108 protein-coding genes, 3 pseudogenes and 1 riboswitch (2 of these 112 cut by a window edge) are annotated in these 115,343 nt (G+C 35.2%); of the genes and pseudogenes, 26 read left to right on the forward strand and 85 right to left on the reverse strand.

The window, feature by feature from the left end; all coding sequences use genetic code 11:
* The 7 genes from KHA96_RS17955 to KHA96_RS17985 all read right to left on the reverse strand — a co-directional run.
* Positions 1 to 652, reverse strand: the 5' portion of a protein-coding gene (locus KHA96_RS17955) for a glycosyltransferase family 2 protein (RefSeq protein WP_213130717.1). 242 nt of this gene lie to the left of the window's left edge; only the first 652 of its 894 coding nucleotides appear in the window; its start codon is at positions 650 to 652; the stop codon falls past the left edge of the window.
* Positions 653 to 663: 11 nt separating this feature from the next.
* Positions 664 to 1,767 (reverse strand): glycosyltransferase family 1 protein, encoded by a 1,104-nt coding sequence (locus KHA96_RS17960; protein ID WP_213130718.1) that lies wholly within the window; start codon positions 1,765 to 1,767, stop codon positions 664 to 666.
* Entirely contained in the window at positions 1,752 to 2,900 is a 1,149-nt protein-coding gene (locus tag KHA96_RS17965; RefSeq protein WP_213130719.1) for a glycosyltransferase family 4 protein, read from the reverse strand. The genes KHA96_RS17960 and KHA96_RS17965 overlap by 16 nt, the downstream gene beginning before the upstream one ends.
* A 5-nt stretch (positions 2,901 to 2,905) precedes the next feature.
* The gene (galU, locus tag KHA96_RS17970) at positions 2,906 to 3,784 is read right to left on the reverse strand and encodes a UTP--glucose-1-phosphate uridylyltransferase GalU (protein ID WP_213130720.1); all 879 of its coding nucleotides are present in this window, start codon (positions 3,782 to 3,784) and stop codon (positions 2,906 to 2,908) included.
* Positions 3,785 to 3,799: 15 nt separating this feature from the next.
* Complete coding sequence (locus KHA96_RS17975) at positions 3,800 to 5,632, reverse strand: polysaccharide biosynthesis protein (RefSeq protein WP_213130721.1); 1,833 nt, start codon at positions 5,630 to 5,632, stop codon at positions 3,800 to 3,802.
* Between the two features lie 378 nt (positions 5,633 to 6,010).
* Positions 6,011 to 6,649 carry a CpsD/CapB family tyrosine-protein kinase gene (locus KHA96_RS17980; RefSeq protein ID WP_213130722.1) on the reverse strand — a complete coding sequence of 213 codons (639 nt, stop codon included), beginning with the start codon at positions 6,647 to 6,649 and terminating at the stop codon, positions 6,011 to 6,013.
* Between the two features lie 34 nt (positions 6,650 to 6,683).
* The gene (locus KHA96_RS17985; RefSeq protein WP_213130723.1) at positions 6,684 to 7,400 is read right to left on the reverse strand and encodes a YveK family protein; all 717 of its coding nucleotides are present in this window, start codon (positions 7,398 to 7,400) and stop codon (positions 6,684 to 6,686) included.
* A gap of 277 nt (positions 7,401 to 7,677) precedes the next feature.
* Between KHA96_RS17985 and KHA96_RS17990 the strand changes: the two genes are divergently transcribed.
* Together KHA96_RS17990 and KHA96_RS17995 are read left to right on the forward strand one after the other, a co-directional pair.
* Entirely contained in the window at positions 7,678 to 7,839 is a 162-nt protein-coding gene (locus tag KHA96_RS17990; RefSeq protein ID WP_213131132.1) for a hypothetical protein, read from the forward strand.
* 413 nt (positions 7,840 to 8,252) lie between these two features.
* Positions 8,253 to 11,300: an efflux RND transporter permease subunit gene (locus KHA96_RS17995; RefSeq protein ID WP_213130724.1), complete on the forward strand. Its 3,048-nt coding sequence runs from the start codon at positions 8,253 to 8,255 to the stop codon at positions 11,298 to 11,300.
* A 117-nt stretch (positions 11,301 to 11,417) separates the two neighbouring features.
* Here KHA96_RS17995 and cydC read toward each other — a convergent pair whose 3' ends face one another.
* The 9 genes from cydC to KHA96_RS18040 form a co-directional block, all read right to left on the reverse strand.
* Entirely contained in the window at positions 11,418 to 13,145 is a 1,728-nt protein-coding gene (gene cydC / locus KHA96_RS18000) for a thiol reductant ABC exporter subunit CydC (RefSeq protein ID WP_213130725.1), read from the reverse strand.
* Positions 13,142 to 14,869 (reverse strand): thiol reductant ABC exporter subunit CydD, encoded by a 1,728-nt coding sequence (gene cydD / locus KHA96_RS18005; RefSeq protein ID WP_213130726.1) that lies wholly within the window; start codon positions 14,867 to 14,869, stop codon positions 13,142 to 13,144. The genes cydC and cydD overlap by 4 nt, the downstream gene beginning before the upstream one ends.
* Positions 14,869 to 15,882: a cytochrome d ubiquinol oxidase subunit II gene (gene cydB, locus KHA96_RS18010; protein WP_213130727.1), complete on the reverse strand. Its 1,014-nt coding sequence runs from the start codon at positions 15,880 to 15,882 to the stop codon at positions 14,869 to 14,871. The genes cydD and cydB overlap by 1 nt, the downstream gene beginning before the upstream one ends.
* Entirely contained in the window at positions 15,869 to 17,272 is a 1,404-nt protein-coding gene (locus tag KHA96_RS18015) for a cytochrome ubiquinol oxidase subunit I (protein WP_213130728.1), read from the reverse strand. Before KHA96_RS18015 ends, cydB begins: the two co-directional genes overlap by 14 nt.
* Positions 17,273 to 17,580: 308 nt before the next feature.
* Positions 17,581 to 17,904: a nitrous oxide-stimulated promoter family protein gene (locus KHA96_RS18020; RefSeq protein WP_213130729.1), complete on the reverse strand. Its 324-nt coding sequence runs from the start codon at positions 17,902 to 17,904 to the stop codon at positions 17,581 to 17,583.
* Positions 17,905 to 18,135: 231 nt separating this feature from the next.
* Positions 18,136 to 18,282, reverse strand: coding sequence for a hypothetical protein (locus KHA96_RS23135; RefSeq protein WP_249315731.1), 147 nt, complete (start codon positions 18,280 to 18,282; stop codon positions 18,136 to 18,138).
* Between the two features lie 83 nt (positions 18,283 to 18,365).
* Positions 18,366 to 18,740, reverse strand: coding sequence for a DUF3147 family protein (locus KHA96_RS18030; RefSeq protein ID WP_213130730.1), 375 nt, complete (start codon positions 18,738 to 18,740; stop codon positions 18,366 to 18,368).
* A gap of 18 nt (positions 18,741 to 18,758) precedes the next feature.
* Positions 18,759 to 19,118 carry a DUF3147 family protein gene (locus KHA96_RS18035; protein WP_213130731.1) on the reverse strand — a complete coding sequence of 120 codons (360 nt, stop codon included), beginning with the start codon at positions 19,116 to 19,118 and terminating at the stop codon, positions 18,759 to 18,761.
* 602 nt (positions 19,119 to 19,720) lie between these two features.
* Complete coding sequence (locus KHA96_RS18040) at positions 19,721 to 20,779, reverse strand: VanW family protein (RefSeq protein ID WP_349305797.1); 1,059 nt, start codon at positions 20,777 to 20,779, stop codon at positions 19,721 to 19,723.
* Between the two features lie 529 nt (positions 20,780 to 21,308).
* On the opposite strand from KHA96_RS18040, the gene KHA96_RS18045 reads away from it, so the two are divergent.
* Entirely contained in the window at positions 21,309 to 22,589 is a 1,281-nt protein-coding gene (locus tag KHA96_RS18045; RefSeq protein ID WP_213130732.1) for a M20 family metallo-hydrolase, read from the forward strand.
* Positions 22,590 to 22,747: 158 nt separating this feature from the next.
* Positions 22,748 to 23,548 carry an aminoglycoside adenylyltransferase domain-containing protein gene (locus tag KHA96_RS18050; protein ID WP_213130733.1) on the forward strand — a complete coding sequence of 267 codons (801 nt, stop codon included), beginning with the start codon at positions 22,748 to 22,750 and terminating at the stop codon, positions 23,546 to 23,548.
* A 163-nt stretch (positions 23,549 to 23,711) separates the two neighbouring features.
* Here KHA96_RS18050 and KHA96_RS18055 read toward each other — a convergent pair whose 3' ends face one another.
* The 11 genes from KHA96_RS18055 to KHA96_RS18105 all read right to left on the reverse strand — a co-directional run bounded on the left by KHA96_RS18055 (position 23,712) and on the right by KHA96_RS18105 (position 38,796).
* Complete coding sequence (locus KHA96_RS18055) at positions 23,712 to 25,259, reverse strand: FAD-dependent oxidoreductase (RefSeq protein WP_213130734.1); 1,548 nt, start codon at positions 25,257 to 25,259, stop codon at positions 23,712 to 23,714.
* Positions 25,260 to 25,575: 316 nt separating this feature from the next.
* The gene (locus KHA96_RS18060) at positions 25,576 to 26,571 is read right to left on the reverse strand and encodes a zinc-dependent alcohol dehydrogenase (RefSeq protein ID WP_213130735.1); all 996 of its coding nucleotides are present in this window, start codon (positions 26,569 to 26,571) and stop codon (positions 25,576 to 25,578) included.
* A 23-nt stretch (positions 26,572 to 26,594) separates the two neighbouring features.
* Positions 26,595 to 27,647, reverse strand: coding sequence for a dihydrodipicolinate synthase family protein (locus tag KHA96_RS18065; protein ID WP_213130736.1), 1,053 nt, complete (start codon positions 27,645 to 27,647; stop codon positions 26,595 to 26,597).
* Complete coding sequence (locus KHA96_RS18070; protein WP_213130737.1) at positions 27,648 to 28,664, reverse strand: NAD-dependent epimerase/dehydratase family protein; 1,017 nt, start codon at positions 28,662 to 28,664, stop codon at positions 27,648 to 27,650.
* Between the two features lie 35 nt (positions 28,665 to 28,699).
* Positions 28,700 to 30,919, reverse strand: a complete 2,220-nt coding sequence (locus tag KHA96_RS18075) for a helix-turn-helix domain-containing protein (protein ID WP_213130738.1) — start codon at positions 30,917 to 30,919, stop codon at positions 28,700 to 28,702.
* 65 nt (positions 30,920 to 30,984) lie between these two features.
* A complete protein-coding gene (locus KHA96_RS18080; RefSeq protein WP_213130739.1) occupies positions 30,985 to 31,848 on the reverse strand; it encodes a carbohydrate ABC transporter permease in 864 nt (287 codons plus the stop codon).
* The gene (locus tag KHA96_RS18085; protein ID WP_481748254.1) at positions 31,842 to 32,807 is read right to left on the reverse strand and encodes an ABC transporter permease; all 966 of its coding nucleotides are present in this window, start codon (positions 32,805 to 32,807) and stop codon (positions 31,842 to 31,844) included. The genes KHA96_RS18080 and KHA96_RS18085 overlap by 7 nt, the downstream gene beginning before the upstream one ends.
* 210 nt (positions 32,808 to 33,017) lie before the next feature.
* Positions 33,018 to 34,637 carry an extracellular solute-binding protein gene (locus KHA96_RS18090; protein ID WP_213130741.1) on the reverse strand — a complete coding sequence of 540 codons (1,620 nt, stop codon included), beginning with the start codon at positions 34,635 to 34,637 and terminating at the stop codon, positions 33,018 to 33,020.
* Positions 34,638 to 34,984: 347 nt separating this feature from the next.
* Positions 34,985 to 35,638, reverse strand: coding sequence for a YesL family protein (locus KHA96_RS18095; RefSeq protein WP_213130742.1), 654 nt, complete (start codon positions 35,636 to 35,638; stop codon positions 34,985 to 34,987).
* 49 nt (positions 35,639 to 35,687) lie between these two features.
* Positions 35,688 to 37,298 (reverse strand): FAD-dependent oxidoreductase, encoded by a 1,611-nt coding sequence (locus KHA96_RS18100; RefSeq protein ID WP_213130743.1) that lies wholly within the window; start codon positions 37,296 to 37,298, stop codon positions 35,688 to 35,690.
* Positions 37,299 to 37,500: 202 nt separating this feature from the next.
* On the reverse strand, positions 37,501 to 38,796 hold the full coding sequence (locus tag KHA96_RS18105) for an NCS2 family permease (protein WP_213130744.1): 1,296 nt from the start codon (positions 38,794 to 38,796) through the stop codon (positions 37,501 to 37,503).
* 75 nt (positions 38,797 to 38,871) lie between these two features.
* Positions 38,872 to 38,973: riboswitch (purine riboswitch) on the reverse strand.
* A gap of 205 nt (positions 38,974 to 39,178) precedes the next feature.
* Between KHA96_RS18105 and KHA96_RS18110 the strand changes: the two genes are divergently transcribed.
* Positions 39,179 to 39,865 (forward strand): class I SAM-dependent methyltransferase, encoded by a 687-nt coding sequence (locus KHA96_RS18110; protein ID WP_249315732.1) that lies wholly within the window; start codon positions 39,179 to 39,181, stop codon positions 39,863 to 39,865.
* Between the two features lie 49 nt (positions 39,866 to 39,914).
* Here KHA96_RS18110 and KHA96_RS18115 read toward each other — a convergent pair whose 3' ends face one another.
* The 10 genes from KHA96_RS18115 to KHA96_RS18160 all read right to left on the reverse strand — a co-directional run bounded on the left by KHA96_RS18115 (position 39,915) and on the right by KHA96_RS18160 (position 52,821).
* Positions 39,915 to 40,202: a hypothetical protein gene (locus KHA96_RS18115; protein ID WP_213130745.1), complete on the reverse strand. Its 288-nt coding sequence runs from the start codon at positions 40,200 to 40,202 to the stop codon at positions 39,915 to 39,917.
* Between the two features lie 617 nt (positions 40,203 to 40,819).
* Positions 40,820 to 42,853, reverse strand: a complete 2,034-nt coding sequence (locus tag KHA96_RS18120; RefSeq protein ID WP_213130746.1) for a catalase — start codon at positions 42,851 to 42,853, stop codon at positions 40,820 to 40,822.
* 529 nt (positions 42,854 to 43,382) lie between these two features.
* The gene (locus tag KHA96_RS18125) at positions 43,383 to 43,928 is read right to left on the reverse strand and encodes a helicase (protein WP_213130747.1); all 546 of its coding nucleotides are present in this window, start codon (positions 43,926 to 43,928) and stop codon (positions 43,383 to 43,385) included.
* A 173-nt stretch (positions 43,929 to 44,101) separates the two neighbouring features.
* On the reverse strand, positions 44,102 to 44,725 hold the full coding sequence (locus KHA96_RS18130; RefSeq protein WP_213130748.1) for an ECF transporter S component: 624 nt from the start codon (positions 44,723 to 44,725) through the stop codon (positions 44,102 to 44,104).
* A gap of 218 nt (positions 44,726 to 44,943) precedes the next feature.
* Positions 44,944 to 45,120, reverse strand: coding sequence for a hypothetical protein (locus KHA96_RS18135; protein WP_213130749.1), 177 nt, complete (start codon positions 45,118 to 45,120; stop codon positions 44,944 to 44,946).
* Between the two features lie 435 nt (positions 45,121 to 45,555).
* Entirely contained in the window at positions 45,556 to 46,863 is a 1,308-nt protein-coding gene (gene ltrA / locus KHA96_RS18140; protein ID WP_213130750.1) for a group II intron reverse transcriptase/maturase, read from the reverse strand.
* Between the two features lie 720 nt (positions 46,864 to 47,583).
* On the reverse strand, positions 47,584 to 50,670 hold the full coding sequence (ileS, locus tag KHA96_RS18145) for an isoleucine--tRNA ligase (RefSeq protein ID WP_249315733.1): 3,087 nt from the start codon (positions 50,668 to 50,670) through the stop codon (positions 47,584 to 47,586).
* A gap of 508 nt (positions 50,671 to 51,178) precedes the next feature.
* Positions 51,179 to 51,676, reverse strand: coding sequence for a VanZ family protein (locus KHA96_RS18150; protein WP_213130752.1), 498 nt, complete (start codon positions 51,674 to 51,676; stop codon positions 51,179 to 51,181).
* A gap of 63 nt (positions 51,677 to 51,739) precedes the next feature.
* Entirely contained in the window at positions 51,740 to 52,498 is a 759-nt protein-coding gene (locus KHA96_RS18155) for a VanZ family protein (RefSeq protein ID WP_213130753.1), read from the reverse strand.
* Complete coding sequence (locus tag KHA96_RS18160; RefSeq protein WP_213130754.1) at positions 52,459 to 52,821, reverse strand: PadR family transcriptional regulator; 363 nt, start codon at positions 52,819 to 52,821, stop codon at positions 52,459 to 52,461. The genes KHA96_RS18155 and KHA96_RS18160 overlap by 40 nt, the downstream gene beginning before the upstream one ends.
* A gap of 289 nt (positions 52,822 to 53,110) precedes the next feature.
* Between KHA96_RS18160 and KHA96_RS23140 the strand changes: the two genes are divergently transcribed.
* Positions 53,111 to 53,290, forward strand: coding sequence for a recombinase zinc ribbon domain-containing protein (locus KHA96_RS23140; protein ID WP_349305812.1), 180 nt, complete (start codon positions 53,111 to 53,113; stop codon positions 53,288 to 53,290).
* 575 nt (positions 53,291 to 53,865) lie between these two features.
* Here the strand turns inward: KHA96_RS23140 and KHA96_RS18170 are convergent.
* The gene (locus KHA96_RS18170; RefSeq protein ID WP_197414482.1) at positions 53,866 to 54,309 is read right to left on the reverse strand and encodes a hypothetical protein; all 444 of its coding nucleotides are present in this window, start codon (positions 54,307 to 54,309) and stop codon (positions 53,866 to 53,868) included.
* Positions 54,310 to 54,832: 523 nt separating this feature from the next.
* On the opposite strand from KHA96_RS18170, the gene KHA96_RS23145 reads away from it, so the two are divergent.
* Positions 54,833 to 55,072, forward strand: coding sequence for a hypothetical protein (locus tag KHA96_RS23145; protein WP_249315734.1), 240 nt, complete (start codon positions 54,833 to 54,835; stop codon positions 55,070 to 55,072).
* 239 nt (positions 55,073 to 55,311) lie between these two features.
* Here the strand turns inward: KHA96_RS23145 and KHA96_RS18180 are convergent, their stop codons facing one another.
* The 10 genes from KHA96_RS18180 to KHA96_RS18225 form a co-directional block, all read right to left on the reverse strand.
* Positions 55,312 to 56,442: a Ger(x)C family spore germination protein gene (locus KHA96_RS18180; protein WP_213130755.1), complete on the reverse strand. Its 1,131-nt coding sequence runs from the start codon at positions 56,440 to 56,442 to the stop codon at positions 55,312 to 55,314.
* A gap of 4 nt (positions 56,443 to 56,446) precedes the next feature.
* On the reverse strand, positions 56,447 to 57,541 hold the full coding sequence (locus KHA96_RS18185; RefSeq protein WP_213130756.1) for a GerAB/ArcD/ProY family transporter: 1,095 nt from the start codon (positions 57,539 to 57,541) through the stop codon (positions 56,447 to 56,449).
* 8 nt (positions 57,542 to 57,549) lie between these two features.
* Positions 57,550 to 59,031, reverse strand: a complete 1,482-nt coding sequence (locus KHA96_RS18190) for a spore germination protein (protein ID WP_150930342.1) — start codon at positions 59,029 to 59,031, stop codon at positions 57,550 to 57,552.
* A 216-nt stretch (positions 59,032 to 59,247) separates the two neighbouring features.
* On the reverse strand, positions 59,248 to 60,507 hold the full coding sequence (locus tag KHA96_RS18195; protein WP_213130757.1) for a recombinase family protein: 1,260 nt from the start codon (positions 60,505 to 60,507) through the stop codon (positions 59,248 to 59,250).
* A gap of 452 nt (positions 60,508 to 60,959) precedes the next feature.
* Entirely contained in the window at positions 60,960 to 62,333 is a 1,374-nt protein-coding gene (rlmD, locus tag KHA96_RS18200) for a 23S rRNA (uracil(1939)-C(5))-methyltransferase RlmD (protein WP_213131086.1), read from the reverse strand.
* An 8-nt stretch (positions 62,334 to 62,341) separates the two neighbouring features.
* Positions 62,342 to 63,232, reverse strand: coding sequence for a DNA-3-methyladenine glycosylase family protein (locus KHA96_RS18205; protein ID WP_213130758.1), 891 nt, complete (start codon positions 63,230 to 63,232; stop codon positions 62,342 to 62,344).
* Between the two features lie 369 nt (positions 63,233 to 63,601).
* On the reverse strand, positions 63,602 to 64,366 hold the full coding sequence (gene pdaA / locus KHA96_RS18210; protein WP_481748255.1) for a delta-lactam-biosynthetic de-N-acetylase: 765 nt from the start codon (positions 64,364 to 64,366) through the stop codon (positions 63,602 to 63,604).
* 157 nt (positions 64,367 to 64,523) lie between these two features.
* Entirely contained in the window at positions 64,524 to 65,321 is a 798-nt protein-coding gene (locus KHA96_RS18215; RefSeq protein WP_213130760.1) for a YfkD famly protein, read from the reverse strand.
* 63 nt (positions 65,322 to 65,384) lie between these two features.
* Complete coding sequence (cax, locus tag KHA96_RS18220; protein ID WP_213130761.1) at positions 65,385 to 66,440, reverse strand: calcium/proton exchanger; 1,056 nt, start codon at positions 66,438 to 66,440, stop codon at positions 65,385 to 65,387.
* A gap of 216 nt (positions 66,441 to 66,656) precedes the next feature.
* Positions 66,657 to 67,508, reverse strand: coding sequence for a YihY/virulence factor BrkB family protein (locus KHA96_RS18225; protein ID WP_213130762.1), 852 nt, complete (start codon positions 67,506 to 67,508; stop codon positions 66,657 to 66,659).
* 307 nt (positions 67,509 to 67,815) lie between these two features.
* On the opposite strand from KHA96_RS18225, the gene KHA96_RS18230 reads away from it, so the two are divergent.
* Entirely contained in the window at positions 67,816 to 69,177 is a 1,362-nt protein-coding gene (locus tag KHA96_RS18230; RefSeq protein ID WP_213131087.1) for an alanine/glycine:cation symporter family protein, read from the forward strand.
* Between the two features lie 106 nt (positions 69,178 to 69,283).
* The gene (locus KHA96_RS18235) at positions 69,284 to 69,508 is read left to right on the forward strand and encodes a DUF1128 domain-containing protein (protein WP_213131088.1); all 225 of its coding nucleotides are present in this window, start codon (positions 69,284 to 69,286) and stop codon (positions 69,506 to 69,508) included.
* A 46-nt stretch (positions 69,509 to 69,554) separates the two neighbouring features.
* Here KHA96_RS18235 and KHA96_RS18240 read toward each other — a convergent pair whose 3' ends face one another.
* Together KHA96_RS18240 and KHA96_RS18245 are read right to left on the reverse strand one after the other, a co-directional pair.
* Positions 69,555 to 71,150: a GNAT family N-acetyltransferase gene (locus KHA96_RS18240; protein ID WP_213130763.1), complete on the reverse strand. Its 1,596-nt coding sequence runs from the start codon at positions 71,148 to 71,150 to the stop codon at positions 69,555 to 69,557.
* Positions 71,150 to 71,728 (reverse strand): glycerol-3-phosphate acyltransferase, encoded by a 579-nt coding sequence (locus tag KHA96_RS18245; RefSeq protein WP_213130764.1) that lies wholly within the window; start codon positions 71,726 to 71,728, stop codon positions 71,150 to 71,152. The genes KHA96_RS18240 and KHA96_RS18245 overlap by 1 nt, the downstream gene beginning before the upstream one ends.
* Before the next feature lie 173 nt (positions 71,729 to 71,901).
* Between KHA96_RS18245 and KHA96_RS18250 the strand changes: the two genes are divergently transcribed.
* Entirely contained in the window at positions 71,902 to 72,357 is a 456-nt protein-coding gene (locus KHA96_RS18250) for a flavodoxin (protein WP_213130765.1), read from the forward strand.
* 441 nt (positions 72,358 to 72,798) lie between these two features.
* On the opposite strand, the gene motB is transcribed toward KHA96_RS18250, so the two are convergent.
* The 9 genes and pseudogenes from motB to KHA96_RS18295 form a co-directional block, all read right to left on the reverse strand.
* A complete protein-coding gene (gene motB, locus KHA96_RS18255) occupies positions 72,799 to 73,605 on the reverse strand; it encodes a flagellar motor protein MotB (RefSeq protein ID WP_213130766.1) in 807 nt (268 codons plus the stop codon).
* Positions 73,592 to 74,392, reverse strand: coding sequence for a flagellar motor stator protein MotA (gene motA / locus KHA96_RS18260; protein WP_213130767.1), 801 nt, complete (start codon positions 74,390 to 74,392; stop codon positions 73,592 to 73,594). The genes motB and motA overlap by 14 nt, the downstream gene beginning before the upstream one ends.
* Before the next feature lie 73 nt (positions 74,393 to 74,465).
* Entirely contained in the window at positions 74,466 to 74,840 is a 375-nt protein-coding gene (locus KHA96_RS18265) for a DnaJ family domain-containing protein (RefSeq protein ID WP_213130768.1), read from the reverse strand.
* Between the two features lie 266 nt (positions 74,841 to 75,106).
* Positions 75,107 to 75,784, reverse strand: a complete 678-nt coding sequence (locus KHA96_RS18270) for an amino acid ABC transporter permease (RefSeq protein WP_213130769.1) — start codon at positions 75,782 to 75,784, stop codon at positions 75,107 to 75,109.
* A gap of 15 nt (positions 75,785 to 75,799) precedes the next feature.
* Positions 75,800 to 76,639 carry a transporter substrate-binding domain-containing protein gene (locus KHA96_RS18275; protein ID WP_213130770.1) on the reverse strand — a complete coding sequence of 280 codons (840 nt, stop codon included), beginning with the start codon at positions 76,637 to 76,639 and terminating at the stop codon, positions 75,800 to 75,802.
* A gap of 184 nt (positions 76,640 to 76,823) precedes the next feature.
* Positions 76,824 to 77,810: a TIGR03943 family putative permease subunit gene (locus tag KHA96_RS18280; protein ID WP_213130771.1), complete on the reverse strand. Its 987-nt coding sequence runs from the start codon at positions 77,808 to 77,810 to the stop codon at positions 76,824 to 76,826.
* Positions 77,811 to 77,819: 9 nt separating this feature from the next.
* Complete coding sequence (locus KHA96_RS18285; RefSeq protein ID WP_213130772.1) at positions 77,820 to 78,824, reverse strand: permease; 1,005 nt, start codon at positions 78,822 to 78,824, stop codon at positions 77,820 to 77,822.
* Between the two features lie 26 nt (positions 78,825 to 78,850).
* A complete protein-coding gene (locus tag KHA96_RS18290; protein ID WP_213130773.1) occupies positions 78,851 to 79,813 on the reverse strand; it encodes a CobW family GTP-binding protein in 963 nt (320 codons plus the stop codon).
* Positions 79,814 to 80,043: 230 nt separating this feature from the next.
* Positions 80,044 to 80,241, reverse strand: a pseudogene (locus KHA96_RS18295) (hypothetical protein); the annotation flags it as partial.
* Between the two features lie 254 nt (positions 80,242 to 80,495).
* Between KHA96_RS18295 and KHA96_RS18300 the strand changes: the two are divergent.
* The 3 genes from KHA96_RS18300 (at position 80,496) to KHA96_RS18310 (ending at position 84,132) form a co-directional block, all read left to right on the forward strand.
* Entirely contained in the window at positions 80,496 to 81,680 is a 1,185-nt protein-coding gene (locus tag KHA96_RS18300) for a GTP-binding protein (RefSeq protein WP_213130774.1), read from the forward strand.
* 110 nt (positions 81,681 to 81,790) lie between these two features.
* Positions 81,791 to 82,789 carry a metal ABC transporter solute-binding protein, Zn/Mn family gene (locus tag KHA96_RS18305; protein ID WP_213130775.1) on the forward strand — a complete coding sequence of 333 codons (999 nt, stop codon included), beginning with the start codon at positions 81,791 to 81,793 and terminating at the stop codon, positions 82,787 to 82,789.
* Positions 82,790 to 82,899: 110 nt separating this feature from the next.
* Entirely contained in the window at positions 82,900 to 84,132 is a 1,233-nt protein-coding gene (locus KHA96_RS18310; protein WP_213130776.1) for an aminopeptidase, read from the forward strand.
* A 74-nt stretch (positions 84,133 to 84,206) separates the two neighbouring features.
* Here KHA96_RS18310 and KHA96_RS18315 read toward each other — a convergent pair whose 3' ends face one another.
* Positions 84,207 to 84,482 carry a hypothetical protein gene (locus tag KHA96_RS18315; RefSeq protein ID WP_213130777.1) on the reverse strand — a complete coding sequence of 92 codons (276 nt, stop codon included), beginning with the start codon at positions 84,480 to 84,482 and terminating at the stop codon, positions 84,207 to 84,209.
* A 202-nt stretch (positions 84,483 to 84,684) separates the two neighbouring features.
* On the opposite strand from KHA96_RS18315, the gene KHA96_RS18320 reads away from it, so the two are divergent.
* Positions 84,685 to 85,206, forward strand: a complete 522-nt coding sequence (locus tag KHA96_RS18320; RefSeq protein ID WP_249315738.1) for an acyl-CoA thioesterase — start codon at positions 84,685 to 84,687, stop codon at positions 85,204 to 85,206.
* 250 nt (positions 85,207 to 85,456) lie between these two features.
* On the forward strand, positions 85,457 to 86,464 hold the full coding sequence (gene mreBH / locus KHA96_RS18325; RefSeq protein WP_213131091.1) for a rod-share determining protein MreBH: 1,008 nt from the start codon (positions 85,457 to 85,459) through the stop codon (positions 86,462 to 86,464).
* Between the two features lie 211 nt (positions 86,465 to 86,675).
* Here the strand turns inward: mreBH and KHA96_RS18330 are convergent, their stop codons facing one another.
* Together KHA96_RS18330 and KHA96_RS18335 are read right to left on the reverse strand one after the other, a co-directional pair.
* Complete coding sequence (locus KHA96_RS18330; protein WP_213130778.1) at positions 86,676 to 88,214, reverse strand: flotillin family protein; 1,539 nt, start codon at positions 88,212 to 88,214, stop codon at positions 86,676 to 86,678.
* A gap of 12 nt (positions 88,215 to 88,226) precedes the next feature.
* A complete protein-coding gene (locus KHA96_RS18335) occupies positions 88,227 to 88,757 on the reverse strand; it encodes an NfeD family protein (RefSeq protein ID WP_213130779.1) in 531 nt (176 codons plus the stop codon).
* A 181-nt stretch (positions 88,758 to 88,938) separates the two neighbouring features.
* Here KHA96_RS18335 and KHA96_RS18340 point away from each other — a divergent pair, with 181 nt between their 5' ends.
* Positions 88,939 to 89,502, forward strand: a complete 564-nt coding sequence (locus KHA96_RS18340) for a beta-class carbonic anhydrase (RefSeq protein ID WP_213130780.1) — start codon at positions 88,939 to 88,941, stop codon at positions 89,500 to 89,502.
* Positions 89,503 to 89,521: 19 nt separating this feature from the next.
* Here KHA96_RS18340 and KHA96_RS18345 read toward each other — a convergent pair whose 3' ends face one another.
* Both KHA96_RS18345 and KHA96_RS18350 read right to left on the reverse strand, forming a co-directional pair.
* Entirely contained in the window at positions 89,522 to 89,674 is a 153-nt protein-coding gene (locus KHA96_RS18345; RefSeq protein ID WP_213130781.1) for a hypothetical protein, read from the reverse strand.
* On the reverse strand, positions 89,667 to 89,834 hold the full coding sequence (locus tag KHA96_RS18350; RefSeq protein WP_213130782.1) for a hypothetical protein: 168 nt from the start codon (positions 89,832 to 89,834) through the stop codon (positions 89,667 to 89,669). Before KHA96_RS18350 ends, KHA96_RS18345 begins: the two co-directional genes overlap by 8 nt.
* A 154-nt stretch (positions 89,835 to 89,988) precedes the next feature.
* On the opposite strand from KHA96_RS18350, the pseudogene KHA96_RS18355 reads away from it, so the two are divergent.
* From KHA96_RS18355 to KHA96_RS18365, 3 genes and pseudogenes are all read left to right on the forward strand, one after another.
* Positions 89,989 to 90,828, forward strand: a pseudogene (locus tag KHA96_RS18355) (ComEC/Rec2 family competence protein); the annotation flags it as partial.
* A gap of 322 nt (positions 90,829 to 91,150) precedes the next feature.
* Positions 91,151 to 91,363, forward strand: coding sequence for a DUF3006 domain-containing protein (locus KHA96_RS18360; protein WP_213130783.1), 213 nt, complete (start codon positions 91,151 to 91,153; stop codon positions 91,361 to 91,363).
* A gap of 27 nt (positions 91,364 to 91,390) precedes the next feature.
* Complete coding sequence (locus KHA96_RS18365) at positions 91,391 to 92,215, forward strand: TrmH family RNA methyltransferase (protein WP_213130784.1); 825 nt, start codon at positions 91,391 to 91,393, stop codon at positions 92,213 to 92,215.
* A gap of 129 nt (positions 92,216 to 92,344) precedes the next feature.
* Here the strand turns inward: KHA96_RS18365 and KHA96_RS18370 are convergent, their stop codons facing one another.
* The 9 genes and pseudogenes from KHA96_RS18370 to KHA96_RS18405 form a co-directional block, all read right to left on the reverse strand.
* On the reverse strand, positions 92,345 to 92,575 hold the full coding sequence (locus tag KHA96_RS18370) for a hypothetical protein (RefSeq protein WP_213130785.1): 231 nt from the start codon (positions 92,573 to 92,575) through the stop codon (positions 92,345 to 92,347).
* 45 nt (positions 92,576 to 92,620) lie between these two features.
* The gene (locus tag KHA96_RS18375; RefSeq protein ID WP_213130786.1) at positions 92,621 to 92,935 is read right to left on the reverse strand and encodes a hypothetical protein; all 315 of its coding nucleotides are present in this window, start codon (positions 92,933 to 92,935) and stop codon (positions 92,621 to 92,623) included.
* 76 nt (positions 92,936 to 93,011) lie between these two features.
* Positions 93,012 to 93,635, reverse strand: coding sequence for a zinc dependent phospholipase C family protein (locus KHA96_RS18380; protein WP_213130787.1), 624 nt, complete (start codon positions 93,633 to 93,635; stop codon positions 93,012 to 93,014).
* Positions 93,636 to 93,964: 329 nt separating this feature from the next.
* Positions 93,965 to 94,405 (reverse strand): NUDIX hydrolase, encoded by a 441-nt coding sequence (locus tag KHA96_RS18385; protein WP_213130788.1) that lies wholly within the window; start codon positions 94,403 to 94,405, stop codon positions 93,965 to 93,967.
* A gap of 83 nt (positions 94,406 to 94,488) precedes the next feature.
* Positions 94,489 to 94,743 (reverse strand): hypothetical protein, encoded by a 255-nt coding sequence (locus KHA96_RS18390; protein WP_213130789.1) that lies wholly within the window; start codon positions 94,741 to 94,743, stop codon positions 94,489 to 94,491.
* 202 nt (positions 94,744 to 94,945) lie between these two features.
* Complete coding sequence (locus KHA96_RS18395; RefSeq protein WP_213130790.1) at positions 94,946 to 95,845, reverse strand: PhzF family phenazine biosynthesis isomerase; 900 nt, start codon at positions 95,843 to 95,845, stop codon at positions 94,946 to 94,948.
* A gap of 627 nt (positions 95,846 to 96,472) precedes the next feature.
* Complete coding sequence (locus KHA96_RS23150; RefSeq protein WP_283248478.1) at positions 96,473 to 97,045, reverse strand: nucleoside-triphosphatase; 573 nt, start codon at positions 97,043 to 97,045, stop codon at positions 96,473 to 96,475.
* Positions 97,031 to 97,492 (reverse strand): annotated as a pseudogene (locus KHA96_RS23155) (NUDIX hydrolase); the annotation flags it as partial. The pseudogene KHA96_RS23155 and the gene KHA96_RS23150, both read right to left, overlap by 15 nt.
* A gap of 573 nt (positions 97,493 to 98,065) precedes the next feature.
* Positions 98,066 to 98,881 (reverse strand): lipid II flippase Amj family protein, encoded by an 816-nt coding sequence (locus tag KHA96_RS18405; RefSeq protein ID WP_213130792.1) that lies wholly within the window; start codon positions 98,879 to 98,881, stop codon positions 98,066 to 98,068.
* A gap of 919 nt (positions 98,882 to 99,800) precedes the next feature.
* Here KHA96_RS18405 and KHA96_RS18410 point away from each other — a divergent pair.
* Complete coding sequence (locus tag KHA96_RS18410; RefSeq protein ID WP_249315739.1) at positions 99,801 to 100,181, forward strand: multidrug DMT transporter permease; 381 nt, start codon at positions 99,801 to 99,803, stop codon at positions 100,179 to 100,181.
* 273 nt (positions 100,182 to 100,454) lie between these two features.
* Here the strand turns inward: KHA96_RS18410 and KHA96_RS18415 are convergent, their stop codons facing one another.
* The 12 genes from KHA96_RS18415 to KHA96_RS18470 all read right to left on the reverse strand — a co-directional run bounded on the left by KHA96_RS18415 (position 100,455) and on the right by KHA96_RS18470 (position 109,253).
* Complete coding sequence (locus tag KHA96_RS18415) at positions 100,455 to 100,679, reverse strand: hypothetical protein (protein WP_213130793.1); 225 nt, start codon at positions 100,677 to 100,679, stop codon at positions 100,455 to 100,457.
* A gap of 214 nt (positions 100,680 to 100,893) precedes the next feature.
* Complete coding sequence (locus KHA96_RS18420) at positions 100,894 to 101,646, reverse strand: hypothetical protein (protein ID WP_213130794.1); 753 nt, start codon at positions 101,644 to 101,646, stop codon at positions 100,894 to 100,896.
* Positions 101,647 to 101,884: 238 nt separating this feature from the next.
* Positions 101,885 to 102,385 (reverse strand): hypothetical protein, encoded by a 501-nt coding sequence (locus tag KHA96_RS18425; RefSeq protein WP_213130795.1) that lies wholly within the window; start codon positions 102,383 to 102,385, stop codon positions 101,885 to 101,887.
* Between the two features lie 82 nt (positions 102,386 to 102,467).
* Positions 102,468 to 103,634: an IS200/IS605 family element RNA-guided endonuclease TnpB gene (gene tnpB, locus KHA96_RS18430; protein ID WP_213130796.1), complete on the reverse strand. Its 1,167-nt coding sequence runs from the start codon at positions 103,632 to 103,634 to the stop codon at positions 102,468 to 102,470.
* Positions 103,635 to 103,641: 7 nt separating this feature from the next.
* A complete protein-coding gene (gene tnpA, locus KHA96_RS18435) occupies positions 103,642 to 104,043 on the reverse strand; it encodes an IS200/IS605 family transposase (protein WP_213130797.1) in 402 nt (133 codons plus the stop codon).
* Between the two features lie 146 nt (positions 104,044 to 104,189).
* Positions 104,190 to 104,588 carry an HD domain-containing protein gene (locus KHA96_RS18440; RefSeq protein WP_249315740.1) on the reverse strand — a complete coding sequence of 133 codons (399 nt, stop codon included), beginning with the start codon at positions 104,586 to 104,588 and terminating at the stop codon, positions 104,190 to 104,192.
* A gap of 214 nt (positions 104,589 to 104,802) precedes the next feature.
* A complete protein-coding gene (locus KHA96_RS18445; RefSeq protein WP_213130798.1) occupies positions 104,803 to 105,387 on the reverse strand; it encodes a hypothetical protein in 585 nt (194 codons plus the stop codon).
* 165 nt (positions 105,388 to 105,552) lie between these two features.
* Positions 105,553 to 106,233 carry a phosphopantothenoylcysteine decarboxylase domain-containing protein gene (locus KHA96_RS18450; protein ID WP_213130799.1) on the reverse strand — a complete coding sequence of 227 codons (681 nt, stop codon included), beginning with the start codon at positions 106,231 to 106,233 and terminating at the stop codon, positions 105,553 to 105,555.
* 181 nt (positions 106,234 to 106,414) lie between these two features.
* Complete coding sequence (locus tag KHA96_RS18455) at positions 106,415 to 107,203, reverse strand: alpha/beta hydrolase family protein (protein WP_213130800.1); 789 nt, start codon at positions 107,201 to 107,203, stop codon at positions 106,415 to 106,417.
* A 180-nt stretch (positions 107,204 to 107,383) separates the two neighbouring features.
* Positions 107,384 to 107,722 (reverse strand): hypothetical protein, encoded by a 339-nt coding sequence (locus KHA96_RS18460; RefSeq protein WP_213130801.1) that lies wholly within the window; start codon positions 107,720 to 107,722, stop codon positions 107,384 to 107,386.
* A 157-nt stretch (positions 107,723 to 107,879) separates the two neighbouring features.
* Positions 107,880 to 108,071: a hypothetical protein gene (locus KHA96_RS18465; RefSeq protein WP_213130802.1), complete on the reverse strand. Its 192-nt coding sequence runs from the start codon at positions 108,069 to 108,071 to the stop codon at positions 107,880 to 107,882.
* A gap of 1,026 nt (positions 108,072 to 109,097) precedes the next feature.
* On the reverse strand, positions 109,098 to 109,253 hold the full coding sequence (locus tag KHA96_RS18470; protein WP_213130803.1) for a hypothetical protein: 156 nt from the start codon (positions 109,251 to 109,253) through the stop codon (positions 109,098 to 109,100).
* Positions 109,254 to 110,103: 850 nt separating this feature from the next.
* Here KHA96_RS18470 and KHA96_RS18475 point away from each other — a divergent pair.
* From KHA96_RS18475 to tnpC, 6 genes are all read left to right on the forward strand, one after another.
* Positions 110,104 to 110,667 carry an RNA polymerase sigma factor gene (locus KHA96_RS18475; protein WP_249315742.1) on the forward strand — a complete coding sequence of 188 codons (564 nt, stop codon included), beginning with the start codon at positions 110,104 to 110,106 and terminating at the stop codon, positions 110,665 to 110,667.
* A 103-nt stretch (positions 110,668 to 110,770) separates the two neighbouring features.
* A complete protein-coding gene (locus KHA96_RS18480; protein ID WP_213131094.1) occupies positions 110,771 to 112,204 on the forward strand; it encodes a DUF4367 domain-containing protein in 1,434 nt (477 codons plus the stop codon).
* Positions 112,205 to 113,781: 1,577 nt separating this feature from the next.
* Positions 113,782 to 114,486, forward strand: a complete 705-nt coding sequence (locus tag KHA96_RS18485; RefSeq protein ID WP_213130805.1) for a nucleotidyltransferase domain-containing protein — start codon at positions 113,782 to 113,784, stop codon at positions 114,484 to 114,486.
* Between the two features lie 141 nt (positions 114,487 to 114,627).
* Positions 114,628 to 114,822 (forward strand): hypothetical protein, encoded by a 195-nt coding sequence (locus KHA96_RS18490; protein WP_213128004.1) that lies wholly within the window; start codon positions 114,628 to 114,630, stop codon positions 114,820 to 114,822.
* On the forward strand, positions 114,819 to 115,172 hold the full coding sequence (gene tnpB, locus KHA96_RS18495; RefSeq protein ID WP_213128003.1) for an IS66 family insertion sequence element accessory protein TnpB: 354 nt from the start codon (positions 114,819 to 114,821) through the stop codon (positions 115,170 to 115,172). The genes KHA96_RS18490 and tnpB (KHA96_RS18495) overlap by 4 nt, the downstream gene beginning before the upstream one ends.
* A gap of 89 nt (positions 115,173 to 115,261) precedes the next feature.
* Positions 115,262 to 115,343: the 5' end (the start) of an IS66 family transposase gene (gene tnpC, locus KHA96_RS18500; protein WP_213128674.1), read on the forward strand. 1,490 nt of this gene lie beyond the right edge of the window; the window shows 82 of its 1,572 coding nt (coding positions 1-82); its start codon is at positions 115,262 to 115,264; the stop codon falls past the right edge of the window.

Raw genomic sequence — 115,343 nt, forward strand, 5'->3', positions numbered from 1 at the left:
GAAACATATTTAAGGACGAGCCATCCTGTAAATACTCGACGTTGCATAATACTTCATTCATAAGCAACATTTCATACTCTTGATCTAGCATAAAATACTTGTAGGCCAATCCTACATATTTCTCATTTTCAAAAAGAGGATATGGATATTGTTTTGTTAATTCTGTGCGATAAACAAGCTTCTTATCTCCTGTTACTCCGTGATGATTGTACAGATCGAATAGTGTTGAGGTTTTAACGGTTACAGGTAATGTTGTTCCGATTATTTCATTATCTGTATTTGCATCAAGCCCAATTATGCCACTGACATTGTCACTCCCGTATTTCTCCCAAAAATTTTTTGTTTTTTCAACTGCATCATCCGGCATATAATCATCAGAATCAATACATACGTTTAATTCAGTATCGATAAGTTCATAGGCTGTATTATGCGCTCCATGCATACCTTTATTTTCTTGCCAATGATAATGAATCTGAATTTTATTCTCTCTTATCCATCCTTCAACCAGCTCTTTTGTGTTGTCCGTTGACCCATCATCAATGATAAGCCAACAAAAATCGTTGCTTGTTTGCCGTAAAAGACTTACATAACAGTTCACTAAGCAAAAGGACCGATTATAGGTTGGAGTAAAAATGGTTAGTAATTTTTTCATTTATTTCATCCTCAGCAACTTAAATAAAAACTCTCCATCTTTTTTGCGGTATCACGTATATCATAGCCACTACTAATTAATGAATCATATTCTGGAATCCTCGGTGTTTTTTTGGATACTGCTTTTTGGATTTTTTTTATCCACATATCCATATCCTCGAGCGGAGCGTATTCTATTAAGTTCATTCCAAGATCTACTTCATTAGAAATCCGATCAGAAATTATACAAGGCAATCCGGCACCTTGCGCTTCAATCAAAGAAACAGGCAACCCTTCATGTAAGGATGGAAAGACAAATAAGTCCATCCCCTGAAGAATTATTTCTATGTCTTTACGGAGCCCTAAAAATCTCACATTTTTTTCTAAGTGCAGACTTCGAATCTTTTTTTCTATTGGGCCGCGTTCTTCCCCATCTCCTACTAATAATAAAACAGCATTTTTATTCAACTTAATGAATTCCGCAAATAGATCAATTAGAAATGGATGATTTTTTTGTTTGTTAAATCTTCCCACATGGCCAAGAACATAATCATTATCTTCTAGGTTCAATTCTAATCTTACTTGCTTTCGAATAGCCTCCGAATATATAAATTTGTCATATTCAATGCCATTTTTAAGAATCACCGTATTATTTGATTTCTTATTAAATAACCATTTTGCTGCATCATTGGAACAGGCGAAAAAAGTTGTAGCATTTGTCGAGATGAAATTTCCGACTAACCATTTATATGTCCTTGCTGCAGCTCCACCTTCACTTCTCGTGTTATGGCTGTGCGAAACCCGAACTGGGATACCTGCCTTTTTCGCTTCACGCAACACGATTCCACTCATCTTATCCAAGTGTGAATGGATGATTTTATAATGGGAATTATCAGTAAAAAACTGCCTTAATTCTTGTATATAATTAAAATGACCTACATCAGAAATGTAGGGAATTCGATGAATTTTCCCACCCAACTCCTTAATCTCATCATCAAAATCTCCCGGCTTACACGTTAAAAAATCAAATTGAATGTTTGACCGATTAATATTCCTGTATATATTCATAACTAGGGTTTCGGCTCCACCACGATTCATATTGACTGCAACATGCAACACCCTTAATGGACCGCCCACTGAACATCCTCCATCTCATCCATCACATTTTTATAAACAATCATTTTCTCTTCCAACACTTTATTCAAGCTATATTTTGCTAGGATGATTTTTCGACTTTGTGCTCCGTATTGCTTACACATCGATTTATTTAAAGCCAGTTGAACAATCCTATCAGCGACTTGTATTTTATCTTTTTCTACAAGCCATCCGTTCATATTGTGAGAGACAAGTTCTCGATGTCCACGATTATCAACCGCTACGATCGGCAAGCCACAAGCCATCGCTTCCATAACGTTGACTGGCAAGCCTTCTCTAATACTTGAAGCAACTGCAATATCACTCATTTTCAGCAATGAATCAATATCTTCACGTTGTCCTAGGAAGTCAACGAATTGTTCCACCTCTAACTTTTTTGAAAGTTGTTTACAATGCTCTATTAGCGGCCCATCGCCAGCAAAAACAAGTTTTATTTTCGGAACATGCTTCTTTATTAATGGTAATGATTCAATTAAAAGCTGTTGATTTTTATTTTTATTAAATTCAGCCGCGTAAAACATTAAAAAAGTATCATTTTCATAATGATACTCAGCTCTTAATACTAATTTATGAAATTCTAATATCGGTGCAAAGCGCTCTGTATCAACACCAACTCCGTGAACATGAACGATTTGTTTTGCTTTAAACTGATTTTTTGCAAGCGTAAAATCTTCTTCATTTATTGTTAGTAAGCAATCCGTTATATACGCAAGTGTTTTTTCAATCGGATAATAAATGAACCAATTTATGAAAGGTGCTCCTTTACAAAAATGAAATCCATGTGCGGTATAGACAACTTTTGTACCATTTTCCCTTGCCTTTTTAGCAGAAAGACGCGTCAAGACTCCACCCATTGGTGTATGACAATGGATAATATCATAATCATTTAGATTAATGATTTCTTTTAACTCTTTAAATGCTTTAATATTTTTTGTTTTGAAAGGTGATCGTTCAATCGGAATATGATATTTCTTATCTACATATGGTATTTCCAAATAACCTGCCGCGGCGACGTGAACTTCCCATCCTTGTTCCTTAAACCATTTTAAATAAGGAAGGTGAAAGGAAGTAAAATGTTCATCAATCGTAGCACAAAATAATATCCTTTTATTCATCCGTTTCACCTAATCAATTGTCGTTCGAGTATTGATGTTAGGTAATCAAGAAGATCTTTTCTTAAATCTTCCCTTTTTAGAGCAAACTCAATAGTTGTTTGAATGAATCCCATTTTTTCCCCAACATCATATCTAGTTCCTTGAAAATCATAAGCAAAAACAGCTTCATAATGATTCAATTCGGCAATGGCATCTGTCAACTGAATTTCTCCACCCGCTCCTGGTTTTTGATTAGATAATATATCAAAAATCCTTGGATTTAGGATGTATCTACCCATAATAGCAAGATTTGAAGTTGCCTCTTCCTCGGATGGTTTTTCTATTAAGCTATCGACACTGTAAAAACGGTCTCCTATCATATTCCCATCAACAATTCCATATCTTGAAACTTCGTTTTTCGGAACAGATTGAACCCCAAGGATCGAGGCGTTATATCTCTCATATTGTTCAATCATTTGTTTAAGACACGGTTTTTCGGCTTGCACGATATCATCGCCCAGTAATACGGCAAATGGTTCATTTCCGACAAATTTTCGTGCACACCATATAGCGTGACCTAATCCTTTTGGTTCCTTCTGGCGAATATAATGAATATCTACTAATTGGGAAGACTTTTGAACCTCGTTAAGAAGAGCAAATTTCCCTTTTTCAAATAAATTTTGTTCAAGTTCAAAGGAATGATCAAAATGATCTTCAATCGCCCTCTTTCCTTTTCCCGTTACAATCATAATATCTTCAATACCTGAGTCGATCGCTTCCTCAACAATATATTGAATCGTTGGTTTATCCACAATAGGCAGCATTTCTTTTGGCATCGCCTTCGTTGCAGGCAGAAATCGTGTGCCCAACCCTGCTGCAGGAATGATTGCTTTTCTTACTTTCATATACATATCCCCTCCTTAACCTGACACTTGCATCATTGGTTGCGGCAATAACCTGACTTTTCTATTCGCCAATCCTATAAGAGTTTTCCTTAACATTTCATTATCTAATGTAGAATAAGTATCAATAATTTCATCAATTTCTTCCAAATAAAGTTTTGCTGCTTTACCAATATAAATATTCGGATATACTTGTTTTTCAATTATTTCTTCATCTTTTAATAACTCTTCGTAAAGTTTTTCACCAGGTCTCATTCCTGTGAACTCGATTCCAATATCCTCAACAGAATGTCCTGATAGCTTAATTAAATTTGCAGCTAAGTCAATGATTTTTACGGGTTCTCCCATATCCAAAACAAAAATTTCCCCGCCTTTTGAAAGCGCACCTGCCTGAATGACCAGCCTTGAAGCCTCTGGAATAGTCATAAAATAGCGGACCATTTCCTGATGGGTTACTGTAACAGGTCCCCCTTTTTCTATTTGCTTTTTAAATAATGGAATAACACTCCCACGACTCCCCAGTACATTTCCAAACCGAACAGCTACAAATTTCGTTTTGCTTTTTCCATTCATATTTTGAATGATCATCTCCGCCAAGCGTTTTGTTGCTCCCATCACACTCGTAGGATTAACGGCTTTGTCGGAAGAAATCATGACAAACGTGTTTACTCCATGCCAACTAGCTGCTTCCGCGACATTTCTAGTGCCTATTATGTTATTTTTAACTGCCTCTTCAGGATTACGTTCCATTAAAGGCACATGTTTATGAGCTGCAGCATGATACACTACATCAGGCTTATGCTTACTCATAACTAACATCATTTTATTAGCATCCTGTAAATCAGCAATCTCTGTTATATATTCAATTGACAAATGGCCAAATTTCTCTTTTAAATCCATTTCAATTGAATAAATACTATTTTCCCCATGCCCTAATAACACTAATTTTTGTGGGTTAAACTTTGATATTTGTCGGCAAATTTCCGAACCGATTGATCCTCCTGCCCCTGTTACAAGAACTACCTTGTTTGTTACATACTCCGAAATACTTTCAATATCTAATTCTACTGGCTCTCTTCCTAACAGATCCTCGACTTGAACATCACGAAATTCGTTTACAGCTATTTTTCCTGTAACCAAGTCTTCCAACAGTGGAAGGATTTGAGTTTTAGCGTTCGTTTTTGCACATTCGGAAAATATGGTATTTAATTTTTTCTTGCATAAGGATGGAATAGCAATGATAATATGGTCTATATTCAAATTTTTAACAGCTTTTTCAATCTCGTTTATTCCGCCGAAAACAGGAACACCCAATATATCTAGATGATGTTTCTTATTATCATCATCGATAAAAGCAACAGGGAAAAGCTCAGTATCCCTACTTTTTAATAATTGTCTTGCCACCATTGTTCCAGCTGATCCCGCTCCGATAATTAATGTTCTTTTTCGATCATCCGTTTTATTTAAAAAGTAGTCACGGTATATTCTCCAACAAAACCTTGATCCTCCAATTAAAAGCATATGTAGAAGCCAAGTGACAACGAGTAATCTTAAATAAATTTCATTCATAATAACTTTCTGAGCAATTGCTGTAACGAAGATTGTTAAAGTGACAACCTTAAAAATGATGATTAATTCTCCAATACTCGCATATTCCCATGCTTTTTTATAAATTTTAAAATGAAATGAAAAAATATGATGACTTAAGATGATAGACAAACAAATAATAATAACGGGCAGTTGTATTACATGAAGACTTGCATTAACTAAAAAACGGCTGAAAAAGATAGCTGTTAGTACAATAAATGAATCAACAACAATGAATAAAGATAATCTTTGTCGATAAGTCAACAATATCCCCCCTAAATATAAAAGCAAAAGCTCCGTGCTTATCGACGTACAAACTTCGGTTGCCAATAACTGAGATAAAGAAAACTCTATGTTGACTTGCGAAAAAAAAGCAAGAAGGCAGCTAGCCGATAGGCGCTGGAACTAGAAAATGAAATTAAAGATGTTAATAATGGAGTCTTTTGAAGAAAACTTCATTATTAACATCTTTAATATATGGGGCATCTAACCCCTCCTCACACCACACTAACGACGACTCGCGTCTAAGGTCATGAACCCACAGCATGATCGAGTGCCTCCATTGATATTGGTTAGGAGGCATTACCAAAGAACAAATGGTTCTTAATAAAGAACATAAAAACAAAAAAATATAAACGTTACTTACTTTTTATTGTTTAGGATGACTCCGACTATTTGTGCTCTTGCATATTCCAATACTTTCTTCGTTTCAACTGCACTCTCAATATTTGTTTTATTTTGCTTTACTACTAGAACAACTCCATCACAAATATTTGCGATAATTTTTGTATCCGTTACCTCTAGAATCGATGTTGAATCAATAAGAATAATGTCGTATAACGATTTTACTTTTTGCAATAATTGTTGCATATTTTGAGAGGCTAATAGTTCAACAGGATTACTGGGTGTCTTACCACTTGTCAAAATATCTAATTTTTCAATAGAAGACGGGAAAACTGCTTCTTCGAAAGAGGTTGTTTCTGTCAGTACATCCGTTAAACCGAATGCATTAGATGCTTTGAATATGCTATGAATATTGGGATTTCTTAAATTCCCATCAATGAGCAATACTTTTTCCTGTTGCTGGGCCATTGATATCGCTAGATTAGCTGCAGTAGTCGATTTACCCTCAAGCTTTCCCGGAGAAGTAACAAGCAAAGTCTTGTTTTTTTTATCTCCATTAAGGAAATAAATATTAGTTCGAATCGTACGGTATTGTTCGGAAATAATAGAATCCGGATTTGCGAATGTTATTAAATTTCGTTTTTTACTGGCCATCATTCTTTTTTTCCTATTTAAAACCAATTGTCTCACCTCAGAAAACTGATTCGATTCTTTTATTTTTTCTTTTACTAATATTTCTTTTATTCATTGATGAAACACTGCCTAAAACTTGAATATCCAATAGCATTTCAATATCACTTTCGGATTTAATAGAATTATCAAGAGAATCAATTAAGAATAGTAATCCAATCCCTAAACCAATCCCAAATACAAAAGCCAAAAGAATGATTTTATTGGGACTACTTTCGTTAATAGGAAAAGGATTCTCCTTCGCTTCCGATAAAATACGAATATCTTTAAAATTTAAGATACTTGGAATTTTTTCAGAAAAAACTTTTGCCGTTGTATTCGCTATCTCAACCGCTCGCTTCGAATCCGTATCCGTTACACTGATTCTTACTACTTGTGAATCATCAATACTATACACATTGATTTGTCCAGCCAATGAGGATGGCGACTTTTCTAATCCAAGATCCGCGATGACTTTTTCTAAGACAATGGTGTCTTTTATAATAACTTGAAGAGTTTTCCTATATTCTGAATCCGCCTCGATAATGATATTAGTTGATGCTTCATATAATGGTTCTGCTTTATTGAGACTACTGTAATACCAACCCGCAATTGTCGTTAAAAAGGTTAACACTAATACAATCCATAATCTTTTTACGATAACTCTGTATAAATCCTTTAAATTAATGTCCTTTGCTATTCCTTTTCCTTCAATAAACGGTTGATTTAAGCGATTCATTTACCCACCTTATTGTTTTGACATTGTTATTCTTAATAAAGAACACATAGTGTAAAAATAAAACCAATATATTTTTATATTTGGTTTTGTAAAAAAATATTGCTTATTTGTATATATAATAGTTCTTTATAGAGAACAAGTCAATAACTTTTTTTATCTTTTGTGAATTCTTTAAAATTGATATGATAAACCGTTAAGTATAATAACTTTATTCTCGCAAAAACTATCCAAGAATCATATTATGCCCTTTCATTAATAAAAAGAACGGAGTTGTATAATGAAGAAGAAAAACCCCATCATCAACGAAGAACAAATCACCATCACATCAAACTTAAACAATCTCAAATCCGGCGACTCAGTCAATGAACACCGTATGATTGAAAGAGGAAACCTAATACAAGCAGAAGAGGAAATAAAGCAACAAAATAATAATTTATGAGTCAGAAATACGCAAGCACTTTTCTTTGCGAGGATCAATACTGGATTTTGCCACAATCCATTCTCCCATTTGAACTTTGCAAAACGAAAACTGGATTTTGTCATTTGAATTAATGTAATGAAACAGGATAAAGTCATAGATGGATACATTAGTAGTTGTCACTTCCCTTGTTTCGGTTGTCGACTAAATAATTTCACACAAAAGAGAATGTCCAGAAGTACTGATAGGAAAGCCCTCTTAGTGGGGCTTTTTCTTATTTCTCCGTCTCGAGGCTTAGTTAAAAATATGTCTCTAGCTGGTTATCCATATTCCGAAAGGCAATTATGATTGGAATTAATGTTTCAGTGGTTTTCCAACTTTGCCTAATTTTTCCTCAACATTGAAATATAAATAAATAAATAAGGAGTATGAAAATGAAATTAATTGAGTTTATTGTGAAACGAAAGATTTTAGTAGGATTAATGGCTTTATTGATTATTTTGCTGGGCTGCTATTCTATATCAAAGCTAGATAAGGAACTGCTCCCAAGCATAAAAATGGACGGAGCCTATGTGGAAATCAACGCTGGTGAAATGGCGGCTATTGAAGTAGAACGAACGATCACGACTCCACTTGAACAAAAACTTAAAGGTTTGAATGGAGTTGAAGAAATCCAGTCTACTTCATCCATTGGACGGAGCTCTCTTAATATCAGCTTTAAACGCGGTAAAGGGGATGAGCTGTTTAAGGAAGTTGAATCGATGGCGAATTCTTTAAAAGGATCCGTCACTGGTATTACCGAAGTTCAATCAGGACAATACGGAACTAGTCAGAACTATGAATTCTTTATGGATATTTCTAATGGAAATATGAAAGAAATGACTGATTTTGCAAAAAATGTTTTAACACCTAGGTTAGAAGATTTATCAGAAGTAAGAGATGTAGCTCTCGTAGGAACTGTAGAACATGAGGTTTCCATTGAATTAGATCGTGGAAAAATGGATAAACACCTTATTGATGCAAGCGAAGTCATTGGTGCAATTCAAAACATTAATAATGAGGCTACCTTAGGAGAAATAGACAGTGCATCCATTCGCTGGAATACTAAATTAGCGAATGAAAATGATGTGAAAAATATAAAGATTCCTACTACAAATGGCGACATTTTTCTAAAAGACATAGCAAAAGTATCTTTCCAACCTTTAGAAAATTCCTCTTATGTCTGGAAGAATGGATCGAAGGATTTTATCTTAATCCAAGTAGGCCGCACGTCTGAAGTTACCCAAATTGAAATGGCGGAAGCAGTAAGGGCGGAAGTTGAAAACATTCGCAAAGAAAATTTAATTAACGGCTTTCAATTAAATGAAATGGTTGCACAAGCGGATTATGTAAAAGAATCAATTGATGGGGTAACAGATAACATATTAATCGGAGGAATTATTGCCATTGCTGTTCTGCTAATATTCCTACGTAACTTAAGAGCGACCTTCATTATCGGTATATCGATTCCAACATCTATTTTACTTACTTTTTTGGCAATATGGTTATTGGACTATAGCTTTAATATTATTACGTTGATTGGTCTCGGTTTAGGAATTGGAATGATGGTTGACTCCTCTATAGTTATTCTCGAGTCTATTTATAAAAAAAGAGAACAAGCGTTAAGCAAATTTGATGCCGTCATAGAAGGAACGAAAGAAGTTTCATCTGCCGTTATTGCTTCGATGTTAACGACTATTGTTGTGTTTTTGCCGATTGGATTCATTCAAGGGGAAATGGCCCAATTTATGGTGATCCTTTCAACGGTCGTAGCGATTACTTTAATTAGTTCAGTTATCGTTGCTTTTACAATCATTCCAGCTCTTTCTGAGAAACTATTCAAAATGAGGCAGCCTAAGAAAAGAGTCAAAGAAGGATTTTTTCTACGCAGCTATAATGCAATCGTTGCCTGGACCATTAAGAAAAAACGCCGCAGCTTAGCCGTTATTACTACGTTTATTTTAATGTTTGTCGGATCTCTTTTCCTTGTGAACAAAATACCGATGACCATTATGCCTGATATGTATAACCGTTATAATGAGCTAATGATCGATTTGGAACCTGGACTTTCCAATCAAGAAAAAGAAGATGTTGTCCATAAAATAAATTCTAAACTTCAAGCGATTGAGGATGTAGAAAAGAGTTATGTCATGGATAATGGCGGAATGTTTTATGTCATTATCAATATGACTAAAGGGGATAAAATTGTTTTACCTCAAAAAGAAGTAAATGAACAAATCTTAAAATCTTTACGCGAACTACGTGAAACGACGCCGATTGAAAATGTTCAAAGTGCAATGGACGAAGGCGGTGGCGCACCAGTTCAAGTAAATATTAAAGGAGAAAATATAGAACAATTACAAAAGCTGTCAAATGATTTTATGAATGAACTTGGATCCATTGACGGTATTGTTGGTGCAACAAGTTCCATGAAGCGGACTTCACAAGAACAAGTAATCCAATTAAAGGAGAAAGAAATTGAAAAGGCTGGCCTTTCACCTGTTCAAATTAAACAATTCATTGAATTAGCATTTTTACAAATGCCCGTTGGTGAAATGAAGATAGATGAGGAAAACATTCCACTAAATATAAAGTGGGATGAAAAAACAAGCACGAAAAATGATCTTTTGGGCTTAAAAATACCGCTTCAAGATGGAGAAAAATCATTGTCTTCCTTTATAGAATTTAACAATGTAGAAACTCCTAATGAAATTAGCCATATAGACGGAGAGCGCTTCATGTCCATTACCGCCGATATTGAAGGGAAAGATTTGGGTTCAGTGAATCGGGATGTACAAAAGTTGATAAAAGACTTCGAAACACCAGATGGCTATAAAGTGACTGTTGCGGGGGATCTTGAAGAGCAGCAGGCATTAATGAAAGATATGCTTTTTGTTTTCGCTATTGCTTTATTCCTTGTGTATCTTGTTATGGCAGTCCAATTTAATCATTTAGGTCATCCACTTATCGTAATGTCAGTTATTCCTATGACAATCGTAGGCGTTATACTTGGATTATTTTTAACGCAAATGGAACTAAATTTAATGTCGGGTATTGGAATTGTCATGTTGATCGGAATTGTTTTAAACAATGCAATCCTTCTTATTGACAGAACGAATCAACTTCGTAAAGCTGGATTTTCAATTGAAGATGCACTCGTTACAGCGGGGAAAGATCGAATTAGACCAATATTTATGACAACCTTAACAACTGCTGGTGGAATGCTTCCATTAGCACTTGCATCTGGTACTTCAGGAAATTATCAAGCACCGATGGCTACTGCGATCATTTCTGGGTTAATGTTTGCAACCTTCATTACCTTATTGCTCGTACCAGCTACGTACCGATTATTTTCCTTCTCACGCTTAAATATGGGTAGGGTTAAAGCGAAGGAAAAAACGAAGAAACTTAGAGTATCAGTAACCCCTGATAATGTTGGTTAATGTAAATCGAAAAAAGATGGATTCACAATTTCTCTATTATGCTCATAGGAAATTGGGAAAATCAGTTAAGAATATTTTTAAACCTGGCTTGGAATTTTCCGAGCCAGGTTTTATAAATTAAAAACCCCTGTCTAATAAATACAATTGTCGATATCTTTCATTTGTTGCCATTAATTGTTCATGTGTTCCGCTCATGGCAATTTTTCCTTTATCTAAAAAAATGATTTGATCCATATGCTCCATTCCAATTAAATGATGAGTGATCATGATCATTGTTTTACCTTTTAGTCCCGTAAAAATGGTCTCGAGCAAATCAGCTTCTGTTATCGGATCTAGTCCTATTGTTGGTTCATCCAGAAGAACAATTGGAGAGTTTTTCAATAAAATCCGCGCTAACGCAATCCTTTGCCTTTCCCCACCGGAAAATCTTTGTCCAGTCTCTTCCATCTGTGTTTCAATTCCATTAGGAAGAGAGCGAATGTAATCCTCAAGCTTTACATCACGAATAACGTTCTCTATATCTTTTATTGTCGCTTGTTGGTTTCCTAAATGAATATTATTTTTTACCGACGTTGCGAATAAATAAGGCTTTTGATTAAGTACGCTCATGATGCTTGTTATATGTTCACCATACATGTCAGGTGCATTTCCACCAATTTGGATTTTTCCTGACTTTGGTTTCAACACCCCTAACATTAATTGCATTAATGTAGTTTTCCCTGCCCCACTTTTCCCTAGTATCGCTATTTTCTGACCATATGGAATGGAGAGTGAGATTTTTTCTAGTGCCGCATTCCTTTCAGCTTCATAACGATACGTAACATCTTTCAGCATAATATATGGCTCGCAAGTTTTGTTAAGTTGCACTTGCAGCCTCTCTTTTTTCGGAACATGTAATCGGATGTTTTCAATTCGCTGTAATGATTCTTGATAAGTTGGAATTCTTTCAATTGCTTGTGAAACTGGGATAAGCCCTTCTAAAATAGGCAGTGTCACTAATGTAAAGGCAGCGATATAAGTTGGAGCTATTTCACCATTCAGAGCCGCCTTGCCTGCCCACACCCCAACAAAAATGAGAATAACTCCGCTTAATAATTGCAGTTGGAACGTCCGTGATTGATTCCAGTTTTCAAGTTTTTTTTGAATCTCGTCGCTTTTCTTACTCTTCCTTGTAAACTCTTTAATAAACGTCTCTTTCCTTCCACTAATCATCCAATCTGTTAAACCGAATATAGCATCTGTAAATGACTGATAGAGCTGTGAGCGAATTCCTTTTAATTGCAGCTGGTGTTTTTTCAAAATATAAAGTGATATAAGTGGATAGACAAACACAATAATGCTTAAACAGAAAGAAATAAAAATAGCAAAGATCCAATCAAATAATGCTAAAACAACGACGGAATAAAAAAATAAAAATAAAGCTATAATGGTAGGGAAAATTGTCCGTATATAAGCGTCTTGCAAATGTTCAATATCATCTGCAAGTGTACCTAATAAATCTCCAGTCTTGAAACGTGAGCGGATAAATAAAGCTTGCGGCTCCAAAATAGAATAAAGCTTTACTCTCATATTTGATAAAATCTTCAATACGGTATTATGACCTGTCAATCGTTCTAAATAGCGAGTGACAGCTCTAGAAATCCCAAATGTTCGAACACCAACAATTGGAATATATAATAGAAGAATCGTAGCAGGCATTTCCGATGCTCTTGTGATTAAATAGCCAGAAGTAAAAGTAAGCATAGAGGCGGCAAGGACAGTTAAAATCCCTAAGAAAACCGTGACAATAATTGACCATTTAAACTGTATAAGATACGGTTTTATATACATGTGAAATAATTTCATTCGATGCCACCTCCAATGCGTGCATGGATAAGACGAGAATATGCCCCATTCTTTTGAATAAGTTCGCGATGTGACCCACTTTCGACTAGTTCGCCATTTTCCAAAACAAGAATGATATCCATGTTTTTCATCCAATGAAGACGATGGGTTGCAAAAAATACAAGTTTATTTTCAAACATTGGCAATATGATTTTCTTTAATTCATGTTCTGTTTCAATATCTAAGTGTGCTGTCGGCTCATCAAACAACATAATCGGTCTGTTTTCGAGTAATGCACGAGCCAACGCGACACGCTGATCTTCCCCACCGCTTAATGCACGTCCACCCTGTCCAATTTTCTCGTTTAATCCTTCCGGAAAGCTGTTCATCAGCTCACTTAATCCAGCCATATTTACTGCTTGTTCAATGTTGTCATTGGATGGATTTTTAGCATATAAGCTTATATTTTCAGCAAGCGTGCCTGAAAATATATATGGATGCTGAGGAATATACGTAACTTGTTGTTGCCATCCTGGAATCGTTAAGTGTGGCAAAACTGTACCGTTAACATAAATTTCCCCCGTAGAAATTTGTGTAAATCCTGATAAAATATCAATTAACGTAGATTTTCCTGCACCCGAAGCACCGACTATCCCTACCTTACTGAATCCACTTATCTCCGTATTTATATTATCTAGAATAAGTCGGTTTTCTTCCGTAGAAGACTTTGTCAAATTCTGAATGGACAATGTGCTTTTTTCATCCCATTCCTTTATCGACGCATATATTTTTTCTTCTGAAATTCCTTCATTTCTTAAAAAAGCATGAATCTTTTCTCCCGCTTCTTTCCCATCCATCGTTGCGTGATAATCATTTCCTAATTCACGTACAGGATGAAAAAATTCCGGAGCTAAAATAAGAATCGTTAAAGCAGGCTCCAAACCAATCCCACCATTAATAAGGCGCAGACCTAGTTCAACCGCTACGACCGCTATAGATAAACTAGAGAAAAAGTCTAAAGAAAATGTAGATAAAAAAGCGACCCGAAGCGTGCGATTAGTCGCAATTCTATATTTATTGCTCACTAACTTAATTGCTTCCCGATGGGTTTTACTTTTTCCTAAATACTTAAGTGTAACTAAGCCACGCAATGAATCGACAAAGTGACGGGATAGAAGCTGATACGTATCCCATTGCGCATCAATTTGTTTTTTTGCAGTAAAACCCAATAAGATTAGAAAAATAATCATTATTGGCATGACAATCGCTAAAATGATTCCTGATGCTGTATCCACTTTTAACACGTACATGAAAACGATTATAGGAATACAAATCATGGCAACAACACGTGGAATAAACAGTTTTAAATACGTCTTGAAATTCGGGATTCCTTCAAGGCATAGAGTAATCATATCCCCAGATCCTTTTTTTCCAATGATTCGAGGTCCAAGCACGAATAATTTTTCAACTAGCAATTGTTGAAAATGAAAAGAGGTATTATTAGCAAAGCGATACGCAAGTTTTTCCTTCATCCACTGTAGAAAGTGTCTAATAATATAACTTCCAATAAACGATGCAAACGAAGGAAGGACTGCATAAATGGCAGCCCCTTTATACATTTTTACAATTGCTTCCGATAAATACACTGCTTGAAAGATAACCGCAAGTGCTTGGGCAATCGTCAAGATGCCAACAATGAATAGTAGACTTTTACTTCCTCGATAATGTAGAAGATGTTTGTCCATCAGTATTCTAAATGCTCCTTACTTGTAACCCGTTTTCTGAAAATATAATAGCTCCAGATCGTGTAGCCAAGGACAATGGGTACCATAACAGCTGCAACAATCGTCATCAGTTTTAATGAATATTGACCAGAGGCAGCATTATAAACGGTTAAATTATTTAAGAAGCTTGTGGAGCTAATCATCACATTTGGAAACAATGCGATGAAAAACGAAGATGTAATGATCATTAAAACCAAACCGGTAACTGTAAAACTATATCCTTCTTTTTTATTTCGCAGCAGCGGAAGCAAAATAAGGTATAGAATGACAACGAGACCATAAAGCGGATAGAACAACATCCCTTTTTCAGAAAAAGCGTCAGTATTCATTCCTGTTAAAACTGTAAATAAGACAAGAACTCCCCCACATGTCAAATAAATTTTCTGAGCCATTTGACGTGCACGCTCCCGCAAAGAACCAGTCGTTTTCAATGAAATAAACATTAATCCATGTAAATAGGTTAGCAGTACAAAAGCTATACCACCTACGACAGTGTAAATATTTACAATATCCACGAAGCCTGCATGCATATTCATATGTTCATCTATTGGCAGCCCTTTTATTAAGCTGGAGAACAATATTCCCAATAAAAATGGAGGCAGCAAACTGCCTAGGAATATTGACCAATCCCATGTAAGAGTCCATCTTTTCGAGTTTACTTTTCCTCTAAATTCAAATGCAACTCCCCTTGCAATTAAAGCAAGTAAAAGAACAACAAATGGAAGATAATATCCGCTGAATAATGTTGCGTACCAATGCGGAAATGCAGCAAACATTGCTCCTCCAGCAGTAATAAGCCAAACTTCATTTGCATCCCAGAAAGGACCAATTGAATTAATCAGCATTCTTTTTTCTAATTCATTTTTTGCAAGGAATTTTGTACTCATCCCTACCCCGAAGTCGAAGCCTTCTAAGAATACAAAACCAACAAATAAAACGGCAATCAGTACAAACCACAACTCACTCAGCTGCATTTTTCAACCCTCCCATTTCAAATGGATCTGAAGCGGTAATATCTTCTTTTGTTTTTTCATGTGGACCTTGTTTTATTACCCTTATAAACAAATACACCATCGCAATCGCAAGTAAGGTATAAATAAGCGAGAAAGATATTAATGAAAATAATATTTGTCCGGCGGTTACATTAGGTGAAATCCCATCAGAGGTCAACATTAGTCCGTTGACTACCCAAGGCTGACGTCCAATTTCCGACATAATCCATCCAAAGGAATTTCCAATAAACGGGAAGAATATGGCAAGAACAAGCCATTTTAAATAACGTCGGCTTTCAACAATTTTTCCTCTCCACATTAAGAATAAGCCCATTCCACTTAATAAAATTAAAAGTCCCCCTGTACCAGCCATAATTCTAAAACTCCAAAAAGTTGTTTTTACAGGAGGTATGTAATCTCCCTCTCCGAACTTCTGTACAAACTGCTCTTGAAGAGTTTTCAGCCCTTCTACTTTTCCGGTAAATTCACTGAAAGCTAAATAACTTAATAAATATGGAATTTCAATTCTTGAAGTACTTTTTTTATTTTCCGTATCAATATTAGCGATGACCGTCCATGCTGCTGGATCACCACTATCATCCCAAAGAGCTTCCGCTGCCGCCATTTTCATTGGCTGAGCGGACATTAAATATGTCGCTTGTGAATGTCCAGAAAAAGCAATGCCTAATCCGGCTACGAGTCCAAGAATAAGAGAAATAACCATTGATCGTTTAAAAAATAGAAGATCTTTTTTCTTCAAAATATTCCATGCACTAACACCAATAACAAAGAAAGCAGCAGTAGCAAAGCTAGCAAATATCGTATGTGGAAAAGCTACCATTAGTTTTGGATTGGTCAAAACGGCTATTATGTCATTCATTTCAGCACGACCATTTTGAATCGTGAAACCAACTGGATTTTGCATAAAAGAGTTAGCAGCTAAAATCCAAAACGCGGATAAAATGGTTCCAATTGAAACAAGCCAAATACAAGCGAGATGAAGTTTTTTCGGGATTCGATCCCATCCAAAAATCCAAAGCCCAATAAATGTTGACTCCATAAAGAATGCAAGTAGCGCCTCAATTGCTAAAGGAGCACCAAATACATCGCCAACAAAACGAGAATACGATGACCAGTTCATACCAAATTGAAATTCTTGAATAATCCCAGTAACAACACCGACCGCAAAGTTGATAAGGAAAAATGTTCCCCAAAACTTGGTCATTTTTTTATACACTTCATCTTTCTTAACTAAATACATCGTTTGCATAATAGCAATGATAAAAGCCAATCCAATCGATAACGGAACGAAGATAAAATGAAACAAAGTAGTAGATGCAAACTGAATCCTTGCTAGGATAATTTCTTCCATTATTTGTTTCTCCTCCTAATTGAAAATATGAGTATAGTAGTTTAGATCATCTTGTGAATGTATGCACAAATGTGAATTTCATTAATCCATAGGTAATGAAAACAAGACACATATGGGCCTTCTAATACGTGATATTTTTCACAAATATACTGACTTTTGGATAAGGATATTTTTGAATTTAGAAGTAGCTTGTTGGTGAATTTGTGACAAGTTGAGCATACTCTTCCTTAAGAAGAGTAAATTTTATAACATTTCCAAGTCTGACTTTTTACAAAGATAGTAAAATAACATGGTTTTTCTTGAGCAAGTCATTTTTTCAATAAATGCTGAATGGAGTAAACTGGATGGTGTAATAGCATCCTTGGACCAGCAGTACGCATAACCTGCTTAATCTTTTCACGATAGACCGGTTTATAACAATGGATCTTGCAATTCGAACAAGCTGACTTTTCTTCACCAAATCTGCAAAGTGAAAGTCTTTTTAAGGCATATTCCTTTAGTTCGTGACATTCTTCACAAAGACCATTAAAATGATGCCTTTTTCGACAATACCATTCAATCATTTTCGTAATGATTTCCTTTTCCTTTTGAATGACAGGTCCGTTATTTAGTTCCCTTTTCGTTCGAGGCACTCGTATTCACCTTCTTTTAAAATTATGTAAGCATATCCTTAAGATACCATAATTCATAATTTTAGTGAAACATTCGAAACACTAGCACTTTCATTAAGTAATATAATTTTTCAAGAAAATGATTTCAGCACCGTATAGAATTTGCCCTACTCGTATCACGTTAGATTTCAGCTTATTCCAATCTTTCAATTGCGAAACGCTCACATGGTTAGCCGCTGATATTTTCCATAGCTAATCACCTTTTTTTACTTTATATTGCCTACTTGCTGCATCTACTGAAGCTGAAAAAGTAGATAATGCTAGAGTTGCCGCTAAGCAAAAGGATACTAGTTGTTTTTTCTTCATGATGTTTTCCCCTCTAATTGTAAATAGTAGCAATGACTTCATCTCCCCCAGAATATAACAATTTCGCAAGAGGATAAAAACTCCAATTTAGTAGTTTTATAGAAAAAAAAATAAGGTCAGCTTTTTTCTCTGATCCCTATCCCTTTCATACGTTCCTTTAAATTTGAAACTAATATAGAACTACCTAACCAGCAGAAAAGCCCTAACATAACACTAAATAACCAATTATTACTTATTATCAATCCAAGCCAAACAGTCGTAACACAAATAACTCCGCCTATCATTCCAAAAACTGATCCCTTAGCTATTTTAGCAGCGTTCATTGATCCAGAAGCAATTCCTACCATTAATATTGCGGTGATCATTACAGCTGGAAATGCGGCAAAAATTCCAGACAAGATCTTCCAAGGAGAAATGATAGTTACAATATAACTAAACATGACCGCCGTTCCACCTAATATAAAACGAATGAGCAAATCTTTTATTTTCATGGGAAACCCCTCTTTTTGTTATTTTGCAGAAAAAATAACAACGACCATTGATACTATAACCCAGTAGCCCATTGCATGAATAAGTCCAAGTTTCCATCCTTGTTTCTGCAATAAATACCCAGCAATTATAGCAATCAATATATTTATAGCCATTCCATAAATGGCTCCTTTAGATAATAGAATTGAATGGGAAATAAGTTCTTCTCCACTAAAATCTAAATGGATCGTTAGAAGCGCAGCTAAATAAACAGCTGGAAAGGCTGCAAAGATTCCTCCTGCTTTCTCTCCTAATTTATTAGCCACTAGTGAAGACCCCACAACTGCAAATCCGCCTAATAAAAATCGTATTAGTAATGCGAAAAAACTAATTTCGCCCATTTTATTCCACCTCGATTAAAAGCATATCCACATGGCCAAATAGATGTAATTAACTAACTCAATTGTGAAATTGTTCACATAAATAATTATACACGATAAGATACTAATCTTCTAGTCTATCCATTGCAATTTATTGTTAAGATTTATAAAACGATTACAATAAATACCAAAGGATAAATTGGGTTCATTTCATTAATGTCTCATTTACATTATTGACTAAAAAACCTCTTCCCACAGTGTATTTTTCTGGCATTTATTTCTCGAAGGTAAAGTTGTTCTATCATATATTGTTCGTAGCGTTTTTATTGTTTGTGATCCGTGTTCATTTAAAAAGTTTCTTCCTTCCACCATTGTTTTTTAGTTTTATAGTCAATGTCAGGTTAAAGGAAATTTATTATTAGTTAGTTGGATTCCTTTCCTGCTATTTGTTACTTCCATTTTCATGTGAAAGTCAACGTTTTCCGTCTATCGTGTGACATATTTTATAAATGAAAAGCGACCTTTTTGGTCGCGTTCCGATGGTTATTTGCCATAATTCATGTATAGTTTTTATTTATAAATGGAAATGTTACATTGCTTCATCAAGAGCAATAAAAAATCTCCTATGCACTTCTTTTTTTAACTAAGCTTGCGTTTTCCTTAGATGTCCTTAATTCAACGGTCAACGCTCCACCTTTTGCAGATGCTTTAATCAACAAAGGTGCTCCGGTTGTATTCTGGAACCTAAAATCCTTCCCACCATATGATACCGTTGCGTCCCGCCCTTTCGGTATGTACCCAACATTCACCGAATGATGATGCAATTCTACATACGAAACTGCTAGTTTATCAACTGAATTAAATAAAGTTGTGGACGTCTGGCAAATCCCGCCTCCTATTCCTTCCACGAGTTTACCATTTAAAGCCTCCATTGCTTTTTGATATCCATGTTCCGCATCGCTTGGCCCAACAGTTGTATTAAAAGAAAAATAATCATCTATTCCAACAATCACATTATTAATTGCATCTGTAGATAGTTCAATATTTTTATTCCGCCCATCAGGGCTTCCGCCAAAGTACGTCGTGAAGGTTGCGACCACCACTTCATCCAACTGAGAGGCCTCACCCTCTTTATAACCACTTTCTGTAGCATATAAAGGAAGTTCTACCGTTCCACCTTCTGCAAAAGCAGCTACCACTTTATCGAATAGCTCCGATTCTTCTAAAATGACTCTTGGATTTCCTTTAATAATTTTCCCATCTTTCCCCAATCGATCCGGTATCATTCTTTGATCGTAGCCTTCCGTAGTATCCGTTCCTCTAGCCATTTCTTTCACCCAACTTTGGATTTCTTGCTTATACGTTTCTTCATTTTCTTTCAGATCTTTACGTATGAAATTAAATGTTTTAATGACTTCCTTCGTATTTGGATCAACAACTTCAATATCGATTGGCTTTCGTTCTTCTGCTAGCCTTCTTTCTTCCTCTTTGCGTAGTTCCTCCTCTTTAAGCCTTTCCTCTTCCAACTTTTTCTGTTCTTTTTCATATAATTCTTTTTGCTTTTCTAATTCAGCAATTTTCTCATCCAGCTCTTTCTGTTTTGCTGCTTGAACGGAACATCCAGTCAAGCCTAATAAACTGCCCACCAAAATAACAGTAAGCAACCCTCTATACATCCCCATTTTTTTATCCCAACTTTTCTATATATTTTAATCTTTTGGCTCACATTCTCCACTCTATTCAAATAGGCATATCTATATTCCCTCGACTTTGAATTTGGGCTTTTTTCAATAATTTATTTTTCTTATGACTATGATTCGCTATATAAGCTGTTTATTCCTTGAATAATATATGCGAAAACCAAATAATTCGTTCGACGGTTTTTTTCGGCATTTTCCTGCTGAACATTCGCTAACAATTATGCATTTCTTACTTTTCCATTTTCCCCTATAACATAAGACGCAAAAAAAGAACTTTTGATTCAAATACTTTTGAATCTTAAACAAATTTTTCACACTGTGAAACATTTAATTGGTGCATATGATTCCTACAAAAAATGGACAAGATCTTGTTCAATTCTTTTTCATGATATGCTTGTTAACTTATCAATATAGTCTTTAGAAGGTGAATTTCTAGCAAAATGGCTTTTTACTAGCAAAAATTAATATAAAATAAGAATAAACACAATAGTGAAATGAGGATGAAACACAGATGGACTACCTACATGAAAAACTAATCGCAGATTATGATAAGAGCTTAGATTATAAAGGGGTCAGAGGAAGTCGTTTAGCATCGCGACTTTTCGCATTATCTCAAATTGGTCCTACTGAAAAGGGTGGATCTAATCGAATTGGCTTTTCCGAAGAAGAAAAGGAAGCTAAAAATATGATAATAAAATGGATGGAGGAAGCAGGATTGATCGTCTCTCTTGATGGTGCTGGTAATGTAATCGGAAGGCTAACAGGAAAAAATCCTAACCAGCCTGCCATCGTTTCCGGTTCTCATGTTGACAGCGTTCCAAACGGAGGTCATTTTGATGGACCACTCGGTGTTCTTGCTGCACTTGAAGTAGTTGAAGCATGGAAAGAAACGGTATACATACCTGAAAGGCCATTTGAAGTTATTGTTTTTACAGATGAGGAAGGTACCCGATTTAATGGTGGATTAACTGGAAGCATGTCGATAGTTGGAGAAATTAAAAAGGAGGATCTTTTAAAACAAGTAGATATTTATGGAGTATCTTTTGAAGAAGTTTTGGATAATATCGGTCTCTCAATTGATTCTCTATTATCAGCAAAAAGAGATTTTTCTAAAATCGAAGCTTTTGTTGAAGTTCATATTGAACAAGGGAAGCGCCTCGAAAAAGCAGGCATTCCTGTAGGGATTGTTACTGGTATTGCTGGACCTTGTTGGTTAGAAATGACTTTTACCGGCTCTGCTGGCCATGCTGGAAATACTCCGATGGATGATAGAAAAGATTCACTTGTTGCCGCAAGTCAATTTATCGCCGAACTACCATCCCTCCCGCAGCAAGTAAGCTCCTCTGCGGTTGCCACAGTCGGAAAACTTCATGTTCATCCGAATGGCGTTAATGTTATACCTGGACAAGTGAAATTAACGGTAGATATTCGCGATATTCATGAAAGCTCAAGAAATGAATTGGTCAACTTAATTACCGAAAAGGCATCTACCATTTGTATGAACAATCATATCGAACTGGAATGGAAAGAAACACTAAGGGTGGATCCTGTTCCTATTAAAAAAGAGATGCAGAAGAAATTAGAGAAAGCCATGCGCGCCAATCATATCGAACCATTTTATTTACCAAGCGGCGCTGGCCATGATGCTATGATTATAGGACGCCACCTCCCTGCTGCCATGATTTTTGTACAAAGTAAAGATGGGATAAGCCACAATCCTTTGGAATGGTCGTCTTTAAACGATTGTATTCAAGCAGTACACGTATTAAAACATTTTGTAGAGTCTTATTAAACATTACATATACAAGCTGCCTTAGCACAAAACATATATTAAATCAGCAAGTATGAATGTTTTTTGATATTTTACAAGGTTATTCATGGCTTGCAATATTATCACTTTACAAAAGTTAATTCACATCCTTAACTAATGCTAATAGCAGGGGGAACCTTATGGATGGACATATTAAAACAACAGTCTATGATGATGTAAATGATGTGCTTAATTATTTTTCAACGCAAATTCAAGAAGTTGCAGGAGAACGTTTTATTGGTATGTATGTGATTGGCTCACTTGCACTTGGTAATTTTAATCCAATTAGCAGTGATATTGACTTTGTAATTGTAACTGATATTGATATTGATGACACTCTTTTCAACCGACTAAAACATATACATTCTGCGTTTGCCGCAAGTCATTCATATTGGGCAAATAAAATAGATGTGGTATATGTAACTATAAGGGTACTACATAATAATAAGGATTCATCCTTATTACAGTATCCCCAAGTTGAACACGGGACGGAGTTATTCAAACACTTTCTTGAAGATGGCTGGATTTTTCAGCTGTATACATTGCGTGAACACGGGATTCAAGTTTTTGGACCTAAACCTAGTTCTTTTATCAGTCCAATTGACCCAAATGATATGATACCAGCAGTAAAAGCTATTGCTGAAATATGGCTTGAAAGTGCCCAGAACGACCCTTCGTGGTTGGAATGGTTGGCAAATAGGGAATGTCAGGTTTTTGTTATACAAACTCTTTGTCGAATGCTTTACTCACTACGAACGGGTTCTGTAACTTCAAAACCAGTGGCTACAATTTGGGCACAGAAAGAACTGGGAACGCCTTGGGATTTACTTATTATGCGTTCTTTATCAGCCAAACAGGAGAATAGTAAAATTACACAAAATGATATGGAAGAAACGATTAATTTCATTCGATACACAGTTGAGCAAACTATTTTGCGTTAGCATAAAACGTTATTTTGTAATGATTGCAGCCCCAATTGTAAGACACAATTGGGGTGCAGTTCAGAATTACCATGTTTTCACTTTTTAATTTCATTTTTTTTACTTAATTTACCTAAAATGCTTCGTAATTAAATTGTTTTAACGGACGTGCAAGAGATACATGTTAATAAAATTCCTCAGGCCATTCTAATTCAAAGCCATCATTTCTCAATTCCGCTTGAAATGCCTCCAGTAAATGCCCATCTTCTCTAACCGTTTTTGGTTTTGTATTTTGTTTTATACAAAAAGCAACTAATGTACCACATGCTTCACCTATATTCCACTCGGTTGGATGCAATCGATAACAGCCGTTAGTAATATGGGTCGTTCCTATATTTTTACATCCTGCTAAAACATTATCCAATTCTTTTGGTAACAAAGCCCCCAATGGAATATGATAGGGCAGTGCTTTAATATCAAGATAATTTCTCCCAGTCATACTAGGATGTAAATCAATACTATAAGAACCGATTCCTACACGATCATGATATTTTTTTCCTGTTTTACCACGATTAGTATCTGGTGATACGTCCTGCTCTACTATTGTATACTCTGCTTTAATTCGTCTAGATTCTCGAATATATGGCGACTTAGCGAGCCCATCCTTTGTAGCAAATATATCTTTTCTAAGCTTTAACCCAGGATAGCCTTTCCCCCCATCTGCTCGCGGTGCTTCCGTTTGCAGCCAATAAAAAAGGGAAAGACTAAGTTGTTTGGCCTGATATATATGTTTTTCCTTTTCCTGTTCAGAAACATCATAATTATTCCCTAAAAAGTAATCATTTTGCGGCCAATTCATCAGAGTAATATCTCCGGCATGATATGGCGAATCAAACTGTTCTTTGTCAAAAATTCGGCGGTATTCCCAAAGCGGAAAACCATCTTCCTCACGAAATAGGGTATACTTTCTTTTTTCTTTCGTAATCGGATGAGGTGCAAAAAAACTTAAATATTTATTCGGCCATATATCTGGATGAAATTCTCTCCAAAACTCGTACATTTCAGGTTCTGGAATAATATGATTTTCACCCTCTCGATATTCCATAGCCAACACGTATGTGAAAGCTTGAATATCCAAAGGATTATATTCCTTTAGCGCATGAGGTTCACCTGTAACAGATTGAGCCTCTGCCCCAGTCACATATTCAATATCGGCCAATGGGAGAACATCGCTTGATTCTGTTGCATCAATGAAATATGGCGCAGTTAATTGCACCTTTTCGGAGGTATTTGTATTTTCAAATGTCATTTCATGAATGGTTTTATTTACTTTTTGAATCGAAATTATTTTCGTATTTAAAAAAAGCCGTAATTGATTAGTCAAAAGGTAAGGCATAAGCATTTCATATAAAACATGCAATGAAATTCTAGGATCATGACAAATATTACTCACAAGACCATTACCGGGATTAAAATTGGTGCTAGACTTCTTAACATTCATCGTTTTAAGATATGTATCTCTTACTTTATTACGATAAGTCCGATATCTTTTTGTACATCCAAATTGTTCAATCCATTTGTGTTCATCTGGAGGCACACCTTGGGAAGTAGCTTGGCCACCAATCCAATCTGTTTCTTCTGTCATGAGGACCTGAAGACCACTCGCACAAGCCGAAAGAGCTGCAGCACAACCACCCAACCCTCCACCTACAATCACTAAATCTACTTTCATAGCCTTATCCTCCAAACAAAGTTTTTTTCAATTTTATAGGCTCTGTTATTTTTTTATTGTTGATTTTCTTGTAAGTATGAAAATAAATTGGCGGAGAATTTCCGGTTAATGTATATAGAGGAACTGAAGCAGCAAAAATAAGCGTAGATATTCCGGTTAACTGTTCTACATATAACAAAAACCAAAGATTTGGACCTTATAAACGGAAAATCTCCCCTTATTTTTAAGGAAATAAGGGTATTTTCCAAAATAAACGTAATTTTTCCGTTTATTTTTCAAATGCCTTGAATCAACATTCAGCTATAACAAAAAACCATCAGTTGGAGTAATCAATCAGTTTTGTTAAAGTCTTTGTCTTTTTATTTATTAAGCTCTCAAAAACACCAGGAGCTTCACTGAAGGATACTTTTTCTTTAATAAATGGTTGAACATCAATTCGTTTCTCAGCTACCAATCTTATATATTCGCTAATATTCCTTCCTTCTGTCCAACGGATGAATCCATAAGGGTAATCAATAGCTTGTTGTTCGTAAATTTTGTCATATCGACCAGGTCCGCCTGCTCGTGAAATTAGTATTTGAGCTTCTTTTCCAAACATGAGGTTCCTTGGAAAATCGGGTTCAATATCACCTACAATAACGACTTTGCCTTTATTTCGAACCCACTCTAGACTTTGTTTCGTTAATGCCGAGCGTTTCCCGCCAGCACATAATAACACCGCATCCGCACCATGATTATTAGTAGCTTGATCTATTGCTAATTTCATATCATCAACGTTTGAAAAAGATTTAATATTTCCCAGCATATTTGTCCGTTCTTCAGAAATATCATATGTGATAACATCATAGGCTGCTGCATCTGCTATTTTGGCAATAAGTTGACCAAGGACTCCCAAGCCAGCAATTACAACCGTCTCTCCAAATTGCAAATTGGCAACTCTAAGCGCATGAATCGCAATCGCTCCTAATCCACAAAGTGAAGCTTCTTCAGCTGTAACATTTTTGGGTACTTTTGCGCATAATGTTTTCGGAACTAGTAAATATTCGGAATGGTGGACATAAGGAGCACCATAGCAAGCTACAACGTCTCCTTTTTGAATTCCTTCAACTTTATCGCCACATTCAATGGCTATTCCGACTGCACTATAGCCAATTGCATATTCCTTTCCCGCACTGTTTGCGATCATGCCAATTTCCGTACCTGGTGAAATGGCTGAATATAATATTTTTAATAATACGTATGAAGGTTTGATCACAGGAATCTCTTCTTCTATGATTTTTACATTTTGATTGCTTGCAACGATCGATTTCAATGTCAGACCTCCTTTGTTAAACTTTAAGCAAACCACTTATCGATGTTGCTTTTTACAAAATCGTCATCGTGAAGATGTGGATATTGTTCGTAAACACGATCAATTTCTTCCATTTGATTTGGACTAAGCTTTTCTTTTTCTAGCAAGCACCAATTTCCTTTCAATAAACCTTGTCTTGCCAAAACTTCATTTATGCCTGCAATACTTCCCTTAAAATCATGACTTGGGTCAAAAAAGGCTGCATTCGCATCCGTTATTTCTTGCCCGAGTGTTAACAAAGCTGATGGTATACATTCTTTATTTTGTACGGCTTTTATTTCTTTAAATATGTCCACAGCTCTTTTTGTCCAAACGGACCAATGCCCTAATAATCCACCGACTATTTTCTTTTCGATTTTTGTATTTCCTACAGAAATTCGATATGTTGTTAAAAGATCACTGACAATATTGTCATCATTTCCTGTATATAGGGCAATGTCTTCATTCCTATTTGAATGACAAACCGCACGTACTACATCAAATGTTTGATAACGATTAAAAGGTGCCATTTTTATTGCATGAACATTTGGAATGTCGGCAAACGATTTCCAAAAATCATAGCTAAAAATCCTTCCCCCTACAGATGGTTGAAGATAAAAACCGAAAACTGGAATGATTTCAGCAATCATTTTAATGTGAGTTAATAATTGTTCTTCTGTTAAATCTTTCAACCCACCTAAACTTACTAAACCTAGATCATATCCCGTTTTCATCGCAAATCTAGCTTCTTTTAAAGCTTGCTCCGTTCGACCGCAAATTCCGGCTATTTTAATAAAACTTTCTTCTATATTGGCTTGCTTGATTTCTTCCATTGCCAGCGATAAAACTTTTTCATATAAATTAAATCTTGGGTCCCTTATTTCAAATTGAGTTGTATGCACCCCAACAGCTACTCCGCCCACACCTGCATCAATGTAATAACGAGTCAACGCTCTTTGACTCGCTTCATCTAGTATTCTATCTTCCGTTAATGCCAACGGATGTGCTGGGATGATAGTACCTTTTAATAATTCTTTTTTCACTTCAAAACTAAGCATTTAAAACACTCCTTCCCTTTCTTGGAAATGAGTTGGTTTATTTAATGTCTCTCCGTCTGCCTTCACCCAATCAGATACTAATTCAATCATTTCATTCAGTGTTACTTTTGGATATCCAAATAATTTATGAGCTTCCGAAGCATTATTTAATAATGCCGTTGGCTGCTCTTCATTGATAAAGTGAACATCTTTTTTAAACTGTTTTCCAAATTCTTTAGCTAACCAACGGACCGAAATTGTTTCAGGTCCTGTAATGTTTAAAATTTTTGGCGGTGATTCACAATGCAGCAATGAACGAAGGGCATAATCATTAGCATCGCCTTGCCAAATGACATTAACACTTCCCATAGTAAGATCAATTGGGTTGCCATCAAATACATGTTTGGCAATTTCAAGTAATACACCATACCTGAGATCAATGGCATAATTCAATCTATATATAAGGATTGGTGTTTTATTTTTGTGGGAAAAATATGTGAACACTCGCTCTCGGCCAAGACAGGATTGAGCATATTCACCAATTGGCTGAGGTAATACTTCTTCAGAACAATTCGTACTCCCTACCTTTGTTAACGGATACACATTTCCAGAGGAAAATACAACAATGCGTGAGTCTATAAACTTTTCAGCTACCTTTCCAGGTAAATACGCATTCATTGCCCATGTAAAATGCTCATTGCCATGAGTTCCAAATTTATTTCCTGCCATATAAATAATGTTTTTTACGTTTGGCAGGGCCTCAATCGCTCCTTCGTCTAATAAATCCAATGCAATCGTTTCTATTCCATAATCTTCAAGTTCTTGTTTCAAAGTTCCTGAGGAAAAGCGAGATACACCTATGACCTTTTTTTCCACTCCGGCTGCATTAATGGCTCTTTTGGCCATCTTTGCGAGAGTCGGACCCATTTTTCCACCTACACCTAAAATTAAAATATCGCCGTCTAACACGCCTATTTGTTCAATCAGTTTCATTGACGGTTTTGACATGAATTTTTCTAATTCCGCAATCGTTTTCATTTTCGTCCCTCCTATGCTTTTAATCTTTCAAACTATCACTCTGTATTTATTATTTTTTCTCGATAGTTTGAAGGTGAAAGACCTGTATATTTTTTAAACGTACTGGCAAATGTTGTCGGATTCAAGTAACCCACTTTTTCTCCGATTTCGGCAATCGTAATATTTTCATTTCTCAAGTGCTCTTTCGCATAATTAATCCTTACTCGATGTAAATATTCTACAAAATTAACTCCAAAGGCATTCTTAAAATATTTGGAGAAATATTTTGAAGATGTGTCGGTTATCTTTGCCATATGTTCAAGATATAAATTGTCCATATAATGCAATTCAATATATTGAGCAATAAAGACTGGGTTCAATTTGCTTTCCTGCGCTTTCAATTGCCTTCCTTTTTCTAAAATAAATTTCACAACAACCATGAAAGAACTTTTTAATTCTTCAAGATTTTGCGATTCTCTTATCCTATTTTCAAAATCCATTTCCAGCTTAAACAATTGTTGTTCTTCTTCTTCATTTAATTGAACTGGACGTTTCATATATAATAATAAGCTTTGTAATATGGCTATAAATTGATGGCGATGAATATTCAAATCAAGGTTTTCGTTCATAATGGCATTGATGATTTGAATAAAATCTTTCTCATTGCCACTGACTAGTAAATTAGGTATTTTTTCAATTTTATCTACTGGAAAATAAACTTGGACAGTATGATGAATCGATTCAGCATCATAAAGCAAAGATTCTACTCCGATATTTCTGTAGAGAGACGTATTAATAATATCCTGAAAAGCTAGACGCAAATGTTCCACCTTCGTATTGTATCCCTTACTAATAATGGCATAACTATCAGCTTTCAATGAATTTTGAGCTTGATTCATTAATTTTTGAATGGATTGGACTACTTGACTACGTTCCGATTTTTGATCGATTCCAATGAGCACTAAAAATTCTAAGTCCTTATTAAGTAATACAGTTTCATAATGTAGTTCCTGTTTTAATCCACGTTCCATAAATTTTTGCCAATCCCCAATGTCATTAGCTTGCTTACTATCAAACACCCATTTTAAAAGAATGAAATGGTTACTTTTAAGAATTTCTGAAAAATACTCCTTTAATTTCGTATCATCTCGATCCTTATCGTTTCCTTCTCTGATAGCATTGATAAAAATATGCCTATTTAACTCTGATTGCAATGCTTTTTCTATACTTTTTGATTCTTTAATATTTTGTTTTAAATGCAAGGTTGATTGGTAAATACTTTTCCAATTCGGTTCTCCACCAATAATCAGACTTACCTTTTTCATTGGTCGAAACAAATATATACTTAAAATAATCAAAAGAAATAATGTAATGATCCCACTAATAAGCATAATGGTTTGCTGATCTTTAGTAATTGATGCAACCGCAGTATACTGAATAGGGATTCGATTAATGTAGGTAAATCCGTTATAGTCAGATTTATATACTACATACTCATACATTTGATTTTTTAATATTGTCTCTTCGCCTTCATCTACAAGTAAACCTCGAACTACTTCTCCTAAATTGATTTTTTCTTCAGTAGTCAACACGATATTATTGTCTTGATCTAAAATGAGAAAAGAAGTTTCATCCATCATCGTTTTCTGATCGATAATATCTAATAAAGCATCGACGTCCAAAAAAACGATTATGTTTTTGGATGAAAACTGGGTGTTCCCCGCAATTGTTATTAAATTCTTAGCTCTATAGTTGTCCCCGCTTACCTTTTTCATATATGTCTTTGCCGGAAAAATTTCTAAAGTTTTTTCATCATTAAAAAAAGAAGTCCAGAACATCGCGTTATTTTGCTTATTTTTATATTGCTCATTGAAAAACTCATTTAAATCAATCGTTCCCTTTGATGTAATAGCAAGATTGGATTGATCAAAAAACACAACGACTTCCTCTATAAAATCGTGCGAGGATGAAAGTGTAATCAGTTTATGCATATCTTTATAAAGCAAATAATTAGTATAGTCTACTTCTTGATTATCTCTCGGATTATAAGGAAGAGTATCAATTGAATAGATTAAGTTATTTATATCTTTAAAAGTATCATCTATCGATTGAATGATACCGCTAACAATTAGATGGTTATTTTCTTTCATTTGCTCGTAAAGCCTTTGTGTCGAGTTATTCATAAGGAGATAATTGGTAACAAACATAATTAATACGATTATGAGCAAGACGGAAAAAATGCGCATGAAACCTCTTACTGTGATGAGCTTCTCCATTTGCCAACACCCCATCAAAAACGATAGTCGAATGTAATATTACCCACATTCGACATAAGTTATTATTATCCCTTCTCCGAGCCTAACATTACCCCTTTAGCAAAGTACTTTTGAGCAAATGGATAGATGATTAATACAGGAATCATACTAATGAAAATGGTGGCATTTTTTAAGGCTTCAGGGGCCAGAGCCGCTTTATCAATTAAGCTTTCATTTTCGTTATTGGCAAAGATGAGCATATCACGCAAAATGACTTGAAGCGGGTATTTGGATGAATCATTCAAATAAATCATTGGCAGGAAGTAACTATTCCAATGTCCCATAAAATAGAATAATCCGATTGATGCTAATGCTGGTTTGGATAACGGAATCATAATATTAAACAATATTCTAAACTCTGATGCTCCATCGATAATGGCAGACTCTCGTAATGATTCTGGCATACTTTCAAAAAAGCTTTTCAAAATAAGTAATTCAATCGTCCAAATAGCATTCGGAATGACGATTGCCCAAATCGTATCAATCATGCCCAGACTTTTGATGAGAACGTAAGTCGGAATCATACCGCCATTAAAGAACATCGTCAAGACAATCGCAAGCATAAAAAATCTTCTTCCGAAAAAGGTAACTCTTGATAACGGGTACGCTGCAATGGCGGTCATAAATAAATTAATCGTCGTTCCGAGTCCCGTATAAATAAGCGTGTTTAAATAGGCTTTTGGAATTTTATTTTGACTTAGAATTTCTTTATAAGCATCCAATGTAAACCCTTTTGGGAGCAGCCAAACGTTGCCTTTAACGACCTGACTCGTTTCACTAAAAGATACAGCAACAATATAAATGATGGGATATAAAATTGCTATTCCGATAGAGATCAGGATGATCGTATTAAAGACGTTGAAAAATGTAAATCGCTTTTCTCCTACCATAAGCTCTTACCTCCAAGCCTTCTACTTAAAAGATTGGCAATTAAAAGCATGATTAATGCTATGATCCCTTCAAACAAACCGACCGCGGCAGCATAGCTATAATTTGCTTGAAGCAACCCTTGCCGATAAACATAAGTAGAGAATACGTCGGCTACCTCATAAGTCATTGGATTATAAATTAATAAGATTTTTTCAAATCCAATTCTAAACATATTGCCAGCCTTGATAATAAATAAAATTAAAATGGTCGGCATTAATCCCGGTAAAGTAATATAGCGGATTCGATTCCATCTCGTCGCACCGTCTACTTTTGCTGCTTCATAAAGCGATGGACTAATTCCAGCGATTGCCGCTAAGTAAAGGATGGATTCATATCCCATTTGCTGCCAAATATCTGATCCGATATAAACCGAACGAAACCAGCTTGGTTCAACAAGAAAATAAATTTTTTCAAAACCGAGCGCGGCGATTATATCATTAATAATCCCGTTTCCAGGAGATAGGAAATCGATTAGCATACTGCTTACTATAACGATTGATAAAAATGATGGTAAAAAGCTCACTGTTTGTATCGTCTTTTTAAACCAAAGCAAGCGCACTTCATTTAAAAGAATCGCAAAAATAATAGGAAATGGAAATCCAATTAGTAAGCTATAAAATCCTAATAAAATTGTATTTTTAAAAAGTTTCAGGAAATCTGGGCTGGAAAAAAAGTTCCGAAAATGCTCTAATCCCACCCATTCACTTCCTATAATTCCAGACCAAACATCATAATCCTTAAAGGCGATAATTAGTCCATACATTGGACCATAGCGAAAGATGGCAAAGAAGAGAATACAAGGAATAAATAACAGCAATAATTGCCGATCTCGTTTGATATGGTTAAATGCAGAGACCCAATGTGATGGTGCTGGTTGTTTAAGTTGTGTGTGTTGCGTCTCAGTAAGTGGCTTTCGCAAACTGGTCTCCTCCCATTTAATCATTGAATTTGCCTATTTTGTCAGGACTGGTTCACACCTTTTTCACGGGTACTGCGGGAATACTAAAATCGATGTCCCGCCCTTAATTTTGGGTATAGGGCTGGTCTTTGAGCATCCCGGACTTTCAATATAATGGGATTCGCTAGAAACCAGCCCTTATTTTACGACTCCAATGTCCCGTTTACTGCATTATTCACTGTCAAAACGCTTCTGGGCATCATTATAAACTTGAACAAAATCGTCTACCTTTAATCGTTTTGCCTCTTCAAGCCATGCATCCCATTCTTTATCACCGTAGGATTTGGTCATTACATATTTCGTGCTGAATTCAATCCCAGCGGTTAATAAGTTCGGCTGCAATTTCGCGATCGTATCATTTTCTTTGTCATTGAATTTCAAGATAGGATCAATCGGCTGCATTTTTCCTTGCATCATGTCCTGGGCTTCTTGTTCTTTTTCAGTGTAGTTGAAATAGACGCTTCGTTCATCTGCTCGAAGATACATCCCTTCTAACCACATGCCATACTGGTTCTCCAAATCCTTTATTCCAACAACATCAAGATTTAAGTCAGGATAGGTAATCTTTCCGTCTCCGTCTTCTTTGTAGATTTCATCCTTAATCCCAACCATGATTAGCTCTGCTCCAGATGGACTAGATAAGTAGTCAAGTAGTTTTAAGGCGATTTCACTCTTGTCATTTTTCGTAACAGTGTGTCCCCAGTTAGCAATTTTATCTAAACTGCGGATTGTATTTTCTGGTCCTACCGGATTACCATAACGCAAATCATATTCTGAGTTATCAGCTTTCACTTGTTCATAGAACATATCAAGTCTTCCGATCCAGTCAAAGGTGACAAATGATTTTCCAGTTGTCATTTTTGTCGTCCATGAAGCTTCTGTATCTGTAATAAACTCCTTATCTAGTAAACCCTCGTTATATAGTTTTTTCATAAAGTCCAACATATCTTTATGTTTTTGATCTGTAAATTGAAATTTCCATGTTTTATCAGTTTCATCAAAGTAAGCTGGGTATTGAGCACCTGTGATTCCCCAACCGAAGCCCCAGTCTCTGAAAATGAATTCTGCTGTCTTAGACGAGTAAGGAGCGGAATCCGGATATTCCTCTTTTAGTTTTTTCAACGCTTGGTAAAATTCTTCAGTATTATTCCATAATTCGATTCCATGCTTATCGAAAATATCTTTGCGGTACAAGAAACCATGGTTTACATCACGATTGACACCATAGATTGGCCATGTATACATATTGCCTTTATCGTCGGAAAAAGATTTCATCACCCAGTCGTTCTCTTCAGCGTATAACTTCTTATAGTTCGGCAGTTCATCTAAATATTCATTAATGGCAACAACCGCTCCTTTTTGTCCAAGCTCATTTACTTTAGCAACGGGTAAACCGTGCCAAATGTCAGGAAGCTGACCGGAAGCAACTACAGTATTTAACTTTTCACTGTATGTTCCAGAGGAGTACTCTTGAATATTCAATTTAATGCCCGTTCTTTTTTCAATTTCTTTAATGATTGCTTTGTCTTTCAAGTTATTTACTTCACTGACAAGCATCCAAGTAATTTCTACTGGTTTATCTACGATAGGTAATTTGATTCCTCCAGTATCACCATAATCTTCGGTCGATTCATTTGCCTTTTCCTCAGAACCATTATCGCTTTCATCATTGTTTGCGCTTTCATTTTGGTTGTTAGTTCCACCAGTTTTTTCTGAAGAAGTATTGCAGCCCGCAATAATACCGATGACAAGGAGTACAACAAATAACAATTTAGATAGTCGACCTAGCATTTACTTTCCTCCCCTTCTTTATTAATGTTTTTTTCTTTGCCATATTAATTAAAGGAAATGATCAACAACATCTACAAAAATCCTCTCTCTAGCAGGCACCTCAACTATAGAATTATTAGTATTAATTGTAAACAAATGATTTTCAATCACTCTGCACAAAACAATGAAAAACATCTTACAAAAATGAAAGCGCTTATAATATCAAGGGTTTGTGATGAGGTGGAAATTTATAAACAGGTAGAAATATATAAAGTCAGTCATTTTGTTTTTGTATTTTTGTTATAAATGATATATGAGGAAAATGAAATAAAAATAAGGTCACCTTAATAAATGATGACCTTAAAGTACTACAAAATAGATGAATCCTGAAGCTCAAAATCTCCTTTTACCTTATGCTTCACTTTTCCAAAAGCCCGATTTGCGGAAGCCATAATCACAAATGCAGGGGCACTGATGCCAAAAAATACGATAAGACCTGGTACCATGATTTCCAAAATAGTCGTAAAGAAAAGACCAATGATCATCATTAACGTAGAAAGTGGACTTGCAAAAGCAAATAAAAAGCTATACTTAAAATACTGAAGCAGCTTCATATTATAGCTAACGAAGACAGGAAAAATATACAAACACATGAAACAAAATAAAAGTAAAACGGGGATTAAAATGAGCGCCAGTATCTGAAATGATGTGCCTTCAGAAATTACGATTACTTTATAATCAATATAAAAAATAAGCAACAGGATGCCCAATAAAAGACCGATTAAATTGGATTTTGCAAATTCTTGTTTAAAAGCCTCCAAGTAAGTTTTAAAAATGGGAATATCTTCTTCCCCTTTCATCCATTTGCGCATGATTGAAAACACGGCAGCTGTAGAAGGCATAATTCCTAAGACAATCGCACCTGCTAAAATAAATAAACTCCAAAGTATATTTATATAGACAAGTCGAATGATCCAATCCCCCAGTTTATATAAGCCTCCAATAAAGCCATTCATTTCCATCGCAAAATCCTCCCAATCGTCTGCGATAGGATCAATTAAATGCTAAATATCATGATCCTTCATCATTAGTTGTGCCAAATGTCTTCTTCATTCTGTTAACCGGATCATCTTCAATCATGGAATCCCATTCAAGAACTTGGCTTACTTTAAGTAATGCTTTTTTTAATTTCTCATACTCAATATTTTGAACAGCCGTGTTATCTTGATAGGCTAAACTGGCTGCAATTCCAACCGATTGTCCTAGAACCATAAAAACTGGCTCCATTCTAATTGATCCAAATGCAATATGGGACGCTGATAAACAAACGGGAATAAGTAAATTCGTACACTCTTCTTCACGTGGCCTTACTGAACGATAAGAAATAGGATAGGGTGAAATTGGGATCTCAACATCTCCTTCATTCATGCACTTTCCATCAATAACAACCCTTCTGCAATGATGTGAATCCATTTGATAAGAAGCTAGACCGATAGAATCATCAATAACTGTTTGCCCTAAACAATTCCGATCTGTCATAACATAATCGGATATCATCCTTCTGCTTTCGCGAATATATAATTGCGGCGGCCAGTGACCCGTATGAATGAATTCATCTCTCGGCAATCCCCATTTTGACACTTCATTTCGAATAGATGACGGTATTTGCAAATCATTTGCCAAAAAATATAACATTCCTAAATTATAGTTAAAATGCTCTTGAAAAATCCTTTCACGTGTTTCATAACTTCCCTCTGGCCATTCGTAATTCATCCCAATATAATCTGTTGAGACACCGCCGTAATTATTCAAATCTGTTTTTCCATTGGGCAGTAATGTATGTAAATTCATCGCATCCCAAACACCAGCATTAATATACCTTAGTAAAAGTGTGTAAAGATTAGGATCGTAGCATGGCGGCTTTGGAAATGGCATACGATTTTCCGGATTCTGCGTTAAACATATTCTGAAATTATATGCTTGGATTCTTTTATCTCCTTGACCTTGCGACTCAATTTCATTTAATTCAGGTTCAGTTACCCCTGGCAATAAACCGCTTTCAATTTTCCCTTCGATTACATATGGATCAATAGGAACTTCAAATTTATGATGCGGAAAACCGAACTGGACTCCATTGTACGTTTCATTATATGCTTCATTTGATTCGCGCCCAACAAAATAGCTAATCCCGGCTTTAGCCATTAAGTCTCCTTCATAGGTGGCATCTATAAATATATTCCCAATAAAACTATTACCATTTTCCATAATGATTCTTTTAATCTTTTTATTTTCCATCTCAACTTTATTTAAATGCTGTTGAAAATAAACAGGGATTTCATGTTCTTCTAACCATTTAGTAAAAACCAGCTTGGCTACCTTCGGTTCAAATGTCCATTGCTCTTCTTTTCCGTAATATTGGCCAATCCGCTTATAAAATTCTCTAGATAATCCGCCCACAGCTTCTTTTGCACCGAAGTCAGTAGCACCTAATCCACTAGTCGTCATCCCGCCAATATGTTGACTAAATTCAGCAATTACAACTCTTAATCCCATTTGTTTTGCTTGAATAGCAGCTGTAATACCCGCAGGTGTACCTCCATATACAACTAAATCGCTTGAAATCTCTTTTGAATCAATAGTAGATTTTGCCGGAATATAATACTTAAGATTCTCGAAGCTCATCTAATCGCCTCCTCTAACATCATTTTCTGAAAGAATCGATGTGGTTAGGATAAGTATATCAATAATGACAATAATTCACATTACCTCTATAGCCTCATTTTGATAGAAATTAGATCAGATGACAGAAACCTTATTTATCCATATCAAAAAAAAGAAAGTTCCTCATACTTTCATTAGGAAACTTTCTTTTATAAATAGAAAATCAAACAACATAAACAAAATAACCAATAAATATTACAGAAAGAACGTACATAATTGGATGAACTTCCTTTGCCTTTTTCGTAGCAATCATACTGATCGGATAAAGTATAAAGCCAAGTGCAATTCCCGTTGCTACACTAAAAGATAATGGCATCATAATGACGATAATAAAACTTGGAATTGCTACAGTCAGGTTGCCCCAATTAATTTTTCCGATTTCAGTTGCCATTAAGGATCCAACAATAATGAGAGCTGGAGCCGTAATTTCTGGAGTGATAATGGACAAAAGAGGAGAGAAAAATAATGAGACAAAAAAGCAAGCTGAAATAATAATCGATGTAAAGCCCGTCCTGCCTCCAACTGCAATTCCCGCTGTAGATTCAACAAATGATGCGGTAGTAGAAGTACCTAGAACAGAACCTACAATAGTGGACATAGAATCAGCTAAAAGAGCTTTTCCTGCATTTGGAATCTCGTTATTTTTCATCAGACCCGCTTGGCTGGCAATCGCAATTAGCGCACCGGCAGTATCAAAGAAAGCGACAAACAAAAAAGTGAAAATGACGGCAAGAACTTTTGGTGAAAAAATGTCATCTAAATGGTTAAAAACAACGCCAAAAGTAGGTTCCAAACTTGGAATTTTTCCAATTATGGCTTGAGGAGGTTTTATTACTCCAAAAATCATACCAATGATGGTGGAAAACACCATTCCGTAAAAAATCCCGCCTTTAATACCTCTATTTAATAAAATGATTGTCATGATGAAACCAGTAATAGCAAGTATAGTGGCAGGAGAATTTAGATTTCCAATTCCTACAAAAGTGGCTTCATTTGAATTTACGATACCAGCATTTTTCAATCCCATAAAGGCAACAAAAAAACCAATTCCCCCACCTATTGCATGTTTTAGATCTTGAGGAATGACATTAATTATTTTTTCACGGATTTTTAGCAAGCTTAAAATCATGAACAAAACGCCTGCAATAAATACGCCAGTTAAAGCAGTTTCCCAAGGAATATTCATGCCGATGCAAACTGTGAAAGTAAAAAAAGCATTAATCCCCATACTTGGAGCAATCCCAATTGGATAATTTGACATTAATCCTATTAATAACGAACCGATAATAGCCGACAATGCAGTTGCCGTAAATAAAGCACCTTTATCCATGCCAGTTTGGCTCAAGATAACAGGATTAACAACTAAAATATAGGCCATCGATAAAAAGGTTGTGACTCCCGCCGCACTTTCTTGCTTAAAGGAAGTGCCTCGTTCGGAAAATTGGAAATAGTTTTTCATGATTGTCCTCCGAATCTAAAAAATCCCCCCGTTAGCTGCCGGGGGGAAATTCTACTTAGGACAAGAAAAAAGTATATTGATTTTTCATGTCCCTGTAGACAGGCTATTTACGGCAGCCCGGTAGAAACGTTCAAGCCCTATTCTTGAACTTATACAAGGTTTGATTTTTAACTAATAAAAGAATGTTAACAGGGAGGAACTAATGAGTCAATATCAACAGCCTTTTTCAGCCAATTAAGTTAATTCGGGGCCGTCTAGGGAGATCATATTCATACAAAGCAATCACCTTTATATGGAACCCATATTGTATTATTTTCATATCATGCAAAAAAGATATATAAAGAAGGTGGTTCCGATTGGACAGTCAATATATTTAGATTTTTTGTCCAAATTTGGTGTTAGTGGCGCACACCCTGGAGGTATTAACCTGACAAAAGAAATATTGTTGCAAGAAAAAATTGATCGCACTTCTCATATTTTAGATGTGGGGTGTGGCACCGGGCAAACGGCAGCATTTTTAGCTGCACAATACGGAGCAAAAGTAACAGGAATAGATGTAAATCCAATTATGGTGGAAAAAGCTAGAATGAGAATAGCCCAATTACAATTACCCGTGAAAATAATTCAAGGTTCCATTGAAGAGTGTATTTTAGAGGATGAGGCTTTTGATTTTATTATTTCAGAATCTGTGCTAGCTTTTGCAAATGCACCTAAATCACTAATGGAAATATTACGATTATTAAAAAAGGGCGGCCGATTCGTAGCAAATGAACTGACTATGAACGAACCGTTGGAGGCAGCTCTGCAGGAAGAAGTTAAACAATTTTATGGATTTAATTCTCTTCTTTTGGAGGATGATTGGGTACATTTAATGAGAAATACTGGTTTTCAAAATATACAAATCCATAGACCTCAATACTCCCTCTTGGAGAATCACACGATACCTGAATTTCATTACTCTGAAAATATTGAACCTGAACTTTTCATGGTCATGATGGAGCATTTTAATAATATGTATAAATACGAAGGCATCATGGATTATAGAATTTTATCAGGTACAAAAATGTAATTCAAAAGGCTTGCAGTCCAATTCGCTGCAAGCCTTTTTACGTTAATGTTTAAATAAAGAATGGGAAAAATGGTCCAAATGCTCTTACGCCAAAGAAAGGAAAGCCATACAATCCAAATGGACCAAAGAAAGGGAATAAGCGACTACTGCTCTCCTCTTCCATATGTTGATGCATTTTAGGCATAATGAGATATAATTTTTCCCGATCATGACTATGCAAAATTCCTTGATAAACAGAGCCATCGTTTAATTCAACCTGCACAAATTGGTACAAATGATGTTTACACTTATCATGCAAATGACTTATATCCCTCTCCGAATGCACAGTATGTTCCATTATAGTTACCTCCTCTATGTTCTACATACAAAATATTCTTATGGATGGGTTTATGTTACGGGTTTTGCAAATAAGTGGAGACTTCATTGAATCCACATTGTACAGAAATCATCATTCTTTAATTGTCGAAGGAATTTTAACAAGTAAATAACGGTGTATAAATACAATTATTATAGTTTCAAAAAGTAATTAAGAAATGTTGAATATTGTGGGGATGTACCTTTGCCTGAATATTCGAAGGATAAAGTGATTCTTTGTTAACCTTTGGGATACTTGGTATGATTATCCTTTATATTGTGATTGCAAATTTGTAATTGGTATTATTGATTCTCAATCAAAAAAACTAGTGGGCTGGGTATTTGATAAAAAGAACAATGATGCTGTTGAATTGCCAATAGCGCAGAAAAAATTACTTTCAAAAATTAGCAATCAAGTTTGGGTCTCCACAATATTTTTCCTGTATGAAAAATAAGATAACAGACGATCAATTTCATCAATCGTGTTATCTTATTGGAAATCCACTATTCATTAGCAATCAAGTTGAACCAATTCAGTAATAGGGTCAGGTTGCAAAAACAATGCAGTCATGGTGTTATGCTAATATCCCCCATTGAATACTATCTTTCCCAGTGACGATGCTGGGCAACTGCTTCCACAAACCGTTTTGCGAAATTAGGAATACTTTTATCGGTAATAACACCTGGCTTATTGATAAAATTATTAACTTGCAACCATTCTACACCTTGACCAGTAGCACCAATTGTCTTTTTGTGACGAAAGGCCTCATCAAGGAAATGAGCAACTTTCTGATTAAATCTCATATCATCCTTACTTCCACGCACCATATAAACCGCATCGTACAGCACAGAATCAGCAGTATACACATTTTGAGCCGCTTCCAACTGAATTCCTTTAGTACCTTGAACTATTCCTTGGTCCTCACTTATGATTTCCAGAACAAGCCCTTCCGCTTTCCAGTAGTCAAGTACTGATTTTACTAGTGGACCATTAAAACCATCAGATATTATTATCGCTACTTTACGAGTTTTGGCAGACATAGGCATATTTAGTTGACTCAATGCTGGGGAAGATTTTGTTACGGTCGATCCGCCACTTGTTGGCGGAGAAACTCCAATATTTCTAGCTATAGATCTGACTAGTTCGAGGTTAACATTTGCGAATAAATCCACATTTTGCTGTCGTACTGATTTGCTTTTTACTTTTCCCAGTTCAAAACTAAATGCATCGATTATATGGCTCTTCTCAGGTTCACTCATACTATTCCAAAACATAGTTGCTTGAGAAAAGAAATCGGTGAAACTTTTACTTCTTGCTCTTATTTTCCAACCATCAACTTTTTCTTCATAATGCTTATATCCACCCTCTTCAGGTGGGGCTGGAGTTGGTGTATTTCCTGCTAAGGAATTACGATGATAGTTCACTCGGCCAACATTGATCGTCATTCTATGGTAGCCTTCACGCTGATTATTGTAGAAAGGGCAAATCGGACGATTGATTGGTATCTCATGAAAGTTTGGACCACCTAAGCGTATCAATTGTGTGTCGATATAAGAGAATAGTCTTGCTTGCAGTAATGGATCGTTCGTGAAATCGATACCAGGTACAACATTCCCGGGATGAAATGCCACTTGCTCCGTCTCGGCAAAGAAATTATCAACGTTCTTCGTTAATGTCATCTTTCCAATGATTTGTACCGGAACTTCTTCCTCAGGTATTAGCTTTGTTGCATCTAATAAATCAAAATCAAAATTAAATTCATTTTCCTCATTAACAATTTGCACTCCTAACTCAAACTGTGGATAATCCCCCCTTTCAATCGCATCCCATAAATCATTGCGATGAAAATCGGGATCCACTCCCATCAGCTTTTGGGCTTCTTCCCAAACTAAGGAATGTGCACCGAGTTTTGGCTTCCAATGAAATTTAACAAAAAATGCTTGCCCTGAATCATTTACAAAACGAAATGTATTTACACCGAATCCTTCCATCATTCGAAAACTTCTTGGAATCGCTCGATCCGACATAATCCACATTACCATATGAGCATTTTCCGGATTATTGGCAACAAAGTCCCAAAAATTATCATGAGCTGTAGCAGCTTGAGGAACATCATTATGGGGTTCTGGTTTAAATGAGTGAACAACATCCGGAAATTTAATTCCGTCCTGAATAAAAAAGACTGGAATATTATTGGCAACAAGATCATAGTTTCCTTCTTCTGTGTAAAATTTCGTTGCGAATCCACGGGCATCCCTTGCCGTGTCTCCTGAACCCCTAGACCCATTTACAGTAGAGAAGCGGACAAATACCGGTGTTTTTTTAGATGTATCCGTAAATAATTTCGCTTTTGTATAACGTGAAAAGTCTTCGTACAGCTCAAACTCGCCATGAGCAGCAAACCCCCTAGCATGAACGACCCGCTCCGGTATTCGTTCATTATCAAAATGTGTCATTTTTTCCCGGAAATGAAAATCTTCTATTAAGGTTGGACCGCGAATACCGGCAGTTAAGGAAAGTTCATCCTCGGAAACTTTCACACCTTGATTTGTTGTCATATACTTCTCTTTGTCATTCACACGAAAAGACTCAAGTTGCTCATCTTTTTTGTTATCTTTTCGTTTATCTGTCATTCACACACCTCCCCATCCATTACTATTACTTGAAAACAAAAATTATTCATGTAAATAAAATGGAGAAATAAAAACAAGCATTAAAATATGTGCAGTTCAGGAAAGTTTGATTCGAATTTCACAAATCACGATAAACTAAAAGAAGAGACCAGGACATAACTATTTCAGACAAAGATAAATCCGAACAATAGGTTGTTTAGTGTATATAACCGCTCCGGAAATATACTTCGCTTTCCGTGGGCGGCTGGCGAGCCTCCTCGCTCGTCCCGAGCTGCGGGGTCTCACCTATGCCTTCCTCCCACAGGAGTCTTCGTATATTCCTCCGCTAAGTTAGATCATTGTTCGTCTTTAGGTTTGATTGTTTTAGTTATGTCCCAGCCTCTTCCTCTCAAGTATGTTCCAATATAACTTTTTCAAAAAAAATATATCATTTATACCTGCATTATAAGTGGACATTCCAATTGCGGTATGATCGACCGTATCATTATACGTGCAGATTAAGTCGAAAAAGAAATAAGAGATTCCTATTTTAGATCTTTTGTTTGCAAAAGATAAAATGATCATCAGGATTCCAAACATGCAGATGATCTGAACGGTATCCTCGAAGCCACAACGTGCCCTTTATTCGTCTAAGATAAAAGCCTTTTGGAAAATTATCATCTTTATATAGAAATTCCGACGCTATTGTGACGGAGCCTGATGGTGCTTGATTTTGCTGTAAAGGATTCACCGAATTTCCTTCAGGCTGATCCAGATATTCTAGTCTAAGATAAGGTCCCAGCTCAAGCGGACACATTTCCAAACCTAGTTCCTTCGCTTTATTAAAAATCTGCTCTGTAGTAGCTCCATTAGGAAAGCCAAGGTTGCTAACAGTTAGCTCTACGGTCTGTAGGCTGTACTTTGTTTCAAAAGTCATAAATTTCTCATCAGCTATTAGCCTCTCTCCATACTCATTCATCAAGATAGAGGATTGTTGCAATTTTTGCAGAAGCTGCGATTTTGTGAGTCCCCCAACCTCTATTTTTCTAGTAATAACTGCACAATCAGGGTATTTTTTCTCATTTTCAAAATGCAATGGTATTCACTCCTTGCTGATTAGTATGTAAAACAAAAAACGATATAGTGTTAAATTAGTTTCCTTTCTCTTCTTCCTTCCAATACCCCTACTTTTTAACATAAGAAAAAAGAATAAGAAATAAGAATGGTAACCCAATTCAAATCCCTCATTCTTTTAATTTAAAGAAATATTCATTTTTTGGACACTCTTAACAACGACGGTGCCACTCCCATTGTTACAATACCAGCAAGGAGTGCCTCCGCAAGGCCATTTGTAAGAAACACCGTTAAAATCGCTTTATATATGGCACTCATGCTAGTTGCATTAATTGCTTGAGTATAGGCTTCATTAAATATCAAAGAGATTAAACCCATAACTAAAAATGTATGAATGAACGTCGTAAGTAAGCCAGTAAAAAATAAAGCCGGCTTTTGATTCGACTCATTCTTTTTTATTACTTTTTGAACAACCTTAAATAAATAGTAAGGAATAAATCCAATGATTACCCTTGGAACAATAGCAATAAACAACGCCCAAAAGCTTCCGTGACTTGTTCCTAAAACAGGAATGGCTGGTGAAAAAGCAAATGATAACAATGTGGGACTGATCGTATTCGTTGCAATACTACTGAATCCAAACATAAGCCCTAGAAAGGCACCGATTTTTGGCCCTAAAATAATTGAAGCTATAATGATTGGGATATGAATCAATGTCGCTTTAATTACACCTAAATGTATAAACCCAAATGGCGTAAAAGCAAGCAATAAAATAATAGATAAAAAAATGGCGGTTAAAGTAAAGTCTTTTAGTTTCACTTCTAACTCCTTTAGTGATCTAATTTTTTCATTTGCCTAGAGGCTTCAAAGCACGGATTACATTACAACTTGCTCCTATTTCCTCTTATTTCCTTCATATTAATTTATTTGTAACTTATATTCAAATGTGGTTATTCCATATTCTCTAAAAATGTTTGTTTAGTTGTTTTTATCTAAGTTTTCTTCCACGATCATGTTAGATGATGGAATAAATCTTTTCACTTCATTTTATTTTTCTTGTTACGTTTGATGGAAAATGCAGTCATTAACACCATGAAAACAGGCAATAAACTCCATAAAAAGTACCCCCAATTGTTTGTCATTAATGATAATACTAGGAAGAAAATAAGTGCTGAAATCGAAATATAAACGGTTCGTTTTTGAAGTTTATTCATATTGTATTCTCCTCTTTCAAAGGTTTTATTGAGTTAAACGAATTTATTTTATTTAAAGAATGATATTGTTCCTCAACAACAGGTATTCTCCTGCCAAAGAGTCCTAGCCCACTGCACTACTCTCTTCTACCTTTGCCGTTTGGATACCAACTATTTAGAAGTAGGCATCGACTTTTTAGCAGAGGGATAGTTGTTTAATTTTTGAATCATTATCTCATTGTACAATATAGTAGTTTCCATTAATGTATCTTATTGGTGAAAGGCATTAAGCGGTTATCACCTTTTATATTAATCTCTCTCAAATAAATTGTAGAGTAGAGAACTGATTTCAGTGAAATAGCTTACGCTATTTTCATCTTATTTCAGCTTCCCCTCATCAAACCGTACGTGAAGTTTTCCCTCATACGGCTTTCCGATGTTCTTCTTTCTTGTGCATTACGGATTATTCCTAGCCAGTTTCACAATTAAATGATTTATTTCTCCCTGTACTATCCTTAAATTACCATGTTTCCTTCTGATGTTTCTTTTCTTGTTGTAAAAGAGTGTGAGCCTTTCAAGTACATACCAGTCAATTTGATTTAGCCACTTGAATGCAATTGGAGAAATTTTGTAATAGTTCTTATAACCTTGCAGTATTCTATTAAGTCCTTTCACCAGTTCTTTAATGTCTAAATATAACTTATTTCTAGGTTCTGTGTATGCTTTAATCTTTGCTCTCATCTTTTTCATGGCATTCTTCTTTGGTATATGAGCCATAGCGTAAAAGGGTCTTCCACCTTTATTGTGTACCTCAAATTTTCGATTGTGGAAACCTAGGAAATCAAACCCTTCTTTATTATCGAACAAGTGAACTAATTTTGATTTGTCTCGATTGATAGTAAGGTCTAACTTTTTCATAATAGCCTTTAGTACTTGTATACCCGCAATCGCTTGTTGTTTTGTCCTTGTTAATATCACAAGATCATCGGCATAACGAACTAGTTCTCCTAGGTGATGGAATTTCTTTATCCAGAGCTTGTCCAATGTGTTCAGATAAATGTTTGCCAGTAAAGGAGAAATCACACCACCCTGTGGTGTCCCCGTCAGGGGATTTCTGACCTTACCCTCTTCCATTATCCCTGCTCGCAACCATTTGCGAATCAACTTTAAGACTCTACGGTCGTTAATTTTCTGTTCAATTAATTTTAACAACTTTTCTTGGTTTATATTGTCGAAATACCCCTGAATATCAACGTCTACTACCCAAGAACTTCTTTTGCTTGCCTCTCTTATGCTTGCCATTGCTTGGTGTGCATTTCTTTTAGGCCGAAATCCAAAAGAGCATTCTTGAAAGTCAGCTTCGAATATTGGTTCAACAACCATCTTCGTAGCCATTTGTACCACTCTGTCTTTTATAGTAGGAATACCTAATGGTCTCTTCTTTCCATTTTCTTTTGGAATGTACGTTCTTAAAACAGGGCTTGGATTATATTCATTTCTTTTTAGCTGAATATACAACTCATTTAAGAAATTCCTCTCCCCGTAGTTTGTAACGATTTCTTCAATCGTTTGTCCATCTACTCCTCCACTACCTTTCTTTCTTTTTACACGCTTCCAGGCTTCTAGTAATATATCAGGGCGATATATCTTATCATATAAAGCATGAAACTTACGTTTCGGATTCTCCTTGGCACAGAGATATAGTGTCTTCCAAAGTTCTTGAGCTTTTACATCGGTGTAGTTAGCTAATTTTATAGCATTCACTCACTCTTACCTCCTTCTAACACATGAACAAAGCAGAGGTCCTTCCCTATATCATGTTGTGCTGTCATGATAATCATTAGTACTATGACCTCCTCCGACTCCCTCTTTACAGTCCACCATTTCGCATTTGCTTATAGGTTTTCTCTCTCCTTAACCGTAAGGGTAAAGTAGGGTCTCCCCAGTTCCGATAATTACTTTCTTTACATGTCGCTCCCCATACCCCGAGAGATTCTTGAGTGTTGTACCAAGTTCTACACACCTTCCATGGTCTTCGCCCTTTGTCGCAAGGCTCGACTTCTCCTTGTCCTGTTTCCAGGTTGCATTGACGAGGCGGCAGGATTCACTTTATGTTACAACCTGTAAAGTTGCTGTCACAGGGCTTCAACCTTAGGATTACTCCACCAATTGCCTGTCAGCTACTAGGCGACTTGGCTCTTACCTAGACTGGACTTTCACCAGTTAGCAATTAACGGCTTGCCTGGGCACGCCAACAAGAAAGTGCATTAATCCTTCTTAGATTAATGCACCCTTTTTGTACAAATAAATAGATCATAAATTTACTTTGCTAAGTTTGGTGATACTCTTAATAATTGCCATAAAATCAGTATGTCAATTTTATATGCAGATGGTGTCCTTCTGTGCAATTTCCTCCCTGTCTATTTGACAGTAGAAAACGATATTTAAGCGCGGAAATCGAGAAGATGTCTTGTATCATATCGGCTAATCGCTAGATTCAATGTACAATTGAACTTCATTTCCTTCTACTTTGAAACTTCTCATACTTGGTTTACTCTCAAAATGAATTGCATTTAGGATAAGATTTTTTTGGACTAAGTCATAAAATTTATTCAATACTTTTTGAAATTGTATATCAGTCTGAACATAAAGATCTACCCTTAAATCAACTGGGAGAAATAATTCCTTCCGATATGTCTGAACAGCTCGAACAAATTCTCTAACTAATCCTTCCTCTTTTAATTCTTGTGTCAAATTAGTATCTAAAAGGGTTATGAATTTACTTCCTTCCAGAAATTCAAAGGCATCTCTTCCTTTTTTCTCAATAATTATGTCATTTATATTAAGAGCGATTGTTTCACCTGAATTTAACGAGAACTGTATTTCTTTTTCTTTAACCAATTTTCCCTTTTCTGTATCATCTAATTTATCCACTTTATTTTTAACTTCGCCCACGGATTTCCCCAACTTTGGTCCGACTATAGAAAAATTTAATTTGAAATCAAGTTGTATCAAATCTTGATAATCTTTTTTAAATTTAACTTCTTTAATATTCATTTCATCTTTAATAATAGGCGAATACTTTTCTAATTGAGTTAGTGAGAGATCTTCTGTCGGGATCACGAGTAATTGAGCTAATGGTTGTTTAGTTTTTATACCAACCGTATTCCTAAGGGATCTGGTTAACTCAATTATTTGTAAGACGGCATCCATATCTTTTTCTAATTTTTCATCAATAAGAGTTTCATCAGATTGAGGATAGTCAGATAAATGAACACTTTCTTTCACTAAGCTTGAGTAAATGTCCTCTGTGATGAAAGGTGTATAAGGAGCCATGAGCTGTGACAGCTTCTTCAATACCTCATACAAAGTGCTAAACGCTGACCTTTTATCATCCGTCATTCCACTGCTCCAAAAACGTTGTCTCGAACGTCTTACATACCAATTACTTAGTTCATCAATAAATGATGAGATGAATCTAGCTCCTCTTGTTATGTCATAATCATCTAAACTTTGGGTAACTTCCCTAATAACAGTATTAAGGCGAGATAGAATCCATTTATCTAGAGTCGTATACGTACCACCCAAATCATTATGAGGATTAAACTGATCGATTTCTGCATACATAGAGTAAAATGAGTGAACGTTTAAGAGTGTGTCGATAACCTTAGACTTTGCCTGGCTGACAGTCTTTTTAGAAAAGCGTTTATTGTTCCATGGAGAACTGTCAGCTAACAAAGCCCACCTTAGGGAATCAGCACCAAACTCATTTATTAGCTCAGTTGGGTTTAAAGCATTTCCCTTACTTTTTGACATCTTTTGCCCATTTTCATCTAGGATATGCCCTAAAGAAAGGACACGCTTATAGGGCGACTGTCCTGTAAACAGAGTAGAAACAGCTAATAAGCTGTAAAACCATCCTCTTGTTTGGTCTACCCCTTCAATTACTACATCAGCAGGAAATTGCTTCTGAAATGTTTCTTTATTTTCAAAAGGATAATGATACTGAGCAAATGGCATCGAACCACTATCAAACCATACATCAATAACTTCACTCGTCCTTTCCATCTTACCACCACAAGTACAAGATAATTGAACTTTATCTACATATGGTTTATGCAGGTCGATATCTTCTGGTAATTCATCTACAGAAAGTTTTATTAATTCTTTAATTGAACTTGGTGCTGCTTCTTCACCACATTCTTTACAAATCCATACATTTAGAGGGGTTCCCCAATATCTGTTTCTGCCAATATTCCAGTCAACCATATTATCCAAAAAGTTTCCAAACCTTCCATCCCTCATATGATTCGGGAACCATTGAACTCCTTGATTGTTTAATTGCATTTGCTCTTTTACCGCAGTAGTCTTAATGAACCACCCCTTCATTGCATAATAGAGTAAGGGGCTGTCACATCTCCAACAGTGTGGGTAACTATGTTCATATTTTTGTTTATCAAATAATAGGTTTTGTTTTGATAGCATTTTTATTATTTCTACGTCACAGTCTTTTACAAATTGTCCTGCAAGTGGAGTAATATAGTCCATGTAGCGACCTTTTGCATCTACAACATTAACGAAATCAAACTGATGATCCTGGATCGCTTTGTAATCATCTTCTCCATGGGCAGGTGCTAAATGTACAATTCCTGTTCCACTTGTCTCTGTTACAAAATCTGCTCCAAGAACTTTATGACCATTGGCAACAGTGACATAATTAAAAGGCGGTTCATAAGAAAGTCCAATTAAATCTTGACCTTTTATCACCTCAACCGTTTCATACTTTTCTTTCATTACTTTTGAAGCCAATGATTCAGCAAGTATGAATATTTCAGAGTCTTGCTTTACTCGTACATAATTCATATTGGGATTAACGGCCACGGCTACATTAGATGGCAAAGTCCAAGGTGTAGTCGTCCACCCTAAGAGGTATTCATTTTCAGTTCCTTTTAGTAGGAATTTAGCAGTAACGGATAAATCTATTACATCTTTATATCCCTGTGCCACCTCATGTGAACTAAGTGAAGTTTCGCATTGAGGGCAATAAGGAACAACTCGATGCCCTTTATATAAATAACCTTTATTATGAATTGTTGATAGGATATTCCAGACAGACTCAATATAATCGTTATTTAATGTTATATACGGATCTTCCATATCAACCCAGTAACCAAGAGCTTTGGTGAATTGTTTCCACTCATTTTCATATGCAAAAACACTTTCTTTACATTTTTGAATGAAATTTTCAATTCCGTATTCTTCAATTTGATCCTTACCACGAATATTTAACTGTTTTTCAACTTCCAACTCCACAGGTAGTCCATGTGTGTCCCATCCAGCTTTTCTTAAAACTTGATAGCCTGACATTGTTTTATATCTTGCTACAAAGTCCTTGATTGTTCTTCCAAGAGCATGACCTGCATGTGGTAAACCATTTGCTGTTGGCGGCCCTTCATAAAAAATATAGGTCTCTCTGCCTTCTCGATTAAATATTGAACGTTGAAAAGTCTCATCTTCTTCCCACTTTTTACGAACTCTTACTTCTCTTTCAACCGTTGATTCCTTCAACATCCACACCTCATTTCTCATTTTTATAAAAAAACTCGACCCTACATTTACGCAGGGTCGAGTTTATATCAGTATAAAACCTTCAATCAACGAAATAAAAAAAACCACAGTAGTGGTTGGTTTTCATCAGTTAATATCACACTACGTACTATCATACGTGTCCTAGGTATCGGTAGAATGCCGTCAAAGTTTAATGTACTTTCAACTTTGCTTCTCGGAGAGGATTTTCATTATGGTCTTAACGTTGACTTTCAGCATTTGTCAACTCTCTGTAGATAAGATAAGCATAACTACTCTTTCTCGTCATAGAATTCTGTATAAAATTTCCTTAACATTAACAAAAAGTAATTCATAAGTCAAATATGATTTTTAGACAAAATCTCATAAATCGGAAATGTTTATTTTAATTAGACAATTTTAACATTAATTGAGCAACTATTTCTACTTGCGTAGAGTGCTATCTGTAGACAAACCGCAGGAAGAGTAGTGTAATTCATTTTAACCTTCAAATTTAATCCATTACACTCTTTTGTTCTACCCGTCTATGTTTTATATACACGCTCACAAGTTTAATCGGTATATACCCTATCATTCCGCCAATGGTATTTAAAATCAAATCATCGACATCAAAACTTCCAAATCTAAAAATGAGTTGAAGCAGTTCGAATGTCAAACTTAAACAAAAAGTTGCAATCATAACCTTTTTAAAACTATGAAACTTGCTAGACAATAACGGAAGAATAAATCCAAATGGAACAAACCCAATAATATTTCCAGTTAGATTTTCAACCCGTATATTGAAATTTATATCATTCGCCAAAAACAAATAATACGTAATCGTCTTAAATGGAATAAAATTGTGGCTATTCCAGTACAGGCCCTCGTAGCTGAATGTAAAATGACCGATGATGTCTGGAGTAGTAAGGTATTTGAACAGAATTAATTTTGAAAGGATTAACAAATAAAAGCATAATGCAAATGTTAATCCTACTTTCATTACAATTTTCATATACGCTAACTCCCCGTTTTTAATCTTTCTATAACTTCTCTCCAAAATGGACTTCCAAAAGAATCAATTTTTGATTCTTCGGATGACACTTTCTTTTGGTAGAATGATGACACTTTTTATGATCTTTAAAAAGAAGAAACCAAGAATACTCCCAATAGTATTCAGAATGACATCATCAATATCAAATTGCCCAAGCTTTAAAACGATCTGTAATGTTTCGATTGTAAAGCTGATAACAATTGAAGCAACAATTACCTTCAAAAACCTGCTGTATCTTTTAAATAGCAAAGGAAGGAGAATTCCCAATGGCAGGAAAATTAAAATGTTACCTAATGTGTTATTGATGATTATGTCCATATTAAAACGTTCAGATCCAGTTATGTATTCAATCGTATTTTTAAACGGAACAATATTTGAATTTTGCTTCAAGAATTCTATATTAAAGTATCCCTCTGAATTTGATGAGGTAAAAACATATCGGTTCCATTCATATCCGTATACAGAATCCATAATACGTATGATAATTCTTCGAAATAGTAACATATATAAAACGAAAAAGGAGTATAAACCAAATAAAATCCATGTTACCTTATGGAATGGAAACAATGACTCTTGTAAAGCTATTGTTAATTGTTTTTGTTCCCCAAAACTTTCTAATGCCTTTTGTGTTGCTTCTTCCTCAGTAAAACCTTCATCTAAGTATTCATTCTTCAATAAATGAAGATGATCTCTCATTTCATCCATTATTCCTCTTTTTTCTTCCTCGTCACAATATAAATGGGTCACAATTTTATCAATATAGGTTTCGATTTTTTTATCCAAGCGACTCCCTCCGAACATACTTTAATTAAATTGCTAATTTGTTTCCATTCTTTTAATTTCTTATCTAATTCTTGCTTTCCATCTTGTGTAATCGTATAGTATTTCCTTCTTCCACCACTCTCTGAATTCCCCCAGTATGATTCAAGCCATTCTTTATTTTCTAACCGCTTCAAGGCGGGATATAACGTTCCTTCACTCATGTTATATAGTTCATTACTATTTTCTTTTAAGGTCTTTACAATTTCATAACCATACATATCCCTTTTATTTACCAATGATAAAAGGAGAATATCAATACTTCCTTTCATTATCTCCTTGTCCATGACTAAACCTCGCTTTCAAAACTAATCATATTTACATCGTAACACTATAATACATCGCATTACAATGTATAAAAAATTCTATCCACTTTTTTTATAAAATAAAAAACAAACATCCTCCGCAAACGTGTTCCTTCGAACCTCCGCACAGCAAGGGAATTTTAAAGGTTCAATCTCCCAGTTTGGCTAACATGTCGTAAATGGGAAATTAATTGTTCAAAATGACTTTACAGTTGATGTCGTAAAAAGGATATATAGAGACCCATACGCTAAAAAACATTTATTTACCAATATAGCTTTCTGTGCCGCTTGTGGTAGAAGCATTCACTACAAAGCCACGCGGAAGGGATATGTATGTGGCAACGATAATAGGCGTAAAGGCTTTCTATGTACTAACCAACACTTTAAAGAAACAGAATTAATGGATTTTACTAACGTTAGAAATAAAAAGCCTATTTCAACGCCTCATTGAAGACAATTTTATATTCATTCTTGAAAAAGAGGTCAATAGAATAATCATTGGATAAAGCACAATTATCAACGATTGAAAAGGAATTGGAGGCTTTGAGGAACGCTCTGCGGATTAAAGTAAGAAAAGAGATAAGCCTTGAAGAATATCAATAGTTAATTGAAGATAACAACCAAAGGATTAACAGAAATAACCACAATAAAGCAGTCAATCGAAGAAGCATTATATGAAGGCTCATCTCTTTTAACATTGATGGCATGAACAAAGAATTAGAAGATTTTATTGCAAATCCAACACTTACACCTTTATCCTTACACAAATTCATAGAACGTATTGAAATTAAAGAAGACAGAAGTCCGAGAATCTTTTACCGATTCTCAAACTCATACATATCTTCTATTTTTTTTCGAGTAACACACAGCACTCGACGTGTGTTTTGATAGAATGATGATACTGAAACGCGTAAATTCGATTTTGCGTAATGGTGTACCCCCTAAATTCAAGAGGGCCTAAATAAAATTTCCGTAACACTCACTTTGTTAGTTATTAACCTGTTTATAACAACAATACTTGTGAAATTAGATTCCACCAATAACACTAAAAGCTGCCTCGACTTTATCTTTAAAATCAGCATCAAACATATTACTCTTATCTAGTCTTATTGCATCCTCATCTTTCCATGTATACTTCATTAAGAATCCAGGACAGATGTTTAACTTATCATATCTCTTGTCTAAAATTTTTTCTTTAATTTTACTTCTATCCTCAGAGACAATTATCTTCTTGTCTTCTAATTCACTAAATAGATCAGAAAAGTCTGTTCTCTTAATTTGCTTTAAATTGGAATATTCCTTCTTCCAAAATCTTATATATTCTTCAAAAGAAAGTGTTCCTTCAAACCATAATAAATTACTTGAACGGTATGCGACATGAAAATTCTTTGATAATTGGAAACCTTGCTTTTGCAGTTCTAAGAGTTTTTCAACATCGAGTTTTTTGAATGTTTCTTTTGCAGCATTCATTGTATCTCCAGCATGTAGATTTGAAGGCAAAAGTCCAATGAAACATGATAATTTGAATACATTACTCCATTATAATTATAAAACTTTATGACACTAATTCAACCATTATTCCCAATGTCTTATATCCTTTAACAGCAAAGGTAAACAAATAGGGTAGTAATGCTGGAAAGTATGCCGTAATGCCTTATTGCGTAATAGACAATTACTGCGCAGTAAAGAACTTCATCTTTAGAGGACTTTGCGAAAATATGTACTTAAAGTAACGGGTTAGGTTACTTGAAGAAGCTTTGAATAAACAATGAGGGAATATATGAAAGTCACCCAATAACAAGGAGTTTATGAAAATGAGGCAACCTATCTTGGTTTAAATTTTGCATTAAAACTCAATAAATATTATACAGAGGATGAAGTTGAAATTGATTATGTTTTTTCAGATGAAGAAAATCGTAATGTAGTTAAGCAGAAGCATTTTACTACGCCCTATATTTATGAAGTTTCTGAAAATGGTCATCCTATTTGGCGAATGAATGAATTTCAAAAGATTCATTCACCACATAACTACGAAAAATCCAAAAAGACTTTTCTCTATTTATGTAACCTACTAAAAGAGTTACTTCCACAAGGTGATTATTGTGAAATCTATATTTGTTGGTTGGGTGAAGAAGATGAAGAGCGTGAGGATGAGTTGAAAATTGATTTAAATAATCTACAAATTGAAGCAATAGATATTTATGAAAAATGCTTTATCCGAATAGAAAACTAAAGGCTCATCTCATTCGGCTTAAATGAAGAAATAGAATTTATTATTTTAGATGATATTGATTACGGAAAAGAAGATGATTTTCCAGATTATGTTGTAGAAGAATTTCATTTTGACTTGGAAGAAAATGAAGAAATTGAAGTAGTCTGTCCTTTTTGCAATGGTACCATGCAACAAGCGAGAAAAAAGACCCAGTGAATAATCAACACTTGGGCCGTGGTTAAGTGGCGTTAGAAAACCTGTTATTCAACTGATCCAGTTCGCTTAATTTCCACCTTTATATTTGGTTTTATCTTTAGTGTTGAGAAATTTTGTCTTAAATCTTCCTCAGTTAAATGGGAATATTTTCTTACACTTCTTATTTTTCTTCCAATGCCAATGGGATCCGTATGTAAATTTTTTAATTCCTCAAGTATCTTTCCAAATTCTTTGTTTAGGGCTTCACTAATTAGTTGCTCCATTTTGTTTAGTGCATCTTTATTTTTCAAAGAAGTAGTGGGTTGAAATTCTAATGTTGAAACGGAAATCGTTGCATTTAAATGAACCAATTCTTCGTTCTTTATTTCAATGTTTCCTTTGTACTTTATTGGTTGAAGTGTAATCTTATAAATATCACTTTTAGGAAGGCTGAGTTCGGCCATACCCCTTTTCTCTATTTCTTCAGCAGCAATCTCTACAGTTATATCACCTAAAAATGCCTTATTATTTGTGAATAATTTTATGTAAAGGGTGTTAATCAACGAAATAGATCCTACAATTTTATCTTCTTTGAATAATGCAACACCATCTATAGAAGGTGCTACCCCATTTGCATTTTTAATCAAGGGTAGGGTAGGATCAATACCTATTTCATATAGTGTAGTAAAAAAATCATGTAAGTTGGAGTTGACTAACATTTCTTTCTTTTCATGTTTTTCCAATAGTTGATAGATATAGGATCCCATTTCCGAATATTCTTCATAGTTTGTATTGTTAATCGTCTCCTCAGCATTATCAGTAATGGCCAAAAAGATTAAAGAACTGATACTGCTATCTCGTTGCATTGTATCCAGAAAAGAAGAAATTCCTACTGTTTCTGCCATATTTTTATTAAATAGTATGGTCCTTAATTGACCAGACGTAATGTTATGGCTTGTTTGTTCCTCTAGTTTTTGTCTTATTTGTTTACTAGTCGTTCCTTCAGCTGAAAGGGTTACACTGGTCCTTTCTTCTTTTCGGTCAAATTGTAACAAACTGATAGTGCCTTTGTATGTATTGTCATCAAGCAAGTCATAACCCATAATCGTTGAAATCCCTTGCATTTCTATTATTTTTTCAGGGGCCATACATGCAGTACAAAGAAGAGAACACAGCAGAATAACAATTTTTTTCATTCTTTCAACTCCGTCTGGTACGAGTATTGATTTTTGATTTTATAATGGTTATTCCATACAAGAAAATCGGATAGATAAACCACAGGAAAAATCCAGTTTTGCCAATTTGATCAAAAAAATAATTATTATCTACTCTTTTCGTAATTAAAAAACTGCAGATAAAAAGGATAATGGAGATGAGCCATATTCCATATTTCTGTTTTATATGAAAAATCTGTTTAATACCCTTGGAAGAAATATATAGAGTGATACATAGGTTTGGAAAAATAACTAAAATCCATAACGGAACCGCAACAAATTCAAAGCGCTCAATAAATGGAAAATGGACCGTGCTAATCATGCTGACAACAGGCCATACATTCTTCTCTAATTCATTCGCGCTAAAAAATAAAATAGAAACAACAGTTGTTATTAAAACAAGGATGGTCGTAAACCAGACTGCTATTTGACTAAACAGCTGTAGTTTATTTTTCTCCTTTATAAATGGAAAAATAAAAAGTAATGTCTCGAAACCTAACATTGTATAACTGCTTTTGAAAACTCCTTTCATAATTTCTGAAGGAGTTGTCGTAATAATAGGTAAAATCCTAGTTAGATTTATGGTTTGAAGTGGTTGGTACACAACAAATAGCAGCCATATAGTCAATAAAAAGGATAAGAAGCAAACACCGGTCACTACTCTAAATCCGCCGGATACAGCATAAATGGTTATTATTAATAAAGCCAATACCCCGACCCATTCATAGACACCTTCATATCCCCATGTTAGTGACAACTCGACAAAACTAATGGTAATCGAATAATGGACGGCAATAAAGTAAATGACAATAAGGAAGTTAAAAATACTACCAATCAAGCGTCCGAATATATGTTCATGAATTTCAAAAAGAGTACCACCTTCATTTTTTTTTAGGATAGAAATCAATACCCATGTAATCAAGCTAACGAATAAACCAGATAGCAAAATGGATATCCAAGCATCTTTTTTTGATTCTAGATATATAATTCTTGGAAATCCAAGAATTCCCATACCGATTTGCGAAGTGTGTATGATATAAAACGCCATAAAGGCGTTAACAAAACGTATATTTGATTTCATTTTGCACCTCAAGATTCATCTAAATCTGTTATATTTTTTAATCGCTCCTTTAGGCGAATGGAGTCTTTTGGTCGATTTACTACCGGTCGCCTCATATAAAAATGGTGGGGGAGACGTATTAAAAAATATTGTAAATCTTTCATTCTTAGCGGATATAGGGGTGCAAGATAAGGTTTATTTAAAGAAGTTAATTTTAACAAGTGAACCATTAGAATACATATACCGACAATGATTCCATTTAACCCCCAAACACCTGCTAAAATAATGATTGGAAATCTAGCAATTCTGACAGCAGTGCCCATTTCATAAATAGGAGCCGAAAATGCCCCTAATGCACTAAATGCAACAATGATAATTAAAATATTGCTAGTTAACCCTGCCTCAACCGTTGCTTGGCCAATGACAATACCTCCAACAATTCCCATTGTTTGTCCTACTTTTGAAGGAAGACGGGCCCCAGCTTCTCTAAGTAACTCAATTAAAAATTCTAGTAAGAGTGCTTCTAATAAGGGTGGAAAAGGAACTTGTGAACGTGATTGTCCAATGATAAATAACAATTTAGATGGTATGAGTTCAAAATGATACGTCATGGCAGCCACATAAATGGCTGTTAAAAAAAGAGAACCTACCATAGCAAATAATCGGATGACACGAATAAATGTACTTAAAGACCATCTCAAATAGATATCTTCTGTTGATTCGAAAAATGAGAAAAAATTAGCAGGACCTATAATCGCTACTGGGCTACCATCTATAAAAACACCAATTCGCCCGTTTAAAATCGAGTAGATGAATCGGTCTGGGAGCTCTGTTAATATAAATTGAGGAAATAAAGAGTAATGATTATCTTCTAGGCATTGAGCCAAAACGGAACTGTCAATTACATTTTCTGTTTTTAATTGTTTAATCCTGTCCTTAAGTGTCTGAAGAGTGTCATCGTTCGCAATATCTTTTATATATACAATTCTTACTTGCTTTTGAACGCGTTCCCCAATCTTTATTTCATCCGTGCACAAATTATAATCTTTTAGATTTTGTCTGATTATCTTAACGTTAGAAGTTAATGATTCAGTGAACGAAATTTTAGGTCCATATACTAACGATTCTGTTTCTGCTTTCTCAATAGAGCGCTCAATGGGATTTGCGCAGTTCACAATGAATGCCTTTTTCTCATCTAAAAAAAAAATATAAGCAAATCCATTTAATAGGGAAGAGATTACCTCTTGTTCGTTTAAATTTGCAATTATTTCCCCTATAGGTATGTTTTTCATTAAATAGGTGTAATGTAAGTTTCCTACAGAAAGTTCTTCAATGTATTTAATGACATATTCATTTAGAATCTCTGGCTTAATTAAATTCTTCATAAAAATAATATGAATCCCCTCTTGACCAACTTCAAGCTTTCGACAGATCAAATCGGGTGATTCATTAAGAATGGATTTAATTTTTTCATAACCTGGGAAGTTGCCATTATTATGACGCTCTGTCATTCGTAACCTATCCTTCAACCGTTTTTAATAGTGTCTGTAAAAACAATTAATTTATCCAGAATATTTTATAGGCTTGGAGAGTTTTCCAGACCTTTTCTTATTTGTCAATTTGACGCTCAACTTCAGTACCGTCCAGAAAAGTCACAATTATTTTTTCTCCTTTAAATACCGTCATCTTTTCAATTAGCTTAAAGTACAAACCTATATCAAACTCTTTTAATGTTGTAGCTTCCTTAAAAAGCTCAATAAACTGTTCTGTTTTATATTTTTTAGAAGATCGTCGCTAACTTGCTCTCTCCACTTATTTAAAAAGTGATCTTTGTTTTCTAGTATGGCGTTAAATACATCTATAAAGGCTTGGTATAAAGTTGTATCGTCTATATGCTTATTCTCACAGCTCTTTTTACCTTTAATGGTGTATTTTTTGTTGCATCTCCATATTTTTCTTCGAAGCGTTTCGTTTGTAGAGTTCCAAACTTTCCTTCCAAATGGGCTGCCACAATGGCCACATATAACTCTTCCTGCAAAAGGATTCTCAATCGTAGCATAATCAACTTTTACAATCCCATGTTTCTCTGCAAAGGCCCGCCTTCTCTCCATCTCTAACTGTACCGCTTCCCACATATCTTTTGGTATGATTGCAGGATGACTTTCTTCAACATAGTATCTTGGAATTTGTCCGGTATTTTGTACTCTCTTTTTCGTCAGGAAGTCGACCGTATAAGTCTTCTGAAGAAGAGCATCCCCTTTATACTTCTCATTGCTAAGCATCTTCCTTATGCTGCCTTCATACCATTTGGCTTTGCCGTTCCAGTTTGGAATATTCTCTTCCTCCAGTTCTCTTGCTATCCTATTTGGCCCTTTCCCATCCAGATAGTCTTTATAAATCCTTCTAACTATCTTAGCTTGATTTTCATTAATGATAAGGTTTCCATCCTCATCTTTGTCATAACCAAGGAATTTTGTATGATTCACTGCTACCTTCCCTTGTTCAAACCGTCGCCTGATTCCCCAGGTAGAGTTCTCCGAAATAGATCTACTTTCATCTTGGGCAAGGCTTGAAAGGATACTTAACAAAACCTCACCCTTGGCATTTAATGTATTAATGTTTTCTTTTTCAAATCTTATTTCTACACCTATATTTTTAAGTTCTCTAACAGTTTGTAGCATCACTGTTGTATTTCTTGCAAACCTTGAAATGGATTTAGTGATGATAAGGTCTATTTCACCTTGATTTGCGAGCTCTAACATTCTTTTAAACTCTGGGCGATTCTCAGTAGTTCCACTAATTCCTCGATCTGCAAACCCCCCAACAAATTCATACTCTGGATTTGCCCCGATCATTCTTTCGTAATAACTAATTTGATTTTCTAAAGACTCACCTTGTTTTTCATGGTCAGTTGAAACTCGAGCATATGCACATACTCTTTTCTTTGACTCTTTCTTTACAGTAGGCTCTATGATTCTAACTCGCATTGGAGGTCCTCCTTTCTATCAATTTGGTACTAACATATATCACTCTGAAGGCCTAAATAGTCAAGTTAATAGAATCATTATTCAACACGACTACATTGTTACTGTCAATTTTGCTTCCTGTTAAATCTTGAGCCACTAATGATCCAATATCATCAATACCAAGTGCAAATCTGTTTCGTCAAACGATAATATGAAATATTTTTATATTTCATATTATCGTTTGACACGAAAACCTGCAGAAACTATTCTGCAAACCATATATTTATTTCACTCTTCTACAAAAAGGCTCCTCTTCCACTAAATTGCTAAACCATTTCCGTAAAACTCTACCACTCTTTTCTGCGTAAAAGTAGACCCCCTGGGGTCAAAAAATCCCCCGAACTATTAGTCCGAGGGAACATAAAACACACTTCAATATTTAGTTAGAAACCACTAAACCTATTGATACCAAGCTATTTCAACTCTATCAACGCAACTGTCTCAACGTGCGCAGTCTGTGGAAACATATCAACAGGCTGAATATATTTCACTTCATACATATGGCTGATCGCCTGCAAATCTTTTGCTAATGTAGAAGGATTACAGGAAACATAAATAAACTTTTTCGGTTTTATTTTTAATAGTGTTTGTAAGAATTTTTGGTCACAGCCAGTACGAGGAGGATCGACAATCACTACGTCTGGATGCCATCCTTGTTTCAACCATTTCGGTAAAATATCCTCCGCTTTTCCTGTTTCATATTTTGCCTTCTTAACACCATGCTCAGAGGCATTTTTCTTGGCATCTTCTATTGATTCAGGGATGACGTCCATTCCTCGAATTTCAGAGGCACCTTCTGCGAGCCATAATCCGATAGTTCCAGAGCCGCAATAGGCGTCTACGATTTTTTCCTTTCCAGTGAGAGCAGCGGCTTTTTTGACTTCATCATATAGTTTTACTGTCTGCTCGGGATTTAATTGAAAAAATGCACGTGCTGATAGCTCATATGTGAATTCATTCATTTTCTCATCTATGAATTCTTTTCCTGTAATATTGAGCGTTTTTTCGCCGAAGACGAGAGATGTTTGTTTCGAATTTATATTTTGCATAACCGATACAACTTCTGGGAGCCGTTTTTTGATTTCGGCAGCAATCATCTCCTTACGAGGCAGCTTCTCGCCTGCCGTTACGATGACAACCTGAACTTGGCCTGTTTGTACTCCTACTCTCGTAACAATTGTTTTAACAATTCCCTTTTTCGTTTTCTCATTATAAATAGGTACATGGAAATCTTCGAAGATTTGCTTTACTGCATTGTTTACTTTATTTGTTGCGGGATGCTGTACGATGCACTCGGGGACACTGATGAGTCGATGTGAATTCATACTGTATAATCCTGCAACAACTTTTCCGTTCATTTCTCGCAATTGAAATTGACTTTTATTCCGATATTTCCAGGGGTCTTCCATTCCAATTGTTTCTCTTATATCTAATGCCTCAATCGCAAATTTAGTATGTCTTTCCACAGCTTGTATTAAAATATCCCGTTTTTCCTTTAATTGTTGATCGTAGCGCAAATGTTGAAGTTGGCAGCCCCCGCACTGTTCGTATACAGGGCATGGAGCTTTTATTCTAAACGGAGACCGTTTTCGGACCTTTTTTACGATGGCTTCCGAAAATTTCGGGTGGACTTTTACGACTTCCACAACAACTTCTTCTCCCGGAAGCGCGCCAGGTACGAATACGACCTTCTTTTTAAAATACCCAACGCCTTCCCCATTGATGCCAAGACGTTTTATAGTAAGGGGAAATTGTTGTTTTTCTTTGATCAACGTTTCATTTTTCATAAAATCACTCATTCTACAATTAATTCCTTAATAGGCGGTTCGATACTTCTCCATAAATATAGTGAGGCATAGCTTAAATAAGGCTGCCATTCACTACTGTATTCCAACATCTCATCTTTCGTCGGCTTCCGATCAAGTCCATAAAGGTCTTTAATCGCATTTTGTAATCCAATATCAGCAAGGGGAAAAAGATTCGGCCTACCGAGTCCGAAAAGAAGAAAGCATTGAACTGTCCACGGCCCAATTCCGCGTATTTTTATTAATTCTTTCATTATTTCTTCATCTGAAAGCTTTGATAATTTCTCTAAACTAATTGCGCCATTAACTATTTGTTGTGCGAGACCTATAACATATTCTGCTTTTCGCTGACTAAATTTTAATGTCCTTAACTGATCTATTTCTATATTTGCAATTGTTTCAGGAGATGGGTAAAAATAAACTCCATTAATTTCGTAGCCAAATGTTTTAACGAACTCTTCTGTTAAAGAAATAGCAAATTTCATATTCACCTGTTGATGAATAATGGATTTTACTAATGTTCTAAAAGGTGAAAAGTCTAATACGATTGGAGTCCCTCGATGAGTTTCAAAAATTTTATTTAGGGATGTTGTTAAAAAATGAGTTTGGATATCATTTAATGATGTTTTCCACTGGAAAATATCAGATATCTTTTCAATCACATTCATTTTTGTACCACTATTTTGGCCACTTACAATAAACACTGGCACATCCGTCGTTCCAGTTGCCTTAATGGTTGCTACTTCAGGAATCGCAGCGTAAATCGGAACCTTTATGGAGCGTTCTTTCTGATTCATGATATTTAGCGGATCCATTGCAAGTCTATTTAAAGCTAAGTCAAAATCATACGGACCGGAAACTTCTATTATTTCTTGCCACACTGATATCTCCCCCGATAAATAACTGTTCACTTATTATAACATTGTGAAAGGAATTTTTTAACTAATGGGGAAATTAGGAGAAATTCAGAACTCAAACAGGATATATACCTTAACTTTTTATAATCAATTAATTTTAAATCCTTGCTTTTTAAGTAATGTGAAAGTGATTATTTTATGAGGAAGTTGCAATGTACTCTGATTGGCGAATATTTCACGTTCATGGGCACGATGAAACACCAATGTGACCGTAGCGAAGAATCTTCACATTGAAGCCTTCAATATGCCCTTAATGTCTAATATCCTCATCCACGGGCACGATGACATCACCATCACGGCTGCTTCGATCAACAAATTGCACCCTCACTAAATTCAATGAGCAATAATAGGATTTTTCACTTTTTCTTTCATCATATAATCGTCCAAGCTTTTAAATACGTAGCCACGCTTTTTTAAATCTTGTATTACTTTTTCGAGTGCGTCTGCGTTATCTTTTGATACAGTGTGTAAAAGCATAACTGCACCCGGATGGACTTGAGCCATTATATTATCGTAGGCATATTTCCATCCTTTTTGTTGATTTATTTGCCAGTCTTTGAATGCTAATGACCATAAAACATGGACGTAGCCGGCATCTAAGGCAACTTTAAGGGTGCGTTCACTTAATATTCCTCGCGGCGGACGTAAATATTGCATATTGGTTTGTCCTGTTACTTTTTCGGTTGCCTCTTTCACCTTCTTAAGCTCCATCCTTATTTTTTCATCGCTGATTTGCGTCATGTCTGGATGGCTCCACGAATGGTTGCCAATAATATGTCCTTCATTTGCCATTCGTTTTGCTAAGTCTGGGGCACTATCTAAGTAGTGGCCCGTCACAAAAAAGGCAGCTGGAACTTTTTCTTTTTTTAAAACATCGAGAATTTTAGCTGTATAACCATTTTCGTAGCCATTATCAAATGTTAAATATAATATTTTTTCGTCTGGACTTCCTTTGTAAAAGGCGCCATATTTATCAAGAAGGTCATCATATCGCGCCCCTGCATCCGCTTGTTTTTCGTTGGATCCCTTTTTAAATCCCCAATGAATCGGTTGATTTGATATGGCATTAGTAGTGGCTGCGTGAAAAAACATAAGCATTATAGCTGGAAAAAGGAGTAGCCATTTTTTCATTTTCTTTCCGCCTTTCGCTCTTTTTATATATATTTTTCCACATCATTAAATTCATGCCTGACAATAAAAGGGACAGAATCAAATGAATAAAATCATTTGATTCTGTCCCTTTTGATTCTCTCCCTCAATTTGCTGTGAAGGAAAAGGATAGATGATCTTGAATGGGGAGCCAAGCCCCGATTTTTTGGGAAGTTACGTTTTTGACGACGATTTTTCGTTTTGTTCCTCGTATGACTAAGTACACTTCCCCGTAAGTTACTTCTCCTTTTTCAATCAAGGCAGGTACATAGGCATGTAAATATCCAATTCGCTTTGGATGGATATTATAAAATTGAGAGTGTTTCGTACCAGCGCCAATGACGGTTTCTGTAGCGACAGGAAGATTCGTTTTCTCCATCGCTTTAATTAGGATCATTTTTTGAACATCCTCTGGATGAGGAACTCTGCCTGTTAATCCACCTTTAATCCTCTTTTGAGCTTGCTGTACATAATTGATTTGGTGGTTTATTTTCCCTACTGTATTATCATAAACATTCGTATTGATTTTTTGGTATTGCCAATTCGGAAGCGTTTCATGTGATTTGTAATTTAATGGCCATTCCCCCATAAAAATCGTTGCGCGCACCCCAATGGAAAGTGGCGACTTGTTAATGGAGGATTCATTTAAGATACGAATTAAATTAGGGTTCTCGATTGCTTCGTTCGATGACTTAAACAATTCTTTCGTAAAATTGCTTGGCTTTAAATAGATTAAGTCTTCCATTTCATTTGGAATCGTATTTTCCTTTGCTATATTTATTACAGATGATGGCAATTGAAAAGAACCTTTCGATTGCTCTTTAGCAAATGTAAAGTCGGCAGGTCCTGCTACAATTAAAAGTAAAATGAGCATTAACTGCAATCCATAGCGATTATATTTCATAAAGGCAAACTCCTTTCATTATTTACCTTTATGTTTTTCCGAAAGCAATCTGTTTATCCAACATTAGAGTAAATAAAAGCCGATTCCCATAATAAAATATGCTGCAAGCAAGGTCGCCCCTTCAAACCAGTTCGATTCCCCATCATTTACAATCACAATTGTTAATAAAACAGAAGTTACCATCGCCACTATTTCAGGTATGGTGAAAACGAGAGGCATGGAAACTGGAAAAAACAACGATACAAGCACAAGAATAGGAGCAACAAACATAGCAATTTGGAGAGTAGATCCTACTGCAATTTCTACTGCCACATCCATTTTGTCTTTGAATGCCATTAAAATAGCTGATGCGTGTTCTGCTGCATTTCCAACTATCGCGACTATGATTACTCCTATGAACAGCTCACTCCAACCAAATTTTTCTCCTACTTCATGAAACGTATGAACAAGTTTTTCTGAAGTATAAGCAACCGCTAATGTGGCTAGTCCCAAAATGATAGTGGCCTTGCCTATTTTCCATTCTGGTTCCTCGTGTTCTATATTTTCTTCTGATTCCTTCGTATTATAGACACCCCTATGTGTGACTAATTTGAAATACAGGGCAGCTATGTAAAGGATCATCATAATTATAGATACACCGATACTCAACGATATGGTTTTAGTCTCATCCATACCTCTTGTAAACATTTCGGGAATAATAAAGGCAACAATAACCGCAAACATAAGTAAGCCTGAGTTATGTCTCGCATCGAAAACATTAAAGTTTTGGCGTTTAAATTTCAAACCGCCAAGAAAAAATGATAAACCCGCTACAAGTAAAAGGTTTCCAATTACGGACCCTGTTAATGAAGCAAGCACGATACTAATGAGTCCCGCCTTTAATGCAAAAATTGAAATAATTAACTCAACAGCGTTTCCAAAAGTGGCATTCAATAACCCGCCAATCCGCGGACCTGCCACAATCGTCAAGCTTTCTGTCGCTCTTCCCATGACACTGGCAAGGCTGATGATAGTTAAGCAGGATATAATGAACATGAGAACACTTGGAAAATGTAATAAAGATCCTATAACAACTAAAGGAAAGCCTATTACAATAACGATCATAAATATTTTATTCATTCACTCAAATCCTCTCCACATCTTGCCCACTAGTATTGCCTACTTCGGTAGGAATTTTTCATTAAAATTCTTCATGATACAGGCTCTTTTTGCTAATTCGAATTAAAGGAATATTAGATTTTGAATGAGAAAAGAGCTTCAATTTTTATAAGAACCGCACAACTCACTAATTAAGCATATAAGCTGGCTTTTACAAACTACACACACTAAGTAATATTAACAGTCATCCTTTTTAGGAAATAGTGAATTGATTTCTCCACCCACCATAATAATGATCGCCGAAATATAAAACCACAACATTAATATAACGATTCCTCCAATACTTCCATACGTAGAAGTATAATTTCCGAAATGAGAAACATAAAAAGAAAAACCTAATGAGACAATAATCCAACCAATACTCGAGAAAATGGCTCCCGGAACCGCTGTAATACATTTTATTTTTATGCTTGGGGCTAAATAGTAAATAGCTAAAAATACGATAAATAATATGACTGGACTTAGTGCCCATCGGATGACACCCCAAATGTTTAAGAACATATCCGAATAGCCAAATGTTGAAAAAAGGAATATTCCTATTTGTTTTCCAAAGACAGGTAGTAACAAGGCAAGAATAAAGACGAAAATCATTGCAATAGTAAAAACAATTGCGAGAGATCTTGTAACAAAAAATGGACGTTTTTCTTTTACTTCATAAGCCCGATTCAATGATTTCATTAAGGCATTCATTCCATTTGAGGCAGACCACAGGGTCCCTATAATACCAACGGTCAAGAGACCACCACTACGGTTTTGCATCACTTCATTAAGAGTCTTTTCAATCATTGCAATGGTTTCAGCTGGAGCTATATCTTTTATTAAGTTAAAAATATCTTGTTGAGTTAAAGGAGTAAAAGGAAGCAGTGAGACAATAAAAAATAATAATGGAAATAGAGACAGTAAAAAGAAATAGGCTAATTGTGCAGCCATACCAGCAACATCATTATCCATTATTTTTTTAATCAAAACTTTCGTGAATTTTAGCAAGTGATTCTTTTCTTTTCTAATTTTTAATCGTGTCTTCCCCATAATAACACCTCAATATGTTAGTCAAGCTTGATATATGTTTTACCTTTCTTGGCAGCTATAAAACATGAATAAAAAGAAAAGCAAAGCTCATTGCTCATTGTCGAATAAATTTCGGGACTGCAACAAGTGATAAAGTAGGCACTATGTTCTAAATAAGTGGAAGACGCTAGAGCTAGACTACACAACCTATAGTTCAAAATTAGTAATTTGAATAAAGCTTCTTGACATACTGTTACATTTTTCAGAATAATTTAAGTGGAGACAAGATGAAAAGGAGGGAAAGACTATAATGGCAGATAAAGAATCGATGTCAGATAAGATTTTGAAAGTGTTGGAAACAATTAGTGGCCATGTATGGGGAATACCGTTACTCGTCCTTATTGTTGGTACTGGAATCTATTTAACTGTTAGAATCGGATTTTTACAATTAAGACTTCTCCCGTATTCATTGAAACTTGCATTTAGCTTTAAACAGGATAAAAATTCCGAAGGAGATATTTCTCATTTTCAAGCATTAATGACAGCGCTTGCTGCTACAGTCGGAACCGGGAATATTGTTGGAGTAGCTACTGCAGTTGTTTTTGGTGGACCCGGAGCAGTGCTTTGGATGTGGCTTTCAGCATTTTTCGGAATGGCAACAAAGTATGCCGAAGCTATTTTAGCAGTAAAGTATCGCGTTATAGATGAAAAAGGTGAAATGTCAGGCGGACCAATGTACTATTTAGAACGTGGATTAAAACAAAAATGGTTAGGAGTCTTATTTGCCATTTTTGGAGCAATAGCTGCATTTGGTATTGGCAACCTCGTTCAATCTAACGCAGTATCAAACGTCGTCAACACTACTTTCCATGTACCCCCAGCTGTGACTGGACTTGTGTTAATGATTTTTGCGGGACTTGCTATTATCGGAGGAATAAAAAGTATTGGAAAAGTAACTTCCTTCTTTGTTCCTTTCATGGCAGTATTTTATGTTATTGGCGGACTTATTGTTTTAGTGATGAATGTTCAATTAATACCAGATGCTGTCGGTATCATTATTTCAGATGCATTTACTGGAAAAGCTGTCGCAGGTGGTGCAATTGGTGCTGTTATTCGATATGGTGTTGCTCGGGGAGTCTTTTCCAACGAAGCAGGTCTAGGTTCAGCACCAATTGCCGCTGCAGCTGCCAAAACAGACATGCCTGGCCGGCAAGCCCTTGTTTCCATGACTCAAGTATTTATAGATACGATCATTATTTGTTCCATTACGGGGATTACCATTGTAATGGCAGGATTATACAGCGATGCGGCCATACACCCCGGAGACTTGACCTCTGTTTCATTTGCGCACTTTCTCGGAAATACGGGTTCAATCATCGTAGCTCTTGGTCTATTATTTTTTGCTTCCTCTACGATTATAGGCTGGTCGTATTATGGTGAAAAATGTTTTTCCTATTTATTTAAAGCAAAGGTAGTTATCTATTATCGAGTCGCTTTTGTACTCGTTGTTTATATCGGCGCTGTCATTGAATTAAAAATCGTTTGGACGTTTTCAGATATAATGAATGGCTTAATGGCGATTCCGAACTTAATCGGTCTTCTCGGTCTCTCAGGAGTAGTCATTCATGAAACAAGAAAAGTAATAAAAACAATTAAAGAGGAAAAGGCAGAAATGAAAAAGTCCGTATAAACTTTACCATACCTTTCTAAAATTTTTAGGAAAGGTATTTTTTCATTGACAATGCCGTAACATCATGAAAGGATAAATGATATGTATGAGAGAGGATGAGATGTTAGTGGATTTATCAAAAAACACACCTGAAAATATTGAATACATGGTTAATGAGATCGTTACTAAGATGAAGATGGTTAATATTGGAGCAATTAAATCAGAAAGTATGGATTCTGAAATGTACGAGGAACTTCATGAAATCTATGAAATGGTTATGAAAAAGGACAATTTTAGCCCGAGTGAAATGCAAGCATTGGCTGAAGAGCTTGGTAGACTTCGAAAAGTATAAATAAACAAATAACTGCACCTCATCTGAAGGTGCAGTTCGCATTTATTTATTTAGTAATAGAAGGTTCCCTCTCCACCATACATAACCCTTTAAGAATGGAAAGCATTTTTTTAATATCTTTTTCGCTAACATCATTTATACAAGAAATCTGCATCCAGTTTCTATCGTTTAAATAATAACTTTCATAATGGAGATTAAATCCATTCAAATATAAATTATCCCCAAGCTGTTTAACAGAAACTTCTTTTGGAAGCAAAATCGTCATGATAGTATGGGCAGAATAATTTTTTTCAGATAACACCGTCAGCCCAGCTTCTTCTACACCATTTCGTATCAAGTTATAGCGTTGTTCTATTAATTCATATTCTTTCTGAGGGCATTCATACCTTTTTAACGCCTCAGCCAGCGCTGTCATTAGATTGGATGATTGAGAATATGGAATGCCATCTGCCGCTGTATAAGCACCAAGATCAAGATATCTCGGCAGCCTTTTATTTGGCTTTACGTCTTCACTATGGAAAACAAACGAAAGACCTGAATAACTTGCCAGGGCTTTTCCACTCACACCAGATGCAAGTAATACACCTTCTAAATGTAGAGGAACCGCTCCCAACGAACTAATACAATCCAAAGACAGCGATAAGTCGTATGACCGACAAACATTCTTCAACATGTCGATGTCATTTAATACTCCAGTAGACGTTTCACAGTGAACTGCCCAAATCCAGTGATATTCCCCATTACTCACAGCTTCTATGATATCTTCTTTTTTAAAAGGAGTTCCCCATTCAGTTTCTATCACATTGAAGTTAAGATCCATCCGCTCGGCATGATCCACAAGCCTCTCACCAAATTCACCATTAACAAGAATTAGGCCTTTTCCCGGCAATAATGATAACTGCCCTGCAACCACATCATTTGCCAAAGTCCCTGTCCCATGCAGAATTTGGACATGCTTCGCATGAGCAAGTGTTGTTAATTTCTTTTGAACAGTTTGAAGCAGGTTTTCAAAGCCTTTTGATCTATGTGAATATGGAGAAGTGGCAAGCGCTTTTTTTACCGAATCGGAAATTGTCGCAGGTCCAGGCAAAAAGTTCACTTGTTCTTTTAAAATTCTACCTGCAATTCCTTCATCAAAAGTTGTTTTTGTAAGATACATAGGTTGAAAGGCTGCTTTTTCATCCCCTGTTAAATAAGCAAAAGGCTGAAATCCCATTTGTCCATACAGTTTTTGTTCACGAGTGGTTCCTGATATGAGCGCCGCATCATATCCCAACTTTAAGCAATAGCGAATTAACGCTTGAGCCAAACCTAGGAAAGCTCTCCCATTTCGGTATACAGGATCTACTGCCAACAGTCTTATTTCACACGGATTTTCAACGGCAACAGGTAAATGTTGTTCTACTTCACCAATTTTCCCGTCTAATGAAAATGGCCGTTTACTGCGAACACAAATCATCCCTACGAGTTGATCATCTTTCATGCAAATAACATATGTATTTTCATCATGAAATTTATCTATTAACGTACGTGCTTCATTTTTTTCATGCTGAGGAATTTCTTCCACAAATGTTTGATAATTCAACTTTAAAATTTGTTCAAATTCTGATGGTTTAGTAGCGATTTTATAAATTAAGCTCATCAGCTGATTTTCCTTTCACTGAAAATTTTATCTAGAATGTTTTGCCGATGTGCAAAAATAACCATGGCAGAAAGTAAAATAGCAGAAAGTATAGGATATAAATCAAAATGATAAAAATACATAATGGCTGGCAATAAAGCTACAGCTGCCATACCTGCTATAGTTAAACTTTTAATAAAAAAATAAAATAATATAAAGACGCCTGCAAATGCAGAAAATAATAACGGATCAAATGCCAATAATCCACCTATAAAAGTCGACATACCTTTCCCGCCTTTAAAGTGAAATAGTATGGGAAAAATATGACCAAGAATAACCGCGAATAAAATAAGTAATTGAGCCACGATGCTAAATTCAAGCAACTTAGCAATCAAAACGACTATAGCACCTTTACCAGCATCGCCAAAAAACGTAATGACAAAAGCTTTTTTGCCAAGTATTCGCCCTGCGTTTCGAGCCCCCGCGTTCCCACTCCCTTCTACTTGAATATTTTTGTGATAAAAAAGCTTTGCTAACACATAACCTGTTAAAATATTTCCTATTACATAGGCCCCTAAAAACAGCAGAGTCTCTCTCATTTTACTTCCTTTTCACAATTGGTTATTTTTAAATAATATTAACATAATTTGAAAGTTTTTGTGTCAAATATTGTTAAGCTCTATATATTCTCCTCTTTTTCACATCATTGTGATAACTATTAACGTGCATTTTTGTTAAAATAAAAAGGAGCACAATGAAAGAGTGACATATAATGAAAAAAATTATTTTAATATATACAAGTATGACAGGCAATACAGAAATATTAGTTGAAGAAGTGTTGAAGGGGATAAAAGAATTAGATATTGATGTGACAGTGAAGGAAGCCTTTGACTCCCTTCCTACTGATTTGCTCGGCTATGATGGGTTTTTAATCGGAACATATACGTGGGAAGGTGGAGAAATCCCTGATGAATTTATGGATTTCTACGAAGAATTAGATCATGTAAACCTATCGAAAAAAAAAGCAGCCGTATTTGGTTCTGGCGATTCCTATTATGGTTCCACCTTTGGTGCGGCAATAGATTTATTTGCCGAAAAAATACAGGAATTAGGTGGAGAGCTTCTTCTTCCTAACTTAATCATCGATATGTATCCAGATCAAACGGAGCTTAATCAATGTAAGGAATTTGGTCGGAAATTTGCAGATTTCATTTTCAGTGAAGACTAAAATATCAAATATTGGCGTTTATTGGCAAAAATGTATTTCCCAAGAAATAAATGAGACGAGGATAAAATGATATCATTTTATCCTCGTCTATATTGTAAAGTAAAGAAAGTATGCAATCTTATACACTCCTTATTTTAAAGAAGTCTATCAATGTCTAGCTTCAGGCGCCCAGCGACTAGCAAACTTTCAGCTCCTTCCTACGATAAGTCAACACTAGGTGAAATTTGAAGTGCCAATTTCACTAGGTGATATTTGAAGTGCCAATTTCACTAGGTGATATTTGAAGTGCCAATTTCACTAGGTGATATTTGAAGTGCCAATTTCACTAGGTGATATTTGAAGTGCCAATTTCACTAGCTCGTTCCTCGCCGAGTTTCCTTTATCTCGTCAGAAGCTTAAAAAGTTTGTGCGTCGCTGAACGGGCGCCTTGCGCTATTCTTACTAATCGTTCACATTTTTCATTCGAGGAAGGATTAATACCTCGACTCGTCGATTTTTCGCTCTTCCTGCTTCCGTTTTATTGTCTCCAATAGGTTGGAATTCACCGTATCCTTTTGCACTAAACCACATTGGATCAAGATTCTTATCCTCTAGCAGCACCTTCATAAAGTTTACGGCCCTCATGACACTGAGTTCCCAATTTGATTGAAAGTTAGCATTTCCAATAGGTATATTATCTGTATGGCCACTAATGATAACATTTCTCGGCGGCTCCATTTCGAGTAAAACGGCTAGTTCTTTTGCTGTTTTTTTATCTGCATCCCGAACCTCTGCTTTTCCAGATTGAAAAAGCACATTATCTCGAATCGTAAGCAAAAGCCCTTCCGTCGTCAATGACGTATCGAATTTATTACTATAATCATTTTTTTGAATATATGCATTAATTTTTGACTGTATCGCCTCAAGTTCTTTCTGCTCTTCTAAGTCAAAAATGATGTCTTCTTCCTTAATAGGCTCTTTCTCTTCCGCTTCTTTTTCCTCTTGTTTTTCCTCATTTACAGAATCGGGATTATCTTTACTATGGTCGTCATTTTCAATTGGCTGCTGATAATCGAGTGGACCCGTCCCACCAAGAAAAATCCCATTAAAAACTTGGGAAAGCGCCTGGAATTTTTGAGCATCTACTGAACTAGTAGAAAAAAGAACAATAAATAAAGCTAAGAGCAATGTCAATAAATCAGCATAAGGAAGGAGCCAAGATTCATCTGTATGAGCGCCATCTTTTTTCTCTCTCTTACGCCTGGACATTTTGACTTTCACCACTTTCCTCAAATATTTCTCTTCGCTCTGAGGCAGGCAAGTAAGAAGCTAATTTTTGCTCTATCACGCGCGGAGCTTCTCCTTCTAAAATGGACAGGATTCCTTCGACCATCATTTCCTTTATTCGTACTTCCTCTTTCGACTTTTGCTTTAATTTATTAGCGAACGGATGCCACCAAACGTAGCCAGTGAATATACCGAGCATCGTAGCAACAAAAGCAGATGATATTGCTTTTCCAAGCTCGTCTGTATTATCCATATTACCAAGAGCAGCAATTAATCCAATAACCGCACCAAGTACCCCAAGTGTCGGGGCATATGTTCCTGCTTGTGAAAAAATTGAAGCTCCAACAGCATGGCGATCCTCCATTGCATCAATTTCTTCATTCAATACTTCACGAATGTAATCTGCACTTTGACCATCTACAGCAAGATTTAAGCCATTTTTCATAAACGGATCTTCAATATCTTCAATGGTTGCTTCTAATGCAAGCAATCCTTCTTTTCTTGCTAATTGAGCTAAGTCTGAGAATTCTAAAATTAAATCTTTCGCTTTTAAACTTTTCTTTTCTTTAAAAATAATCCCGAATAATTTCGGTACTTTTTTAATTTCTGATGTCGGAAAAGCTGTAATTACACTTGCCATCGTCCCGACGATAATGATTAATATAGCCGCAGGATTAATAAGTGCAAAGAGACTTACACCTTTTAATACCATACCTACACCTACTGCCACTATTCCAAGAATTATTCCAATAAGTGTTGTTCTATCCATCTGCTTCACCCTAAACTATATATGTCTTATTCTATATATCGACAGATAAGACCAAATTTCAATCACTTTTAACTTAGAAAAACTTTTTTTCAATTTTGTTTTCATACTGCTTAAACACAGATGAGTTGGTCTTGATTCTTTTTTTCGAAAGCAAACTATTATACTGCAAGATCTTTGCATTGAGTTCTTTTTTTAAACCGTCTTTTTTCATTTCATCTTCTGTCTTATTTATTAAGTCTTCAATTGTCATGATTTCTTTTTTTACATCCATCTCATCGGGCGAAAATCCTGCGTTTTTCATTACTCTATAGGCCATTTTCAACTCATTTGGAATGCCTTCCATTGTGTCTTTTGGCAATGGCTTCCCCATGCCGGGAAGATTGTCAAACTCACCATCTTCATAAGCCTTGCGGATTCTTTCTTCTGTAATCCCTCCAAATTTATCCATCATCCCGCCTCCTTAATCGATATCTTCATTATACCTGTTTGTGAAAAAGCAATCCCAAGATAAAAATGACAAAGACGTTACGATTGGAAGAATCTTGTATTCCTATTCTCAACTATTTAATGCCTTTACTGACCGCGGTCTTGACCTTCACTGACGGCTATTTTAATTTTACTGATATGATACAGTTTCTTAGCTGCCTGAACGCCCCATTACTTCCTTCTATCATTACTGATAAAGTAAAAAAAGAGAAGCATCTCTGCTTCCCTTCATTCACTATATCGATAACGCTTTTCGAGGTATGATTGTCCAAGTTCTACAATCGAGCAAATTCCCCAATAAATTAAAGCTACGAGTATATACATAGTCATATAATCAAATTCCCGCCCACCGACGATTTTTGCACGATTGAACAGATCGGGAACTGTAATCATTGCCGCTAGTGAGGAAGCTTTAATCAAATCCAACAATACATTTGATAATGGCGGTACTGCGATTTTTGTAGCTTGTGGTAAAATGATCAGTTTCATTGTTTGCCAGTATGATAAGCCCAAAGCAGTTGCTGCTTCCCATTGACCTTTATTAACAGAAGTAAGCGCTGAGCGGTTAATCTCAGCCATATATGCCGCGGAATGTAAACTAAACCCTATCAAGGCACAGGTGATGGCACTAAATTCAATTCCTATCATAGGGAGGCCAAAATACAATAAAAACAAAAATACGAGCATTGGTGTTCCTCTCATGAAAGAAATATAAACTTGAGCTGGCCATTTTAATAACACATACTTTGACATTCTCCCTAAAGCTAGGAAAAAACCAATCAGTAACCCGACAGCCATGCCGACAAATGAAATGAGGATCGTATACCATATACCTTGCAGTATGTAAGGAAAGGATTTAATGGCAAGCGGTAGGTCAAAAATATATTGCCATTGAATATTGCCCATTATGTAACCTCCCACTTACTGGAAATCAAAATCCTGTTTTACAGATACGTCTGCTTCATTGAAAAATGCCTTCGATAGTTTAGTAATCGTACCATCTTCCTGCATTTCTTTTAATTGTTCATTGATTTTATCTAATAAATCATTGTTATCTTTTTTCACTACAATCGCCATCTCACTTGGATGGTAGCGAATATCCGGATGGATCGTAATATTTAAATCCGGAAATGCAGCAAGAGCCAAAGTTTGCAAGTAATAATCATTTAAAATAATGTCTGTTCTTCCAACAGCGACATCCCGTAAATAAACCTCATTTGTTGCATTTTCATAAATTACTTCTTCCGCCCCATTCTCACGAGCAATATCCATATAAATAGAAGTGGCTGCACCAGCCGCTTTCTTACCTTTTAAATCCTCCAATGTTTTGATTCCTGAAAGATCATCTTTGCGGACAATTGCTGTCCCGTACGAATATTTATAAGGATCTGAAAAACTAACCTTCTCTTTTCTTTCATCCGTAATTTCAATATCATTCGCGGCAACATCAATCACGCCACTATTTAAAGATGTTAAAAGCCCATCAAATCCCATTTCTTTAAACTCGATTTCAACATCCAGCCGTTTAGCAAGCTCTTTTAAAATTTCAACTTCAAACCCAGTTAGTTCATCTGAGTCTTGTTCATGAAAAGATGTAGGATATAATGTACCAGAAGTACCGGCAATGATTTTTCCTCTTTCTTTAATGGCTTCCCAAGAATTTTTATTTTTAGCAGAATCTTTACCGCTAGAACAAGCTGTTACGAAGAATATAGCTAATATTCCTATTAGTGCTAGTAAAATACTTTTATTTTTTAACATTTCCAACCCCTCAATTCCTAGTATTCCTACCGATATTGTTCAATCTTATAAAATATACATGTGCGAAAAAAATTTTGCAAGTTTCCACTCGTTAATTCTATGATAATGAACTCGTTAAGTATATCTCCGCCATCTCTCCTTATGTTAAAAAGATGTACCTTTGAAATAAGGCACATCTTTTATATTAACTTAAAGGTGTATAATATTCATATACATATGGATTTTCAGGTTCATTCATCTTCTTTACATTTGTAATTTGCAAGAAAGGCAGCTCCCAATCATTCATAGTCGTTGTCGATAACTTTCCAGTTGCCTGAACCCATTGGTCCTCTTCAATATTTTCGAACCCGTCCATCGTGGAAATAATTCCGTACACTGAAGCGTCAGCAATACAACATGATACTCCGAAACGTGCAACAACAAATTGATCTTCATTAAAGTCTGGTTCCTTATATACAAACCCGATGATCTCAATTTCCTTTCCAACAAATAAACTAGGATCTTCATGCAGAATATTCAAGATTGCAAGGTAGTGATCATCATCCACTATAACTTTATCTTCATTTAAAAGCTTATTCTTCAGTTTCTCTTGTTCTTCAGTGGTCAGGATCAACATATCATTTCCAGCTTCATTCGTTTCAAATTCATTGCTTTCAGATAATCCATCATTAGGATCGGTTTCTACACGCTCATCCAACTTTTCCGTATAACCTACTGGATCATTCAAATACTCCTCGGCTTCTTCTATATCTAAGGAACTGTCATCATTTATTTCAGGAGGCTGTGTATACAACCCTGATCCATATTTGATTCCTCTTTTTGCCGCAACCGAACTATCAAGGGTAGTGATAGGAAATAATAAACCAGTAAAAACAGGTAAGACAAAAATAGAATAGATGAAAAATGTTTGCAAAGGGGAACCTTTTTGATTATGATCAAATCCGCAATTGCAGTATAGTTCATCTCTATTTTTTGAACCACTTCTCCATATTTGGACAATACCTAAAATAAACAAAACAACTATCGAAAAGTAAGGAAATGGGACCATTTTCGGTGCTATAAAGCTTTGAATATTACCTGTTACGAGTAGTTTAAAAATTAACAGGAAAAAGCCAATTAATATGATACCGCGTAAATAGACATGAAAACTATAATCTCGTTCCGTTTGCATTCAATCACCTCACAAAAACCAATATTGATAGATTAATATCATCACATAAACTGACACTGTCACAATCACTATAAAGCTGATAACAAATTTAGCGCGAAAATAAGCAAACAGCATAATCGTATTTTTCAAATCTAACATTGGTCCAAATACGAGAAATGCAAGGAGTGAACCTGTAGAAAATGTATGTGCAAACGAGGATGCTACAAAAGCATCCGCTTCCGAGCAAAGCGATAAAACAAAACCGAAACCCATCATGATGAGAGGTGAAGCAGTGTCACTCGTACCCATACTCAATAAAAGATTTCTGTCAAAGAAAGTTTGAAATAAGCTGGCAATCATTGCTCCCATAATCAAATATTTGCCCATATCAAAAAATTCATCGCTGGCATGGAAAAATGTTGCTTTGAATTTATTCGTTTTTTCTCCTATTGATTCAATAGGCCTGTCTAACAACTCATCAGTTGTCCACTTTAATTGATCACGATTCCGAAAAAAAGCATAGGTCAATGCACCGATCACAATAGCAAGAACAAATGCCAAACCCATACGGGCATAAGCGACGCTTGGTGTAGTTTGGAAAGCATAATACGTAGCTGCAAAGACAATTGGATTTAATATAGGTGCTCCAACAATAAAGATAACACCTATGTGTAATGGCATCCCTTTTTTCATTAATCTTCTGACAACCGGAATAATAGCACATTCACAAACAGGAAAGATGGCGCTTAAAATAGCTGCCGGAACAATCGCAATAAGCGGATTCTTAGGTATAAACTTTTGAACCGTTTCCTCGGCAACAAAGGTTTGAATTAGAGCAGAGACAAATACTCCCAGCAAAACAAATGGCAAAGCTTCTAGTACAATGCTTAAGAAAATGGTATTCACATTTAATAAGCTTTTTGGGATGGTCTCTTGAACCTGTGTGAACTCCACGAAAAAGAATAAAAAGAGGAGTATTCCTATAAGCAGTATACCTGTCCCTTCTTTCAGCCAAACACTTCCTTGTTCACGCATAATGAAACCCCAATCTTAGTAATTTGTTAAACGAATAACTGTTTCCAATGTTTATGAATCTGATCCTCTTCAAGTCCCATTCCAATTAAAATAATCATCGGTTTTCGATTCAAAGAACTCGGAATTGGAGCAAATGCCACTTTATTCGAAGCAAATTGAAAACTATATATTTGCTTGGATCCTTCCATTTCAATAAATCCCTTTCCCCGAAGAATATTGACAGGTAGCTGTTTAAGCCACTTTTCAAACGTTTTTTTCCTTATAACGGGAACATCTTCAAGCTTAATCGCCTGAACAGTCGAATGATGATGATGGTGGTGTTCTTTTTCTGAAATGCCATTTCCAACTAAAATGGATTCAATTCTCTTTTCGAAAAGATGTTCCGGATTTATCTTTCCGTACAAACTTTCTATCATTACTTTTTCTTTCCCTACTATTTTCGTAATCTTTTGTTTAATTTTTTCAAGTTGTCCCTCCGGTATTAAATCAGTTTTATTTAAAAGCAAAAGGCTTCCGCAAACCGTTTGTTCCTTCATTAAATTTCTAACCTCGGCAGAGCTTGAAAAGATACTTTGATATTCCAAATAATGACTTGCATCCAATACTGTGATAACCGACATTAATTCAAATTGTTCTATATACGGGCTACTTAACAAGACTTCTTGTATTTCTAATGGATTTGCGACTCCCGTTCCTTCAATAAATAAAATATCTAAAGGCTGTTTTTCCATTTCTAAAACTAGCTCGTCCAAAGTACTTTTAAGATCATCTTGAATCGTACAACAAATACAACCATTTAAGAGCTCGAATACTTTTTCATTTTCAAATAAATGATTTTCTACATTGGCTTCTCCGAGTTCATTCAAAATGACTCCAGGCTGCCACCCCTTTTTCTTGGAATATTCAAGCATACTCAATAAGACGGTTGTTTTTCCGCTTCCAAGAAAACCACTTAACACATATACGGGGATTCTTTTCTCACTTTTCATCGTATCACTCCATTATGCTTGTCTAGTGAATTTGTCTAGTTGTAAATATTCTATGAAGGTTTCCTAGCAAAGTATTACAACTTAATAAACCGTGTAAACATAAAGGTCTTCTGGATAGGAATCATTTTATTGAATGGCTGGTAATAGATAGAGTCCATTTTTCATTCTACCTCCAGCCAGTCATCATTTTGAAATTCTCTCCTTTTGGAAATTCCAAAAGCATATAGTCATTAATCTACGGGCAACTGGAATAATCTCGCACTTACAATGGCATCTGGTGAAGTCGCCGATAAAACGGACAAAAAGCGATTTTTCGGAATCACCTTTGCTAACATCTCATCGGTTAAAATTATTTGAATGAAACTAGAAATAATGACAGCTAGCATAATAAATGGAAAGGCTCTATTAAAAATACTGATAAAGATGGTATTGAATTGTAAAAAAAAATTGACTGGACATTATCCATTAGTTCTTTATTGTGTAAACCTTTTTGCTTACAAAGAATGCGTAAAGCAAAAAACCTGAATATCAAAGTGTAAATTTTTCCCTTATCTTTACTAATTTTATTAATTTAACATTCATATGAAGCTCAGAAAAACATAAAATAAAAAATACTTGCCATTCCCATTTTTTTATTATAAGATACAAATCGTAATGATTACGATTTAGAAAGGAGAATTTTATGCAAAAAATACCGGTTACTGTTTTAAGCGGATATTTAGGTGCTGGAAAAACAACTCTGCTCAATCATATTTTACATAATAGAGATGGACTTCGTGTTGCAGTTATTGTTAATGATATGAGTGAAGTTAATATTGATGCTGATTTGATTCATTCTGGAGGTTTTCGGAGGACGGAAGAAAAACTTGTAGAACTTCAAAATGGCTGCATTTGTTGTACATTGCGAGAAGATTTAATGATTGAAGTGGAAAAGTTAGTTGAATCCGGAAATATTGATTATATCGTAATCGAGTCAACCGGCATTAGTGAACCGATCCCGGTTGCTCAAACCTTTTCGTATTTCGATGAAGAATTGGGAATAGATTTAACAAAGAAATGCAGATTAGATACGATGGTAACTGTCGTTGATGCAAATCGTTTTTGGACAGATTTTTCATCTGGCGAAAGTCTACTAGATCGTAATGTCGGAACGAATGAATTTGATGAGCGAGATGTTGTCGATTTATTAATCGATCAAATCGAATTTGCAAATGTCATTATTTTAAATAAGACTGATCTTATTAGTAAAGAAGCTGCCGATGAGTTAACCCGTGTACTGCAAATACTAAATCCCGATGCAAATTTGATTCGAACATCATTCGGAAATGTCTCTCTTGCAAACCTTATAAACACAAAGTCTTTTGATTTTGAAAAAGCAAGTCAAGCAGCCGGCTGGATAAAAGAATTAAATGAAGAGCATGTTCCAGAGACAGATGAATATGGAATTTCCTCATTTGTTTATAGAAGAAAACGTCCATTCCATCCTGGAAGATTGGATCAATGGCTAGAAGACTGGCCAGTAGAAGTTATACGTGCAAAAGGCTTTTTCTGGCTTGCTACTAGAAATGATATGGTTGTGCTCCTTTCACAAGCTGGAACATCCATTACCATTGAAGCTGCTGGTCACTGGATTGCAGCTTATCCTGAAAATGAGCGTGCAATCATTCTTGAAGAAGAACCAGAACTATTGGATCATTGGGATACAACGTACGGGGATCGAATGTCAGAGCTTGTTTTCATTGGGATAGATTTGAATAAGACTATGATCGAATGTCAACTGGACAAATGTTTATTAACTGACGATGAAATGCTTGAAGATTGGAAGAAAATATATGACCCCCTCCCCTCTTTCACGAATTTGGAGTAATACATCTTGCAAATCGTAATGATTCCGTTTAATATATTCAGAGTCTAATAAAAAAATTTGATGATAAGAATCATATAGATATATTTGGATCAAAGAAAGGAATTTATTTTATGAAAATCAAATCCATTTTTTTCACATTACTTATACTTACTGCTGCATTTTTAAGTGGTTGTAATTCGAACTCAACTACAAATAAGGATATTAACAAAAATGAGCAAAAAAAGTTAACTGTATTTACAACTATCTATCCTATTGAAGACTTTACGAAAAAAATCGGCGGAGTACATGTTGAAGTAAAAAGTGTATATCCAGCAGGAGCAGACGCCCACACTTTTGAACCAACGATGAGAACAATGATGGATATTGCAGATGCAAATCTTTTCATTTTCAATGGATCAGGACTTGAACCTTTTATAGAAAATACGAAGAGTTCCTTATCAAAGGAAAAAGTTAAACTAGTAGAAGCTTCAAATGGAATTGAATTATTAAGTGGAGACGACGATCACGACCATGGACATGAAGAAGAGGATCATGAAGATCATGATCATGCTGATGAAGATAAGCATGCAGATGAACATCACCATGACAAAGATCCACATATTTGGTTAGACCCTATGAATGCAACAAAAATGGCCGAAAATATTAAAAATGCTCTCACTGAAGCAATGCCATCTGCTAAAGATGATTTTGAAAAGAATTTCCAAGATGTAAAACACGAACTTGAACAATTAGATCAAGAATTTCAGAAAACAGTTGAAGCTGCCGACCATAAGGAAATCCTTGTGTCACATGCCTCGTATGGATATTGGGAACATCGATATGGGTTGGAGCAAATTAGCATATCCGGTTTGAGTCCCGAAAATGAGCCGTCACAAAAACAGCTCCAAGCTATTATTGAAACAGCTAAGGAGCATCACATATCCTATATAATTTATGATCAAAATCCAGTAACAAAAGTAGCTGATGTTGTAAAAAAAGAAACAGGAACAACACCAGTTACATTGCACAACTTGGAATATATTACTGAAAATGATTTAAAAAATAATGATGATTACTTCAGTATTATGAATAAGAATATTGAAACCTTGAAGAAGGTTTTAGGAAAATAATCCAAAGCGTTTTAGCGCTTTGTTTTTTTTTGTTCAATGAATTGGCTTTCCTTCCATCGCTTGGTAAAATGAACAAGAAGGTTTTGATCACAATCCAAAGGAGAATTGCTATGACCAATTTTCAGGAAACACTTGAAAAGTATGCAGAATTAGCTGTAAAAGTAGGAGTAAATGTGCAAAAAGGTCAGACTCTTGCCGTTAATGCAGCGATTGATAATGCAGAATTTATTCGCTTAGTTGTAAAAAAAGCGTATGAAGCAGGAGCTAAAAACGTCGTTGTGAATTGGAACGATGATGTCGTTTCCAGACTTAAATATGATCTTGCTCCAGATGAAGCATTCACAGAATATCCAATTTGGCGTGCCCGTGAAGTGGAAGAACTAGCTGAAGCTGGCGCTGCCTTTATGTCTGTTGTTTCTTCTGGTCCTGATCTAATGAAAGGTGTAGATTCTTCAAGAATCGCAAATTTCCAAAAGGTTGCTGGCAAAGCAATGGAAAAATACCGCCAATACATACAATCGGATAAAGTTAGCTGGACTGTCATTGCTGCACCATCTAAAGATTGGGCTGCAAAAGTTTTCCCAGACGCTGCTCCTGAAGATCAAGTTGCGAAGTTATGGGATGCCATTTTTACAGCTACTCGAGCAAATTTAGATCAACCAGTGGAAGTATGGAAAAAGCATGATGAAACTCTTCATGAAAAAGTAGACTACTTAAATAATAAGCGCTATAAAAAGCTTCATTATACGGCGCCAGGTACAGATTTAACCATTGAATTACCTGAAGGTCATCTATGGGCTGGGGCTGGCAGTATAAATGAAAAAGGTCATGAATTTATGGCGAATATGCCGACTGAAGAAGTATTTACGGTTCCCCATAAAGATGGCGTAAATGGATATGTTTCAAGTACAAAACCATTAAGCTATGCAGGGAACATTATTGATGAATTCACCATTACATTTGAAAATGGCCGGATTGTCGATGTAAAAGCAAAAGAAGGCGAAGAAATTTTGAAACAGCTTGTTGAGACAGACGAAGGCTCCCACTATCTTGGAGAAGTTGCACTCGTCCCATTCAACTCACCAATTTCACAATCGAATATATTGTTCTATAATACATTATTCGATGAAAATGCTTCGAACCACCTTGCAATTGGAAGCGCCTATGCCTTTTGTATAGAAGGCGGCAAGAAAATGTCTCAGGAAGAACTTGCAGAAAAAGGCTTAAACTCTAGTATCACACATGTCGATTTCATGATAGGATCAGCAGAAATGGATATCGATGGAATTACAGCTGAAGGTGCGGCCGAGCCTATTTTCCGAAATGGCGATTGGGCGTTTTAATACAAAAATTGTAAGCTAAACATTATTATTTGAAAAAAAAGAGTCCGGAAAATAAATTCCGGGCTCGTTTATATTTAATATTGAAGATCCGTTTCCCATCCATTATTGTAAAAAGTTCGATTCGTTTCAACACCTGCTGCAGTTAAGTCATCCAATATGGTCGCTTCCCCTGCCATCTCTTCAAGTAGTTCTGCGTAATATTCTTTTTTATCCCCATCCGTTTGTTCATAACCACTCGCTGTTTCATAAATGGCATCAAATTTTCCTTTGACGACAAGAGTGTTATTCCAGCGTTTAAAAAGAATGGATCCATCAGGATTACATCTAATTCTTCTCATTCCTTTATCCATATTGTAGTCACTCCTCCTCGAGAATGGTCATTTGTTGATGGACAAACTAGGGCAGTTAAAAGCATTGAGGAACAAAGGATATAATTTACCGTTTTTAATATACCCTAATTTTTTCCTAATAAACCTTGTTTCGTCATTATGCTATTGTATCTCTGATCAGTGGTATACTAATAGTACAATCTTTCGTTAAGAGGTGAATGAGTTGGAGCAGACAGAAAAGAAAAGGATGAAAGATACGGTAACGATTAAGACAAGTCATGTTTTTCCTCCAGATGCCAATCATCTAGGGACATTATTCGGGGGGAAATTAATGGCATATATTGATGATGTAGCTTCGATTGCCGCCATAAAATTCGCTCGTAATTTAGTCGTTACAGCGTCAACTGATTCTGTCGATTTTATAAAACCAATTCGAATTGGCGATGCGGTCACCCTAAAAGCAATGGTGACATGGACGGGTAGAAGTTCCATGGAGGTTTTCGTAAAAGTTACTTCTGAGCACTTATTAACTGGCGAAAAATCAATTGCCGCTCTATCTTTTTTAACATTTATCGCTTTAGACGTTAATGGTAATCCAACTACCGTTCCACAAGTGATCCCAGAAACTGAAGAAGAGCAATGGCTGAATGAAACAGCAAAATCAAGGGCCGCACACCGGAAAGTACGTAAACAAGAAAGCAAGGATTTAGCAGCCTTCTTTTCAAATAATCTAAATAATGAATAAGCAGCCGGAAGTCAGGCTGTTTTTTTATTTCGTTCATTACTATCCTTTACAGGAAAGTTAAGTTTTTATAACAGCAGCTAGTCCCCTATTTTCCCATCCCTATATATATCAACAGTTTACAAGCTTTTCTTTGTAACATTTTCGCAGTTTCCATTTTCTGTTACAAGCATTCCGTGAAAAAATTGTCTATACTTATGGAAAACTGTACATATTTGTATGCTTTTAAAATAGTAAAGGTATGGTGATGACCATGTTTTCTAATTCAGAAATCGGAATCGACTTAGGTACTGCAAACGTACTTGTTTATACGAAAAACAAAGGTATTATTTTAAACGAACCATCCGTTGTCGCGGTGAATACTGATACAAAACGAGTCTTAGCTGTTGGTGCAGAGGCAAAGAGCATGATAGGAAAAACACCTGGAAATATTGTAGCCGTTAGACCATTGCGCGACGGTGTTATAGCTGATTTTGATATTACGAGCCAGCTATTGAAGGAAGTAATGAAAAAAGCAGGGAAAAATATTGGTTTTGCATTAAGGAAACCAGATGTCGTCGTTTGTACACCATCAGGTGCCACTTCCGTTGAACGTAGAGCCATTCACGATGCAGTAAAAACATGTGGTGCGAAACACGTACATCTCATTGAAGAGCCGGTTGCAGCTGCTATCGGAGCTGACCTACCGGTAGAAGAGCCTGTAGCGAATGTTATTGTAGATATCGGTGGCGGAACTACAGAGGTAGCCATTATTTCATACGGTGGTGTAGTAACGTGTAATACAGTGCGCATCGGCGGAGATTTATTTGATGAAAATATTATCCAACATATTCGAAAAAATTATAATTTGTTAATTGGAGAATATACAGCCGAACAAATTAAAATGGAAATTGGATATGCATTAATCGACCATCCTGAACGAAAAATGGATGTCAGAGGTCGAGATCTTGTTACAGGTTTGCCAAAAACCGTCTCCCTCAGTTCCTATGAAATTCAAAATGCTTTAAGAGAATCATTGCTTCATATATTAGAAGCCATACGCGCAACACTAGAAAATTCACCTGCTGAGCTAAGCGGTGATATTGTGGATCGCGGCGTCGTTCTAACCGGAGGTGGCTCTCTGTTGAATGGTTTACAAGAATGGCTAAGCAACGAAATCATCGTTCCCGTCCACATTGCTCCAAACCCTCTTGAATCGGTTGCAATCGGAACAGGACGTTCACTGAAGTTTATTAATAAATTGCAGAAAGCTACTAAATAATTTTTGTAAAGCCTCTGGGTTGAAGATTGGCTCAGGGGTTTTACCTTTGTTCTTTTGCGTTTCAGAGAGGCCTTAAAAAGAAAAATGATTCTTATAAGACGAAAACTTATCCTCTTTCTATTTTCATTCCAATTCAATAACATGTGCACAAAAAAATACTGACCCGATTAAAAACTAATCAGGACAGTATTTTTTAAAAACGGCGCTTCTCTTAAACTAGTTCGCTTTCTTTCTCTTCTTCCTTTTTACCTTCACGCATTTCGTATGCTAACGCGTCAATGCTTTCACGAACATTATGTTTTCCGGATAAGTTTTCAAGCAACTCTCTAACATCAATTCCAGAAGATGCTTTCAAAGTTTCTTGCATTGTCGCCATTAAATTCGTCGCATATCCAGTCACTTTATTGGCGCCGCCTTCACCATTACTTCCTGTATCGACGACAGTGATCTTATCAATATTGCCAAGTGGAGCGGCAACTTGCTTCGCATATTCAGGAAGCATTTTTAAGACCATATCGAGTACGGCTGCTTGACCGAACTTTTCGAAGGCTTCTGCTACTTTTTGCTTCGCTTCCGCCTCTGCGAGACCTTTCAAGCGAATAACTTCCGCTTCAGATACCCCTTGCGCGCGCTGTGCCTCAGCTTTCGCGACCCCATCAAGGCGTACGCGCTCTGCGTCAGCTTTTGCCGTTGCTTCTACACGATATTGATGCGCATCCGCTTCAGCCATTTGCTTCACTTTTTCTGCCGTTGCAGCCTGTTCTACAGAGTAACGATCGGCATCCGCCTTTTTCTTAACTTCTGCATCATATTGTAATTCACGACGCTTAATTTCTCTTTCTTCAAGCTCAATTTGCTTTTGACGTTCAATGATTTTAATTTGCATTTCGTGTTCAGTAACTTCCTGTTTAGCACGTGCCGTTTCTAGATCATACGCTTGGTCTGCGCTCGCACGGGCAATATCTTGCTCACGGCGATATTCTGCCATTTTCAATTGATTTACTTTTTCAGCTTCTGCAATTTCTGTTGCACGCTCAAGCTCAGCTTTTTTAGCTTCTTTTGCAGCTTCCGCACGCTTAATGCGAGTTTCCTTATCCGCTTCAGCTGTAGCAATATCTGCATCGCGTTTAACTTGTGCAATACGTGGTTTACCTAGAGAGTCAAGATAACCATTTTTATCACGAACTTCTTTAATTGTGAAAGATACTATGATTAAGCCCATTTTTGCAAGATCTTGTGACGCAACTCGTTGAACCTCTTGAGAAAATTTATCACGGTTCTTATAAATTTCTTCGACGGTCATGGAACCTAGGATAGAACGCAAATGTCCTTCCAAAACTTCCTTCGCCTCATTTTCCCGATCATCCTTTGTTTTACCAAGGAATTGTTCTGCTGCAGTTGCAATCTCACCAATCGATCCGCCAATCTTAATGATTGCTGTCCCATCTGCCATGACTGGAACACCTTGCTCCGTATAAACTTCAGGAGTTGTTACCTCAAGCTTACTTGATAATAAGCTAAGTGGTTGTGCTTGTTGGAAAACAGGCAATACAAACGTACCACCGCCACGGATAATTTTTATTTTATTTCCCGCTTCATCTACGTGAACATTTTTCCCACCTAAATAACTACCCGTTACAATCAAAGCTTCATCTGGGCCAGCAGTTCTATATTTCGTTACAAATACTCCAAGTAACGCGATAAGTATAAAAACTGCAATACCTATTACAATCAATATTTCAGTTGTCATCCATCTTCCCCCTTATTTAAAATTTTGTTTATATGGTACTACATATAAAACTCCATTTCTCACTTCAATGACAAGTACTTCGGATCCTTCCGGTATTGGGGTATCTTCAAAACTTGCCGCAGGTTTTGATATCATTCCGCTATAGCTCTCGATCACGACTTCACCAAATCCCTGCTGTGGGATAGAGATAATCGCTTTCCCCACTCGCCCTTCCAGTGATTTTTCTGTATAGCTGAGCGATTGCTCCGCGGATTTCATTGGAACGAGTACAAATACATTCAAAAGAATATCTAGAAGAACAGACACAAAAGCTGCTATCGCGATAATGAGAAAGCTATTAAGTTCAGTAGCTTTTTCTAAAATAAATCCCCCTGCAGAAAAAAAAGTTATAAAGGCCAATATTAACACAGGGTTTAAAAAGTCAGTTGCTTCTCCTAGTCCTTCCAATACATCCCCAAAAAATAAATACAAAATAGTTAAACTTCCAGAAACAATAAGTAAAATAAGATAGATCGTTTCAATCGGCATGCCAAACAATGTCATCGCCATCATCCCTTTACATTGTTTTATTTTCTAACAATGCGAGTAAGCCTTCACCTGCCTCCCTACATACTCTAATACGCTTTTCATGAACATAAAGTTTCATATTTTTAAAAAGTTTTCAGAAGTTATTGCTTTTTTGTTTCCGTATATTTCGGTAAAATAAAAAAAAGGAGCTGAGAAAATGACATTACTATCGGAAATTCTTGATTATAATAAGACTTTTATCGATGAAAAATTATATGAGGCATATACAACTACTAAATTCCCTGATAAAAGACTTGTTATTTTAACATGTATGGACACACGTCTAATTGAGCTTTTACATAAAGCAATGAATATGAAAAATGGCGATGTAAAAGTTGTTAAAAATGCAGGTGCTATACTTACACATCCATTTGGAAGTATTATGCGCAGCTTACTAATCGCGGTTTATGAATTGCAGGCTGATGAAGTGTACGTTATCGGACACCATGACTGTGGAATGAGCTTGCTGAATGGTGAGCAAATGTTGGATAAAATGACGAAACGTGGAATACCTAACGAAACGTTGGATATTATTAATAATTCAGGAATTGACCTGAACCAATGGCTCCAAGGTTTTGACAGTGTTGAGGAAAGTGTTGCGCACAGTGTTGATATGATCCGCAATCACCCGCTGATGGCAAATGATGTTCCAGTACACGGATTAGTTATTGATCCTGAGACTGGTAAACTGGATCTTGTAATCGATGGATATAAACGGTAAATCACAAATGGTGGAGTCCTTATTCGGCTCCACCTTTTTGATTTTCTTTAGTTTTCTTTTTATTCTCTTCATTTTTTTTGCCTGCTTGGAGTTCATAAAATTTAACGGCATTTATGTCTCCTAATTCCATACCAAATTCTTCATTTTGATTGCTTTGTTGTTTTTTATTCATGCCCTTTTCCTTTTCTGCCAATTTTCGAATTACGATTGGCGCCTTTCATCGGATCTTCACCCGCAGCAAATTCAGCAGTATAATCCGATTCTTCGATATTTTTCTTAGGTGTTTTAGCATATTTTTCAACAGCATTTCTTGCCGCTTTGCGCTTCACCATCATTCATCACTCCCCATTTTTGTTCAATCAACAATAGTTTCCTCAGAATCTACGATTTTATCCATATAAAAAAGAAATTTTAACCATTTTTTCATTTCAAAATGGGAAAATCGATTTATAATAGAACAAGCGAAAAGTTTAGGGAGGAAAGACGTTGAAACGTAGAATAGGAATATTAGGAATCGTAGCTGCTTTATTTATTTCTCTGTTTTTTGCTCAAAATATGACAGAGGCTGCTTCAAAGGATTTAGTTGTTCATTTCATTGATGTTGGACAAGGAGATTCAATATTCATCAAAACGCCTCAAGGAGAAAACATTCTCATCGACGCTGGAAATCGTGCAAAGGGACATGATGTTGTTGCCTATTTGAAAAAACAAAAAGTCAAAACCATCAATTATATAATCGCGACTCATCCAGATGCGGATCATATCGGCGGCTTGGATGAAGTCATAAATGCCTTTAAAGTCGATCATATTTACGCTCCAAAGGTTACGCATACAACTCAGGCATATAAAGATTTCTTAAATGCTGTTAAGAAAAAGAAGTACAAAATAAAAACAGCTGCTTCAGGAGTTAAGTTACCTTTAAAGGATAAAACCGTGAAAGCATCCTTTCTTGCTCCAGTGAAAAGTTACGCGAAAACTGATTTAAATAATTGGAGTGCCGTTCTACACGTAAAATACAATAAAAATACATTCTTATTTACAGGGGATATCGAATCAAAAGCCGAAAAGGATTTGATTTCCAAAAAATTATTATCTAAAGTAGATGTATTGAAGGTTAGTCATCATGGTGCCAAGGAAGCGACGACGAGCGAATTTTTAAAAATTGTAAAACCTAAATATGCTGTGATCAGCGTCGGTAAAGGAAATAGATATAAGCATCCTACTTCTGAAACATTAAAAAGGCTCTCAGCAGTAAAAGCAAATATTTATCGTACAGACTTGTCACGTACCATTACAGCTACATCTAATGGAAATACAATAAAAATCAGTGCAAAGCCAACTCAAATAAAAGCACCTGTAACAAATCCAAGCTACAAACTATCGGCCAGCTTAGATAATAAAACACCGAAGCAATATTCTACGATCAATTTAACGGTTAATGGACTTCCAAAGGGATCGAAATATACAGCTATTTTTAATTACAAAAGTACAAAAACGACTTATTACGGCAAAACAGGAGAAAAGCTTCCCGTTAAAATAAGTCGTGCTGCAAAAGGGTTTACCGTAAAGATAGATATTTCCTCATCATATAAAGGAAAAACATATAAAACGCAAACTTCATTTACTCCGAAATAAGGAAGTGAACAAAATGCGCGGAATCATTGATCGATTTGAAGGAGATTGGGTTGTAGTAGAAATCGAGGGAGAAACAATGGATTTCAAAAGATCCATTTTTCCGAAGGAAGCGGCAGCGGGTGATGTAGTGGATATGAATGGTGACAAGGTTAGGATTCTTAAAGCTGAGACCGATAAACTCCGAAAAGAAATTGAGGAGCTCATGGATGAAGTTTGGGATGATTAACAGAACGGATTAAAAGGAGATTCTAACATGCCTCAGATTATAAGCATCAATTCTGAAAACAATGATTTTCAAAGGTTCGAGGTTTTAAAGAAAAACCGTAACAAACGTCATAAATATAAAGAGTTTTTTGTTGAAGGTGTAAGGAATATTAACGAAGCGATTAGCAATGAATGGGATATTAAGGCATTTATTTATTCTCCACAAAAACCGTTATCAAAATGGGGAAAAGATATACTAGCTAACTCCTCAGCCGGTATTCATTATGTGCTTCAAGCACATTTGATGGAAAAAATTAGCGATAAAGAAGACACGTCAGAATTGATTGCGATCGTCACGATGCCTGAAGATGATTTTTCTCGGATACGTGCGAATGAGCAAATGTTGGTCGTTGTATTTGATCGTCCTTCAAATAGAGGTAATCTTGGTTCGATTATTCGATCATGCGATGCACTTGGATGCCAAGGTCTAATTATGACCGGACATGCCGTCGATTTATATGACCCCGAAACAATACGAGCAACAATGGGATCTTTTTTCAATATGCCAACAATCCGTATATCTTCACCTAGCGATGTGAAAAATTGGGCAGAGTCATTAAAACAAACATATCCCGATTTACAAGTAGTTGGAACGAGTGCAACTGGCAGTGAAGAAATATATTATTGCGATTTTTCCAAACCGACCATTCTTCTTGTCGGAAATGAGACACAAGGACTAAGCCATTTTTACAAAGAAATGTGTGACCGCATGATTAATATCCCTATGTTCGGATCAGCTTCTTCGTTTAATGTCGCGTGTGCTGCTTCAATTATGCTGTATGAGGTTAGCAGGCAAAGGCAGTTGGGTTATTAACGGACACTGCTAAAGAGAAAGACTAACTTACTAAGGTCCGGTGAAAACCGGGCTTTTTTAGTGAAAGTTTTTGTTATTTTCTAAGTTTCCTCTAACTATATTGATTTAAAAAAGACGCAACGAAGCGCCTTATTTTAAATTTAATTTATTCAATATTTCTTCTGATAAAAATTCATTTAATGAATTAGTATTTGACTGTTCCAAAATATTGGCCAACGCATAAAACTTGGCATATGCATTTTCTATATCTTCTAGTTCGGACAACATGATATTATCTGCGTATAGCTTTGTAAGTTCAACCGCCACATCATGCCGGTTTCTTTGTGATATCCCTTGTACAACTTCTATTTTATCTGACATAGTTTCTTCTCCTTCTTTCTTTACTCCAATGCATCTTTTTAGAACCTAGCAACTTTGTCGCGATATAGTATCAGTAAGTGCATTTAATAAGATCGTAACGATAATGAGAAAGGCTGAGGCAAATGCCACGGCGCCAATTGTATCCATAAGAGCAGACCAATCCTCGATCTTTACTAAATGATAGTTGTAGAAAATCTGAAAACATATTGAAATCGCACAAGCACTTGTACTTATAATGGAAAAGACGATCCACTTCTTATTCTCCTGCTTTCTATGATGTACGAGATTCATAACAGGAAGTATCCAAGCAATTAGTCCTAGCACAAGGCTGCCAATATTAAGCCAAGCATAATCAAGCATACAACATTCCCCCTTGCTTTATCTTATATGAAGAAATGACACATTCATATTTTGTAAATCATTTTTTAATAAACTATTATTCAAGTAACGGCTTTATTTTCAATATCCCCAAATCTACTGATGTCTCTATATAGCCCAATATCTGATTAAACATAAAAACATTAAGTTTTTCATTTAAAACTTCCTTATCGTACTCCATATCGCTTAATACAAATGGAATGTAGTTTTCAACCTCTTTGGACTTAACCTCATCTAAATCGAAAATCGAAGGAAAATGACTAAATATTTTTCTTAATTCATTTGTGAAACCATAGTGTTCCAATAGCTTGCCATTTAGTAATCGGAAATCGTTATGGTATAACTTATGCAATCCTTCATCAGCATCCATTCTGTTCTTTAACCAAGATAGATTAAAACCTCTTAACCAAATATCATCAGCAATTAAATGGGCAAAATACCCCAATATATAATCATTTTTGTTTTTTATTTGAGGAATATATTTATGTAAAAACCCGTCATAATCCGCTCTTCTAGTATAATCTTGCACATTTCCTATAAAAAAGTGAGATACATTTTTTTCTTCATATGAAAAAACAGCATCAGGAGCAATGCTGCCTGCTAAAAATGATGTTTTATCTTCAATCGATAATGCTTCTGCAATCTTATGGCCAATAATCGAATGCATGATTCTTGAACCCATGATTCCTCCACCTTTCAATAAATTCTTAATCAACCCTTCTACTTATTACTTTAATTTATGGTTTTTATTTATTTCCCCATACAACTTATCTAAAGTTTCAATAAGCACTTCATTTTGGTCTATAATTGTCTTATTTTGGATATATTGAGATTTTAAGAGGTTGATGATAATTAATAAGCCAATAGTAATTATGATTAATAAAATAAACATTTCCCACTCCTCTTATCAAATATTTTTAATGTTATTCATGGGGATACATGTTAAAAAAAGAATACTGTATTAAAAATTAGTTCAAAATCAGGATGAGCAGCCTGAAACTACACTATAAGTTATTCAGCAAACTGATGCTTTGTATTAAGCATCTTTTTCGTTTCAATGCTGTTTTTTATTATATTTAGTAAGAATTCTCTATCCTCCAAGTAAGCGTGATTTACTTTTTCTACTTCAGAAAGTGATTTCCAATCGACTTTTTCAATAATTTTATCTGGGTCATTGATGCCCTGACTTTCGCCAATTTTCTTCACCCTGAAATAGTGTGTTTTCACTTTTATATCTTTAATCGTAGTGTCCTTTATAAAAAACTTATCAACAACAACCACTTCGTATCCTGTTTCCTCCATTACTTCTCTCACACAACATTCTTCAGGAGTTTCACCTTTTTCAATACCACCTGAAGGAATAGCCCATGCATCAGAATGAAAGCCTTTAACCATTAGGACTTCATTGTTTTCATTGATGCACACTGCAGCAGAACCGAACCATTCTTTCATAAAAGTTCCCCCCTATAATACTTTAAAACTCGCTTACCTCGAATAGGATATGACAGATCTATGTGTTTCTTACTGACAACAATTTATTTTTTCCGGATTACTATTTTTTCTTCTTTTCCTTCCCATTGGATTTGAATAGGAATACTATCAGGAACGGCATCACATGCCCCACTACACACTTCATCAATTTCAAATTCATCTTGGTTTCTTAATTCGCCTTCTCCTAGAATTGAGGTATGTGAAGATTCATATACTTCAAATTTAAAATTTAAAGGTTTATTCCCATCTCCAAAATAAGAGGTCGTAAAGGTTCTATTACTATCTTTTTCGCTCTCCATTTTCACAAACCAATTATCACTTTTCCCTTCAAAATATTGTTTTTTAAATTCAGTATTTTCATCCGTACAAGCAACAAGAATTATCAATATTACAAGAAATCCAATTAGGAATAAAAATATATTATTGTCTCTCCAAAAAAAAATGAGTATTCATATTGGACCTCAACTTATCTTATTTGACATCTATCTACTTTACAAACTACTAATTTCCTAACATAACATCGAAGTCTTTAACATAAACTGCGTTTCCAGTTATCTCTATATCATAACCACCTTCATTATTTAAAACCCGCACTATTATCCGACCATCTTTATCAATTTCCTGACCCTGCTCTACGAGAAGATTCAGTGATTCTTCAAATTCACTTTTTATATATTTCGCAAAATAGGCACCCATTACCCCAGAAGCAGTTCCCGTAACTGCATCCTCTATTGTGCCTGAGAAAGGTGAAGAAAAGTGTCTGGCGTGCATATCGGCATTCGGATCATAGGTTTCTAAACAAAATGGATGAATAGATGCTTTTGGCATTTCAGTTAATAATGAAGGAAATAACTTATTATTTGGTTTCATTTTCTTAAAGGCATCAAGTGTTTTTATTGGAATTAAAAGTGTCCAAGTTCCTGTACTTCCATATAGAATCGGTAATTCAATGTCAATATCAGCTAAGTTAATTCCTATTGAGTTAGCTAAGTCTTTTATCGAACCTTTAAATTCTTTAAATTGGGGTGAAGCTTGCTTCATAGTTATGTATATTCCTTTATCAGCAGTCAAATCAATCTTGACTGGTAAAACCCCCGCTTTTGTTTCGATTGTCAAATCTGTTTTATCCCCTAATAAGCCTCTCGTTTTTAATGCATAAATGGTTGCCATTGTTGCGTGTCCGCAAAGATTCATTTCGTGTCCTGGAGTAAAATACCTTATTCTAATGTCAGCTTTGTTAGATTTCACTGGAAAAGAAGTTTCATTAAAACCTACTTTTAAAGCAACTTCTTGCATTTCCTCAACAGTTAAGTCATCTCCGTTTAAAACAACCCCTGCCGGATTCCCTTTATGAGGTTCATTGCTAAAAGCATCATAGTGATAAACCTTTACTGATTTCATGTGTTAATTCTCCCCTTGTGAGTTTTCCAAATAGTGTATATCCTTTATTTTACTATTAATCTTTATATAGGCCTTACGGAAAACATTGTTCCATAGGTACCGACTAAGTTACAGGGGATAGTTGGATAATCAATTGAATTAGCTATTCTGACTAACATCTCAGCAGAAACCTTATCAGAAATTTTTTTATCCACACTAAACCTATATTGCAGATTATCTCTTTCGAAAACTACCTTTTTTCTTAATAGCTTCAACAAAAACTGCGTTAATCCTTCTCGATTAACGCCCCGTTTGCTTAAATACAATAGTTCACAAATTTACTTTGCTAGAAATGGTAAGCTCTTAATGTATCTTCACAAAGTCTTTATTTAAGTCTGATTATTTTCCAAGCAGACGATTACTTTTTATTGGCATAAAATAAAAACCAACCAACAATGGTAAATCTTCCATAGATAAATTTCCACCCCAAAATTCAAATTATAGTTCTTTTTGATAGAAAGACTATCGAATACTGAAGCCAGAGCCTTCGTTTAAAAATTCCATTTTGAAAAATAGGATAAATAAAACAAGATTCCCATCTTACTATCAATTAATTCTTCGTTCTTTAAAAACACATTAGTAATTTTTTTACAAAGTACAAGAGTCTAAAGCTTTCTGAATATCTTTCACAAAAAATTCTGATATCACATCACGATTTAATTCATTTAAATTTATTAACTTTACTTTCTTTGAAAATTTGATTTTGTCTATTTCTGAATGACTGTCTAAAGGAACTGTCCCAAGAACAATATGATTATTGGAAATAATGTCTTGCACTATTTTTTGAAAATTGGTTGATAGCATCTGCATAAATCCAATTTCATCGATTACTATTATTTTTTTTGAAGACAAGGAGTCTTGTAATATTTTTATAGCAAACTTTTCGAATCTTTCTATATCAATTCCGTATCTGCCAATTCGAGTTTTGCTAGGGCTTTCCACATTTGCTATTTCTACACTTTCCCCATTAATGGATATACATCTGAAACCAATTCGGCTATTTGAATTTGTTATTTCCTCCGTATAAAACCCTCCACAAATATCAGAGCCAATCTCATTAATAAGTTTCTTTATCATAGTGGTCTTGCCCATTCTAGGCTTTCCTGTAAGTAAAAAAACACTTTTAGAATCCTCATGTCCTCCATCTAATCTTGACAACAACTTATAATTAGGAGGGTTCAAATTCCATGTCTCATATGGAATTGAGTTTACTGCATTTAATGCATCAAGCGTACGTGATTTTACATTAGGCCGTTTTATATATTGATCAATATTAGTCTTATCCAACTCTACATACTTAGCTTCCAGAATCTCTTCAGGTTGAATGATTATTTCACCACTAACATATTCCGCATTAAAAACCACAGACAAGACATGAATCCTTTCATTGTAGTAAACTCCAGTTATTCCTAAAGGGCGAATCACAACTCCTGTTTCTTCAAGAACCTCCCTACAGACAGCAACATCTAAAGGTTCTCCAGCCTCAACAAATCCTCCTGGCATTTCCCAAGTGTCAGATCTGAAATGTGTACGGACTAATAAAACATGTCCATTCTCATCCTTAACAAGTGCCGAAACAGCAATTAAATGTTTTAACTCTTCATCCATCCTTTAACACCGCCAATTCAATTATTATGCAGTTTGAGGTTTATACCAACTTTACGTTTCATCAATCATTATATAGATGAATAATATTGAGTCATTACTAAATCTTAAAACCTTTTTCTTAATAGCCCTTTATTGGATTCAAGTCAAAATTAATCAAAATGATGATTATACATAGGGAAAACCTTTGATTTCGATCGAAAAACAGGGAATTGAGTATTTTAATAGACATATAGGATGAGTAAATTATTGTTTCTTATTTAAGAAAAGCCTCATTAGTTCAACAATTCGCTTGGAGGTCTACTCAATCGGGTGTCAGGTTTATAATATTTTGTTACCCAATGGTTTAATGATACTTCTTTGAAACCAATACTATCTCATATAACTTTTTCGCAGGATCTCCTTTAACAAATTCTAGCTTCACTATTTTTTCACCGCAACATAATTACATTTACAAGGAATAATACAAAAAGAACCTTGGAGGACTATTGAAGATTAAAAGCTTAACGAAACATATAAATGCAGACATCCTTTGTAAATAGATTCTTCCATTAGAATTGCACCCAGGAATAACATTCACACAATAAATTTTGTAAACCAAGCTATGTATCTTGCCCCCCAGATGAACAAAAATTGAGCAAGTATTGTACCAAACAACCTTGAAGTTACCATCATTAGCGACATAGTTTTTAGCTTATTATAACTTCCTCGTTGATTAACAACGTCATCTGCAATTACCGATATTTTTGGATCAATAAAAATAACTAAAAGTATCGTTGCTATACCGTTTATTAGTCCTGATGCCATAATTGCTGTAGATCCCCTTTCAGGAACTAATAAAGCTGCGTAGAGTGCAGATAAAACTCCAATTGTATAGATTGCTGTAATGACCATATTCACACAAAATAGTTTAAAGGGAACATCTTTTACTTTTGTATCCCGCAAATATGTAAACTTCGGTAGACTAAAATGTGTTATGCCGCGCTTTATGTAATGTAGGGAAAAAATCCTTTTAATTAAGAAAGGCACAGATCCTTTTTCCTCCGATAAATGAATGATTGCTCTCGAAAATAGGGCTATAAAAGTAGGTAGGAGAATAATCCCAAATATTGTTCCAAATGTTGATGCACCAATAAGAACTCGAAATTGAGTTTCAACAAACTCCAAAGTATTATCTTGTGAAGCAGTATCAATTAAACTACCTGTAAATGGTTGTTGCATCATATTCGCTAATCTTGAAACGATAACCATAATATTAAATAGGGATAAAGCTGAAGCTATCATTTTAACTCTCGCACCTGATAACCTTACGGCATAGGCTAGTGTTTCTATTGAGTGGATGATAAAAATAAACAAAGCTATAAATAATAATTTTCCAGTTAAGAATTCCAATCTGTAACCTTCTTTTTCAAATGAAATTTAGTATCCTAATTTTACCATATGCAGTTTTTTTGTACTAACCTTCCTATTAGTAAGTTTGTATAATAAATCTCTTACACCCATAATCTTAAGTCAGGACATAAGTGCTGTTTCGATTTATTAATTATAAAATAAATGTTCTAACAATAATTTTCTACTATGTTTAAATATTAATCATTAAACATTGGATAATTAGTGTTACTTTATTTTATCATTGCTCTTCAACTAAACTGCCCTTCGTTAAGTACAATACTTCGCAACCTTTTTTTACACCTTCATTAACTTAATCCTTAAAATGTGTTATCCATGCAAAAAGACGCCATCTTATTAAAGAAAAACGCCCAATTGTTGAATAGCTGGACTAATTAGAAACTCCATTCAAAGAACTTTGCAAGAATGAAAAGTGGTACTCCAACGAGTAATAAGCCAGCATGGCCTAAAACATGAGAAATGAAAGTCATTCTTGCTGCTGAAATGCTCTTGATTAGGGAACGTAAAAGTTTGTTGACGCTAGCTTTTGCTTAAAGGTAAAAAGTGTAGTTTCCTCGAATATAATAAATACCTATCCAAAGGTTATATAAAGGTTAATTTAACGATTGTTGTGTTTGGTGGGGAAATACTCATATGGATAAAAGAACTCGTTTAAATGAACATTTGATGTCACAGCCCCCCTCGCCCAAAATGGCTAAAACTTTCATCGATCTCCTAAAGGGAAGCAATTTTATGTCTCTAGGATGACGTTTAACGATAGCCTGTTAATTTACTTAGGACTGTACACGTGCTTTATTGCTGTTTGAAGCTAACACATGCCTTGTTTAGAATTCTCTGGTTGCTGTTTAGAAAAATCGAAGATTAAATGAAAAGGGGAAACAAAATGAAAACAAAATGGCTTTTGAGTAGTAGTGCCGTGATGATGGGTTTGTTGGGGTTGGCAGGAACCTTTATTCCCGAAGAGATTTCAAAAATATTAGGGATTGACCCTTCACCCATTACTCTGATTCTTCTGCAAATCATCGGAGGTCTATATTTAGGGTTCGCAATGTTGAACTGGTTTACACGTTCTGCCCTGATCGGCGGCATCTATAACAAACCTGTCGTATTGGGAAATCTAATACATTACATCGTTGTCTTTTTTGCTCTAATCCGGCAGTTGGCGGAGCAGTTTCATTTCATATTCGTTATTTTGACATTAGTTTATCTTGGGTTTGCCGTCTGGTTTACATTGGTTATGCGCTCGAATCCTCTAAGCAATCAATCAAAAATGTCTGTCTAACGCATAGTAAACGGGGATTTATATTGGGGGTCTCTCTTTTTAAGTTCACTATGCTGAACTAGTCTTTTGAGCAACACTAAGGATATTAAAAGACAAAAATTCCTACTTTTATATTGAAAGAAGGAATTTTTCTTTTTATTCCACTATGAAAATTTAAGTTAAAGATTACAAGTATCTAGCAGTCTAATTTTTTAAAATCATGATAAATCTTTCAAGCTTTTTTATTTGTTTTCCCTTTGTTTTTAAGAGATGGGTTATGAACTTAATAACAAGTTAAAGACTTTCGAAAAGAATGTCTTTTTTTCTATTTAAAAGTTTAATCTGGATACTTTGAATACCTACTATTTCTGCGTTTAAGTGTTTTAGTTTTTGTAAATCTTGCATCCAGTTTAATAGTTTCATAAAACCCTCTTCATTGTTTACAAACGTAAGAGGATCTCCGAAATAACGATCTACAGTAATGCTAACCTCCCCTTTGGTCGAATAAGAAAAAGCCACCAAATTGGTTGCTGGATCTTTAACTCTTGCACCCTTTAGTTTGAGTATATTTTTTCACAAACTCGTTATTGAAGTTAAATGAGATACTATATCAAATTATAAGAAAAGCACGACATATCTCAAGCTAAGGTTATATTAATTAAACTCCGCAAATAGGAATTTACTGAATAGAATTCTCCTCTTTCCCTAAGTACACAAATACCGGCATATGTTACTAAATATCTCTTTTCATACTTTTAAAGCCTATATATTTATGAGATTCCATTCCTATAATAGGTGCATATGTAACTCTGGGAGTGCTCTCTACAATTTTGAGTATTTGGTCTATCCTTATTACTTCAATAGAGAAAGGGTTACTCAAGATTAGATAATCAATTTTATCTTTAAATGTATGTATCCACTCTAATAAATCTTTGTCTGCACTTATTCTATATGACTCAAAAATTTCTGCTGGCTCATTTTCTTTGCTAATTGCAGTGTGAATATTAAAATCTATATAATCAAGTAGAAAAATACCATGTTTAGATGGAGACATTTTTTTCTCATAACTTTTTATATGTTTTAGCCAATTTTTCTTTATTGAATTTACAATATTAAGATGTGAGTGTTGTTCAAATGGGCGAGAAAATGATTTGCTTACTAGCATATCTGCTTTACTACTATCAAGATTACTTAAAAAAGTAGTTTCACTTTTCCTTTTTAAGTTCAAAGATTCTTGCTTCTGTTTTGCCCCTTTTTTTCCCTCTGAAGATGAAGTAACTGCAAAATGTTCTATAAAACCATCTTCAAAAATAAAATCTGGAAATTCATTACTATTCTGATTAGGCTTAGCATCATTTAACCATTTTTGTAATTCATTATACTGTTGATCTGACATACCAAAACAATCTTCTTTGTTTATTTTACTTTTTACCAAATCCAAGCATCTTTGCTCTATGTTATCTTGGTTTTCTTGATTCTTACTCAATCTGTACACCCTTTCTATTTTTGTCATGGATTACTAATTTGTTATTTTGTAGACAGAAGTTTTATTAACTATACAATTATATCAACTAAGAACATACGGTTTCCTTACCCATTTGATGGCATCCTTCAAAAAAAGTCTTTTTAAACAAACCTTCCGCTCAATAATTTCAAAAAAATAAGTGATAATCCATCTTGGACTATCACCTTTAATTACATCTCTTCACAAATATAAAATGAATTTAACTTTCTACAATGACTTCTAAATCAAATGATAACTCAGATAATTTTTGTAAAATCACATTCGCTTCATGGCTGTATTCCGTTATAGGTCTTCCGTTGCATGTCGGTAATCTACTATATACTTTTCTTATGCTTATAGGATACCCACTTCCAGTTTTTTGATCATTTATTTGAATATTATAAGGTTCATAAAGTATTGTATTAATTAATTTCCTTGCTTCATTTGATCTGGATCCAGTTAACATTGATAACACATCTGAATCCGTTAGACGTGGAAAAGCTACATGATCTTTGTTAGGTATGGTATCCCAATGTAGTTTTATAGCTTCTGCTAATAATCTATCAACGGCAACCATGTGAGGGGATAAAAAAAGCTTATGGTCTGCTAAAATCAGTTGCAGTAAATAAAGTCCAGTATCAATATCAGTATCGATTCCATCAGCAGTACAGTTTACCTTTGTTATTAATTTCTTTGGAAGTATTTCTATTCTACCTGACATATACGTATCCCTATTGAACCTCTCACGGCTAAAGCCGTAAGATTCCTAAGTACAGAAACCCATTGGCTTCTAATGGATTAGGCTATCCCACAGTTCCTGCGGTTAATCGCAATGCTTCATTGCGAAGATTGATACTTGCGTTAAGATCACGTTGATGAAGGCATTCGCATGATGGGCAAGTCCACTCACGCAACGCAAGATCCTTAACGGCTTTATGTTTATGACCACAATGAGAACAAAGTTGACTGGAAGCAAAATTCCTTGCAACAAGGACGACTTGTTTTCCGTACCATTTTGCTTTATATTCCAACATCGTTCTGAATTGTGACCACGATACTTCACTGATGGCCTTTGCAAGATGGACATTTTTAAGCATCTTTTTTACAGCTAAATCTTCCATCCCAATCAAGTCGTGGTTTTTGACAAGATGGGTGGAGATTTTATGCAGCATATCCTGCCGTGAATTCGTGATTTTTTCATGGATCTTGGCGACCTTCACTCGTTGTTTATGCCAATTGGCGGAGCCTGCTTGTCGCCTGGATAGGACGCGTTGGGCGTTGGCTAACTTTTCCTCTAACGTGCGAAAAAACGTTGGATTTTTGTATACGGTTCCATCTGATAGAGTGGCAAAATCCTTTAATCCAACATCGACCCCTATGGATGAACCTGTTTTGGGTAGGGGCTGTATATCCACTTCAGCAAGAATGGAAACAAAATATTTACCAGCAGGATTCCGTCGAATGGTGGCATTGATGATACGCCCATGAACTTCTCGACTTTTCGCAAAGCGTACAAGTCCCAGTTTTGGGAGTTTTATATGTTTGCCTAGCACGGCAATATTTCCATTTACATATTTCGTTGTGTAGGATTGAACAGGATTTCTTTTTGACTTAAAGCGAGGCTCATCATTTTGCTTTTTGTAATATCTTCTATAGGCTTCATGGACGATTTCAACCGATTTTTGCAAGGCGATGCTGTCTATTTCTTTCAAGAATGGATAGTGTTTCTTCAACTCTGGAAGAGCTTTAATCGATTTATTCTTATGGAAAAATTCTCCTTTCCAGTTGTTCCTAGGGAGTTGTCCGTTTTGAACCATTTCCGCAACCATATGCCAATAGGCATCTTTCCCTTTTTGTTTTCCTACAAAATAATTGTAAACAAATCGGCAACAACCGATAGTTTTGGCGATTAGGACTTCTTGAGTTTTAGTGGGATAGATTCTGAACTTATAGGCCCTGTTCATGATCAAAGGATGCTCAGCTCCCCTTCTGATTTTGGATGTATTGTCGAATCTGGGTCTCTGTCTGTTCGCTTGCGGTTGCGACAAAATAAGAAGGGTTCCAGAGATGACCACCCCAGAGTGTCCCTTTTAACTCAGGGAACTCTTTAAATAGCAATCTAGCTGAAACCCCTTTTAATGCCTTGACTATCGTTGGGATAGAATGTTGGGGAGTGCAGTCCACTAAGAGATGAAGATGATCTTGATCGATCTCTATTTCCAATATAGTAAAACCATTATCCGCTGCAATCTTATGAAGAAGTTCTTTTAACCTTACTTCAACATGGTTTACCAATACTTTATGACGATATTTTACACACCATACAAGATGATATTGGATCGTGTATACATATCCTCTTGCTTTTTTTATTTCTGCCATATCAGTCACCTCAGATATCAGTGTACCATATGTTATCACCTTTTTGTGATTGAGCTACGATTATCCAAGGTCTAATATGCAATCTGTATTTTAACATATGTCAAATCGTTAACGTGACATGAAGTCACGCCCGATTCGAAGCGGATTCATCTCATGATTGAAATCACAAGAGTCCTCGGCCATATCATAAAAATATCTAAATGGTTAATGCCTAAAATATTTCCTACTCTCGTTATCGCAGATTGTCCATTCAATAATTTAATGATCGCCTGAGGATCAATTTTGAATTTTTGTAAAATAGAAGATATTTCATCCTTTAATATATATTGCTCTGTTAATTCGTGATGATTAAAACCTAAAGTTTCCTCAACAGCGTGAGAAAATGGCAAGTGCCCAATATCGTGTAGTAAAGCTGCAACTCGCAAGCTAATATCTTCAGGATAGAAAAATGCAGTTAATTTCCACACACCTACTGTATGTTCAAATTTACTATGTACAACAGGTGAAACTAATGAACCAGCACCAAAATGGGCTAATTGTTTCAACCTCCTAACAGGTTTGCTTTTAAATAATTCGACTTCCCATATAAAAGGTTTTATATAAGGATAGAGTGGTTCCGAGTATATTTCTATTTCTTGGTACAATTATCTTCTCCCTAGATACTTAATAACTTTCCTTCTTTAATTGAATTGAGAAAAAAGTTCAATAACTCTTTTTAACTATAGTTCGTTACTTGAAGTACACTTCATCATAAAATTATTATAACTCAACTCCATTTTTTTCAATTAACCATTCTTTAAATTGATTTATTGTTTGAATATTATCTTGTACAACTGCTTCATAAATATCTACACTAAAAAATACTTTTCGATATTTATGATGGCTATGCAATTGACTTTTTAAGTCTAATATTCTCTTTCTTTTTATAGAATCAATTTGACTATATAATTTTTCAAACTCACTTAGTTTTTTCTGAAATTCTCTTGAGCTAATTGCCCAAATATCAATTTTCCATTGCTGTCCAAAAAAGGTTGTATATACTCCCCAATATAAACCTTTTGGTAGATGTGGTGTTCTTCCAATTAATTCATTTCTAAAACTCATTTTTGCTGGTTTTAAATTAATTGAAATTTCTTTACCTAATTCGAAAAATAGTTCGTCGTTCATTCTGTCTGATTCAAGGTAAATATCTAAATCTCTCCAAGTCATCATTTTTAACAAGTAACTACCACTTATATGTGGATTACCATATTTTTTTAAAATGTTAAACAACCCCAGAGTGTAAAGAATTTCATTGGCTTCTCTTGTTATCATTAAATTCAAATCTTCTATATCGTTACTCACAATAAATCCTCCCAATGAAAATAAATATTGTATGTAAATGTCATTGGTATATTCCGTATCTTTCTTTAAAATACCTGCTTCAACCTTCTTAAGAAGCAAAATAAGTACTTCAACAAAAAAGGTGGCCTTAAAACTTTTAAATATCCTTTTTGTTGAAGATGAAAGTTAGTTTATATAATCTGCAAGTAAATTCATTAAACCCTCTGCTGTATCCTTTTTACTAATGTATTTTTGGGGTGTCTGAAATTTTGAAACAATATAATGTTCTGCTTCTTCACCATATAGTGATCCTGTTTTATTAGCGACCATAATTTCAGCATTCGACGCAGTCATCCGGAGTTTTGCTCTTTCAAATAAATACTCAATATCATCAGTATGTTCTAACTTAAACCCTATAAGTAATAAGTTTGGATTCCATTTTTTTATTTGCGATAATACTTTCGGTGCCTTTTTAAAATGAATGATAGGAGGTTCATCACTAGACATTTTTCCCGTCTCCAAAATTGGATTTCCTTGTGGGTCCAATATTTTATCAACAACCCAATCTGAACCAGCAGCTGCCATTATCACTGCATCAATATGTTCAGTTTGTACAATCTTTTTGATCTTTTCACCTAAATCATTTATTCCCTCAAATTGGATAAAACGTAGTTTTTTATGATGTTCAGGCAGTTTTGCAAAGTAGCCGTGTAAATAAATTACCTCTGCTTCTTTATTCAATGCTTCTTCAGCTAAATAACACCCAATAGTTCCTTTTGCCAAATTAGTATGTCCTCTAACGTTATCCCATTTTTCAAGTGTCCCTCCACTTGTTATCAAAATCTTTTTTCCTTTTAAAGAACTCATAACATCACCTTCTACAAAATTACTTATTAGTACATATGCTTCTTAACAAGTTATACAACTTCCTTTAAATATACGAATAATCTCTTGTGTAATAAGATCTCTATTATTGTAATCCTTACTAAATCACCTAAGATTTTAATAGGCCTCCAACAATATTCTCCTATCATTCTTATAAGAATTTTTAGTTGAATCTACTTGTAATCCATTCCGTCCACATATCAAAAGTATTTAAAGGTAGGTTCTTCTCGTGACCAACTCCGTTAATCTTAATTATGTCTACACTATCTGAACCATTAGATTTTAATTTATTATAGAATCTTTCAGTATGATACGGGCGAATAACAGTATCTTTTTCTCCGTGTATAAGCAGAAGAGATTTTTTCAGAAGAACTTCCAAGTAATTATAAGGGTTACACCGATGAGTTCCTCTTAAAAATTTCTCCCATTCAATATCATCTAAATTTCGAAATACATTTTCATGGCATCTTTTCAAATAAGGGTACAGTGTTGTTAAATCATCTTCGGGATTTAAAGGGTCTTTATTTTGAAGGTGAGGTTCTAACAATGGACTAAAAACAATAGTAGCATCCGATAACTGGGATATCCCTTGAGCGCACATTGCGATTCCGCCGCCATAACTATGTCCTATTAAAATAAGATGGTTAATATCCAACTTTACTTCCTGTTGAGATGCGAGATCGAATGTTTTCTGTTTAGATAGTAACTCAAGCCCTAACAATGCACCATCTAGAGAAGTGGAGGGGCCAAAATCCCCATAGCTTTGCCAGCTTCCTGGATAACGTGGATGTAAAACGGTATATCCAGCTTCTGAAAGTTTGCTTCCTATCAATCCATCCTTAGGTTGATTTGGTAAGCCCGAGAGCCACACGATTCCAATTTTATTATTCTTCTCAGTACTCGGTAAATATAAATCACCTAGAACATCTTTATTTCGCACAAATGCCAGCATTTTATCACCCCAGCTAGATGAACCTAATAAGTACCTTTTATTTAGGTAATTCTTTGATTCTTACATTCTGTTTCAATTTAAGTAATTCATTTTCAGGGATACTCTTTGTGAATTTATCCAATTTAATCGAAGGGAACCAATCAATATCGGAAGAACTCTCTCCATACTTAATAGTATGGGTTACAGTATTTGAAGACATATATATATATTGTGATGAACTAGTGGATTTACTGTAACACTTTCCCCTTCATTAAGGCAACGTAAGACGGGTTCACCATTCGGACTGATTTCTGCATATACAATCCAGCCTGATTGTACAACATAAAATTCCGATAATATTTTGTGGTAATGACTGTTCTGCCAAGCACCATTTTCTGCTGCCACTGTGCGACAATAAGAACTACCATCGAAACTAACTAATCTATATCGCTTTTCACCATTATTCATAAGTTCAAAATTCACCTCTATACCTGATGAATTTGCTTCTTCGATACTAATCTTTTTTGGATTATAATGCATATAAGTTCGCCCCTTTTTCCTCACATAGTAAGCTTGACCTCTATGAATAATTGTAACAACCCATTATCATACGCTGGCATCTTGTGTTTAGCATATTAACATCAACAAAGCGTTAATCCTAATTCATGATATCCCCATATATCTAATATGATTAAAATTACCACTCCACACTTCTTAAATCGGGAGCATAATGGAACATTTCATTTATTGTTAAACCCTCTGACGAAAATTTATTAAAAGCACTCACAACTTCTTTACTATTCTCACCAACTTTCCATATTGATGAAAGGAATAGAGACAAACCGTACTTGGTGATGTTAACTCCATTTTGTAAAGCTAACTGAAACATTTTAACACTCTCTTCATATCTTCCAACTATATTAAAAGTACAGCCTATATTATGTAATAAGACACTCATTGATGCCTTTGTAAGACGGGAACCACTGAGATATTCCCAACTGCCTAAAACATCGCTATCCTTTTTTATCCTCTACAATTGAATAAAGAACTTCTTTAACTTTTTGAGCAGTTAAATATTTTATATTTTTTATTAAGTCATTTACATGTTGCTGTTCACCCGTGATAAAAGCTTTCTCAAATAAAAGTGTAATATATGTAAACTCCGCAAAGATAATATTTTCCCAATCCTTTTACTCTTCTATTTAAACTAACGGGTTCCGTTCAGAAGTATAAACCAGCCTTATAACACTAGAAAACTCATTTTAGTCATATAATTAGCACTTATTTTTCATTACTTACATTGAATGGTATAAAGTGGTTAATACATTGGCAATTTAGCATACCAAACCGAATATCAGATATAGAATTAAAATTGATTATCACTCGTTCTCTTTTTTTTATCACTAAAATGCTTCCAAAGATGATAAGTTAGCCAAAACAAGACTATATCTATCCATCCCAAAATTAAAAACACCTTATAATTGTTACCGATAAAAATATAAAGTAGTACCAACACGATTGCAAATGGAGGTAAAAGAATCCAATAACGTTTATCATTGAATGTTTTTAAATTAAACATAGTATATCTCTCCAGTTTAGTATCCCTATGTTATTACCAGTATATTTATATTTAACAATCTTGCCCGATTCTGGCGTATTGCTATGCTGTAAATGCACCATAAAATTAAAGATTGAATGACTCCAAAATTACAGCATTAATTTTCTTAATATGCAAAAATCAATATTGGCAAGATATTAAGTGTTACAACCTGCCAGAAATAATGTTTTTGTGTTTCGTATTATAGGTATCACATTCAATTGGCTTATATCCCCGCAATCCTCAAAACGTTTTTAAACTTTACCCCAGCTGAATGGGTATTAGCGTTTTTACATTTTTGCAATACACCCTTCTCCCTTAATTATTATTTTTGAGATTCTCGTCATTATCATAAAAAGCATTCGCTATATCATAAAGAATATTAATAATTTCATCATTTTGTTTTTTTAATTGCAACAATATTTTTATAACCGATGCAATCCCACAAAGAATTAAAATTAATAAAATAAACAATTTCTTCACCCCTAAAAATATTGCTTAATTATTGATTTTTAGCGTGAATGCAATAACCTTTGGTTTTACACAATATGGAAACTTTTCTTGAAGAGTGGATGTCAATTTTTATTCCAGAATGGTGCCGATATGTTCAGTAAATTTCTGAGGTGTCATTGAATTGTTTTCTACTAATCTTTCAATTTCTTTAAGAAATATATCAGGTTGTTCCTATCCTTGTTTCTCATCCCAGCCAGCATAATCATGGTGAGTAATATCAATTATTTTGTTAAATATAGCGATATATTCAATCATTAATCCTCACCTTTTCAACATAAAATTTTTAAAAATTGGATTCTCTAACGCTTACTCCTGAGTCAATTTCAATCCATTGCCGCTTTCACCCATCTCCTTATTAATTTTATCTATTCTGTAATACTTGGAAAATACCTTCTTCAACAACATATGCAACAATTTGTTAGATAAAAAACAAGCTATTAAAATGAAAGTTAGAAAACGACTTAATGCATTCAGCTAGTAGAAATCAACGAGTTTCCATATTAGAGTGCCCCCAACATTTCCGAAATTTTGTACATTAAGAATTCCTGTATGTTAAGGAACTGGGCTTAAGATACAGTTTATTTTTTATTTAAGAATCTAAGTATATTAGCTGGTTCTTTTTCGAATCAAACTTTTATGCCCCAGAAGATTTCATTTGATAAGGTTATGTCTGGGGTACATTTTAGAACGTTTTCGATGCTTTTTAAAATAATTTCACCAATATATGAAATTATTCCAGACTAATACTCGTTATAATAGATGAAATACAAAAACGAGACATGCGCATGGTCGTTTGAGGCGGGAGGTCACAATGCAAGAGGAAATTCAATGGATCCAAGAAGTACTATCCGGGAACAAGCAAGCCTATTCAAACATTATTAATAAATATAAAAATCAGTTATATGCCACGATTTTACGTATGACACAAAATCCATACGATGCACAAGATTTAGTACAGGAAGCATTTATCAAAGTGTATTACCAACTTGATAAATATAATGAAAGAGGATCTTTTTCCGGTTGGTTTTATAGCGTGGCAATCAATCATTGTATGGATGAATTTCGAAAGAAACGTTACAAGCAGGTGGAGATGACCGAAGATTTAATGGGAAAGAACCCCAACCATCCTGAAGTTGTTTTTTTAAAAAGGGAGGAAAACAGACAGTTAGAGCTGTTATTGGTTACACTTCCGGAAGATGAACGAATGATCATCCTATTACGATATGTAAATGAACTAAGCTATGAAGAGATAAGTGAACTGGTGGATGTCCCTGTTTCAACCGTTCGCAATAAACTTCATCGGGCTAAGAAGAAATTGAGAAATACTGTTAAACGTGAAGGAGGCTATTTTAATGAAATGTCCAACTGTAGATGAGCTTTCACATTATGTTGATGATATAGAAACTGGTCACGAATCTGTTAATATAGACAAACATTTAAAAAGCTGCATCGAATGCAAGCGTGTTGTAAAATCACTCATGGAGGAACATCAATTTATAAAAGAAACAGTTAAAACCCCAACATTATCGGATGATTTTGCCTCATTCGTTCTTGATCAGCTTGAGCCATATGAAAAGAAATCCTTCCTATCAAAAGGAACTCTTTGGAAACACTCAGCACTTTCAGAACCTAAGATGAAGCGTGGACAACCACAGGTTAAACGTAAAAAGAATCGCATTTTAATCACAGCTGCCTGCTTGTTGATTGCCTTACCTACGACCGCTTTCGGTGCAGCAAAAGCATATGATATGATGGTCCAAAAACAAGGTTATGAAGTAAATGTATCTGTTTTAAATAAGATTTTCAATAAGAAAGACAGTTGGTATAAGATGAATGTCGGCTATTTACCAGAGAATATGCAAGCAGACGATAGCTTAGCTATGAAGTATTCCTTTAAAGATAACTATGCACAAGGCGGGTTTTCATTCATTCTTTGGAGATTAGGGAAAAATTCTGATTTTCAAACTTTGTATGCAAACAATTACGAAGAAAAGGAAATCAATGGTAGGAAAGCAGTGATTGTTACTAAGGATACTGGAAACAAAAATATAGTGTTTGATAGGCAGGTCTTTCTCTTATTCGAAGAAGAGGGAATAATGTTACAAAGTTATGTTGGAAATGATGTAAGTGATGAACAAATGATGAAAGTCATAGAGGGCATTTCACTTGAATCAACAACGGAGGAAGAAGCAACATACACAGTGGATTATGATGGAGCCCTTTTTGATACAGCGGAACCAACGGAAACACGCGTTATTCCTTTGAAAAAAGACAGCAACCGATTATTTAGCGTAGGTCAAACAGTTCCAGTAACCATAAATGAAGCTGACAAACTTGAATATGTGATAGAAAAAGTAGAAGTCTTTGATTCAATCAAGGATTTTAAACTAGGGAACTTTAATAATGATTTAGACCTACTAAGTGGGGAAAAGGCATTTGATCAAACAGGTAAATTGTTACCATACAATCGAGATGTATATAAAGTAGGAAACGGTAAAGATTCTGTTGACGAATTAGTAGAGTCGCCAATAGTTAATCTAAAATTTGTCTACTTGGCAACAACAGTGAAAAATATAGGTGAACAGTCAACCGAGGAAATCTATATGCATCCCTCCCTACAAGTGCTTAAATCAGAAAAAAATGCATGGACCTATGCTGGAGAAGAGGGAATGGCCGAAGATAGTCTTATGACAGGTGAAGTGGATTATCTAGAACCCCATGGAAATGGAAAAAGCTTTTACAACATTGGCAGCATCCAGCCAGGGCAAACGCTGAAGGTTAACTTGGGTTATTTTGTAGATGAGGATAAACTGGATTCAATCTTCCTTGATGCTTTCCATTACACTGGATTTGGTAACACTGAAAACATGAATGCAAAAGATCGTTGGTGGATTGATATTCGTCAAAAGTAAAAAACAGAAGAATTGGTAGTACCTGGAAGACCTTTTCAAACTCAAATGTTCCAGAATTGGTTGTGATTGTTGATGAGAAATGTTCCTTTCTTAAATAGAATGTGGTCACACAATTTTGGTAAATGTGAGGCAGTCTTATATAGTGGCGGTACACTGAAGCTGTCACTACCCTCATTAAGGAATAAAGATAGAAATTTATAGGGTCGCCATTTCTGAATGTCTTACTTGTTTTAAACCTTTTTGATAGACAGTAAATATCTATTAATATGGAAGATTAATTTTTCCTAAAAAGGTGTTTCCTTTTTGCTACTGTTACCGTACTCATATTAAAATAAAATCCAAATTCCTGTACGTTAGGGGATTTGGATTTTATAATGTGAATTTTTCATAGCTCTATTTTTCCGAAATATTGGCTGTACCTGTTGTAGAATTGTCTTTTGAATTTCCCCTGATATAATCCATTATTGCATGTAATACTTCTTTTTGTTTTGTCAATTATTTTCAGCAAATCCAAACACCACTAAGCTTTACTTTTTATATATATTAATTATCGATTCGAGAGCAATTCTTTGTACGTTTTCTTAAAAACCTTTAATACGTATCTACTTATTTATCTGATCTGCATAATGAATAAATCCTTCTATTTTCTTATTAAAACCATTTATCCAATACGTAACCAAACAAGGGAATGAAACTCGATTGCGGTATGTATTTCTCCATCAAATTCTTCTAATTGTGATTCATCTAATGTTGGCTTTACTATTTTCCCTTTATCCTAATGGTGCGATATTATCTGCTCTTTATGTTCAGGAACATCATCCTGCTTGATTATATCTTAACTATTGTACTTACATACCGTTTAGTAAAGGCATTTTACTTTGAATATATCTCAACTATGTTAACCTTATAGATTTTTTAACGTACAACAAAATTGTTGATTTGAAATAAAGTCGCGAAACTTTACATGTACTTAATTAAGTAGTTCAGTATAAACTGAATTTATAGAAATAATTGTTAGATATAGGGAAGTTTGTGAACAAGCGTACTGCGCGAAACGTTTCCTTATAAGTGCCGAAGCACGAAATAGGAGGATTGCTAAAAGGTAATTACAACTGATTAATCGAAACTCGGTATGAAAGCCGTCATGTTGAGCTGAAACGAGTTATCTGATACTCCTACATGCATGGAATGGTATTAGCCCGAACGTGTATGAAGCTAAGTGAAGTGGCTGAAGTGTACTAAGTTCTTATACGGAATATGATTCATGATAGGTCGGGATGCTACAAAATATCTAAGGTGAGAATGTCTAGTAGTGGGACTGATCAACTCACGAATGTACAGGTCTAGATTTTTGATACGCTCGAATCAAAGAAGTATGACCCAAGAAACCAAGGCAAAACACTAGTGTTTTCTTCTTTGATTATTGATGCTGTGAAGAATTATAGATCAACTAACAGGTTAGTTGATCTAAAAAGGATTAACCACCATTATTGTTGAATTCCTTATAGAACAAACGAAGTAGTTTACAGGAACAAGAAAGTGGAAAAAACAAATAATTTGGGTTAGGAGGGATTGTATTGAGGTTGTCTGCAATTGATGCTGCCAGAAAATTTGTGAAAGAAAAATTTCCTAATAGTGATATTGCTTTTTTAGCAGGAAGTGCTTCTAGAGGGGAAGAAACGGCTACATCTGATTTAGATATTGTTATTTTTGATAATTCAATAGAAAGTCATTATCGAGAGAGTTTTGTTTTGTATAATTGGAAAATTGAAACTTTCATATACAATTACACAACTTATCTAAATCAATTCGACGTGGATAAAGAATCAGGGAGACCAATTCTAGCCAACATGTTAGCTGAAGGAAAAATCATTAGAGATAATGGTAAATCAGAGGAAATAAAAGATAACGCTAAATCTTTTATTAAAAGTGGTCCAAAACCATTAACCGACAACTTTATAAGAGCTTCAAGATATTTCATTTATGACCTTCTTGATGACTTTAAAGATTCTAAAAATCATCCAGAGGCTATTATGACTTTAAATACAATCTCAACACAACTCGCAGACTTTATTCTTCGTGTTAATAGACAATGGGTTGGAAGAGGAAAAGGTCTTGCAAGGTCTTTAAAGAAATTCGATGAAAGAATTTATAATGAATTCTTCGAGTCACTTGATTGTTATTATAAAGATGGAGACAAACAACCTTTTATTAAATTTGTGAATGACATCTACAAACCATTTGGTGGCCCTTTATTTAATGGCTTTTCACAAGGAAAATAGTTTTCATTCTTCAACTAACCGTGCAGTTTAGTTGAAGAAAGCAAAAATGTTAAGAGTAAGCCCGAATTCAAACAACGCATATAAATAGATCCGCACCTCCAGTAGTATTAAAATATCAATTTAAATGGAGGTGCTTTTCATATGCCGCAACAAAAACTTACCATTGTCCCCGTTACATTACATAAACAGAAGGAAAATAACCCCGCAACTGTTCCAGTAGCCCCATACTCCAATCCTACTTGCAGGATCAAAACTGGCAATACTGAAATTACCTTCTTCAACGGCGTAGATGTGCACATCATCCAAACCATCATGAGGGAGTTGAAAGATCGATGAAACAGGATTATACAAGCGTGAAAAACATTTATATCATTTGTGGTAAAACGGATATGAGAAAAGGAATTGATGGCCTGGCAACACTTATTCAAGATTCTTTCGAACTTGATCCATATGGGGATTCCATTTTTTTATTTGCAGGATGGAGTAAAGATCGCTATAAATGTTTGTATTTCGATGGTGATGGCTTCGCCATGCTTTATAAACGTTTAGATAACGGTAAACTGCAATGGCCAAAAAATGAGAAAGAAGTACGCAATCTTTCTCAACAGGAGCTACGCTGGCTCCTTGAAGGATTATCCATTCAGCAGCCGAAAGCGATTCAACCTTCATCAAAAGGAGTGTTCTAAATTCCTTAAAACTACTAACTTTATCTTTATTCCATCGTTCGAACTAGTTATAATAAAAAGAACAAAACTGAACGAATGTGGTGAATAATGTGACGAACGCTTCTTCTACGAATGAAAATCAATACGAGAAATTAATTCGGCTGCTCGAAGAGCAATTGGCTCATTCGAATC

The organism is Bacillus sp. FJAT-49711 (genome assembly GCF_018343715.1).
GTDB lineage: Bacteria > Bacillota > Bacilli > Bacillales > Bacillaceae_C > Lederbergia.

Bases quoted from the DNA above. Each gene is read 5' to 3' on its own strand.
- KHA96_RS18080 (WP_213130739.1), bottom strand. From the start codon at position 31,848: ATGGTAGGAGAAAAGCGATTTACATTTTTCAACGTCTTTAATACGATC.
- KHA96_RS23145 (WP_249315734.1), top strand. From the start codon at position 54,833: ATGAATGAATTTCAAAAGATTCATTCACCACATAACTACGAAAAATCC.
- KHA96_RS18030 (WP_213130730.1), bottom strand. From the start codon at position 18,740: ATGAAAATAAAAGATTTGCTCATTCGTTTTATATTAGGTGGAACGGCG.
- cydC (WP_213130725.1), bottom strand. From the start codon at position 13,145: ATGAAATTATTTCACATGTATATAAAACCGTATCTTATACAGTTTAAA.
- KHA96_RS18050 (WP_213130733.1), top strand. From the start codon at position 22,748: ATGGATGGACATATTAAAACAACAGTCTATGATGATGTAAATGATGTG.
- KHA96_RS18280 (WP_213130771.1), bottom strand. From the start codon at position 77,810: ATGCAAACGGAACGAGATTATAGTTTTCATGTCTATTTACGCGGTATC.
- KHA96_RS18055 (WP_213130734.1), bottom strand. From the start codon at position 25,259: ATGAAAGTAGATTTAGTGATTGTAGGTGGAGGGTTGGGTGGTTGTGCT.
- KHA96_RS17980 (WP_213130722.1), bottom strand. From the start codon at position 6,649: ATGATGGCCAGTAAAAAACGAAATTTAATAACATTCGCAAATCCGGAT.
- KHA96_RS18270 (WP_213130769.1), bottom strand. From the start codon at position 75,784: ATGGGCAATATTCAATGGCAATATATTTTTGACCTACCGCTTGCCATT.
- KHA96_RS18330 (WP_213130778.1), bottom strand. From the start codon at position 88,214: ATGACAACTGAAATATTGATTGTAATAGGTATTGCAGTTTTTATACTT.
- KHA96_RS18070 (WP_213130737.1), bottom strand. From the start codon at position 28,664: ATGAAAACGATTGCGGAATTAGAAAAATTCATGTCAAAACCGTCAATG.
- KHA96_RS18160 (WP_213130754.1), bottom strand. From the start codon at position 52,821: ATGGACAAGGAGATAATGAAAGGAAGTATTGATATTCTCCTTTTATCA.
- KHA96_RS18460 (WP_213130801.1), bottom strand. From the start codon at position 107,722: ATGCATTATAATCCAAAAAAGATTAGTATCGAAGAAGCAAATTCATCA.
- cydD (WP_213130726.1), bottom strand. From the start codon at position 14,869: ATGGACAAACATCTTCTACATTATCGAGGAAGTAAAAGTCTACTATTC.
- KHA96_RS18475 (WP_249315742.1), top strand. From the start codon at position 110,104: ATGCAAGAGGAAATTCAATGGATCCAAGAAGTACTATCCGGGAACAAG.
- KHA96_RS18385 (WP_213130788.1), bottom strand. From the start codon at position 94,405: ATGAAAGAATGGTTCGGTTCTGCTGCAGTGTGCATCAATGAAAACAAT.
- KHA96_RS17990 (WP_213131132.1), top strand. From the start codon at position 7,678: ATGAAGAAGAAAAACCCCATCATCAACGAAGAACAAATCACCATCACA.
- KHA96_RS18185 (WP_213130756.1), bottom strand. From the start codon at position 57,541: ATGAAATCAAATATACGTTTTGTTAACGCCTTTATGGCGTTTTATATC.
- KHA96_RS18290 (WP_213130773.1), bottom strand. From the start codon at position 79,813: ATGAAAAGTGAGAAAAGAATCCCCGTATATGTGTTAAGTGGTTTTCTT.
- KHA96_RS18335 (WP_213130779.1), bottom strand. From the start codon at position 88,757: ATGACATTGTTTGGCATGCCGATTGAAACGATCTATCTTATTTTACTT.
- KHA96_RS18150 (WP_213130752.1), bottom strand. From the start codon at position 51,676: ATGAAAATTGTAATGAAAGTAGGATTAACATTTGCATTATGCTTTTAT.
- KHA96_RS18490 (WP_213128004.1), top strand. From the start codon at position 114,628: ATGCCGCAACAAAAACTTACCATTGTCCCCGTTACATTACATAAACAG.
- KHA96_RS18380 (WP_213130787.1), bottom strand. From the start codon at position 93,635: ATGGGTTCAAGAATCATGCATTCGATTATTGGCCATAAGATTGCAGAA.
- KHA96_RS18310 (WP_213130776.1), top strand. From the start codon at position 82,900: ATGACCAATTTTCAGGAAACACTTGAAAAGTATGCAGAATTAGCTGTA.
- KHA96_RS17965 (WP_213130719.1), bottom strand. From the start codon at position 2,900: ATGAATAAAAGGATATTATTTTGTGCTACGATTGATGAACATTTTACT.
- tnpA (WP_213130797.1), bottom strand. From the start codon at position 104,043: ATGGCAGAAATAAAAAAAGCAAGAGGATATGTATACACGATCCAATAT.
- KHA96_RS18285 (WP_213130772.1), bottom strand. From the start codon at position 78,824: ATGCGTGAACAAGGAAGTGTTTGGCTGAAAGAAGGGACAGGTATACTG.
- KHA96_RS18095 (WP_213130742.1), bottom strand. From the start codon at position 35,638: ATGGAAATGAATGGCTTTATTGGAGGCTTATATAAACTGGGGGATTGG.
- KHA96_RS18065 (WP_213130736.1), bottom strand. From the start codon at position 27,647: ATGCTTAGTTTTGAAGTGAAAAAAGAATTATTAAAAGGTACTATCATC.
- KHA96_RS18135 (WP_213130749.1), bottom strand. From the start codon at position 45,120: ATGAATAAACTTCAAAAACGAACCGTTTATATTTCGATTTCAGCACTT.
- KHA96_RS18215 (WP_213130760.1), bottom strand. From the start codon at position 65,321: ATGAAATATAATCGCTATGGATTGCAGTTAATGCTCATTTTACTTTTA.
- pdaA (WP_481748255.1), bottom strand. From the start codon at position 64,366: ATGCTTATGTTTTTTCACGCAGCCACTACTAATGCCATATCAAATCAA.
- KHA96_RS18305 (WP_213130775.1), top strand. From the start codon at position 81,791: ATGAAAATCAAATCCATTTTTTTCACATTACTTATACTTACTGCTGCA.
- KHA96_RS18225 (WP_213130762.1), bottom strand. From the start codon at position 67,508: ATGGGGAAGACACGATTAAAAATTAGAAAAGAAAAGAATCACTTGCTA.
- KHA96_RS18390 (WP_213130789.1), bottom strand. From the start codon at position 94,743: ATGGAGAGCGAAAAAGATAGTAATAGAACCTTTACGACCTCTTATTTT.
- KHA96_RS18100 (WP_213130743.1), bottom strand. From the start codon at position 37,298: ATGAGCTTCGAGAATCTTAAGTATTATATTCCGGCAAAATCTACTATT.
- KHA96_RS18375 (WP_213130786.1), bottom strand. From the start codon at position 92,935: ATGCTTGATTATGCTTGGCTTAATATTGGCAGCCTTGTGCTAGGACTA.
- KHA96_RS18365 (WP_213130784.1), top strand. From the start codon at position 91,391: ATGCCTCAGATTATAAGCATCAATTCTGAAAACAATGATTTTCAAAGG.
- KHA96_RS18350 (WP_213130782.1), bottom strand. From the start codon at position 89,834: ATGGTGAAGCGCAAAGCGGCAAGAAATGCTGTTGAAAAATATGCTAAA.
- KHA96_RS18045 (WP_213130732.1), top strand. From the start codon at position 21,309: ATGGACTACCTACATGAAAAACTAATCGCAGATTATGATAAGAGCTTA.
- mreBH (WP_213131091.1), top strand. From the start codon at position 85,457: ATGTTTTCTAATTCAGAAATCGGAATCGACTTAGGTACTGCAAACGTA.
- KHA96_RS18395 (WP_213130790.1), bottom strand. From the start codon at position 95,845: ATGAAATCAGTAAAGGTTTATCACTATGATGCTTTTAGCAATGAACCT.
- motB (WP_213130766.1), bottom strand. From the start codon at position 73,605: ATGTCCAGGCGTAAGAGAGAGAAAAAAGATGGCGCTCATACAGATGAA.
- KHA96_RS18075 (WP_213130738.1), bottom strand. From the start codon at position 30,919: ATGGAGAAGCTCATCACAGTAAGAGGTTTCATGCGCATTTTTTCCGTC.
- KHA96_RS18345 (WP_213130781.1), bottom strand. From the start codon at position 89,674: ATGAATAAAAAACAACAAAGCAATCAAAATGAAGAATTTGGTATGGAA.
- tnpB (WP_213128003.1), top strand. From the start codon at position 114,819: ATGAAACAGGATTATACAAGCGTGAAAAACATTTATATCATTTGTGGT.
- KHA96_RS18300 (WP_213130774.1), top strand. From the start codon at position 80,496: ATGCAAAAAATACCGGTTACTGTTTTAAGCGGATATTTAGGTGCTGGA.
- KHA96_RS18105 (WP_213130744.1), bottom strand. From the start codon at position 38,796: ATGAAAAACTATTTCCAATTTTCCGAACGAGGCACTTCCTTTAAGCAA.
- KHA96_RS18360 (WP_213130783.1), top strand. From the start codon at position 91,151: ATGCGCGGAATCATTGATCGATTTGAAGGAGATTGGGTTGTAGTAGAA.
- ileS (WP_249315733.1), bottom strand. From the start codon at position 50,670: ATGTTGAAGGAATCAACGGTTGAAAGAGAAGTAAGAGTTCGTAAAAAG.
- motA (WP_213130767.1), bottom strand. From the start codon at position 74,392: ATGGATAGAACAACACTTATTGGAATAATTCTTGGAATAGTGGCAGTA.
- KHA96_RS18035 (WP_213130731.1), bottom strand. From the start codon at position 19,118: ATGGGCGAAATTAGTTTTTTCGCATTACTAATACGATTTTTATTAGGC.
- KHA96_RS17985 (WP_213130723.1), bottom strand. From the start codon at position 7,400: ATGAATCGCTTAAATCAACCGTTTATTGAAGGAAAAGGAATAGCAAAG.
- KHA96_RS18245 (WP_213130764.1), bottom strand. From the start codon at position 71,728: ATGAGAGAGACTCTGCTGTTTTTAGGGGCCTATGTAATAGGAAATATT.
- KHA96_RS18480 (WP_213131094.1), top strand. From the start codon at position 110,771: ATGGAGGAACATCAATTTATAAAAGAAACAGTTAAAACCCCAACATTA.
- KHA96_RS18170 (WP_197414482.1), bottom strand. From the start codon at position 54,309: ATGAATGCTGCAAAAGAAACATTCAAAAAACTCGATGTTGAAAAACTC.
- KHA96_RS18265 (WP_213130768.1), bottom strand. From the start codon at position 74,840: ATGGATAAATTTGGAGGGATTACAGAAGAAAGAATCCGCAAGGCTTAT.
- cydB (WP_213130727.1), bottom strand. From the start codon at position 15,882: ATGCAGCTGAGTGAGTTGTGGTTTGTACTGATTGCCGTTTTATTTGTT.
- KHA96_RS18230 (WP_213131087.1), top strand. From the start codon at position 67,816: ATGTCAGATAAGATTTTGAAAGTGTTGGAAACAATTAGTGGCCATGTA.
- KHA96_RS18040 (WP_349305797.1), bottom strand. From the start codon at position 20,779: ATGGGGATGTATAGAGGGTTGCTTACTGTTATTTTGGTGGGCAGTTTA.
- KHA96_RS18315 (WP_213130777.1), bottom strand. From the start codon at position 84,482: ATGGATAAAGGAATGAGAAGAATTAGATGTAATCCTGATGGATCCATT.
- KHA96_RS18450 (WP_213130799.1), bottom strand. From the start codon at position 106,233: ATGAGTTCTTTAAAAGGAAAAAAGATTTTGATAACAAGTGGAGGGACA.
- KHA96_RS17995 (WP_213130724.1), top strand. From the start codon at position 8,253: ATGAAATTAATTGAGTTTATTGTGAAACGAAAGATTTTAGTAGGATTA.
- KHA96_RS18455 (WP_213130800.1), bottom strand. From the start codon at position 107,203: ATGCTGGCATTTGTGCGAAATAAAGATGTTCTAGGTGATTTATATTTA.
- KHA96_RS18340 (WP_213130780.1), top strand. From the start codon at position 88,939: ATGACATTACTATCGGAAATTCTTGATTATAATAAGACTTTTATCGAT.
- KHA96_RS18275 (WP_213130770.1), bottom strand. From the start codon at position 76,639: ATGTTAAAAAATAAAAGTATTTTACTAGCACTAATAGGAATATTAGCT.
- cax (WP_213130761.1), bottom strand. From the start codon at position 66,440: ATGAATAAAATATTTATGATCGTTATTGTAATAGGCTTTCCTTTAGTT.
- galU (WP_213130720.1), bottom strand. From the start codon at position 3,784: ATGAAAGTAAGAAAAGCAATCATTCCTGCAGCAGGGTTGGGCACACGA.
- KHA96_RS18370 (WP_213130785.1), bottom strand. From the start codon at position 92,575: ATGTCAGATAAAATAGAAGTTGTACAAGGGATATCACAAAGAAACCGG.
- KHA96_RS18465 (WP_213130802.1), bottom strand. From the start codon at position 108,071: ATGTTTCAGTTAGCTTTACAAAATGGAGTTAACATCACCAAGTACGGT.
- rlmD (WP_213131086.1), bottom strand. From the start codon at position 62,333: ATGAAAAATGAAACGTTGATCAAAGAAAAACAACAATTTCCCCTTACT.
- KHA96_RS18250 (WP_213130765.1), top strand. From the start codon at position 71,902: ATGAAAAAAATTATTTTAATATATACAAGTATGACAGGCAATACAGAA.
- KHA96_RS18195 (WP_213130757.1), bottom strand. From the start codon at position 60,507: ATGCGAGTTAGAATCATAGAGCCTACTGTAAAGAAAGAGTCAAAGAAA.
- KHA96_RS18425 (WP_213130795.1), bottom strand. From the start codon at position 102,385: ATGTCAGGTAGAATAGAAATACTTCCAAAGAAATTAATAACAAAGGTA.
- KHA96_RS18015 (WP_213130728.1), bottom strand. From the start codon at position 17,272: ATGGAAGAAATTATCCTAGCAAGGATTCAGTTTGCATCTACTACTTTG.
- KHA96_RS18240 (WP_213130763.1), bottom strand. From the start codon at position 71,150: ATGAGCTTAATTTATAAAATCGCTACTAAACCATCAGAATTTGAACAA.
- KHA96_RS18180 (WP_213130755.1), bottom strand. From the start codon at position 56,442: ATGAAAAAAATTGTTATTCTGCTGTGTTCTCTTCTTTGTACTGCATGT.
- KHA96_RS18190 (WP_150930342.1), bottom strand. From the start codon at position 59,031: ATGACAGAGCGTCATAATAATGGCAACTTCCCAGGTTATGAAAAAATT.
- KHA96_RS18115 (WP_213130745.1), bottom strand. From the start codon at position 40,202: ATGGAACATACTGTGCATTCGGAGAGGGATATAAGTCATTTGCATGAT.
- KHA96_RS18120 (WP_213130746.1), bottom strand. From the start codon at position 42,853: ATGACAGATAAACGAAAAGATAACAAAAAAGATGAGCAACTTGAGTCT.
- KHA96_RS18090 (WP_213130741.1), bottom strand. From the start codon at position 34,637: ATGCTAGGTCGACTATCTAAATTGTTATTTGTTGTACTCCTTGTCATC.